The sequence below is a fragment of the Arthrobacter sp. NQ4 genome (assembly GCF_029077345.1).
In the GTDB taxonomy this organism is placed as follows: domain Bacteria; phylum Actinomycetota; class Actinomycetes; order Actinomycetales; family Micrococcaceae; genus Arthrobacter.
The window spans coordinates 170,239-281,656 of record NZ_JARETC010000004.1; the positions used below are offsets into that span (position 1 = coordinate 170,239).

Annotated in this window: 107 protein-coding genes, 2 pseudogenes and 1 riboswitch (1 of these 110 cut by a window edge); of the genes and pseudogenes, 43 read left to right on the forward strand and 66 right to left on the reverse strand. The window is 66.9% G+C overall.

The annotated features are described in order from the left end of the window. Positions 1-15: 15 nt before the first annotated feature. The 3 genes from PUN51_RS09315 to PUN51_RS09325 form a co-directional block, all read right to left on the reverse strand. A complete protein-coding gene (locus PUN51_RS09315) occupies positions 16-471 on the reverse strand; it encodes a hypothetical protein (RefSeq protein ID WP_275180684.1) in 456 nt (151 codons plus the stop codon). Then, positions 468-1,046: a hypothetical protein gene (locus PUN51_RS09320; RefSeq protein WP_275180685.1), complete on the reverse strand. Its 579-nt coding sequence runs from the start codon at positions 1,044-1,046 to the stop codon at positions 468-470. Before PUN51_RS09320 ends, PUN51_RS09315 begins: the two co-directional genes overlap by 4 nt. Before the next feature lie 65 nt (positions 1,047-1,111). Further along, positions 1,112-4,588 carry a DEAD/DEAH box helicase gene (locus PUN51_RS09325; protein WP_275180686.1) on the reverse strand — a complete coding sequence of 1,159 codons (3,477 nt, stop codon included), beginning with the start codon at positions 4,586-4,588 and terminating at the stop codon, positions 1,112-1,114. Positions 4,589-4,807: 219 nt separating this feature from the next. On the opposite strand from PUN51_RS09325, the gene PUN51_RS09330 reads away from it, so the two are divergent. From PUN51_RS09330 to PUN51_RS09345, 4 genes are all read left to right on the forward strand, one after another. After that, a complete protein-coding gene (locus PUN51_RS09330; protein WP_275180687.1) occupies positions 4,808-5,419 on the forward strand; it encodes a DMP19 family protein in 612 nt (203 codons plus the stop codon). A 165-nt stretch (positions 5,420-5,584) separates the two neighbouring features. Then, entirely contained in the window at positions 5,585-6,295 is a 711-nt protein-coding gene (locus tag PUN51_RS09335; RefSeq protein WP_275180688.1) for a protein tyrosine phosphatase, read from the forward strand. A 171-nt stretch (positions 6,296-6,466) separates the two neighbouring features. After that, positions 6,467-7,045, forward strand: a complete 579-nt coding sequence (locus PUN51_RS09340; protein ID WP_159630300.1) for an RNA polymerase sigma factor — start codon at positions 6,467-6,469, stop codon at positions 7,043-7,045. Continuing rightward, the gene (locus tag PUN51_RS09345; RefSeq protein ID WP_275180689.1) at positions 7,038-7,877 is read left to right on the forward strand and encodes a hypothetical protein; all 840 of its coding nucleotides are present in this window, start codon (positions 7,038-7,040) and stop codon (positions 7,875-7,877) included. The genes PUN51_RS09340 and PUN51_RS09345 overlap by 8 nt, the downstream gene beginning before the upstream one ends. Positions 7,878-7,914: 37 nt before the next feature. Here the strand turns inward: PUN51_RS09345 and PUN51_RS09350 are convergent, their stop codons facing one another. Then, complete coding sequence (locus PUN51_RS09350; RefSeq protein ID WP_275180690.1) at positions 7,915-8,469, reverse strand: COG4315 family predicted lipoprotein; 555 nt, start codon at positions 8,467-8,469, stop codon at positions 7,915-7,917. Positions 8,470-8,706: 237 nt separating this feature from the next. On the opposite strand from PUN51_RS09350, the gene PUN51_RS09355 reads away from it, so the two are divergent. Together PUN51_RS09355 and PUN51_RS09360 are read left to right on the forward strand one after the other, a co-directional pair. Next, positions 8,707-9,207, forward strand: a complete 501-nt coding sequence (locus tag PUN51_RS09355) for a sigma-70 family RNA polymerase sigma factor (protein ID WP_159630306.1) — start codon at positions 8,707-8,709, stop codon at positions 9,205-9,207. After that, positions 9,204-9,878: an anti-sigma factor family protein gene (locus PUN51_RS09360; protein WP_275180691.1), complete on the forward strand. Its 675-nt coding sequence runs from the start codon at positions 9,204-9,206 to the stop codon at positions 9,876-9,878. The genes PUN51_RS09355 and PUN51_RS09360 overlap by 4 nt, the downstream gene beginning before the upstream one ends. Here the strand turns inward: PUN51_RS09360 and PUN51_RS09365 are convergent. Beyond that, the gene (locus PUN51_RS09365; RefSeq protein ID WP_224023325.1) at positions 9,875-10,393 is read right to left on the reverse strand and encodes an SRPBCC family protein; all 519 of its coding nucleotides are present in this window, start codon (positions 10,391-10,393) and stop codon (positions 9,875-9,877) included. The two genes, PUN51_RS09360 and PUN51_RS09365, sit on opposite strands and share 4 nt — an antisense overlap. A 27-nt stretch (positions 10,394-10,420) precedes the next feature. Next, complete coding sequence (locus PUN51_RS09370) at positions 10,421-11,239, reverse strand: DUF1206 domain-containing protein (protein ID WP_159635027.1); 819 nt, start codon at positions 11,237-11,239, stop codon at positions 10,421-10,423. A 216-nt stretch (positions 11,240-11,455) separates the two neighbouring features. Here PUN51_RS09370 and PUN51_RS09375 point away from each other — a divergent pair, with 216 nt between their 5' ends. Both PUN51_RS09375 and PUN51_RS09380 read left to right on the forward strand, forming a co-directional pair. Continuing rightward, complete coding sequence (locus PUN51_RS09375) at positions 11,456-13,036, forward strand: hypothetical protein (protein ID WP_224023323.1); 1,581 nt, start codon at positions 11,456-11,458, stop codon at positions 13,034-13,036. Between the two features lie 5 nt (positions 13,037-13,041). Then, positions 13,042-13,488: a hypothetical protein gene (locus PUN51_RS09380; protein ID WP_275180692.1), complete on the forward strand. Its 447-nt coding sequence runs from the start codon at positions 13,042-13,044 to the stop codon at positions 13,486-13,488. A 21-nt stretch (positions 13,489-13,509) separates the two neighbouring features. On the opposite strand, the gene trmB is transcribed toward PUN51_RS09380, so the two are convergent. Together trmB and PUN51_RS09390 are read right to left on the reverse strand one after the other, a co-directional pair. Next, positions 13,510-14,433 carry a tRNA (guanosine(46)-N7)-methyltransferase TrmB gene (gene trmB / locus PUN51_RS09385; RefSeq protein WP_224023319.1) on the reverse strand — a complete coding sequence of 308 codons (924 nt, stop codon included), beginning with the start codon at positions 14,431-14,433 and terminating at the stop codon, positions 13,510-13,512. A gap of 78 nt (positions 14,434-14,511) precedes the next feature. Then, on the reverse strand, positions 14,512-14,910 hold the full coding sequence (locus PUN51_RS09390) for a hypothetical protein (protein WP_275180693.1): 399 nt from the start codon (positions 14,908-14,910) through the stop codon (positions 14,512-14,514). Between the two features lie 233 nt (positions 14,911-15,143). Here PUN51_RS09390 and PUN51_RS09395 point away from each other — a divergent pair, with 233 nt between their 5' ends. The 3 genes from PUN51_RS09395 to PUN51_RS09405 all read left to right on the forward strand — a co-directional run bounded on the left by PUN51_RS09395 (position 15,144) and on the right by PUN51_RS09405 (position 19,650). After that, on the forward strand, positions 15,144-16,490 hold the full coding sequence (locus PUN51_RS09395) for an MFS transporter (RefSeq protein ID WP_275180694.1): 1,347 nt from the start codon (positions 15,144-15,146) through the stop codon (positions 16,488-16,490). Between the two features lie 172 nt (positions 16,491-16,662). Then, positions 16,663-18,045 carry an exodeoxyribonuclease VII large subunit gene (locus PUN51_RS09400; protein ID WP_275180695.1) on the forward strand — a complete coding sequence of 461 codons (1,383 nt, stop codon included), beginning with the start codon at positions 16,663-16,665 and terminating at the stop codon, positions 18,043-18,045. A 156-nt stretch (positions 18,046-18,201) separates the two neighbouring features. After that, complete coding sequence (locus tag PUN51_RS09405) at positions 18,202-19,650, forward strand: MFS transporter (RefSeq protein ID WP_275180696.1); 1,449 nt, start codon at positions 18,202-18,204, stop codon at positions 19,648-19,650. Here PUN51_RS09405 and PUN51_RS09410 read toward each other — a convergent pair. Then, on the reverse strand, positions 19,622-20,380 hold the full coding sequence (locus PUN51_RS09410; RefSeq protein WP_275180697.1) for an SAM-dependent methyltransferase: 759 nt from the start codon (positions 20,378-20,380) through the stop codon (positions 19,622-19,624). The two genes, PUN51_RS09405 and PUN51_RS09410, sit on opposite strands and share 29 nt — an antisense overlap. A gap of 316 nt (positions 20,381-20,696) precedes the next feature. On the opposite strand from PUN51_RS09410, the gene PUN51_RS09415 reads away from it, so the two are divergent. Further along, positions 20,697-22,589: a DEAD/DEAH box helicase gene (locus PUN51_RS09415; RefSeq protein WP_275180698.1), complete on the forward strand. Its 1,893-nt coding sequence runs from the start codon at positions 20,697-20,699 to the stop codon at positions 22,587-22,589. Between the two features lie 72 nt (positions 22,590-22,661). Here the strand turns inward: PUN51_RS09415 and PUN51_RS09420 are convergent, their stop codons facing one another. The 7 genes from PUN51_RS09420 to PUN51_RS09450 all read right to left on the reverse strand — a co-directional run bounded on the left by PUN51_RS09420 (position 22,662) and on the right by PUN51_RS09450 (position 26,781). Beyond that, positions 22,662-23,312, reverse strand: coding sequence for an MBL fold metallo-hydrolase (locus PUN51_RS09420; RefSeq protein ID WP_275180699.1), 651 nt, complete (start codon positions 23,310-23,312; stop codon positions 22,662-22,664). A 21-nt stretch (positions 23,313-23,333) separates the two neighbouring features. Beyond that, on the reverse strand, positions 23,334-23,636 hold the full coding sequence (locus PUN51_RS09425) for a putative quinol monooxygenase (RefSeq protein WP_275180700.1): 303 nt from the start codon (positions 23,634-23,636) through the stop codon (positions 23,334-23,336). Positions 23,637-23,681: 45 nt separating this feature from the next. Continuing rightward, positions 23,682-24,710, reverse strand: coding sequence for an aldo/keto reductase (locus PUN51_RS09430; RefSeq protein ID WP_275180701.1), 1,029 nt, complete (start codon positions 24,708-24,710; stop codon positions 23,682-23,684). Positions 24,711-24,741: 31 nt separating this feature from the next. Beyond that, a complete protein-coding gene (locus PUN51_RS09435) occupies positions 24,742-25,368 on the reverse strand; it encodes a nucleoside/nucleotide kinase family protein (protein ID WP_275180702.1) in 627 nt (208 codons plus the stop codon). A 9-nt stretch (positions 25,369-25,377) separates the two neighbouring features. Further along, positions 25,378-25,743: a DMT family transporter gene (locus PUN51_RS09440; RefSeq protein WP_275180703.1), complete on the reverse strand. Its 366-nt coding sequence runs from the start codon at positions 25,741-25,743 to the stop codon at positions 25,378-25,380. Further along, positions 25,743-26,066, reverse strand: a complete 324-nt coding sequence (locus tag PUN51_RS09445) for a DMT family transporter (protein WP_275180704.1) — start codon at positions 26,064-26,066, stop codon at positions 25,743-25,745. Before PUN51_RS09445 ends, PUN51_RS09440 begins: the two co-directional genes overlap by 1 nt. 9 nt (positions 26,067-26,075) lie before the next feature. Then, positions 26,076-26,141, reverse strand: a riboswitch (guanidine-III (ykkC-III) riboswitch). Positions 26,142-26,211: 70 nt separating this feature from the next. Further along, positions 26,212-26,781, reverse strand: coding sequence for a HutD/Ves family protein (locus PUN51_RS09450; protein WP_275180705.1), 570 nt, complete (start codon positions 26,779-26,781; stop codon positions 26,212-26,214). 105 nt (positions 26,782-26,886) lie between these two features. Here PUN51_RS09450 and PUN51_RS09455 point away from each other — a divergent pair, with 105 nt between their 5' ends. Both PUN51_RS09455 and PUN51_RS09460 read left to right on the forward strand, forming a co-directional pair. Further along, complete coding sequence (locus PUN51_RS09455) at positions 26,887-27,498, forward strand: phosphoribosylanthranilate isomerase (RefSeq protein WP_275180706.1); 612 nt, start codon at positions 26,887-26,889, stop codon at positions 27,496-27,498. Positions 27,499-27,610: 112 nt separating this feature from the next. Continuing rightward, positions 27,611-28,027 carry a YccF domain-containing protein gene (locus PUN51_RS09460; RefSeq protein WP_275180707.1) on the forward strand — a complete coding sequence of 139 codons (417 nt, stop codon included), beginning with the start codon at positions 27,611-27,613 and terminating at the stop codon, positions 28,025-28,027. A 34-nt stretch (positions 28,028-28,061) separates the two neighbouring features. Here the strand turns inward: PUN51_RS09460 and PUN51_RS09465 are convergent, their stop codons facing one another. Continuing rightward, positions 28,062-28,871 (reverse strand): 2-phosphosulfolactate phosphatase, encoded by an 810-nt coding sequence (locus PUN51_RS09465; RefSeq protein ID WP_275180708.1) that lies wholly within the window; start codon positions 28,869-28,871, stop codon positions 28,062-28,064. Further along, complete coding sequence (locus PUN51_RS09470; RefSeq protein WP_275180709.1) at positions 28,868-29,737, reverse strand: DUF4031 domain-containing protein; 870 nt, start codon at positions 29,735-29,737, stop codon at positions 28,868-28,870. Before PUN51_RS09470 ends, PUN51_RS09465 begins: the two co-directional genes overlap by 4 nt. A gap of 117 nt (positions 29,738-29,854) precedes the next feature. On the opposite strand from PUN51_RS09470, the gene PUN51_RS09475 reads away from it, so the two are divergent. From PUN51_RS09475 to clpB, 5 genes are all read left to right on the forward strand, one after another. Then, the gene (locus tag PUN51_RS09475) at positions 29,855-30,265 is read left to right on the forward strand and encodes a TOBE domain-containing protein (protein ID WP_275180710.1); all 411 of its coding nucleotides are present in this window, start codon (positions 29,855-29,857) and stop codon (positions 30,263-30,265) included. Next, a complete protein-coding gene (gene modA / locus PUN51_RS09480) occupies positions 30,262-31,191 on the forward strand; it encodes a molybdate ABC transporter substrate-binding protein (protein WP_275180711.1) in 930 nt (309 codons plus the stop codon). The genes PUN51_RS09475 and modA overlap by 4 nt, the downstream gene beginning before the upstream one ends. After that, a complete protein-coding gene (locus PUN51_RS09485) occupies positions 31,188-32,075 on the forward strand; it encodes an ABC transporter permease (protein ID WP_275180712.1) in 888 nt (295 codons plus the stop codon). The genes modA and PUN51_RS09485 overlap by 4 nt, the downstream gene beginning before the upstream one ends. Continuing rightward, the gene (locus PUN51_RS09490; protein WP_275180713.1) at positions 32,072-33,148 is read left to right on the forward strand and encodes a sulfate/molybdate ABC transporter ATP-binding protein; all 1,077 of its coding nucleotides are present in this window, start codon (positions 32,072-32,074) and stop codon (positions 33,146-33,148) included. The genes PUN51_RS09485 and PUN51_RS09490 overlap by 4 nt, the downstream gene beginning before the upstream one ends. A 146-nt stretch (positions 33,149-33,294) precedes the next feature. Then, positions 33,295-35,937, forward strand: a complete 2,643-nt coding sequence (gene clpB, locus PUN51_RS09495) for an ATP-dependent chaperone ClpB (protein ID WP_275180714.1) — start codon at positions 33,295-33,297, stop codon at positions 35,935-35,937. Positions 35,938-35,980: 43 nt separating this feature from the next. On the opposite strand, the gene PUN51_RS09500 is transcribed toward clpB, so the two are convergent. Next, a complete protein-coding gene (locus tag PUN51_RS09500) occupies positions 35,981-36,556 on the reverse strand; it encodes a septum formation family protein (RefSeq protein WP_275180715.1) in 576 nt (191 codons plus the stop codon). A gap of 376 nt (positions 36,557-36,932) precedes the next feature. Between PUN51_RS09500 and PUN51_RS09505 the strand changes: the two genes are divergently transcribed. Beyond that, on the forward strand, positions 36,933-37,166 hold the full coding sequence (locus tag PUN51_RS09505; protein ID WP_159635036.1) for a DUF3073 domain-containing protein: 234 nt from the start codon (positions 36,933-36,935) through the stop codon (positions 37,164-37,166). Positions 37,167-37,342: 176 nt separating this feature from the next. Here the strand turns inward: PUN51_RS09505 and PUN51_RS09510 are convergent, their stop codons facing one another. Then, positions 37,343-38,116 carry an alpha/beta fold hydrolase gene (locus PUN51_RS09510; RefSeq protein ID WP_275180716.1) on the reverse strand — a complete coding sequence of 258 codons (774 nt, stop codon included), beginning with the start codon at positions 38,114-38,116 and terminating at the stop codon, positions 37,343-37,345. Between the two features lie 123 nt (positions 38,117-38,239). Here PUN51_RS09510 and PUN51_RS09515 point away from each other — a divergent pair, with 123 nt between their 5' ends. After that, complete coding sequence (locus PUN51_RS09515; RefSeq protein WP_159629831.1) at positions 38,240-39,016, forward strand: VOC family protein; 777 nt, start codon at positions 38,240-38,242, stop codon at positions 39,014-39,016. A 46-nt stretch (positions 39,017-39,062) separates the two neighbouring features. On the opposite strand, the gene purM is transcribed toward PUN51_RS09515, so the two are convergent. The 3 genes from purM to PUN51_RS09530 are packed head-to-tail and all read right to left on the reverse strand — an operon-like array spanning position 39,063 to position 42,248. Then, on the reverse strand, positions 39,063-40,208 hold the full coding sequence (gene purM, locus PUN51_RS09520) for a phosphoribosylformylglycinamidine cyclo-ligase (protein WP_275180717.1): 1,146 nt from the start codon (positions 40,206-40,208) through the stop codon (positions 39,063-39,065). Next, the gene (gene purF, locus PUN51_RS09525) at positions 40,205-41,875 is read right to left on the reverse strand and encodes an amidophosphoribosyltransferase (RefSeq protein ID WP_159629835.1); all 1,671 of its coding nucleotides are present in this window, start codon (positions 41,873-41,875) and stop codon (positions 40,205-40,207) included. Before purF ends, purM begins: the two co-directional genes overlap by 4 nt. 58 nt (positions 41,876-41,933) lie before the next feature. Further along, positions 41,934-42,248, reverse strand: coding sequence for a hypothetical protein (locus PUN51_RS09530; protein WP_159629837.1), 315 nt, complete (start codon positions 42,246-42,248; stop codon positions 41,934-41,936). Positions 42,249-42,561: 313 nt separating this feature from the next. Between PUN51_RS09530 and PUN51_RS09535 the strand changes: the two genes are divergently transcribed. The 3 genes from PUN51_RS09535 (at position 42,562) to PUN51_RS09545 (ending at position 46,752) form a co-directional block, all read left to right on the forward strand. Next, complete coding sequence (locus tag PUN51_RS09535) at positions 42,562-43,662, forward strand: S-(hydroxymethyl)mycothiol dehydrogenase (RefSeq protein ID WP_275180718.1); 1,101 nt, start codon at positions 42,562-42,564, stop codon at positions 43,660-43,662. Continuing rightward, positions 43,662-44,282, forward strand: coding sequence for an MBL fold metallo-hydrolase (locus PUN51_RS09540; RefSeq protein ID WP_275180719.1), 621 nt, complete (start codon positions 43,662-43,664; stop codon positions 44,280-44,282). Before PUN51_RS09535 ends, PUN51_RS09540 begins: the two co-directional genes overlap by 1 nt. A 115-nt stretch (positions 44,283-44,397) precedes the next feature. After that, positions 44,398-46,752 carry an FdhF/YdeP family oxidoreductase gene (locus PUN51_RS09545; RefSeq protein ID WP_275180720.1) on the forward strand — a complete coding sequence of 785 codons (2,355 nt, stop codon included), beginning with the start codon at positions 44,398-44,400 and terminating at the stop codon, positions 46,750-46,752. Between the two features lie 97 nt (positions 46,753-46,849). Here the strand turns inward: PUN51_RS09545 and PUN51_RS09550 are convergent, their stop codons facing one another. Genes PUN51_RS09550 through PUN51_RS09560 form a run of 3 tightly spaced genes read right to left on the reverse strand, consistent with a single transcriptional unit; the run spans position 46,850 to position 49,161 of the window. Further along, entirely contained in the window at positions 46,850-47,011 is a 162-nt protein-coding gene (locus PUN51_RS09550) for a hypothetical protein (protein WP_275180721.1), read from the reverse strand. Positions 47,012-47,046: 35 nt separating this feature from the next. Further along, positions 47,047-48,576 carry an HNH endonuclease signature motif containing protein gene (locus tag PUN51_RS09555; RefSeq protein ID WP_275180722.1) on the reverse strand — a complete coding sequence of 510 codons (1,530 nt, stop codon included), beginning with the start codon at positions 48,574-48,576 and terminating at the stop codon, positions 47,047-47,049. A gap of 51 nt (positions 48,577-48,627) precedes the next feature. Next, complete coding sequence (locus PUN51_RS09560; protein ID WP_275180723.1) at positions 48,628-49,161, reverse strand: hypothetical protein; 534 nt, start codon at positions 49,159-49,161, stop codon at positions 48,628-48,630. Between PUN51_RS09560 and PUN51_RS09565 the strand changes: the two genes are divergently transcribed. Then, positions 49,156-49,305 carry a hypothetical protein gene (locus PUN51_RS09565; protein WP_275180724.1) on the forward strand — a complete coding sequence of 50 codons (150 nt, stop codon included), beginning with the start codon at positions 49,156-49,158 and terminating at the stop codon, positions 49,303-49,305. The two genes, PUN51_RS09560 and PUN51_RS09565, sit on opposite strands and share 6 nt — an antisense overlap. A 248-nt stretch (positions 49,306-49,553) precedes the next feature. Here PUN51_RS09565 and PUN51_RS09570 read toward each other — a convergent pair whose 3' ends face one another. From PUN51_RS09570 to purU, 7 genes are all read right to left on the reverse strand, one after another. Continuing rightward, complete coding sequence (locus PUN51_RS09570; RefSeq protein WP_275180725.1) at positions 49,554-52,061, reverse strand: GcvT family protein; 2,508 nt, start codon at positions 52,059-52,061, stop codon at positions 49,554-49,556. Between the two features lie 255 nt (positions 52,062-52,316). Beyond that, complete coding sequence (locus PUN51_RS09575; protein ID WP_275180726.1) at positions 52,317-53,729, reverse strand: MFS transporter; 1,413 nt, start codon at positions 53,727-53,729, stop codon at positions 52,317-52,319. A gap of 529 nt (positions 53,730-54,258) precedes the next feature. Beyond that, positions 54,259-55,599, reverse strand: coding sequence for a molybdopterin molybdotransferase MoeA (locus tag PUN51_RS09580; RefSeq protein ID WP_275180727.1), 1,341 nt, complete (start codon positions 55,597-55,599; stop codon positions 54,259-54,261). 156 nt (positions 55,600-55,755) lie between these two features. Next, on the reverse strand, positions 55,756-56,661 hold the full coding sequence (locus tag PUN51_RS09585) for a bifunctional 5,10-methylenetetrahydrofolate dehydrogenase/5,10-methenyltetrahydrofolate cyclohydrolase (RefSeq protein ID WP_275180728.1): 906 nt from the start codon (positions 56,659-56,661) through the stop codon (positions 55,756-55,758). Continuing rightward, on the reverse strand, positions 56,658-57,284 hold the full coding sequence (locus tag PUN51_RS09590) for a cyclodeaminase/cyclohydrolase family protein (RefSeq protein WP_275180729.1): 627 nt from the start codon (positions 57,282-57,284) through the stop codon (positions 56,658-56,660). Before PUN51_RS09590 ends, PUN51_RS09585 begins: the two co-directional genes overlap by 4 nt. A gap of 4 nt (positions 57,285-57,288) precedes the next feature. Next, positions 57,289-59,781, reverse strand: coding sequence for a GcvT family protein (locus tag PUN51_RS09595; RefSeq protein ID WP_275180730.1), 2,493 nt, complete (start codon positions 59,779-59,781; stop codon positions 57,289-57,291). 48 nt (positions 59,782-59,829) lie between these two features. Next, complete coding sequence (gene purU, locus PUN51_RS09600; RefSeq protein WP_159629860.1) at positions 59,830-60,735, reverse strand: formyltetrahydrofolate deformylase; 906 nt, start codon at positions 60,733-60,735, stop codon at positions 59,830-59,832. A gap of 120 nt (positions 60,736-60,855) precedes the next feature. Here purU and PUN51_RS09605 point away from each other — a divergent pair, with 120 nt between their 5' ends. Then, complete coding sequence (locus PUN51_RS09605) at positions 60,856-61,536, forward strand: GntR family transcriptional regulator (RefSeq protein WP_275180731.1); 681 nt, start codon at positions 60,856-60,858, stop codon at positions 61,534-61,536. 128 nt (positions 61,537-61,664) lie between these two features. Then, positions 61,665-61,946, forward strand: coding sequence for a hypothetical protein (locus PUN51_RS09610; RefSeq protein ID WP_224023253.1), 282 nt, complete (start codon positions 61,665-61,667; stop codon positions 61,944-61,946). Between the two features lie 96 nt (positions 61,947-62,042). Here PUN51_RS09610 and PUN51_RS09615 read toward each other — a convergent pair whose 3' ends face one another. The 8 genes from PUN51_RS09615 to PUN51_RS09650 all read right to left on the reverse strand — a co-directional run bounded on the left by PUN51_RS09615 (position 62,043) and on the right by PUN51_RS09650 (position 70,002). After that, positions 62,043-63,977 carry a BCCT family transporter gene (locus tag PUN51_RS09615; protein ID WP_275180732.1) on the reverse strand — a complete coding sequence of 645 codons (1,935 nt, stop codon included), beginning with the start codon at positions 63,975-63,977 and terminating at the stop codon, positions 62,043-62,045. Positions 63,978-64,293: 316 nt separating this feature from the next. After that, the gene (locus tag PUN51_RS09620) at positions 64,294-65,103 is read right to left on the reverse strand and encodes an IclR family transcriptional regulator (RefSeq protein ID WP_159629868.1); all 810 of its coding nucleotides are present in this window, start codon (positions 65,101-65,103) and stop codon (positions 64,294-64,296) included. 81 nt (positions 65,104-65,184) lie between these two features. Then, a complete protein-coding gene (uraH, locus tag PUN51_RS09625) occupies positions 65,185-65,523 on the reverse strand; it encodes a hydroxyisourate hydrolase (protein WP_275180733.1) in 339 nt (112 codons plus the stop codon). Further along, positions 65,520-66,017, reverse strand: coding sequence for a 2-oxo-4-hydroxy-4-carboxy-5-ureidoimidazoline decarboxylase (gene uraD / locus PUN51_RS09630; protein ID WP_275180820.1), 498 nt, complete (start codon positions 66,015-66,017; stop codon positions 65,520-65,522). Before uraD ends, uraH begins: the two co-directional genes overlap by 4 nt. Before the next feature lie 167 nt (positions 66,018-66,184). Next, positions 66,185-66,610, reverse strand: coding sequence for an ATP-binding protein (locus PUN51_RS09635; protein WP_224023244.1), 426 nt, complete (start codon positions 66,608-66,610; stop codon positions 66,185-66,187). Continuing rightward, positions 66,603-66,935, reverse strand: coding sequence for an STAS domain-containing protein (locus PUN51_RS09640; protein WP_141945622.1), 333 nt, complete (start codon positions 66,933-66,935; stop codon positions 66,603-66,605). The genes PUN51_RS09635 and PUN51_RS09640 overlap by 8 nt, the downstream gene beginning before the upstream one ends. Continuing rightward, positions 66,935-68,893, reverse strand: coding sequence for a glycosyltransferase family 2 protein (locus PUN51_RS09645; RefSeq protein WP_275180734.1), 1,959 nt, complete (start codon positions 68,891-68,893; stop codon positions 66,935-66,937). The genes PUN51_RS09640 and PUN51_RS09645 overlap by 1 nt, the downstream gene beginning before the upstream one ends. Then, positions 68,890-70,002 carry a PP2C family protein-serine/threonine phosphatase gene (locus tag PUN51_RS09650; protein ID WP_275180735.1) on the reverse strand — a complete coding sequence of 371 codons (1,113 nt, stop codon included), beginning with the start codon at positions 70,000-70,002 and terminating at the stop codon, positions 68,890-68,892. Before PUN51_RS09650 ends, PUN51_RS09645 begins: the two co-directional genes overlap by 4 nt. 247 nt (positions 70,003-70,249) lie before the next feature. Between PUN51_RS09650 and PUN51_RS09655 the strand changes: the two genes are divergently transcribed. Continuing rightward, positions 70,250-70,531, forward strand: a complete 282-nt coding sequence (locus PUN51_RS09655) for a hypothetical protein (RefSeq protein ID WP_224023239.1) — start codon at positions 70,250-70,252, stop codon at positions 70,529-70,531. 173 nt (positions 70,532-70,704) lie between these two features. Here the strand turns inward: PUN51_RS09655 and PUN51_RS09660 are convergent, their stop codons facing one another. After that, positions 70,705-71,277 carry a GNAT family N-acetyltransferase gene (locus tag PUN51_RS09660; protein ID WP_159629883.1) on the reverse strand — a complete coding sequence of 191 codons (573 nt, stop codon included), beginning with the start codon at positions 71,275-71,277 and terminating at the stop codon, positions 70,705-70,707. 9 nt (positions 71,278-71,286) lie between these two features. After that, positions 71,287-71,679 carry a hypothetical protein gene (locus PUN51_RS09665; RefSeq protein WP_275180736.1) on the reverse strand — a complete coding sequence of 131 codons (393 nt, stop codon included), beginning with the start codon at positions 71,677-71,679 and terminating at the stop codon, positions 71,287-71,289. Positions 71,680-71,774: 95 nt separating this feature from the next. Here PUN51_RS09665 and PUN51_RS09670 point away from each other — a divergent pair, with 95 nt between their 5' ends. Further along, a complete protein-coding gene (locus tag PUN51_RS09670) occupies positions 71,775-73,163 on the forward strand; it encodes an MFS transporter (RefSeq protein ID WP_275180737.1) in 1,389 nt (462 codons plus the stop codon). A 64-nt stretch (positions 73,164-73,227) separates the two neighbouring features. Here the strand turns inward: PUN51_RS09670 and bcp are convergent, their stop codons facing one another. The 7 genes and pseudogenes from bcp to PUN51_RS09705 form a co-directional block, all read right to left on the reverse strand. Continuing rightward, a complete protein-coding gene (gene bcp, locus PUN51_RS09675; RefSeq protein WP_275180738.1) occupies positions 73,228-73,707 on the reverse strand; it encodes a thioredoxin-dependent thiol peroxidase in 480 nt (159 codons plus the stop codon). Between the two features lie 81 nt (positions 73,708-73,788). Next, entirely contained in the window at positions 73,789-74,457 is a 669-nt protein-coding gene (locus tag PUN51_RS09680) for a winged helix-turn-helix domain-containing protein (RefSeq protein ID WP_275180739.1), read from the reverse strand. 9 nt (positions 74,458-74,466) lie between these two features. Beyond that, a complete protein-coding gene (gene allB, locus PUN51_RS09685; RefSeq protein WP_275180740.1) occupies positions 74,467-75,810 on the reverse strand; it encodes an allantoinase AllB in 1,344 nt (447 codons plus the stop codon). Then, a complete protein-coding gene (locus PUN51_RS09690) occupies positions 75,803-76,999 on the reverse strand; it encodes a glycerate kinase (RefSeq protein WP_275180741.1) in 1,197 nt (398 codons plus the stop codon). Before PUN51_RS09690 ends, allB begins: the two co-directional genes overlap by 8 nt. Positions 77,000-77,001: 2 nt before the next feature. Continuing rightward, positions 77,002-78,792, reverse strand: a complete 1,791-nt coding sequence (gene gcl, locus PUN51_RS09695) for a glyoxylate carboligase (RefSeq protein WP_275180742.1) — start codon at positions 78,790-78,792, stop codon at positions 77,002-77,004. Positions 78,793-78,923: 131 nt separating this feature from the next. Further along, positions 78,924-79,814, reverse strand: a pseudogene (locus tag PUN51_RS09700) (2-hydroxy-3-oxopropionate reductase); the annotation flags it as partial. Positions 79,815-79,835: 21 nt separating this feature from the next. Next, the gene (locus PUN51_RS09705) at positions 79,836-80,636 is read right to left on the reverse strand and encodes a hydroxypyruvate isomerase family protein (protein ID WP_275180743.1); all 801 of its coding nucleotides are present in this window, start codon (positions 80,634-80,636) and stop codon (positions 79,836-79,838) included. Between the two features lie 193 nt (positions 80,637-80,829). Here PUN51_RS09705 and PUN51_RS09710 point away from each other — a divergent pair, with 193 nt between their 5' ends. After that, positions 80,830-81,702: a hypothetical protein gene (locus tag PUN51_RS09710; RefSeq protein WP_275180744.1), complete on the forward strand. Its 873-nt coding sequence runs from the start codon at positions 80,830-80,832 to the stop codon at positions 81,700-81,702. 142 nt (positions 81,703-81,844) lie between these two features. On the opposite strand, the gene PUN51_RS09715 is transcribed toward PUN51_RS09710, so the two are convergent. Then, positions 81,845-83,134 carry an MFS transporter gene (locus PUN51_RS09715; RefSeq protein ID WP_275180745.1) on the reverse strand — a complete coding sequence of 430 codons (1,290 nt, stop codon included), beginning with the start codon at positions 83,132-83,134 and terminating at the stop codon, positions 81,845-81,847. A 70-nt stretch (positions 83,135-83,204) separates the two neighbouring features. Next, the gene (locus PUN51_RS09720; protein ID WP_224023216.1) at positions 83,205-84,425 is read right to left on the reverse strand and encodes a M20 metallopeptidase family protein; all 1,221 of its coding nucleotides are present in this window, start codon (positions 84,423-84,425) and stop codon (positions 83,205-83,207) included. Between the two features lie 135 nt (positions 84,426-84,560). On the opposite strand from PUN51_RS09720, the gene PUN51_RS09725 reads away from it, so the two are divergent. Next, positions 84,561-85,583, forward strand: a complete 1,023-nt coding sequence (locus PUN51_RS09725) for an Lrp/AsnC family transcriptional regulator (RefSeq protein ID WP_224023214.1) — start codon at positions 84,561-84,563, stop codon at positions 85,581-85,583. Positions 85,584-85,653: 70 nt separating this feature from the next. Here PUN51_RS09725 and PUN51_RS09730 read toward each other — a convergent pair whose 3' ends face one another. Continuing rightward, entirely contained in the window at positions 85,654-86,142 is a 489-nt protein-coding gene (locus PUN51_RS09730) for a hypothetical protein (protein ID WP_275180746.1), read from the reverse strand. Positions 86,143-86,451: 309 nt separating this feature from the next. Here PUN51_RS09730 and PUN51_RS09735 point away from each other — a divergent pair, with 309 nt between their 5' ends. The 4 genes from PUN51_RS09735 (at position 86,452) to PUN51_RS09750 (ending at position 89,283) form a co-directional block, all read left to right on the forward strand. Beyond that, on the forward strand, positions 86,452-86,751 hold the full coding sequence (locus PUN51_RS09735; protein ID WP_159630366.1) for a putative quinol monooxygenase: 300 nt from the start codon (positions 86,452-86,454) through the stop codon (positions 86,749-86,751). A gap of 84 nt (positions 86,752-86,835) precedes the next feature. Continuing rightward, entirely contained in the window at positions 86,836-87,714 is an 879-nt protein-coding gene (locus PUN51_RS09740) for a Rieske 2Fe-2S domain-containing protein (protein ID WP_275180747.1), read from the forward strand. A 95-nt stretch (positions 87,715-87,809) separates the two neighbouring features. Beyond that, positions 87,810-88,445, forward strand: coding sequence for a GyrI-like domain-containing protein (locus tag PUN51_RS09745; protein WP_275180748.1), 636 nt, complete (start codon positions 87,810-87,812; stop codon positions 88,443-88,445). 121 nt (positions 88,446-88,566) lie between these two features. Further along, positions 88,567-89,283 (forward strand): MBL fold metallo-hydrolase, encoded by a 717-nt coding sequence (locus PUN51_RS09750; protein ID WP_275180822.1) that lies wholly within the window; start codon positions 88,567-88,569, stop codon positions 89,281-89,283. 324 nt (positions 89,284-89,607) lie between these two features. Here PUN51_RS09750 and PUN51_RS09755 read toward each other — a convergent pair. Next, positions 89,608-90,831 (reverse strand): annotated as a pseudogene (locus PUN51_RS09755) (DUF222 domain-containing protein); the annotation flags it as partial. Between the two features lie 74 nt (positions 90,832-90,905). Next, positions 90,906-92,105, reverse strand: a complete 1,200-nt coding sequence (locus tag PUN51_RS09760) for an N-acetylglucosamine-6-phosphate deacetylase (RefSeq protein WP_275180749.1) — start codon at positions 92,103-92,105, stop codon at positions 90,906-90,908. Positions 92,106-92,279: 174 nt separating this feature from the next. Here PUN51_RS09760 and PUN51_RS09765 point away from each other — a divergent pair, with 174 nt between their 5' ends. Continuing rightward, a complete protein-coding gene (locus tag PUN51_RS09765; protein WP_275180750.1) occupies positions 92,280-93,155 on the forward strand; it encodes a hypothetical protein in 876 nt (291 codons plus the stop codon). Between the two features lie 62 nt (positions 93,156-93,217). Here the strand turns inward: PUN51_RS09765 and PUN51_RS09770 are convergent, their stop codons facing one another. Together PUN51_RS09770 and PUN51_RS09775 are read right to left on the reverse strand one after the other, a co-directional pair. Next, on the reverse strand, positions 93,218-93,790 hold the full coding sequence (locus PUN51_RS09770) for an AAA family ATPase (RefSeq protein ID WP_275180751.1): 573 nt from the start codon (positions 93,788-93,790) through the stop codon (positions 93,218-93,220). Positions 93,791-93,888: 98 nt separating this feature from the next. Next, a complete protein-coding gene (locus tag PUN51_RS09775) occupies positions 93,889-95,145 on the reverse strand; it encodes an SLC13 family permease (RefSeq protein WP_275180752.1) in 1,257 nt (418 codons plus the stop codon). 298 nt (positions 95,146-95,443) lie between these two features. Between PUN51_RS09775 and PUN51_RS09780 the strand changes: the two genes are divergently transcribed. Together PUN51_RS09780 and PUN51_RS09785 are read left to right on the forward strand one after the other, a co-directional pair. Continuing rightward, on the forward strand, positions 95,444-95,722 hold the full coding sequence (locus PUN51_RS09780) for a hypothetical protein (RefSeq protein WP_275180753.1): 279 nt from the start codon (positions 95,444-95,446) through the stop codon (positions 95,720-95,722). 2 nt (positions 95,723-95,724) lie between these two features. Next, the gene (locus PUN51_RS09785) at positions 95,725-96,657 is read left to right on the forward strand and encodes a threonine/serine dehydratase (RefSeq protein ID WP_275180754.1); all 933 of its coding nucleotides are present in this window, start codon (positions 95,725-95,727) and stop codon (positions 96,655-96,657) included. Positions 96,658-96,698: 41 nt separating this feature from the next. On the opposite strand, the gene PUN51_RS09790 is transcribed toward PUN51_RS09785, so the two are convergent. Further along, the gene (locus tag PUN51_RS09790; RefSeq protein ID WP_159630386.1) at positions 96,699-97,049 is read right to left on the reverse strand and encodes a hypothetical protein; all 351 of its coding nucleotides are present in this window, start codon (positions 97,047-97,049) and stop codon (positions 96,699-96,701) included. A gap of 156 nt (positions 97,050-97,205) precedes the next feature. Between PUN51_RS09790 and PUN51_RS09795 the strand changes: the two genes are divergently transcribed. Further along, entirely contained in the window at positions 97,206-98,120 is a 915-nt protein-coding gene (locus tag PUN51_RS09795) for an SMP-30/gluconolactonase/LRE family protein (RefSeq protein ID WP_159630388.1), read from the forward strand. Between the two features lie 94 nt (positions 98,121-98,214). Here the strand turns inward: PUN51_RS09795 and PUN51_RS09800 are convergent, their stop codons facing one another. The 3 genes from PUN51_RS09800 to hisC all read right to left on the reverse strand — a co-directional run bounded on the left by PUN51_RS09800 (position 98,215) and on the right by hisC (position 100,746). Then, complete coding sequence (locus PUN51_RS09800) at positions 98,215-98,856, reverse strand: NADPH-dependent F420 reductase (RefSeq protein WP_224023191.1); 642 nt, start codon at positions 98,854-98,856, stop codon at positions 98,215-98,217. 85 nt (positions 98,857-98,941) lie between these two features. After that, entirely contained in the window at positions 98,942-99,631 is a 690-nt protein-coding gene (locus tag PUN51_RS09805; RefSeq protein ID WP_374114925.1) for a YitT family protein, read from the reverse strand. After that, positions 99,628-100,746, reverse strand: a complete 1,119-nt coding sequence (hisC, locus tag PUN51_RS09810; protein ID WP_275180755.1) for a histidinol-phosphate transaminase — start codon at positions 100,744-100,746, stop codon at positions 99,628-99,630. The genes PUN51_RS09805 and hisC overlap by 4 nt, the downstream gene beginning before the upstream one ends. A gap of 83 nt (positions 100,747-100,829) precedes the next feature. Here hisC and PUN51_RS09815 point away from each other — a divergent pair, with 83 nt between their 5' ends. Beyond that, positions 100,830-101,342, forward strand: coding sequence for an Lrp/AsnC family transcriptional regulator (locus PUN51_RS09815; RefSeq protein ID WP_201302383.1), 513 nt, complete (start codon positions 100,830-100,832; stop codon positions 101,340-101,342). 215 nt (positions 101,343-101,557) lie between these two features. Continuing rightward, on the forward strand, positions 101,558-103,552 hold the full coding sequence (locus PUN51_RS09820; protein WP_275180825.1) for a rhamnogalacturonan lyase: 1,995 nt from the start codon (positions 101,558-101,560) through the stop codon (positions 103,550-103,552). Positions 103,553-103,625: 73 nt separating this feature from the next. On the opposite strand, the gene PUN51_RS09825 is transcribed toward PUN51_RS09820, so the two are convergent. From PUN51_RS09825 to PUN51_RS09835, 3 genes are all read right to left on the reverse strand, one after another. Further along, on the reverse strand, positions 103,626-104,585 hold the full coding sequence (locus PUN51_RS09825) for an SRPBCC family protein (RefSeq protein ID WP_224023184.1): 960 nt from the start codon (positions 104,583-104,585) through the stop codon (positions 103,626-103,628). A gap of 138 nt (positions 104,586-104,723) precedes the next feature. Beyond that, positions 104,724-105,452: a polysaccharide deacetylase family protein gene (locus PUN51_RS09830; protein ID WP_224023182.1), complete on the reverse strand. Its 729-nt coding sequence runs from the start codon at positions 105,450-105,452 to the stop codon at positions 104,724-104,726. A 227-nt stretch (positions 105,453-105,679) separates the two neighbouring features. Beyond that, positions 105,680-108,319 (reverse strand): exo-rhamnogalacturonan lyase family protein, encoded by a 2,640-nt coding sequence (locus tag PUN51_RS09835; RefSeq protein WP_224023180.1) that lies wholly within the window; start codon positions 108,317-108,319, stop codon positions 105,680-105,682. A 317-nt stretch (positions 108,320-108,636) separates the two neighbouring features. Here PUN51_RS09835 and PUN51_RS09840 point away from each other — a divergent pair, with 317 nt between their 5' ends. Further along, the gene (locus PUN51_RS09840) at positions 108,637-109,248 is read left to right on the forward strand and encodes an NADPH-dependent FMN reductase (RefSeq protein WP_224023178.1); all 612 of its coding nucleotides are present in this window, start codon (positions 108,637-108,639) and stop codon (positions 109,246-109,248) included. 130 nt (positions 109,249-109,378) lie between these two features. On the opposite strand, the gene PUN51_RS09845 is transcribed toward PUN51_RS09840, so the two are convergent. Then, positions 109,379-109,855 carry a sensor histidine kinase gene (locus PUN51_RS09845; RefSeq protein ID WP_159630404.1) on the reverse strand — a complete coding sequence of 159 codons (477 nt, stop codon included), beginning with the start codon at positions 109,853-109,855 and terminating at the stop codon, positions 109,379-109,381. 200 nt (positions 109,856-110,055) lie between these two features. Here PUN51_RS09845 and PUN51_RS09850 point away from each other — a divergent pair, with 200 nt between their 5' ends. Continuing rightward, positions 110,056-110,808 (forward strand): ZIP family metal transporter, encoded by a 753-nt coding sequence (locus tag PUN51_RS09850; protein WP_275180756.1) that lies wholly within the window; start codon positions 110,056-110,058, stop codon positions 110,806-110,808. On the opposite strand, the gene PUN51_RS09855 is transcribed toward PUN51_RS09850, so the two are convergent. Further along, positions 110,786-111,418, reverse strand: the 3' portion of a protein-coding gene (locus PUN51_RS09855; protein ID WP_275180757.1) for an ABC transporter ATP-binding protein. Its footprint extends 81 nt past the window's final position; 633 of the gene's 714 nt are visible here — the last part of the coding sequence; its start codon lies beyond the right edge, outside the window; the stop codon is at positions 110,786-110,788. The two genes, PUN51_RS09850 and PUN51_RS09855, sit on opposite strands and share 23 nt — an antisense overlap.

Here is a 111,418-nt window from a genome sequence, read left to right on the forward strand (position 1 = left end):
CCGCAGCTTCTGTACTCAGTGTTCCGTGCACACCAGGACGCCGTCCCGCACGTCCAGCACTGCCGCCCGGACGTGGCTGAGGCGGGTGCGCGGGTCCGGTGCCATCGTGTCGATGTCCTCGCCGCCCCAGTAAGGGTGCGTGAAGTACACCAGCAGCGCACGCTGCGCGCCGCCGTCGGACGTTTCCCCGGGTGCCCGTTCCGCCAGGGGCACCACGTCGGCATGGCGTCCGACGACGGGCCTTCCGTCCACCGATTCCGGCGCCGTGAGGATCAGGCCGCCACGGTGCTCCTGCCGGACCCAATGGCCCGTTGCGTCTTCGGAACGGTAGACCGCCTGGCCCCGCCACTCGTCCACGATCATCCAGTAGCTGCCGCCCAGCCGGAAGACCTTGGGTCCTTCGTGCGGGCGCCCGGGAATTGCCACACCTTCGCGCTTCCATGACGACGGGTCTGCCGGAGTGGCGCTCACCGCGCTGTAGGTGGTGGAGCCGCGGGCCTCGTCCTTGTACCAGAGGCGTACCGGCCGTCACCGCACCGGGCCACAGCGGCGTCGATCACCCGGGGGGAGCCCAGGTCGATCCGGCCCAGGTACTCCCACTTTTCCAGGTCCGTGCTGGCAAACTGGACGATTTCCGCCGTCCCGGTCCAGTCCGTGCGCCTGCCGCCGAGGACAGTCACATACATAATCCAACGGTCGCCAATGCGGACGACGTCGGGCGCCCAGAGGGTTGCCGGGAGTTCCGTTCCGGGCGGGACAAGTCCCTCCACGGTGCCGCGGTAGCGCCAGGTGGTGCCGCCGTCGGACGATTTCGCGACGCCGATACCGGTCCCGTGCACCCATTCCACCCCCGTCAGCCCCGGAGCAGTGGCGCGGCGCTGGGTGTAGAAGAGCACCCACCCGCCTGTGAGGTGGTCAGCCACCAGGATGGGGTCGGTGGGGCCGTCCCATACGGGGTCCCGGTACGGGGTGGCGAATGCGTCCGGACGCAGCGGCACCAGGGGCGGTGCTGCAGGGTTTTCCGTGGCAGGCAGCTGGTGCGGCATAGTTTCTCCAACGTTGTAGTTTTCCCGTTGGGCACCAGCTTAGACGTTGGAGTCCCGGGAGGGCCCTACTCCTTGAACAGCCCCGCCAGGTCCTCCGCCGTAATGGCCCCGCCGGCCAGGGCGTCGCCTTCCATGACGTCAGCGAACAGCTGCGACTTCCGGGTCTTCAGCGCCATGACCTTTTCCTCGATGGTGTCCTTGGCCACGAGCCGGTACACCATCACGTTCCGCGCCTGCCCAATGCGGTGTGTCCGGTCCACGGCCTGGGCTTCGGACGCCGGGTTCCACCAGGGATCCAGCAGGAAGACATAGTCGGCCTCGGTGAGGTTCAGGCCGAACCCGCCGGCCTTGAGTGAAATCAGGAACACGGGCGCGCTCCCGTTCTTGAACTCGCTGACAACGTCGGCGCGGTTCCTGGTGCCGCCATCGAGGTAGCAGTACTCGATCTCCTCCTCGTCCAGCCGCTCCCGCACCTTGCCCAGGAATCCCGTGAACTGGCTGAAGATCAGTGCCCGGTGCCCCTCGGCCACCAGGTCTTCGAGCTGCTCGAACAGCACATCCAGCTTGGAGGACCGCACCGCGGACAGGGAAGGGTCCACCAGCGATACGTCCAGGCTGAGCTGCCGCAGCAGGGTCAGCGACTGGAAAATGGTGAACCGGTTCTTGTTGACGTCCTCGATCAGCCCGAGGATCTTCTGCCGTTCGCGCTGCAGGTGCGTCTGGTACACCTTCTGGTGCCGCGGATTCAGCACCACCTCAAGGATCTGCTCCTGTTTGGGCGGCAGGTCCTTGATCACCTGGTCCTTTGTGCGGCGCATCATCAGCGGCCGGACGCGGCGCCGGAGCTTCTCCAGCTGCCCCTTGTCGCCGTTTTTCTCCACCGGCTTCTGGTAATACTCGGCGAAGCGCTTGGGACTGGAGAACAGGCCAGGCGCCACAATGGACGTCAGCGCCCAGAACTCCATCAGGTTGTTCTCCAGCGGGGTGCCCGTGATGGCCAGCTTGAACGCGGCCGGCAGCTTGCGCGCGCACTGGTAGGCCTTGGACTGGTGGTTCTTCACGAACTGCGCCTCATCCAGCACCAGCCCGTTCCAGGTACGCGAGGCGTAGGCGTCGTAGTCGATCCGGAACAGGGCGTAGGACGTGATCACGATATCTGCCCCGCCCAGGGCCGCCGCCACGTTCTGGCCGCTCTTGGCAAAGGTCTCGCCGACCGTCCGCACGGTCAGACCGGGCGCAAAGCGGGCGGCTTCGAGGGCCCAGTTGCCCACCACGCTGGTGGGGGCCACCACCAGGAAGGGCGCGTCGGCGGCGGGCCTGTTTCCAGGGTCCGCGGCAGCACCGGCGTCGGGCGTCTCCAGGGACGCAGCAGCCGCGACGGCCAGCTCCTTCGCCGCGCACATCAGGGCCAGCGCCTGCACGGTCTTGCCCAGGCCCATGTCGTCGGCCAGGATGCCGCCCAGTCCGTGCTTGTACAGGAAACTGAGCCAGTTATAGCCCTCCAGCTGGTACGGGCGCAGCTCGGCGTTCAGGGACGACGGCAGCGGCAGCCCGTCCGTGCCGCCCTCCAAGAGCCCGCCCACCGCGGACCGCCAGGCGGCGGCCTGTTCGTCAACAATCCCCAGCTGCGCCAGTTCATCCCACAGCCCGGCCTGGAACCTGCTGATCTGGAGCGGCGCGTCCTTGTTGTCCTGCAGCGACCTGGCTTCCTCGATCAGAGCCCTCAACTGGTGCAGCTCCGGCAGGTCCAGGGAGAAGTAGGCGCCGCTGGGCAGCAGCATCTTGGTCTGGCCGGCCGCCAGCGCCGAGAAGACAGCCGCGAAGGACACGGGCTGGCCTTCAAGCGATATCTGGATGCCCAAGTCGAACCAGTCACGCTGTTCGGTGGCCTTGGTGGAGATGGACACCACCGGCGCTTCCTCGGCCTCGCGGTAGTCGGCGATGTCGCCCACTGTTTCCACATCCACGTCCGGGGCCTCCCGCAGCCGCGGCAGCACTTCCTCGGTGAAGGCCAGCGTGTCCAGGCCGGTCAGCTCGGCGGACGCCGCCAGCCGGGGAGTGCCCCAGCCGCCCGTCGCCGATTCGCCCAGGGCGGCCACCACATCCCAGGGGTGGCCGATCCCTTCCAGGATGCGGGCCTCGGCGGTGTCGTCGCGGTAGCCGTGATCGCCGGGGTGCCGCCACAGGGGCTGCGCGGTGACCAGCTTGCCGGTTTTGTAGTGCCACTCCCAGTGCAGCCGCACCCGGTGGTCCGCGCCGTAGTTGGCCAGCAGAGAGAGGGTGGGGACGGCCAGTTCGGGCAGTTCCACGGACTCGTCGCGGGTTGTCACCCGGGCGGTTTGCTTGAGCTTGGGGTAGAAGCCGGTCAGGAACCGCGACTCGTCCCGGGCCGGGATGTGCAGCATGCTTCCCGCGGTGACGAACGCCAGCAGCTCCTCGCTCAGCCCGTTTTCCAGCGGCGCCAGCGTAATGACGCCGTCGGGGTCGGGGACGCCGGGCAGGGCGGCTTCTCCGGCCGTGAAGAAGAGGCCGTGCGCGGGCCTGCCGATGGTGCCTACCGCCGCCGGATCAACCTCGGCCCCGTCAACGGTGATGGTGGGCGAAAGCTCCAGGCCGCCGTCGGACGTGTCCGCTTTTGCCCCGCCTGCTTCCGCGGCCGGCTCAGCCACGGGGGTCCCGTACCGGCTGAGGGAAAGTCCGACGGCGGCAGGGGACTCGGCCACCCGTACCGGCTCGGTGCCGCGCGAGTGGACCAGCGCGAGCCCGATCTTCCGGGCATCGGACAGCAGGCTCCACAGGTTCTTGCCGGCGTAGGAGTTCAGGCCCAGCCACAGGCCGGCGGAGTTGTGCATCCGGCTGGCGGAGGAGGAATGGCCGGCCAGGAACTCCTGCAGCCATTCCACGTGCGCCTGGTTCGATTCGCGCCGGAAGTTCAGGTAGCTCAGGGTGTTCCAGGAAACGTCACCGCGGATCCACTTGCCTTTGGCGCCCATGATGACGGGGCGGACCTTGAGCTGCCGGACGCCGCGGACCGGGTCCCGGCGGCCGGTGTAGGAAAAGTGCGGCGGTGGTTCCTCCACCTCGAACTGCAGGGCCAGGGGAACCCCGGCTGTGGAGGGGGCGGAACCGGGCTGGGAGATCAGCGGACTGAGGGCCTGCTCCCAGTCCGGGAGGGCCACTGACGGTGCGCGGGACACCTGCGTGGAGGTGGACGGCGCCAAAAGCTGCATCCGGATGGATGGGTTGTCCTCGGCCGCGAACAGCAGGGCCGCAACGTGCTTGCAGTCCTTGCGGACGGGGCAGCTGCAGACGCCCACAGTGCAGCTCCAGCCGCCGGACTTCCGGACCAGCTTGGCCGTGGTGGAGTAGGGAACTTCCGCGCCGCCCCGGACCTTTCCCAGCATGAGCCCCGTGCCGCCGTCGAACGATATGCCGGAGACCCTGCTTGCCATGGCATACGCCAGCCCGGCCGCGAGCGAGCGGTCGTTGATGGCGGGTGTCTGTATTGCCAGGTCCGCACTTTCGTCCGGTTGGGATGGCATGGTGAGCGCTACTTTCGGCAGGCCACGGCGGAGCCGGGTCCGGTGGGTGGTTATCTGATCCATCTTAGTTCGCCGGGCGGCACCCCCATGCCGACGTGTGCCTGCCCTGGTAGTCCCGAAAACTTCGCTTGACGTTCATTTCCTTCCCGATGCTGCCGTGAACCGGCCGTCGTAGCGTGAAAGCGTCCGGAGCACCACCACCGCCCAGCAAGGATTGCCATGACCATCACGCCCCAGCCCGTCGTCCTGACCAGCAGCAGTATCGGAGGCAGGGACGAGGAGGTAGTGGAGGCCAACGCGGCCATCATCGATGCGATGCGCAAGGCCACGCTCCGGCTGGAGGACATGTCTCCGGTGGCCGTCCGAAGCTGCCTGGTGGACTTCTACCTGTCGCAGGCGCTGGAGGGCGGCTTCGCGCAGTACGCCGTCATGGCGGGTGGCCGGATCGCCACCGACCCGCTGGTCCGCGAAGGCATGGCAGGGATGGGCGCCACCGCGCACCTGGACCTGTTCAACCGGGCCGCGGAGGCTTACCGCGTGCTGACCGCCGGAACCGAAGCGTCCTACCTGGCCGGCCGTGCCGGTGACAGCGGGGCCGTTGCCGGCGCCCTCCTCCGGGTCGGGGAGCTTGACGGCGAGTTCGAGGAACTGTTGGAGCGCGAGAACATCACTGCCCTGAATGCCCGGTGGCTGCGCGGCCAGCCGGACCTGCTGGTGCTGGACGACGAAGAGGTTGGACCGTACATCCAGCGGCTCGCTGCCATGGTTCCTGACTTGGCCGAACGTAAAGCAGTTGGTTCCTCAGCTCTGCGGATCGCCGGAGCGCCGTGAAACAGCCGGAGCGGACCGGCGCTCCGAAACGCTTCCAGCGATGGGGAGGCCGAAAAAGAAATTTCCAAACACCCGTAACCTTTCCGCAACCGCAGGCGATGTAGTCAGTGATGGGTCCGCCCGGCGGGCCCAGTCCGATGTGTTGTCTAGGTTTTGGAGAAGTAAATGTCTGTATTCACCGTTCTCGCCACCAGCAAAGTCGCCGCCGGAGTCCTGGCCGCCGGAACCCTGGCAGTAGGAGGAACCGGCGCCGCCGCCGTCTCCGGTGCCCTCCCCACCCAGGCCCAGCAGACCGCCCACGAACTTTTCGGTGCACCGGCCCCCAAGCTTGCAGCCGAAGCAGCAGCGGACGCCCAGGCCACCCCGGCCCCTACCGCCACCGCCGCAGTCTCCGACGCCCTGAAGAGCGCCGACGCCACCGCAGAGGCCACTGCCAAGGCTTCCGCGTCCGCTGAGGCATCTGACGAAAAGGCCGGCGCTGACGTAAGCGGTTCCGCCACGGCCAACACCGCCGTTGACGCGGCCGGCCCTGCAGCCCTGGGTCTCTGCACCGCCTTCACCCACGGCGGCCTGGACGCTTCCTCCAAGGCATTCTCCTCGCTGTCCATCGCTGCCAAGGGCGACGCCAACATCAAGAGCTACTGCACCGACGTCGTGGCCAAGGCCGACGCCGCAGCCAAGGCCGGTGCCGAGGGCAAGGTTTCCGCGTCCGTTGACGCCACCAAGCCTGAGGTCCCCGCCGTTCCGTCCGCTCCCGCAGTACCCGCCGTCCCGGCCGTGCCGGGTGTCGACGGCGCGGACACCGTTCCTGCTGTTCCTGCTGTTCCCGCCGTGGGCGGCAACACCGTCCACGCCCCGTCAGTTTCGGCCCGCTAAGGCTCATTGGCTAGTCTGGACTGCGGCTGCGGCCGCAGTCCGGGCAGCCGGGCGGGGGCGCGCACCTTTGGAAAAGCGCCCCTGGCAAACCCGCAAAAAGGCAGCCGGAATACCACGGGGACTGGCAGTCCGAACCGGAAACCGGGACCAGGCGCAAGCCCGGGCCCCGGGATGGAGGAGCCGCTGGTGCTGGACACTTTGGCCCAAGAAGAGATCGACATATTCGACAACGCAGCCGGAACTGATCCGGCCGTGTTGTTCGCTGCTGCCTATCGAACCTTCGCGGGCCCGGTCCACGGGTACCTCAAAGCGCGCGGACTCGATGACCCCGAGGCCGTTACCCAGGACGTCTTCCTGGCCTTCTACTCCAGGATCGGCACGCTCACGGGCGGCCTGCAGGGCGCAAAATCGCTGATCTTCTCAATTGCCCACGCGCGCATGGTGGACCACTACCGGCGGGTGGAACGCAGGCCGCAGCTGACACCGTACGACCCCCAGCACGACGGCCGGACCACGCCGTCCGCGGAGGACCACGCCGTGGAACTGACGGCCGGAGCCGAAGCCATGCTGGACGGGCTCAGCGAAGAACACCAGGAGGTCCTGGCCCTTCGCGTCGTGGCGGACCTGTCCATCGACCAGGTGGCCGCCATCATGGGCAAGAGCGCCGGAGCCATCAAGCAGCTCCAGCGCCGGGCCCTGCAAAACCTCAAGGCACAAACGCTCAAGAGAAACCAGGCACATCATGAGTGACACCGCAGGATCCCGCAACCAGGGGGCTGTTGACCAGCTTCTGCTGGAGGCAGGCATGGACGACGACGGCCAGCTCCGTGACGCCCTGCTCAACCTGCGTGCCCTGGCGGCAGAGGCCCCGGCACCCTCCGCCGAAATCGCAGCGCTGATGGCAGGCACACCAACTGCCGCCACCACAGTGCTTCCCGTTGGTGTGCCGGCCGCCACCACCATGCTTCCCACCACCGGGGCCACCGCTGAGGGCGGGGCAGCTCAACCCAGGGCAGCTCAATTCAGCGCAGCTCAACCCAGCCCAGCTCAACCCAGCGCAGCCAAACCGGCTGATGAACTCGCGGCCCGCCGCAGGGCCAAGCGCCGCATCACCCTCACCACGCTCTCGGTGGCTGCCTCGCTCGCTGCCGGAGGTGCAGTGGCTGCCGCCTCCGATCAGGGCTTCCGCGACTCCATCTCCCAGCTGAACCAGGCCGTCACCTCGTTCGTGACTGGTTCCGCGGCGGCACCTGCCGGCAACGACACCACACAGGCTCCGGTGCCCGTTCCGGCAGGACCCCGGCCGTCGGCAACCAGCAGCGCGGATGCCGTCCCACCGGCACCCGCGCCCGCCTCTGCCCCTGCCGCCGCGGCGCCGTCGGGCGTTCCGGCGCGGCAGGGAAACACCCCCACTCACGGGACGGCTACGCAGAAGCCTGCCCAGGTTCCCGCGGAGCCTGCCCTGCCCACCGACGTGTCAGGGGACGTCAGGAAGGGCCTGGAACAGGGCCCCAAGCTGCCCGTTCCGTTGCCCACTGAGATCCCGCTCCCGGGCAAAACCCCGGACGTTTCCCTGAAGTAGGACAGGCGCCTGGCAGTCCCTGCCAGGCCAGCGTTGCCTAGTAGCCCTGGGCCGGCGCTGCCTTGACCATGGCGCCCGACGGGTCGGACAGGTACCAGACTCCGCCCACGCCCTGGCCCAGGACGTCGCCCGGCTTGGTGTCCTTTGCGAAGTAGTAGAGGGGCATGCCGTTCAAGGTCACCTGTTTCTTGCCGTCAGGCGTGGTGATGGTGCCCAGCTTCCCGGTCACTCCCTCTGCGGTGGGGGCTCCCGACGTGGTGGTCAGCGGCGGCCACTGGACCAGGCAGGAGCCGGTGCAGGCGCTGCTGCCGGAGTCCTTGGTGTCCTTGGTGAAGAAGTAGAGGCTCATGCCCTTCGCGTCCACCACGATGCTGCCTTCCGGAGAGGAGCCTGTTTTAAGCTCGACGGCGGCACTCGCCTTCGATGACTGCGCAGGGCCCGATGTCGGTGCGGTGGATGCGGCACCGGAAGATGACGCGCCAGTGGTGGCCGGGGCCGTGGCCGACGGGGTGGTGCCGGCGTTGCTGCCGCAACCGGTGAGGGCTGCCGCCAGGGCCAGGATGGCAAGTCCTGCCCCGAAATGCTGTTTCATGGTGTGCTCCTTGGCTGTGTGCTTTCGTGGCTGGTGCCTCTTCGGCCGCGCCCGGCTCTGGATCATGGGGCGCTAACCCCTACGACGCCTCCGGGTAAAGAATGGTTCACAGGTACGCTGTGGCGCTGTCCGATTGAACCGATTCCTGCTCCCTGTCGTGGTAACAGCCGGGAGCGCAGATGCCGTGGCGTTCCCCGTGGGCAGTGATGTGTCCAGGACAGTGACGGGAGGAGCGGGATGCCGCTCGACGACAACGTGGTGGAGGCCATCTACCGTGAACATGGCAGCGCCCTGCGCCGGTTCGTGCTCAGCGCCACCCGGGATCCGCAGCTCGCGGAGGACGTGGTCCAGGAAACGGTGCTCCGCGTCTGGCAGCATGCCCCGGACATCAACGGCAGCTTCCGCAGTTACTTGTACCGCACAGCCAGGAACATCATGATCGACAACTACCGCCGGAGCCAGCGCCGCCCGCACGAGGCGCTGGAAAGCAGCCTTACCGACCCCGCCGAGGTGATGGGCCGCGTTGACGAGCTGCTCAACCGGGTCCTGATGGAGGAAGCGCTGCTGCGGCTGAGCAAGGAACACCGGGACGTCCTGGTGGCCCTGCATTACCGCCGGTTTACCGTCAACGAGGCCGCGGTCCAGCTCAACATCCCCAGCGGCACCGTCAAGTCCCGCGCCTATTACGCCCTGCGGGCCCTGCGCACCATCCTGGACGAGATGGGGGTGGAACGGTGAACACCAACCCGCACCACCTGCTGGGCGCCTACGTCCTGGGCGGCCTTGACGCCGCCGACCTCACCCTGTTCGAGGCGCATCTCCAGGACTGCGCCTCCTGCCGCAAGGAACTGGCGGTACTGGAGAAAGTGCCCATGCTCCTGGATTCCCTTCCCGTTCCTGACGCCGTGGCGCTCAGCGGCATTCCGGGCAGCAGCGCCGTGCCCGGCGGCAGCGAGGGAACTGATGCCAACGCCCCGGCGCGCCTGTTCAACGAACTGGCGCGCCGGCGTCGGACCTTACGACGGCGGTGGGCGGCTTTGGCGGGGGCTGTTGCCGCCGCGTGCCTGGCTGTGGGCCTGGCCGTGGGGCCCCTGCTTGTCAGGCCGCCGCAGCCGGATGCCACCTATTCCGTGGCGTCCGGCGGAGGGCTCCAGGTGAACATCGACATGGCCCGGAAGACCTGGGGGACCGAACTTGCAGTCAGCGGCAGCAGCCTGCCGGCGGAAGGGACCCTTTCGCTGTGGGTGCGGGACCGGGCGGGCACAGAGGACCGGGCCTGCGCCTGGACCGCTACCCCCAGCGGAAAGGTCAAGGTCACCGGGGCGACGCCCATCCAGCTGGGCAGCATCTCGAGCGTCGAACTGCGCGACGGCGCCCAGCGGGCCGTGGCGGTCATCACCGTTCCCTAGGGGTGCGGGTTGCCGGCCTGGTCGGCGGCTTCACCGGCATGCCCCAGGGCCCGGAATTCCGCCACCAGGGCGGGGTCCTCGCAGGCGCGGGCGAAGGCCTCGATCCGGCGTTCGATCTCGTAGCCCAGCAGCCGGCTGCCAATCCCTTCCATAAGGGGCCGGAGCAAAGCCGGACGGCATGAAAAGGTGTACTTCCAGACGGCCCGGGTGCCGCCGTCGTCCGCCGTGAACCGCCAGCCTCCGCCAAAGTTCGTGAAGAACCACGGGCCGGCCACCATGGTCATGCCGACGTTCCGGGGCGGTGCGTAGGAGACGTACTGGCTCACCATCACCAGGCCCAGCCGGGATCTGGTCCGGGTGCGGACGCCCTTTCCCGCCGCACGCGCTCCGTCAAGGAAGCCCTGGGCGGAAATAAAGGGGTCCCACTTGAGCCGGAAGTCTCCCGTGGTCTGGGAGAGGGCGAACGCAGTCTCCGGATCGATACGGATAAAACGCTCAGCGCGTACTTGGGGCATGCCCCAACCTAACCACGGCGCGGGGTGTTACTTGGTCATTTTCGCCAGCCGGGCTCGCATGATCATGTACGCGCCGTAGCAGACCAGCCCGGCTCCCACCGCGGCCAGGAGATAGGGGCCCATGGGCTGGTCGCGGAGTGCACGCAGGCCGCCGTCCAGGCCGGTGGAGTCCTCCGGGTGCTCCTTGATGGTGGCGATGACGATGAGCAGCCCCGTCAGCAGCAGTACCAGACCCTTGGCCAGGTAGCCGGCAATGCCCAGGGACAGCACGGCGGTCCGGGCCGCGCCGGCGGCAGGCATCCGCAGCTGCTTCTCGAAGCTTCGCTTGGGCCCCCGCATGCCGTAGGCAACCCCCGTAACAGCGACTGCCAGGCCGATCACGACCAGCAGTGCCACGCCGCCGGGGGCAGACATCATGGAAACGGTGAAGTCGCTGGTGGCCTTGCGGTTGTCATCGCCGGTACCCGTCCCCGTGGCGAAATGCCACAGTGTCAACGCCAGCACCGCATACACGATTGCCTGCAGCGCGGCCTTGGCTTTGTTCTTGACCTTTTTCTTGGTGGCCTGGTGGTTGAAGTCGAAAATCGCGTCACCGGCCTGCCACAGTGACAAGGCTGCGCAGGCGGCAAAGCTTCCCCACAGCAGGAACGGACCCACAGGCATGGTGGCAAGCTCGGCCACGGCACCGCTGAAATCGGCGTGCCCGGTGCCGCCCATGGCCAGGCGGATGGCGATGGCACCCACCAGCAGGTGCAGGATGCCGCTGGCCGCGAACCCTGACCGGGCCAGGAACTCAAGGACCCGCGAATTGGTGACGTCCTCAGCCTTGTCAACGACCTGCTTCAGTTCTTCTTTGATCGTCTTTCCTTTGGACAGGCGCGGTAGCGCGCCGGTGTGCGTGCCCTTCTTACAAGGCCAATCGTCCCACGCCGCCGGGGCACCGAACAGTCGGGCGGGCACAGTCCGGGCGATGGGGAGGGATCCCCATCGCCCGGTTCCGGCACCTGTGCAACCATAAGGACCAGCGATTGACACGTACCGCACTCTTTCCCGGGGGAAACCATGACTTTTTACGGCGCAGACATCAGCCAGTTGCGGGCGCTGGCCAAGGCCGCGGACCAGGCAGCATCACTGTTGAGCAGCCGCGCAGGGTCCCTGCACAGCCAGATCCAGTCCGCGCCGTGGAAGGGCCGGGACGGTGAACGCTTCCGCCAGGAGTGGAGTGCCAGCCACCGTCCCAGCCTGGACAAAGTGGTGGCAAGCCTGCGGGAAAACTCGAAAATCCTGATGAAGCATGCCGACGAGCAGGAAAAAGCGTCCACGGCGGGAACCGGAGGCTCCGGCGGCAGCACCTGGGACCGGCTCACCTCGATGGCCGCGCAGGCGAAGGAGTGGTTCAAGGAAAGGGCCGAAGAAGCCAGTGCGGCTGCCGAACACCGGCGGGAACTTGAAACGGGACTGGATCGGATGGTTAACGCCAGCCCGGAAGAGCAGGCGAAGTGGTGGGCTGGCCTGTCCGATGCCGACCGGGCGTACCTGATCCAGGGCGAGGGCAGCGACGGACCGTTCGCCGAGGACCTCATGCGCATGGACGGCGGCATTCCGGCGTCCGCGCAGGAACTGGCAAAACAGCACCTGCAGGAACTGGCCAAAGCAGACATCCCGGTCTACACGGAAACGGGCAAGGCCTCCATCGAAGCCCGGGTTGCCTGGGTCCACGGCGGCGCCGAGGTGGGGACCGAAGTGGTGGAGAACGCGGACGGCTCCGCCACGATGAAGGTGTACGGAAACATGGGCCTGGGCGTCAACGACACCAGCGGCACGGCGGGGGCGACGCTTACCGGCGAGGTCTCCCGCGAGTACACGTTCGGCAGCGTGGAGGAAGCCATGGCTGCCCGCGAGCAGATGTACCGCGACCTCCCGCCGGACAGCATCGGTGAAATCAAGGATGTGGCCGGCAACCCGCCCGGATACATCCTGGACACCATCAATGACGCGGCGAAGGACAACGGGTCCACCGGACAGACGGACAAGGCCAAGGGCACGTTCTCGCTCGACGCCAGCGGCGAGTCCGGAACGGCGTCCGGCGGGGCGAAGCTCGATCTTGCGTATGAGCGGAACCTGACGGACGGTACGTCCACAGCCAGCGGGGAGGTCTCCGCCCAGGGCCAGCTCAAGCTGGACGGCCGGGTCTTCGAGGCCTCCGGCAAGGGCGGCCTGCAGGTCAACATGGACAAGGACAACAACATCGATTCCGTGTCCGTCTCCATGGACGGGACCGTGGCCCAGGGCGTCACGTCCGGTGTGAAGACCGAGGCTGCGAAGTTCGATTCAACCGTGACGGCCGGTACCCAGGGCAGCGTCAAGATCGATGTCGATTACTCCCCGGAGAACCGCCCGGTCATCGACAGCTACCTGCGCAACGTGGCCCTGGGCAACGATGCCGGTGCCGCCCGCGATGCCGCCCGGCTCTACGAGGCCGGCTCCGCCACCGTGCAGGTGAACTCCGTGGTCACGGCCACCAACGAGGCCGGGTTCGACGTCAAGGTGGGTGAAGTGGACGTCAAGACCGAGAACCAGGCCACCACCAATGTGTCCACGTACTATAAAGTCCCCAACGACACCAAGCTCGAGAGGCTCTGAAACCAATGTCAGTGCACATCGAATCCCCGCTGGGCTTCACCGCAGATTTTCCCGAGCACACCCAGGTCCTGGAGGATTCCACGGCCGGGCCCAACAGCGAACAGTACGGCCTGCTGGGCGGCGTCCTGGTCACCGTGATCAAGGATGACACCTCCGTGCAGGATGCACCGCAGACCAACGGCTGGGCGCACCTGATGGCGGACTTCTACCTTGAAGACCGCGGCGGCACCCTCCTGGCGGAGGGCGAGCTGAACCTGCCCGGCAAGGCCGCTTACGCCGTGGTGGTGGGATATGACGACGACGGCGGGCCGGCCAAGGTGGCAGCCACCGTGGGCGTGTGGGAAAGCGGCCGGTTCATCGGTGTCGTGGTCGTCTGGCCCTATATGAACCCGGAGGCGGAACCGCGCCTGGACATGCTCAAGGAGATCGTGGCCGCCATCAACGTGGGCTAGGAGCGTTTCCCGGTCTGCCGCTCAGCGGCGCCGGTAGCAGAGATCGAAGATCAGCCGCCCGGCCTCGTGGGCCTTTGCCTCGAAGCTGGTCCGGATCCTGCCCTCGAAGCGGGGAGCCCAGCCGCCTGTTTCGTCCACGCCCTCGTTGGGTCCGGTGTGTTCCGTGCTGACCGGGGCGCGTCCCTCACGCACCGGCGCCCCGCCCACCACCGATTCGACGCCGGACTGCCACACCTGCGTCAGGGGGCTTTCGGGGCCGCGGCGCTCGCCGGTGTGCAGGTTTTCGAAGTCCCCTGAACCCGCCATGACGTCCCGGACATGGACGGCGTAGTTTGACCAGTCGGTGGCGATCCGGAACAGGCCTCCCGGCTTCAGCGCCCGCGCCGCAAGCCCGGCGAACTCGGGCTGGATGAGGCGGCGCTTGTGGTGCCGCGACTTGTGCCAGGGGTCCGGGAAGAAGACCCAGAGTTCGCTGACCGAGCCTTCGGGCAGCATGGTGGCCAGGACCTCGGGTGCGTTCGCTTCCACCACGCGGACGTTGTTCAAGCCCCTGCTGTTGATCTTGATGATCGTATTGGCCAGCCCCGGCGTGTAGACCTCCACGGCCAGGAAGTTGGTGTCCGGGTTCTGTTCCGCCGCATGGCAGATGGCGTCGCCGAGTCCGGATCCGATCTCGACGATGAGCGGCGCTTCACGGCCGAATTCCGCGGCGGCGTCAAAGGTGTAATCGGGGTGGACCGAGGTGTTGGCTACATGCCGTGGCACGTCAACTGCCCACCGCTCGGCGTGCTCGGCCCAGGCAGCCTGCCGGCGGCCCTGCAGCCTGGTGCCGCGGCGCACGAAACTGACGGGGCGGCCGCCGTACGTGCCGAAGGAGGCCTGGGTGCCGGGCGTGACGGGCCGCGGGACATGCGGCTGCTGGGGGTTTTCAGGGGATTCGCTCATCCCTTCCAGAATAGCGCCGCGGGGACGGCGGACGATCGGAGCGCCGTGAAGACACCTGCGCCCGAAGCACTCCGATGCTCAGAACACGCCTATGAGGTCGAGGGCGGGACCGAGTGCCAGGGCGAAGACCACGCCGCAGATGCAGAGGGCAACTGCCGCCGCGGACCGACTTCCAGATCCCCGCGGCAACTGTTTCAGCGCTGGGAGTGCCAGCCGGAGACCGAGGAAGGCAAAGAGGAGAGGCAGGCTGAACAGCACGAAGGGAGCTGCCCAGGGAGTGCGCGAGTAGCCGTTGTCCGAATACGTCAGGAGCATGGCCAGCCCGGCGAACGGTCCGGTCAGGAGCATGCTGACCGGGGCAAGGATCGCCAGGACCAGGCTGTTCGTCGCTTTATGGCCGGGTGCTCCCGGCGGCTGGCCAGGGCCGCCATGGACGGGAGGCGGCCCCGTCCCGTCCGCCGGTGCGTTCTCCGGCACTGCGCTCTCCAACTTTGTGCCCTCCAGTGGTCCACCCTTCAGCGCCCGGCTCTCGGGCGGGGCGGGGCGTGGTTCCGGCTGCGGTGTCGTTTCCATGGTGCTCCCGTTGTAAGGTGCGGCCAGGTGCGTGGCCGCGGCTGGTAACAACCTACGAATCTGCCTGGAGCGCCGGAAGGTGCGCGCGTCCGTATGTGGAAAACTCCGCGCCGGTGCCCGCCTGCAAGAATGGGCGGATGACCGACGCAACGAATGCCGAACCGGGGATGCAGCAGCGAACGGCTGATTCCGGGGAAGCCCATGGCCGGACCAGGACCGGCAGCAGCCTGGTGGACCTCAGCACCCTGGTGGATGCAGAAATTGATGAGCTGCCGGCTGCGGAACCCACCCGCGTGGGCAGCCGGCGCGCCCTGGCCTACCTGGGTGTGTGCCTGGTCCTGATCGGCCTGAACCTGCGCAGCGTCTTTTCCAGCCTCTCCGCCGTCCTGCCGGAAGTGACATCGCAAGCCGGGCTGCCCGGTTGGTCCGTGGTGGTCCTGACCACGGTTCCCGTGACACTGCTGGGCGTCTTCGCGCCGGTCGCCCCGGTCCTGGCCCGGCGGTTCGGCGCGGAGCGTGTGCTGCTGGGCGCCATGGCACTGCTGACCGCTGGACTGCTGCTGCGGCCGGTGGACACCGGGGCTGCCGGCGGCGGTTCGGGCCACCTGCCGGCACTCCTCGTTGGAACGGCGGCCTGCGGAGCGGCAATCGCTTTGTGCAACGTGCTCCTCCCCGGGCTGGTGAAGCGCGACTTCCCGCACCGGCTGGGGCTCATGGGCGGCCTCTACACCACCGCGATCTGCGCTTCAGCCGCCCTCGGGGCCGGCTTCACCTACCCGGTCTACACGGCGACGGGGGAGTGGACCAAGGCGCTGTGGGTCTGGGCGCTGCCCGCCGCCGTCGTCCTTCTCCTGTTCCTTCCCGTTGCCGTGCGGCAGGGAAGTGTCCGGCACCAGGCCGTCAAGGACGGCGTCAATGTGTGGCGCTCACCGGTCGCCTGGCAGGTCACCATCTTCATGGTGCTGCAGGCCATGATGTCCTTCAGCGGCTTCGCCTGGCTGGCGCCCATCCTCCGGGAAAGGGGCGTGGACGGGGCCACCGCAGGGCTGATCGTTGCCGTGTGTATCGTGCTGCAGATGCTGGGCTCCCTGTTCGCACCGGCCCTTGCCGCGAGGTTCCGCGACCAGCGCGCCATCAACACGGTGGTGGCACTGATGACCGGCGGGGGATTCGTGCTGAGCATCCTCGGCCCGCTCGACCTCATCTGGGTGTGGGCCGGCCTGCTCGGACTGGGGCAGGGGAGCCTCACCGCCGCCGCACTGACGCTGATCATGCTCCGCACCCGCGACGGGCACACCGCAGCCCACCTCTCCGGCATGATGCAGGGCGTGGGCTACGGGGTTGGCTCCACAGGCACCCTCATGGTGGGCCAGCTCCACCAGGCAACGGGATCCTTCGTACCCGCCGGGATCCTGTTTATGGTGGTGGGCCTGCTCGCGGCGGTCTTCGGCTACCGGGCCGGCCGGAACCGGTTCGTGGAGTAGGAGCGTTCCCGCACTTTGGGATGTGACAGGAGAATGTCCGGGCTTCCGCCTACGTTGGTGCTGAACGCAGAAGCCAACGGGTATTGGGGAGACGGAATTGGAAACAATGAGACCTGCCGGCCGGCAAAAGACGCGTGCTTTCGGGAGGGACCTAAGCTGCATCGAGGAGGTCTTGAGCGGAGTCAAAAATTCGCTCGGAACATCTCCCACATCGATCTCCGGTGAATGCAGGGAGCCAAAGAGGACCGGCACCGATTGGTACTTTGAACTGGCAGATATCCAAAACGGTAAGGTTCACGTCCTTCCTGCCCGCATTGAGGCCCGGAACGCGGCAACGATCAGCAGATACCTGCAGGGCAGGGGGACATCCATCACGCAGGCCCTCCAGACGGGCAATTTGCTGGAACTAGAGGCGACCCCAACCTTGGACCGTCGGAAGAAGCTAATCCTCGACGTCACGAAAATATCCCTGCGTTTCAGCCGCACCGGCCCTATCTACGTCCGTGACCAGAGGACGATGCAACAGCTTGCACACGCCGGTGTTCCTTTGTGCAGGCTGGATCGAGACCGAATACACGCCCCGATTGGCGGTGCGATGAAGCTTCTTCCGGCGACATTGCGCCGTGTACTGGTAATCGGATCGGAAAAAAGCCAAGGTCTGGCAGATTTCAAGGAAAGTGTGGACCGCGCACAGCAAAGCGGTGACCTCGATGTCCAGTATCAATCAGTGACATGGAGTCGTGATTCGGCGCCCACGGACCTTGCATCCATACTCGCCAAATGCGAAGCAGACGCTTTCGACCTCGCGGTACTCGTACGCGGCGGCGGTCATTGGAGCGATTTGCACGTCTTCAACGATCCATCGGTTGCCCTTGCTGTCCGCAACTGTCCAGTTCCGATTGCAACGGCTGTTGGGCATACAACCGATGTTCTTATGGCTGACCGGGCAGCTGACTTTTCCTTTACGACGCCAACAGCAGCCGGAGAGACCATCAGGCGGGAGGTGGTCCGGCGCTCAATGGCACGCGAGAAACCGCCAGCAGCGAACATTCAGAGTTCCGCTGCTCTATTCGAGGCCAAGCGCCGCCGCTACGAAGCCCAGCTCCAGGAGCGGGATGCCGCCTTGAAGGTGAGCCGGCTCAAGCTCAGCGAAAGCCAACAAGCAACCGGATACTTCGAAAACCAGTTGCGCGAGTGTGCTGCTTCCCATACCGGAGACCTCATCCTGCTTGCAGAGCGAAGGGTGCAGCTGCTGTCCATCCTGTGGTTTGCAGCGACTCTTGGTGCTCTGATGGCATACCTGATCGCCTTACCGGCGGTGTTGGAGAGTTTGGGGTATGGCTCCGCGTTCGTACAGTCCTCACTATCCATAGCCGGACTGCTTGCTGCCGCTGCCTTGCTCCGAACCACTCACCGAAGCCGTAAAGCCATGCGGATGCCTGCCGAAAAGCCTATGAAGAACCCTCCGGCGAGCTTCAATGAGTGGCGGCACATGGCCAGAAATGTGGTTACCGTTCGAGGTCTTCGCAGGGCCATACGTCACCGACCATGGTGAGGCCGCGGCTGGCCCAGGAGGAAAGGACATCTATGGCTGTTGCATGCTTCCTACAAGGCTGGCTGAGTCATTAGGGTTGGGAGTCCGGGGCGGCCATGTGAGGAAGGGCAGCCGGGCCACCTCGGGTGCGCGATCACAACTTGGTTAGGAACCGCTGTGCAGGACTCCACGCTCCCGGGAACCCGCGACGCCGCCGGGATCTTCCGGCCCCCATACCTTTGGGTGACCGTGGGGACCTGTGCCCTGGTGTTCCTGGCCGCCTTCGAATCGCTTGCCGTAACCACCATCATGCCCCTGGTCAGCCGGGAGTTGAACGGTGGAAGCCTTTACGCACTGGCCTTTGCGGGGCCCATGGCCACGGGCGTGATCGGCATGGTGGGGGCCGGAAACTGGTCAGACCGCCGCGGGCCCGCCGCGCCGCTGTACGCCTCCGTAGCGCTGTTCGTGCTGGGCCTGCTCATCGCGGGCACCTCGTTGACCATGCCCATGCTCGTCGCCGGCCGCCTGGTGCAGGGTCTTGGCGGCGGCGCCCTCACCGTCGCGCTCTACGTGCTCGTGGCGCGGTTCTTCCCAGGCCAGCTGCACGCGAGGATCTTCGCTGCCTTCTCGGCGGCCTGGGTGGTCCCGTCCCTGGTGGGACCCTTCGCGGCAGGGGTGGTGGCGCAGGTCTTCAGCTGGCACTGGGTGTTCCTGGGCGTGGTGGGCCTGGTCATTCCGGCGCTGGCGATGATCGTGCCGGTGCTGCGCGGACTGGACGGGCCCGACGAGGAGGGCCGGCCGGCCGGGCCGGGCCAACCCGAAGAAACCGCGCCGCCGTGGGCCCTGGGCCGGCTGGGATGGGCGGCACTGGCCGCGCTCGCGGTGCTGGGGCTCAATCTTTCCGCGGACGCCAGCATCCCCGCCTTCCCGGCAGCCACGGCACTCCTGGCGTTCGCCGCCGTCGTCCTTGCCCTGGTGGCTGTGCGTCCGCTGGTGCCCTCCGGTACCCTCGCCGCCCGCCGCGGCCTGCCCAGCGTGATCCTGGCGCGCGGCCTTGCGTCGGCCTCGTTCTTCGGCGCCGAGGTCTACCTTCCGTATCTCCTGATCGACCAGTATTCGTTCCCGCCCACACTGGCCGGGCTGACCCTCACCGGCGGCGCGCTCGCTTGGGCGGGGGCCGCCGCCGTACAGGGCCGGATGGGCACACGGCTGCCGCACCGCCGCGCCGTCCAGGCCGGAGCGCTCATGGTCCTGGCCGCAATAACCCTGGCCCTGGCCACCACCGCGCTGCACTGGCCGCCCGCCACCGCCATCGCGGGCTGGGTGCTGGCAGGGGGCGGCATGGGCCTGCTCTACCCGCGCCTGAGCGTGATGACCCTGGCGCTGTCCACCAAGGAGAACGAGGGCTTCAACAGCTCCGCCATGTCCATCTCGGACTCCCTGGGCGGCGCGCTGTCGCTGGCCACCACGGGGATTGTCTTCGCGGCATTCACGACGCCGGTCCAGTCCTTCGCGGGGGTCTTCGCCTTCACTGCCGCCATCGGGGTCGCCGCGGTCCTGGTGGCGCCGCGCGTCACCACCGGGGGCGCGCCGGCGGCTAGGGAAGGCGGGTGGCGCGCACGATGACGTCGGCGATGGTGGCCTCCTGCCCTTCCGGCCCGGTCACTGGGCGCTCCCGGCTGGTGAGGACCTCGATCTGCCACTCGGGGCCGTTGAGCTTCAGTTCACGGACCACGTCATCACCCGTGTAGAACATGTCAAGGTGCTGGTGGTGGTCGTTGCCCCAGGGCGGCAGCCGGTCCGGGTGGTGGCCCACCACCAGCAGGGTTCCGCCGGGCTTGACGGCGGAGGCAGCCGTGCGCAGCGGGATCCGCCAGTCCAGTTCCTGGGAGTGCAGGAACTGGGACGTCACCAGGTCATAGGAAGTGCCGGGTTGCCACTGTGTCAGGTCCGCCAGTTGCCAGGTGATCCGGCTGGCGATGTCGCCATCGGACGCGCGCACGCTCTCCCGCGCCAGCTCCGCCAGCTCGTGGGAATGCGCCCGTTCCAGGGCAACAGCGGAAACGTCGACGGCGGTCACGGACCAGCCCTGCTGGGCAAGCCAAATGGCGTCGGCGCCTTCGCCGCAGCCCAGTTCCAGCGCCTTGCCCGGACGCAGTCCGCCGGCTTCCCGGACCAGCTGCGGGTTCGGTTTTCCGCTCCAAAGCCTCGCCTTGGTGCGGTACCGCTCGTCCCATGCTGCTGCGGGGTCGATGCCGCCGCCGCCCCCTTCCGGCGCGCCGCCGCCGTCGTTCCCGTGATGCTGGTGGGTCTCCTCGTGGTGCGTGTCCTGGCGCCGGTCCGGGTGTTCGCTCATGCCTCAACAGTGCCCCGCCCGAGCCCCGAAGGCAACGCCGGGGACGGGTACAGGGCAACGGGGTGCTAGACTGGAGGAACTTGATGTGCAGTGATGCCGCCTGCTCCTGATCTGGAGATCCTTTCCAGGGAGTGGGCTTTCTTCATGTGAGAGGCACATCCTGCGTCGATGAACGCGTTCCATTTGGTCCCTGCCGGCTGTCCCTATTTGCAGCGGCACGGTTGATCACCTGACTTTTCTTCGGCGAACCCCTGGTCCAACCGGCATCGGGGGCCGATATCCGCATGGATACCGCCTGAAAGACCGTAAAAACTACATGACAACTTTTGCTGCCCTCGGTACTCCCAAGGCCCTTGCAGACACCCTTTCCGCCCAGGGAATTGTTGAACCGTTCCCCATCCAGGTGAAGACCCTTCCGGACACGCTGTCCGGTCGTGACGTCCTGGGCCGCGGCCGGACCGGATCCGGCAAGACCATCGCTTTCGCCATCCCGCTTGTAGCAAGACTCGCTGAGCGGGAAGCCAAGCACTTCCGCAAACCCGGCCGCCCCATGGGCCTGGTCCTGGCACCCACCCGTGAACTGGCAACCCAGATCAACGCCACCATCGAGCCGCTGGCCAAGGCCGCCGGCCTGAACACCACCGTGATCTACGGCGGCATCTCCCAGGCCCGCCAGGAAAAGGCGCTGCGTGCCGGCGTCGACATCGTCATTGCCTGCCCGGGCCGCCTGGAGGACCTGATCCGCCAGCGCATCCTGACCCTGGAGGCAGTGGAGATCACGGTCCTGGACGAGGCCGACCACATGGCCGACCTCGGCTTCCTGCCCGTGGTCAAGAAGCTCATGGACATGACCCCCAGCCAGGGCCAGCGCCTGCTCTTCTCCGCCACCCTGGACAACGGCGTGGACAAGATCGTCCAGCGCTACCTGTCCAACCCGCTCACCCACTCGGTGGACGACCCGCAGGCCGCGGTGACCACCATGGAGCACCACGTGCTGGTGGTCAACGACCAGACCGTCAAGAAGCAGTTGATCGTTGAGCTCGCCTCCGGCGCCGGCCGCCGCGTCCTGTTCATGCGGACCAAGCACCACGCCCGCAAGCTGGCCAAGACCCTGACCGACGCCGGCATCCCCGCCGTCGACCTGCACGGCAACCTGTCGCAGAACGCCCGCGACCGCAACCTCGCCGAGTTCTCCAACGGCGACGTCCGCGTCCTGGTGGCCACCGACGTCGCTGCCCGCGGTGTCCACGTAGACGACGTCGAACTGGTCATCCACGTGGACCCGCCCACCGAGCACAAAGCGTACCTGCACCGTTCCGGCCGCACCGCGCGTGCCGGCTCCGACGGCACCGTGGTCACGCTGACCCTCCCGGAGCAGCAGTCCGACGTCAAGAAGCTCATGAAGGCTGCCGGCGTCGATGTGAACTTTGAGCGCGTCACGGCCAACTCCCCGCTCGTGGCCGACCTGGTGGGCGAGATCGCCGACAAGGTCGACCCCCGCACCCGCGCCGCTCTGATGGCCGCCAAGGCTCCCCGCCAGGGCGGCGGCACCTCCACCGGTGCCAATGCTGAGCGCAAGCGTGCACGCCGCCAGGCTGCACCGTCTGCCGGTGGGCGCGGCGGCCGGGGTGGACGCGGCAAGGTTTCGGCCGAACCGGCCCGCACCGATGTTCCCCGCGCCGAGCGCCGGGCTGTGGCCTTCGAGGGCCGCACGGAAGCCCGCGCGGCATTCGACCGCAATGCCGAGCAAAATGAGGACCGCGCGGTGGCAGCAGCCGCTGCCCGCCGCAACGCCCGTGGCCGCGGCACCGCTTCGACCCACCGCAACGACGTCCCCGCAGCAGGTGGCCGCTCATCGGCCGGCCGCGGTTCGGACGGCCGTGCAGCAGAGGGCCGGGGCGATTCCCGGATCACCCGCAGCGACGCACCGCGCGGCGGCACCGGCCGCCCGGCTTCAGGCGGACGCCCCGCCGGCGGCGGCCAGCGCAGCGGCCGCCCCGCAACCGGCCAGCGTGCAGCAGCGGGAGCATCCGGCCAGCGCTCAGGTGCGGGTGCAAGCGGTGGCAGCAAGGCTGTCTGGTCCTCCAACACCGGTGGAACCTCAGGCGGCTCCTACAGCGCAGGCAATGGCGGCGGCTCCGGCCGTCCGGCCCGCAGCGGCCCGCGCCGCGCGTCCGCCCCGGCGTCGAACGAACGCCGCGGCCGCTAGCCAATGAACTAGCCCATGAAAATGGCGGGCTCAACCACACGGTTGAGCCCGCCTTTTTTGTGTTTGACGCGCCTACCAGCCGCGGGCGCGCCACTCTTCCAGATGCGGCCGCTCGGCGCCCAGCGTGGTGGGCTTGCCGTGCCCGGGGTGCACCACGGCGCTGTCCGGGTAGGCATTGAACAGCCGCTCCGTGACATCGGACAGGAGTTGGGTGAACCGGCCGGGATCCTTCTGCGTGTTGCCCACTCCGCCCGGGAACAGCGAGTCGCCGGAGAAGATGTGGGCGGGGCCGTCCGGATCCTGGTAGACAAAAGCGATTGAGCCGGGCGTGTGCCCGCGCAGGTGCACGGCGGTCACGTCGAAGCCGTCGAAATTGCCGACGTCCCCGTGGCGAAGCCGCACGTCCACGGGAACCGGCAACGCATCGGCGTCGTCCGCTCCGGCGGCTGTCCGCGCGCCGGTGGCCTCCACCAGCCCCTTGAGCGCCCGGACATGGTCCCAGTGCTGGTGCGTGGTTGCCACCAGCGCCAGGCGCGGAGTGGCCGATGTGTCCGCAGCGCCGTCCGCGAGCAGCCGCTGGATGGCAGGGAGATCGTCAGCGGCGTCAATCAGCAGCTGTGCCCCACTTTCCTTGGCGGTCAGCAGGTACACGTTGTTGTCCATCGCACTGACGGAGATGCTGCGGATGGTCAGGGCCGGCAGGTCGTAGCGAAGTGATTCCATGGGCTTTGGTCCAGCCACGGGTTACAGGTCCAGCGGCAGGGTGGTCGAGTAGACCTGCTTGGATGGCGGCGCGGCCAGGACCTCATGCAGTGCGCTCTTGCCTTCCGGTGTTTTCCGCCAGGCAGCGTAGTCGTCATGGTCCTGCGTGGTGGCCCAGGTTTCCACCACCAGGATGTGGCAGGGGTCGGCGTCATCCACCAGCGCTTCGATGCCCTGGTTGCCGGGCCATGCCCGGGTGGCGGCCAGCGTTTCGGACAGGTACTTCGCGGCGTTCTCGCGGTGGGCGGGGTCGATCTGGACTTCGAAGTGGACGATGGCAGGCATGGGGCTCCTTGGGTTGGGTGAGGGACGGGTTTTGGGAGAGCGGCTTTATTCCCGGCCTTCGGACACCCAGGCGGGGTCAGCTGAACGGGAGCCGACGACGGCGTCCGACGCTGCGTCGAGGGCCTCCAGGTGCGCCGGGGTGAGGTCCAAGGCAAGCGCGCCAAGGTTTTCGTCGATGCGTGCGGCCTTGCGGGTGCCGGGGATGGGGACGACCGGCAGGCCGAGCCGTTTGCCCTGGGCGAGCAGCCAGGCCAGGGCCACCTGCGCCGGCGTGGCGGCCAGCTGGTCCGCCACGGCCCGGACCGCGTCCACCACCGCCTGGTTGGCGCTTGCGGCGTCCGGCGCAAAGCGGGGGATGTTCCGCCGGAAGTCCTTCTCGCCCAGGCTTGCGGTATCGACGGTTCCGGTGAGGAATCCGCGGCCCAGCGGCGAGTAGGGGACGAATCCCACTCCCAGGGCGGCTGCGGCGGGAACTACATGGCGTTCCACGTCCCGGCTCCAGATGGACCATTCGCTCTGGACCGCGGCAATCGGGTGGACCGCTGCCGCGTCCTGCAGCTCCTGCGCCGTCACTTCTGACAGGCCCAGGTGCTTGACCTTGCCCTGCTGGACCAGCTCCGCCATGGCGCCCACGGTTTCCTCGATGGGCACCCTGACGTCCCGGCGGTGCATGTAGTAGAGGTCGATGGCGTCGGTGCCCAGCCGCTGCAGGCTCCGCTCCACCGCCTGGTGCACATAAGCGGCGTCGCCACGGATGTCCGTGTAGCCATCAGTCGGCGTGCCCACCAGCGCGAACTTGGTGGCCAGCTGGACCTCGCCCCGCCGGTCCTTGAGCAGCTGGGAAATCAGTTCCTCGTTGCTGCCGCCGCCGTAGATGTCCGCGGTGTCGATGAAGCTGACGCCGGCGTCAACGGCGTGGTGCAGTGTCTGCAGTGCCTCGGCAGGGTCCACCTCGCCGTAGACCGGCGTGAGGGCCATGCCGCCGAAGCCCAGGCGGCTGACGGTCAATCCGTCGCCGAGCTGGACAGTTCCCGCGGCTTCAGGGGTGCCGGGTTCAGTGGGTGCGTTTGCCATGGTTCTCCTGTTCGTTTCCTGCTTTTGAAAATTACAGCCAAGGTAGGACGCGGTCCGCCGCCGGGCGCGTGGCCTGGATCAGCCGGGCATTGGCTTCATCGGGTCCATTGGCCCAGGCGACCGCTGCGTCCCGTTCCATGCCGAACGAGATGTGCCGGTCCACCAGCCGCTGCAGCCGGAGCGCGGGCGGGGTTTCGAGGAACCACACCTCGTCCAGCTGCGCCCGCACCTCCTTCCACGGCTCCTGGTCCGCCAGCAGGTAGTTGCCCTCCGTGATCACCAGTGGGACCTCGGCCGGGACGGCGATGGAGGCGGCCACCGGCTCGTCCAGGGTGCGGCGGAACTCCGGTGCGTACACCACTGCCTCGTCCCGCTGCGCCAGGCGCCGCAGCAGCGAAAGGTAGCCGCCGGCGTCGAACGTATCAATGGCTCCCTTGCGCTGCCGGAGCGGGGTCCCGTCGATGATCGCGTTGCCCAGGTGGAAGCCGTCCATCGGCACCACTACCGAGGTTCCGGGGCTGAACTGCTCCTGCAGCCAGGCGGCAAAGGTGGACTTGCCGGATCCCGGCGCCCCGGCGATGCCCAGGATGGTGCGCGTTCCGGGCAGCAGCCGGCGCCGCAGCGTATCCACGGCCATGGCGATCTCGGGGGAGTGCATGGCAAAAGCCTAGTCACCGCTGCGCACCCGCGGCGCATCTTTTTGGGCCGGCAACACCTTCAGGCCCGCGGCGCAGCCCACGATCCCCGCAATGAACAGCAGCTTCACCACGCTGAAGGACTCCACGCCGGTGGCCATCGCCCAGCCCACGGTCAACGCGGCGCCGATGCCCACCCAGATGGCGTAGGCGGTGCCCAGCGGGATGCTCCGGATGGCCATGCCGAGTCCCACCATGCTGAGCGTGGCGGTGACGGCGAAGACGATGGTGGGCGCGGGCCGGGTGAAGCCGTCGGACAGGCCGAGCGCGGTGGCCCAGACCGCCTCCAGGACGGCCGAGGCCAGCAGCACCAGCCATGGAAGGCCGCACTTCACCATCACGCCACCACCTTGAGGCCGACCACGCACGCGGCGATGCCGGACAGCAGCAGCAGGCGCGCCGCCGTCGGACGTTCAACCCTGCTGGCCATCGCGTAGGCGGAGGTGAGGACCACGCCCACGCCCACCCACACGGCGTAGGCCGTACCGGTGGGGATGGACTGCATGGCCACGGCAAGGCCGCCGGTGCTGGCGGCCACGGACACCAGGAACAGGGCAGCCGGGGCAACCCGCCGGCGTCCGGAAGCCTGGGAAGCACGGTGCAGGGCGGCGGCCCAGACTGCCTCCAGCGCCCCGGAAATGATGAGGATTATCCACGACATGACAGTTCCTTTGGCCAGTCTTGTCGCGTGCCGGGTACTGAACCGTCGTCCGGAGGCCCCGGTGCGGAGCCTTGAATTCCAAGGTAGCAAGGCTCGACGGCGGGTTCCACCGTTGGTGCCCAAGCCCACCACCTGGCGGCGGCAGTCAGCCCGTGGGGCCGTTCGGGTCGATGGACACCACGGCCAGGAAGCCGCGGCCGAGGATTTCCGGGGAATCGCTGCCTGAGCCCACTACTGCGTCGTAACGGCCCAGGTCCAGCGGTTCCCCAGCGCTGTCGCTGACCTTCGCCTGTCCCTGCAACAGCACCCCGAGCTGCCCCTCGAACACGGGGTGGGCGCGCTTTTTGGATAGCTCAATAATGGAGGTAAAGCCCTTGAACGCCCCGGTCCGGGTGATGACGTTGAGGTCGCGGATGTCGCCCGTGGGCAGTTTGGCCCCGGTGGCGGCGCCGCCGTCGAACCGGAACGGACGGTACTTCTCCAGGGGCTGCTCCGCGCCGTCCACGGTGAGGAGCAGCAGCTCGCCTTCGATGACGGTCAGGACGCGCTCCATGCCCGGAAAAGGCGAAAAGTCGCCTGCTTTGGTGACGTCCGCGATGCTCAACCGCCAGTCCCAGCCGCCGTCGGCTGAAGCCTGGCGGGCAATTTCCCTGGTCACCCCGCCGCCGTTGCGCCATGGTTCGGCCTTAAGGTCAGCGAAGCGGATGATCTGCATCAGCCCAGCCTAGTTCCCCGCCATGGCCGCTCGTCGCAGTTGTGTCCGGTCCCTGCTAATCTCCTCCGGGGGGTCAACACGAAAACAGCCTGAAGGAGCCCGGGAATGTTCGTCAAAGTGTGTGGTCTCAGCACGCCCGAATCTGTCCGCGAAGCAGTGGATGCCGGCGCAGACGCCGTGGGGTTCGTCCTCACCGCCAGCCCCCGGGTCGTCTCGCCGTCGCAGGTGGCCTCCCTGCTGGCGGGGGTTCCGGACGGCGTCACCCCGATCGGAGTCTTCCGCGACGAGCCCGTCGCCGATGCCATCGCCATTGCCCGGGCCGCGGGCCTTGAGTGGATCCAGTTGCATGGTGACCGGTCACGCGCAGACGTGGCAACAGTGCACGACGCCGGCATGAAGCTGGTCAGGGCCATCACCATGGGTGCCGGCCAGGACGAGTTCGAAGACTGGGGTGAGGACCTGCTCCTGATCGATGCCGCCGTGCCGGGCTCCGGGGAGTCCTGGGATTACTCCTCCGTGGCGGCCCTGCCCGTGCTTCAGGGACGGAACTGGCTGCTCGCCGGCGGCCTTGAAGCGGCGAACGTCGGCCAGGCAGCAGCCGCCGCGAACGCCTGGGGCGTGGATGTTTCCTCCGGCGTTGAAGCGACCCGCGGCGTGAAGGACCTGGCCAAGGTCCGGGCGTTCGTCCAGGCTGCAAAAGCGGCTGCCACAGTTTAGCGGCGGGCGGCTCCGTGGCTCGGGCGGCTGCGGGTCAGGGCAGGATCAGGGATGTCCCCCATCTTTTGGCCGAAGGGCCTTTTTGTCAGGGGGTCGAGGGCACAATGGGTGCATGAAGACACTTCTGAAGATCATCTGGCTGGTTTTCGGCGGCTTTTGGCTGGCCCTGGGCTACTTCCTCGCGGGTGTGGTCTGCTGCCTGCTGATCGTCACCATCCCGTGGGGCATTGCCTCATTCCGGATCGCTGCCTACACGCTGTGGCCGTTTGGCCGGATGGTGGTGGAGAAGCCCGGCGGCACAGGTGTCTTCCCGCTGCTGGGCAACGTGATCTGGCTGCTGGTGGCCGGGATCTGGATTGCCATTGGACATGTGGTCACAGCGTTCGCCATGGCTGTGACCATTGTTGGCATCCCGCTGGCCATCGCCAACCTCAAGCTCATTCCGGTGTCCCTGATGCCGCTGGGGAAGCAGATCGTGCCCAGCACCACGCCGTTTGCGAGCACCTATCCCGTCAGGACCTACCGCTAGGCAGGACGTACCGCCAGGCAGGACGGCCGTCCCGTCACAGCGGGCGGAACGCCCCGTCCCGCAGGATGGCTGCCGAGTCGCTGTCATCCAGTTCAGCGGCGATGTCCACGTCCTCCGCGTAGCCGGCCCCGGACAGTTCGCGGCCACTGGCGCACTGCTGGAGCGTTTCGCGCAGCCGCGGCTCGGCCGCTTCGAAGACAGCCATGGCCGCCACGGCTTCCGGAGCATAGCCGTGCCTGCCGTCCCCGGCCTCATAGCCGCCCTTGCCGGCGGCCACCAGTCCTGCGATGAAAGCTCCGGCTCCGATCTGGTCCTCCACGGCAGGGCGGAGGGTGCCGTCCGGCCAGCGTTCGCCCGCGGCGACCACCGCCACCACGGCGTCGCCGGGAAGATTGGCGGCCACCCAGTCTGCCGTGGCCGCGGCATTCCGGAGGCATACTGCGGCCACCAGGGGCACTTCGGCCGCCAGGGCGTGGCAGAGTTCAGAACCGTTGGGGGAGGGCAGGACCACCCGTTCCAGCGAGGCTGCCGCGCGGAGGCTGGCGGGGGACAGGCTCAGCCCGCCGCCGTTCCGGGGGCCTGCCAGCTGGGCCTGGTGGTGGGCGGCGAAATCCTCTGCGGTGATGTCCCGCCAGCGGTAGGGGAAGACGTCGGCGCCCCGGTCCAGTGCCACGCTGACGCAGGTGCCGAAGGACAGGACGTCCACCACCACGGCGATGTCGGCGCCGGCGGCCACCGTCCTGCCCCCTTCCAGACCCCAGTCCAGCCGCACGGTGAAGGGCAGCTGCCGGTGCGCCGCGTTGGCGGAGTATGTGTGCCGGGGGCTGCTGCCGGGCGCGTTCACTGCAATTCGCCGTTCAGGTTGCGGTGCGCGGCGTCCTGCCACAGTTCTTTGGCCCGCTGGTGGTGGAAGAGCGGGTCCAGTCCCAGCAGGTGCCGGACGACGGCGGCCCGGCCGGCTGCGAAGTCGGCGTCGCCGATGTGCGCGTAGTCCTTCCGCACGGCAGCTGCGTAGCGGGCGTATTCCTCGGGTTCGCCGCCGAGAATCGAGAGGTCGGCGTCGCAGAGGAGGGCGCCGTCGTCGTCACCCGGTTCCGGCCGGTGGTCCGAGGTCAGCCGGACCAGGCGCGCCACTTCCGCCACCTCTGCCTCCGGAAGGCAGGCGTCGGCAAGCCGTTCCTCCGCCAAGCGTGCCGACTCCTCCTCATCCATGCCGGCTGCCCCGCGGTACACGGCGTCGTGGAACCAGGCAGCCAGCAGTACTGTCCGGGGCGCTTCAGCCGGTTCGGTGAGCAGGTCCAGCGCCTCCAGTACGGACAGCAGGTGGGTGCAGCCGTGGTAGTGCCGGTGCGGTTCGCTCCAGCGGTCCAGCAGGTCCAGGAACAGGGCGTCGTGGCCTGGCATGATGGCTTCCCAGCGGTTCAGGAGGGGGACCTTTAATGACTTGTTCCGCCGGCGTGCCGGGATCCGCAGCCCGCTGGCAATGAGCCTGCGGACCAGCACCCGGCCCTCCACCGGAACCGCTCCCGCCGCCACCAGGTCATCAAAGCGGCGTTCCGGCACATCGTAGTGGTCGCCGTCGAACGCCCGCTCCGGGATCCCCGCGGCGGCAGCGAACGCGTGCAGCTCGTCCAGGGATGCGTCCGAGACCAGGTGCGAAAAGTGTGTTCCGTGTGCAGGCCACAGCGGCGGGTCGATGTAGATGGCCATGCAAGGAGTCTAGTGCTGCCCTTCCGTCGAACGCCGTGCAGCCACGCGGCCCATTCACGACCGCTCCTGCGTCTTAAAACGTGCCATCACCCCTCATTTGCGGGCTAGAATCGCCGAATGGCACTTATCCGCGTTTCAGAGGCCGCCCGTTTCCTGGGGGTGAGCGACGATACCGTCCGCCGGTGGACGGAGCAGGGAACCCTCACCGCGCTGCGGGACCCCTCCGGCCGCCTGGCGGTGGACGGGCTGGAACTGGCAACGCACGCGCAGAAGCTCGCCCAGCTTCCCGATGACCCGAAGAGCGGCAGCAGTTCGGCGCGGAACCGGTTCGTGGGCCTGGTGACCAACGTCATCACGGACAAGGTCATGGCGCAGGTGGAACTGCAGTGCGGGCCCTTCCGGGTGGTCTCGCTGATGAGCAGCGAGGCCGTGCGTGAGCTGGGGCTGGAACCTGGTGCCGTGGCCACCGCCGTGGTCAAGGCAACGACCGTCATCATCGAGTCGCCGAAGGGCCGGGCCGCCGCATGAGCCGGCAACCCATCCGGTCCGCGGCTTCCACTCTCCGGGCCGCCGTCCCCGCACTGGCCGTGTTGCTGCTTGCCGTCCTGTCAGGCTGTGCCCCGGCGGGCAATCCGGACGCGGGAACAAGTGCCGGCACCGCCACCGGTTCCGGCGCCAAACCGGCAGGCGCCATCACCGTTTTCGCGGCCGCCTCACTCAAGCAGACCTTTACCGAACTCGCGAGCACTTTTGAAACGGAACACCCGGGCGCGACGGTCACCTTGAGCTTCGCCGGGTCCTCGGACCTTGCCAGCCAGATCAACCAGGGGGCGCCCGCTGACGTCTTCGCCTCCGCGGACACGGCCAACATGAAGAAGGTGCAGGACGCCGGCCTCACCGAGGGAACGCCGGAGGACTTCGCCACCAACACCCTGGCCATCGCCGTGCCGCCGGGCAACCCGGCGAAGGTCGCATCCCTGCAGGACCTGGCCCGGCCGGGCATCAAGCTGGTGACCTGCGCCCGGCAGGTCCCCTGCGGGGCTGCCACAGCCAAAGTGGCGGAAGCGGCGGGCGTCGCACTGAGCCCGGTCAGCGAGGAGAACGCGGTCACTGACGTCCTGGGCAAGGTCACCTCCGGTGAGGCGGATGCGGGGCTGGTCTACGGCACGGATATCAAGGCCGCCGGGATCAAAGTGGCAGGCATCCAGTTCCCGGAATCGGGGAGTGCGGTCAACACCTACCCGATTGCGGCCGTCGCCAACGGCCGGAACAAGGCCACCGCCCAGGCGTTCGTGGAGATGGTCACCGGTCCCGAGGGCCAGGAGGTCCTCGCCGCGGCGGGATTCGGCCCGACGGGATTCGCCCCGGCCACTTCCGGGTCAGCCAGCTCCGGCCCGGGCAAATCCAGGCCAGCCAGTTCCGGGTCAGCCAGCTCCGGCCCGGGCAGCAAGTGATACACCGGCCAGGGCGGCCACCCCAGGCGCGGCCGCGCACCCAGGCCGCCGCCTACTCCGGCATCCCCGCGTGGGTCCGTGCGCTGGCAGTCCTGGCGGCCGTCGTCGTCGCGCTTCCCCTGCTGGCGATGGTGCTGCGCGTTGACTGGGCGCAGTTCATCCCGCTGGTGACGTCGGAGCCGTCCCTGACGGCTCTGGGGCTGAGCCTGCGGACCTCGGTGGCAAGCACCATCCTGTGCATCCTGCTGGGGGTTCCCCTGGCCCTGGTCCTGGCCAGGGACTCCTTCCGGCTGCAGGGGCTGCTGCGCTCGCTGGTGCTCCTGCCCCTGGTGCTTCCCCCGGTGGTGGGCGGGATCGCCCTGCTCTACACGTTCGGCCGCCAAGGGCTGCTGGGACAGACCCTGGAGGTGCTCGGGCTGCGCATCGCCTTCTCCACGACGGCGGTGGTCCTGGCGCAGACGTTCGTAGCGCTGCCTTTCCTGGTAGTGAGCCTGGAAGGGGCGCTTCGCACCTCCGGCTCCCGCTACGAGGCCGTGGCCGCAACGCTGGGCTCGCGCCCTGGCACCGTCTTCCGGCGCGTCACGCTCCCGCTGGTCCTGCCCGGACTGGCCTCCGGCGCGGTCCTGTCCTTCGCCCGCAGCCTGGGCGAGTTCGGCGCCACGTTGACCTTCGCGGGCAGCCTCCAGGGGGTTACCCGGACCCTGCCGCTGGAGATCTACCTGCAGCGGGAAACGGACCCGGACGCCGCCGTCGCGCTGTCCCTGGTACTGGTGGCCGTCGCTGTCGCCGTCGTGGCGCTCGCATACCGGCAGCCGGCAGCGGCACGTGCCGGAGCAGGGCAGCGGACGACGGCGGCCGCACCGGCCGGAGGGGACGTCCGGTGACCCTGTCCTTCCAGGCGGCCGTGGCCGGGCGGGGTTTCGACGTGGACCTTGCCGTCCGGCCGGGTGAAACGGTGGCCGTCATGGGACCCAACGGCGCCGGCAAATCGACCCTGCTGGCCAGCATCGCGGGCCTGCTGCGGCCGGACAGCGGCCGCGCCGAACTCAACGGCAGGACGCTCTTTGACCTCGACGGCGGAAAGCCCTCCTGGGTACCTCCCCATCACCGCGGCACCGCCCTGCTCGCCCAGGAACCCCTGCTCTTTCCCCACCTGAGCGCGGTGGACAACGTCTCATTCGGGCCGCGCAGCGCCGGCGTCCCCAAGCGGGACGCGAAGGAACGTGCCCTGCGCTGGCTGGCTGAGGTGGAAGCGGAACACCTCGCCGGGCGCCGTCCCGCCGAACTCTCCGGCGGCCAGGCCCAGCGTATTGCCGTAGCCCGCGCGCTCGCCGCCGACCCCGCACTCCTGCTGCTGGATGAGCCGCTGGCCGCCCTGGATATCCATTCCGCACCGCTGCTGCGCCGCCTCTTCAAACGGGTCCTCGCGGGCCGGCAGGCCATCATCGTCACGCACGATGTCCTGGATGCGCTGGTCCTTGCGGACCGCGTGGTCATCCTGGAAGACGGGAAGGTTGCAGAAGAGGGTCCCACGCGTGCCGTGCTGGAACGCCCGCGCAGCTCCTTTGCTGCCGGACTGGCCGGACTGAACTTCATCCCCGGCACCCTCGACGGTGCCGGCGTGCGCACCAGCCAGGGCCTGCGGATCGCGGGGCACGACGAAGAACTGGGCGGCTCCGGGGAGCCCGGCCGGCTGCCCGGGCCGGGCGGTCCGGGCGTGGCCGTGTTCCCGCCGTCGGCCGTGTCTGTGTTCCTCGACGACGCGCATGGAAGCCCGCGGAACTCGTTTGCCGTCACCATCACCGACCTCGAGCCCCATGGCGACCAGATCCGCGTGCGCGCCGGCAGCCTCACCGCCGACATCACGCCGGCTGCCTCGGCGGACCTGGGCCTTGCTCCCGGGATGACCGTGCACTTCGTGGTCAAGGCCGCCGCCGTGTCCGTGTACGGCACATAACGCCAGGACCAGCCGGTGCGGGCCGGAAGGACTTCCGGCTCTGGACAGCTGTTTCGCCGTGGGCAAACATGGCAGGGGAACCTCGCCGCGCAAAGTTGAGCGTAGTACACTCAACTTAGTCAACAAGCCCCCGAAAGGAGCTCTCTTTGGACGTCAAATTCACCACCAAGAGCCAGGAGGCTCTTTCCGCGGCGGCAATGAACGCCTCGACGGCCGGCAACCCCCAGGTGGAACCGGCCCACCTCCTCAAAGCGCTGATGGACCAGCGGGAGGGTGTGGCGGTCGCACTCCTCAAGGCCACGGGCACGGACCCGGATGCCGTCAGCGTCCAGGCCAGCAGCGCCATCAAGGCCCTGCCCGCCACTTCCGGCGGCTCCAGCCAGCAGGCGCAGCTGTCCCGCCCCGCCCTGCAGGCCATCCAGCACGCCAAGGAGGAAGCGGACCGGCTGGGCGATTCCTTCGTTTCCACCGAGGTGCTCCTGGTGGGCCTCTCCGCCGGCAATGATGCTGCTGCGCGCCTGCTGCGTGAAGCCGGTGCCTCACGGGAGGCTCTGCTCGCTGCCCTCCCCGGAGTCCGCGGCGACCGAAAGGTGGACAGCCCGGACCCCGAAAACACCTTCCAGGCCCTGGAGAAGTACGGCACGGACCTCACCGCCATGGCCCGCGCCGGCAAACTGGACCCCGTGATCGGGCGCGACTCCGAAATCCGCCGAGTGGTGCAGGTGCTGTCCCGGCGCACCAAGAACAACCCGGTGCTGATCGGCGAGCCCGGCGTGGGCAAGACCGCCGTCGTCGAGGGCCTGGCCCAGCGGATGGTGGCAGGCGACGTCCCGGAAAGCCTGCGCGGCAAGACGCTCATCTCCCTGGACCTTGGGTCCATGGTGGCCGGCGCCAAATACCGCGGCGAGTTCGAGGAACGGCTGAAGGCGGTCCTCGAGGAGATCAAGGGCTCCGAGGGGCAGGTGGTCACGTTCATCGACGAGATCCACACCGTGGTGGGTGCAGGCGCCACCGGAGATTCCTCCATGGACGCCGGCAATATGCTCAAGCCCATGCTGGCCCGCGGTGAGCTCCGCCTGATCGGTGCCACCACCCTGGATGAGTACCGCGAAAACATCGAAAAGGACGCGGCCTTGGAACGCCGCTTCCAGCAGGTGTACGTGGGCGAGCCCAGCGTGGAGGACACCATCGGCATCCTCCGCGGCCTCAAGGAGCGCTACGAGGCGCACCACAAGGTTTCCATCGCCGACTCAGCCCTGGTAGCCGCCGCCACGCTGTCCAACCGGTACATCACGGGGCGCCAACTTCCGGACAAGGCCATCGACCTCGTGGACGAGGCAGCGTCCCGCCTCCGCATGGAAATCGACTCCGCTCCGGAGGAGATCGACCAGCTGCGGCGACAGGTGGACCGCCTCACCATGGAGGAACTGGCACTGTCCGGAGAATCCGATCCCGCATCCGTCGAGCGGCTCGCGGCACTCCGCGCCGACAAGGCGGACAAGGAAGAGGAGCTCTCGGCCCTGAACGCCCGCTGGGAAGCGGAGAAGGCCGGCCTCAACCGGGTGGGTGACCTGAAGGCGAAGCTGGACGAACTGCGTTCCGCCGCTGACAAGGCCCAGCGCGAGGGCGACCTGGAGGCCGCGTCCCGGATCCTCTACGGGGAAATCCCGGCCCTCGAACGCGAGGTGAACGCCGCCGCGGAAGCCGAGGCCGCCGTGACGGACAAGTCCGCGCAGATGGTGGCGGAGGAAGTCACCGCGGAGGATATCGCCGAGGTCATCTCCGCCTGGACCGGTATCCCGGCCGGCCGGATGCTGCAGGGTGAAAGCCAGAAGCTGCTCCACATGGAAGAGGAGCTGGGCCGGCGCCTGATCGGCCAGTCCAAGGCCGTGACGGCAGTGTCTGACGCTGTACGCCGTGCCCGGGCCGGCATCAGCGACCCCAACCGGCCCACCGGTTCCTTCCTGTTCCTGGGCCCCACCGGCGTGGGCAAGACCGAACTTGCCAAGGCGCTGGCGGACTTCCTGTTCGACGACGAACGCGCCATGGTGCGCATCGACATGTCCGAGTACGGCGAGAAGCACAGCGTCGCCCGGCTGGTCGGGGCGCCTCCGGGATACGTGGGCTACGAGGAAGGCGGCCAGCTGACCGAGGCCGTCCGCCGCCGTCCGTACTCCGTGGTGCTGCTGGACGAGGTGGAGAAGGCGCACCCCGAGGTGTTTGACATCCTCCTGCAGGTGCTCGACGACGGCCGCCTCACCGACGGGCAGGGCCGGACCGTGGACTTCCGCAACGTGATCCTGGTGCTGACCTCCAACCTGGGCAGCCAGTTCCTGGTGGACCAGTCCCTGGACGCCACGGCCAAGCGCAACGCCGTTATGGCCACGGTGAACGCATCCTTCAAGCCGGAGTTCCTCAACCGGCTCGACGAAGTGGTGCTGTTCGACGCCCTCACGGTGGACGAACTGGCACACATTGTGGAGCTGCATGTTGAAGAGCTGGGGCGGCGGCTGCGCGAACGGCGCCTCACCCTGGAAGTTACCGACGGCGCCAAGGCGTGGCTGGCATTGTCCGGCTACGACCCCGCCTACGGCGCCCGGCCACTGCGGCGCCTGGTGCAGCGTGAGATCGGCGACCGGCTGGCCAAGGCCATCCTTGCCGGTGGGATCAGCGACGGCGACACCGTGGTGGTTGACACCGCCGCTGACCTGGGCGAACTCACCGAGGGCAACGTCGACACGCTGACGGGTGCCCCGAGCTCCGGCCTCTCAGTGCGGCGGAAGCACTAGCCGGCCCGCAGGGCTGGGAAGTGCTGCCCTGGCGGTTTGGCCGTCAGGGCAGCACGCTCGCGTTGATCACGTTGCCGCCGTCGGCAGTGACGTAGCAATCCACCCTGCGGTCCCCGGACTCCCAGCTGGTGTTGCTGGGATAGCTGCGCTGGTAGTTCAGCTGGAACTGCTTGGCCGCCGGGCCGAGCTTCGCTGCCTGGCAAACTTCCAGCGCCTTGGCCTTGAGCGGGTCAGCCCCCGGATACTTGGCGCTGTCCGGGTAGTGGAGGGTGGCCACCAACTGCGCCGAATGGCCCGTGTCGCAGGGCACCACCGTGGACGCCAGGGCCTGGGGATCAAAGTCCTTGAAGCAGTCACCTACCGCGTAGGCTGCCGGCGCCACCCCGTCGCGGGGCAGGGGCTGGGGAGTGGCCGGCGGAGTGACGGCGGTCTGCAGGACGCCCGGCGCTGCGCTTTTCGCTGTGTCGGTGCCGGGAGCGGAGTTCAGCCACACGGCGAGCCATGCCAGCGAGCCGGCCACGGCGAGGATGACGACGATGAGGAACGCTTTCCAGAACGCAGGCCTCCTGTTGGCCCGCTTTTCCGGCCCGGGATCCTGGCGCGGCTGGGACCAGGTCACAGACTCCGGAGGGGGCGCCGAACCGGCGTCCCCGCCCTTGACTATTGGCAGGCTTCCGGTCCGCGGTGGCAAGGCTGGTTTCGGCGGGATGTCCTGGTGGTTCACGGGTGCGCATCCTCCTGGGTTTGGTACCGCGGCTCGCCAAAGGCCACACAAAATCGGCAGTTCTTAAGTGACTCTACCGAAGAAAAATCCCGGAATCCCGCGGGCGCAGGTGCGTGATGTTACCCCACGCGGGCGTCCGGGCCATGAGGCGGCAAGCAGGGCCCGCCGAAAGCATGTAATCTAGGTGTACGACAAATTGACCAAACATTCCGGGGCCTCACCGATCGCCAAGGTGACCACCTCCGGTCCAAGTACAAAAGGGGGTCACGCCATGGGGCGCGGCCGTCAAAAGGCAAAAGCTACCAAGCAGGCTCGGGACATTAAGTACTACTCCCCGAACACTGACTATTCGGCACTTCAGCGTGAGCTGACGGGTCCGGGCAGTCGTTCGACGAGCCGTTACTCGAATGAGCCGGTTGAACCGGACTATTCGGCTTATGTGGATAAGTACGCGGATGATTTGGATGACGATGACGACGAGGTAGACAACCGTCGCATCGGCTAGTTGTCGCCGGCAGCGGCTGCCTCTTTGGGCAGTGCACGCCGGTCTCAATAATCTTCGCCTCGCTGCTTCTTCTGCAGCGCTATCGGTGCTGACCGCAGTCAAAAAAGGTCCGTTGGGCCACACCTGGTTCCGGTGTGCCCCAATGGACCTTTTGCCGTTCCCGGCTAACGCCCGCGCTAACGCCCGCGGCGCCTGACGGGCATGAGCGTCCGGGGAGGACCTTCGGCTGCCAGGAATGGGAGCATAAGGCTGGTGAGCGTGGCAGGCTGCTCGAGCGGCAGGCCATGGGACGCCCCCGGAATCACCGCCAGCTGCCCATTGGGCAAAGCCTCATACAAGGAGATGGTGTGCGGCAGGGTCACAATGTCGTCGTCCCCCACCGCCACCAGCACCGGCTGCCGGATACGCGAGATTTGGGACGTAGTGAGCGAAGGCTCGGTGCTGATCAGCTGCATGCCTTTCCGGGCTACCGCCTCAAAATGCCCGGGTCCGTCAGGAGAACGCTCGGCGTAGGCCCGGCCAAGCTCCTGTAACACCGGCGAGTCCGGGTCCATGTCCACGGGCTGGATGCCGTCCACGTGGTAGTTGGTGCCGATGACCACCATTTTCGCCACCAGGTCCGGCCGCGCCAGTGCCACGAGGAGGGCAATGATGCCGCCGTCGCTCCAGCCGACGAGGTGGGCGGGGCCGGCGGCCACCTTCCCGAGGACGCTGACTGCCTCCCGCGCCATATCGCTGTAGTGGAAGTCGGCAACGGTGTCGGCGGTGTATCCATGGCCGGGGCGGTCGAAGGCGATGAGCCGGTAGTGTTCCGCGAGTCCGGCGCCAATAGTGCCAAGAAGGGCATCACTGTTGCTGAGGCCGCCGTGCAGCAGGAGCAGTGGAGCGCCATTGCCGCCGCGGTCCTCCAACCATGTCGGGTGTCCCTCGATGTCTACGATGCCGGCCATGTGTTCTCCCGTTCCGGATCGACGTTCTCCTGATGATGCCGCTGATCCCTGAGCCCAGTTGTGTGGGGGCTATTGTGCCCCTCACCCCTTAGCTGCTCAAGGGGTCCGTGTAGCCTTGCCTGCATGGCATTAGTTGAGGGATACCGTCACGGCGAGCCCTGCTGGGCGGATCTGCAGACCCCGGATGTTGCGGCTGCCAAGGACTTCTACGGGCGGCTCTTCGGCTGGACGTTCCAGGACTTTCCCACCCCGGACGGCCGCAGCTACGCGCAGGCCTTTATCCGTGGCCGGTTGGTGGCCACCATTGCACCGCAAAGCCCCTTGCAGCTGCAGGCCGGCACCTCCGCAAAGTGGAACGTCTACTTCGCCGCCGCAGACGCTGCGGACGTACTGGAGGAGGCCGCCCACGCAGGAGGGGCCGCCGAATTCGGGCCGGAGACGGTGGGCGATACCGGTGTTCTGGGCTTCCTTGCCCCTCCCGGAGGCGGAACCACAGGCATCTGGCAGGCAGGAAGCCACTACGGCAGCCAATTATTCAACGAGCCGGGCGCGCTGGCCTGGGCGGAACTCTTCACGCCCGAGCCCCAGGCCGCCGTCGGCTTCTTCCAGCAGCTTTTTGGGCATGAGGTCACCGAGTACCCGCAGGACGACGGCGGCAGCTACAGCACGCTGCTCGTCGACGGCAATGAGGTGGCCGGGATCATCCCTGCCGATGAGGGCGACGAAGCGGACTGGCAGATCTACTTCGGCACGGCAGACGTTGCCGCGGCGGCAGCGGCCGTCCAGGCAGCGGGGGGAGAGGTCCTCGTCGAGCCGGACGAGCGTCCCGCCGACGGGTCACTCGCCACCATCAGGGACCCGCAGGGCGGCGTCCTCAACCTGATCCAGACCGCCGCTTAAACGCCAAGTGCTCCCCGCCGGTGGAGGGGAGCACTCAAAGAAAGCTTTAGGCGTAGGCGTTGACCAGGCGGACAGCGCCGCCGTCCACGCCCTTGGCGCCCTGGACGTAGTCAGGTCCGGACTTGAGGATGGAGTCTGAGTCCTCGGTGACCGTGCCCATGATCCAGGACGGCAGGCCCCGTTCGTTCAGGCGCGCGACGGCGGCATCCGCGGCGTCGGCGGACACGATGGCCACCATGCCCACGCCGAGGTTCAGGGTACGTTCCAGGTCGGCCAGCGGAACGTTGCCCAGCTCGGACACCAGCTTGAAAATGGCGGGCAGTTCCCACGTGGCACGGTCCACCGTGGCCACCAGGCCCTGCGGGAGGACGCGGGCCAGGTTGGCGGCAAGACCGCCACCGGTGACGTGGCTGAACCCATGGACGGCCGCGCCGGCGCTGACCGGGAAGGTACGGGCCAGGTCCAGGCAGTCGGCCGCGTAGACGCGCGTGGGTTCCAGGAGTTCCTCACCCAGGGTGCGGCCCAGTTCGGAGACCTGGCGGTCCAGGGCCCAGCCGGCGTGGTTGATGACGCGGCGGACCAGGGAGTAGCCGTTGGAGTGCAGGCCGGAGGAGGCCATGCCGATCACGACGTCGCCGGCGCGGACGCGGTCCGGCCCCAGCAGCGCATCGGCTTCCACGACGCCGGTGGCTGCACCGGCGACGTCGTATTCGTGTTCGCCCAGCAGGCCGGGGTGTTCGGCGGTCTCGCCGCCCACCAGGGCGGTGCCGGCCACGGAGCAGGCAGCGGCGATGCCGCGGACGATGCCGGCGATGCGCTCGGGGACCACCTTGCCGCAGGCGATGTAATCGGTCATGTACAGGGGCTCCGCGCCCACCACCACGATGTCGTCCACCACCATGCCCACCAGGTCGAACCCGATGGTGTCGTGGATGTCCATGGCCTGGGCGATGGCGACCTTGGTGCCGACGCCGTCCGTGGAGGTGGCCAGCAGCGGCTTCTTGTAGGTCAGCAGCCGGGAGACATCGTAGAGGCCGGCGAAGCCGCCCACCCCGCCGATCACCGAGGAGTTGTGGGTTGCCTTGACGGCATCCTTCATGAGCTCGACGGCGCGGTCCCCGGCTTCGACGTCCACGCCCGCGGACGCGTAGGTGATGCCGGCGTTGTCTGCGGCAGGGCTGGCGGAGGTCATACGGAGTCCTTCTTGTCGGCGCTGGTGGCGGCGTGTACGTCGGGCACGAGGTCGGCTTCGGTCAGCAGGTTCTCGAATTCGGAGTCGGGGCCGGGATCGCAGCCCGTGGCGCCGGCCTTTTCCGCCGGGTCCTCGGTGGCGTCGACAGCCAGGGCGGCCGTTTCGCCGGGAAGGGCCGCGGGGGAGGGCTTGAGGCCGCCCAGGTCGGTGCGCTCCAAGAGGTTCTTGCCCAGTTTGTCCGCGTCCGGAAGCTTGATGGGGTACTTACCGGTGAAGCAGGCGGTGCAGAGGCGTTCGCGCGGCTGCCGGGTGGCGCCGATCATGCCGTCCTCGGAGATGTAGGCCAGCGAGTCGGCGCCGATGGCCTGCGAAATCTCTTCGATGGTGGCGCCGTTGGCGATCAGCTCGGCGCGGGAGGCGAAGTCGATGCCGTAGAAGCAGGGCCATTGCACCGGCGGGGAGGAGATCTTGACGTGCACGGCGGCGGCGCCGGCCTCCCGGAGCATCCGGACGATGGCCCGCTGGGTGTTGCCGCGGACGATCGAGTCGTCCACCACAACCACGCGCTTGCCGCGGATCACGGACTCAAGGGCGTTGAGCTTGAGCCGGATACCCAGCTGGCGGAGGGTCTGCGAGGGCTGGATGAAGGTACGGCCCACGTAGGAGTTCTTGACGAAGCCGTGTGCGAACGGAATGCCGGATTCCTCGGCGTAACCCACGGCTGCAGGGGTGCCCGACTCCGGGACGGGGATGACGATGTCCGCTTCGTGGGTGTTTTCGCGGGCCAGCTGGCGGCCCATTTCCACGCGGGACTCGTAGACGGAGCGGCCGGCGATCGCGGCGTCCGGACGTGCCAGGTAGACGTACTCAAATACGCAACCGGCCGGCGTCGGCTCCGCGAACTTCTTGGACCGCACCCCTTCTTCGTCGATGGCGATGAACTCGCCGGGCTCGATCTCGCGGATGAAGCTGGCACCCACGGTGGCCAGTGCGGACTGTTCGGAGGCGACAACCCAGCCGCGTTCCAGGCGGCCCAGGACCAGCGGGCGGATGCCGTAGGTGTCGCGGGCTGCGTAGAGGGTGCCTTCGTCCATGAAGACGAAGCAGAAGCCGCCCTTGATCTTGGGGAGAAGCTCGGTAGCGGTCTCTTCCAGGCTCTTGCCCGGCTCACCTTCCAGCAGGGCGGTGACCAGCGCGGTGTCCGAGGTGTTGCCCTGCTTCATTTCGCCGGTGAGCTGCCCGCCGTTGCGCTCCGTGATCATGGCGTTGAGTTCGGCGGTGTTGGTCAGGTTGCCGTTGTGCGCCAGGGCCACCGTGCCGGTGGAGGTGGCGCCCAGGGTGGGCTGCGCGTTGGCCCAGTGGCTGGCACCGGTGGTGGAGTAGCGGCAATGGCCCACGGCCAGATGCCCGGTCAGGGTGTTCAGCGTGGTCTCGTCGAAGACCTGGGATACGAGGCCCATGTCCTTGTAGACGTTGATCCGCTTGCCGTCGCTGGTGGCTATGCCAGCCGACTCCTGACCGCGGTGCTGCAGTGCATACAGCCCGTAATAGGTAAGTTTTGCTACTTCTTCACCAGGTGCCCAAACACCAAAGACGCCACAGGCATCCTGGGGTCCTTTTTCGCCGGGAAGAAGATCATGGGAAAGTTTGCCATCGCCGCGTGCCACTGATCGATTATCGCACGTTATGGGGTATGACTTTCCCCCGCTTCAGATTGTGACCCGGCTAGCCCTGGGGATCGGTGTCCGGTTCCGAGTCCGGGACGGCCTCCACGACGGCCCGTTCCTGCCGCCTCACGCTGCGGCGGTCCAGGACCAGCGCCAGCAGGGCGCCAAGCAGGGCGCCGCCAGCCGCAAACATCACCATGAAGAATCCGAAGACGGCGCCGGGGTCGAAGGTTGCGTCGCCGGGCAGCGCGTAAGCCACCACTGCGGCGGCGATAATGCCTGCCAGTGCACCCACAATCAAAAAAGGAACGTACTTGGGTGCGCGGCGGACGGTCACTTCGCGCCGCTCGGCAGGGGTTTCGTGAAAAGCCATGACATCCAGCCTACTGCCGGACGAAACAGCGGGTGTAACGGGTCCGTCGCCGTCCGTCCCTGGAGACACGCGCCGAATCCAGGACTCGATCCTGATAGCCACGCAGGCTGTAACTGATATATCTATTGACACAAAGTGTGGCCAGTGTCATATTCTGCTGTGAGCACTATGCGCAACAAGTTGTGCCATGCGCAATTCGACGCGTCCAGCTTTGCGGCAATGACGTGGTCCCCGGAGGTGGCATGTCGGCTAGATTGGCACTTGGTGCCGACTCACCGGATCCGGCCGGATCCAGGAAAGGAACACAAGAACCATGGTCCATAAAGTTCAAGCCGTCGTTGTCCGGGAGAAGAACGCCCCTGTGTCGTTGGAGACCATCCTGGTCCCGGATCCGGGCCCGGGCGAGGCCCTGGTGGACATCCTGACCTGCGGAGTCTGCCACACGGACCTGCACTACAAGCAGGGCGGCATCGGCGACGACTTCCCGTACCTGCTGGGCCACGAGGCCACCGGCGTTGTCAGTGCCGTGGGCCCGGACGTGACGTCCGTGGCCCCCGGTGACCGGGTCATCCTGAACTGGCGCGCCGTGTGCGGCGAGTGCCGGGCCTGTGCCAAGGGCCAGCCGCAGTACTGCTTCAATACGCACAACGCCACCCAGAAAATGACCCTTGAGGACGGCACGGTCCTCTCTCCCGCCCTGGGCATCGGTGCCTTCGCCGAAAAGACACTGGTCGCCGCGGGGCAGTGCACCAAGGTGGACCCCGACGTCGACGCGGCCGCGGTGGGCCTGCTGGGATGCGGAATCATGGCCGGCATCGGGGCCGCGATCAACACCGGCGAGGTCAAGCGCGGCGAGTCCGTGGCAGTGATCGGCTGCGGCGGTGTGGGCATCGCCGCGATCGCCGGGGCCAAGTTGGCGGGTGCGACGACGATCATCGCCGTTGACATCGACGACAACAAGATAGAGATGGCCAAGTCCCTCGGCGCCACCCATGGCGTGAACTCCAAGCAGGAGGACGCAGTGGAGGCCATCCGGGCCCTCACCGGAGGCAACGGGGCCGACGTGGTGATTGACGCCGTCGGCCGTCCCGAAACCTACAAGCAGGCGTTCTACGCCCGCGACCTCGCCGGCCGCGTGGTCCTGGTGGGCGTCCCGACGCCGGAGATGCAGCTCGAGCTGCCGCTGCTGGACGTCTTTGGCCGCGGCGGATCGCTGAAGTCCTCCTGGTACGGCGACTGCCTGCCCTCCCGGGACTTCCCCATGCTGGTGTCCCACTACAAACAGGGCAACCTGGACCTGGACGCGTTCGTCTCCGAACGCATCACCATCGACCAAGTGGAGGAGGCCTTCGGCAAGATGCACGAGGGCAAGGTCCTGCGTTCCGTTGTTGAAGTCAGCCCGGTGGAGGTCTGATGGCCGTCACCATTGAGAACCTGGTCACCTCGGGCACGTTCTCGCTCGACGGCGGCACCTGGGACGTGGACAACAACGTCTGGATCGTGGGCAACGACGAGGAATGCCTCATCATCGACGCACCCCACGATGCCGCCGCGATCATCAACCAGGTACGCAGCCGGAAGGTCAAGGCCATCCTGCTCACCCACGCACACAACGACCACATCGGTGCCGCCCGGGCGGTTGCTGACGCCCTGGGCGCCCCGATCATCCTGAACGCCGAGGACATGATCCTGTGGGAGCAGGTCTACCCTGACGCCAAGCCGGACCGCTACCACTCCGACGGGGACGTGTTCGAGGTGGGCGGGGCACCGCTGAAGGCAATCCACACGCCCGGCCACTCCCCGGGGTCCACCTGCTTCTACCTCGAAAGCGAAGGGACGGTATTCACCGGGGACACGCTGTTCAATGGCGGCCCGGGTGCCACCGGCCGGTCCTACAGCGACTATCCCACCATCCTGAAGTCCATCCGCGAACGCCTGCTGACGCTTCCGGCTCAGACCGTGGTCCGCACCGGCCATGGCGGGGACACCACCATCGCCGCCGAGCAGGAAACGCTGGCGAAGGTTCCGGAGTAGCGGAAATCGGCAACGAGTGCCCTGGAGGCGCGCCGGGATTCCGGCGCGCCTCCACTGCAAATGAACAATTGAGCCGTCACGGGAGTTCCCGGGTGCCGGCGAGGAAGTTGGAACAATGAAGTTCGGCAAACAGCCTGCCCCCGTCGCGGACATCAACGAGGACAACCTCGAAGTCCACAAGCCCAAGACCGAGGCCGCCGGCGTCAAGGCCGTCATGGTGGCACTGGAGCGCGCGGTGGCGCAGGCAGGCGTGACCCGCACGGCACATTCCCTGCTCCGGCTGAACCAGCGCGGCGGGTTCGACTGCCCCGGCTGCGCGTGGCCGGAGTCGGACAAGAAGCGCAAGACTGCCGAGTTCTGCGAGAACGGTGCCAAGGCCGTGGCCGAGGAGAACACCTTGCGGACCGTGGGCGCGGAGTTCTGGGCCAAGCACTCCATTGCCGAACTCTCAGGGAAGACCGAGTACTGGCTGGGGAACCAGGGCCGGCTCAGTGAACCGATGGTGATCCGCGAGGGTGATACCCACTACTCACCGATCTCCTGGGCTGACGCCTTCGAGCTGATCGGAGAGCACCTCCGGGCGACCACCCCGGACCGCAGCGTCTTCTACACCTCCGGGCGCACCGCGAACGAGACCGCGTTCCTGTACCAGCTGTTCGCTCGGGCCCTGGGCACCAACAACCTGCCGGACTGCTCCAACATGTGCCATGAGTCCTCCGGATCGGCGCTGAACCCGACCATCGGCATCGGCAAGGGCACCGTGTCCCTCGACGACATCCACGACTCCGAACTGATCTTTGTCGTCGGTCAAAACCCCGGCACCAACCACCCGCGCATGCTCTCTGCGCTGAAGGAGTGCAAGGACAAGGGCGGCAAGGTGGTGGCCGTGAACCCGCTGCCCGAGGCCGGACTGTTCAACTTCAAGGACCCGCAGACCATCTCGGGCGTGGTGGGCGGCGGCACCCCGCTCGCCGACGAGTACCTGCAGATCAAGGTGGGCGGCGACCTGGCGCTGTTCCAGGCGCTGGGCCACCTGCTCCTGGAGGCTGAGGAACAAAACCCGGGAACCGTCGTCGACCATTCCTTCATTGCCGCGCAGACGGACGGGTTCGACGCCTACCGCGACGCCCGCCGCACCCTCGACTGGGATGAGACCGAGAAGGCCACGGGCCTCTCCCGCGCGCAGATCGAGAAGGTTGCGGGGATGCTGGTGGCGTCCAAGGCCTCGATCTTCTGCTGGGCGCTGGGCGTGACGCAGCAGCCGCACTCGGTGGACACCATCAAGGAGATGGTCAACGTCCTGCTGCTCCAGGGCAACTTCGGCAAACCCGGCGCCGGCGCCTGCCCCGTCCGCGGGCACTCCAACGTCCAGGGCGACCGGACCATGGGCATCTGGGAAAAGCCGAAGGAATGGCTCCTCTCGGCACTCGATTCCGAGTTCGGCATCTCATCCCCGCGGCACCACGGCTACGACGCCGTTGAGTCGATGGAGGCGTTCGAGCGCGACGAGGTGGACGTCTTCGTGTCCATGGGCGGCAATTTCTCGCTGGCGTGCTCCGACACTGAAGCGTTGGAAGCGGGCATGAAGCGGATCGGGCTGACCGTGCACATCAGCACCAAGCCCAACCGCTCCCACATTGTGCACGGCCGCACCTCGCTGATCCTGCCCACGCTGGGCCGCACGGACAAGGACGACAAGCATCCCAAGGGCGCGCAGTTCCTGTCCGTGGAGGACTCCATGTCTGTGGTCCACTCCACCCAGGGACGCCTCACGCCGGTCTCCGAGCACCTGCTCGCCGAGCCCGTGATCGTGGCCCGGATGGCCGAGGCTACCTTCGGCCCGGACCACTCCGTGGACTGGCGCGGCATGGCCGAGGACTACGACGTGATCCGCGACCACATCGCCCGCGTCCTGCCGGGGTTCGAGGACTTCAACGCCCGGGTCCGCACCAAGAACGGGTTCGTGCTGCCCAACCCGCCGCGCGACACCCGCTCCTTCGCCACGGACATCGGCCGCGGCCGGTTCACGGTCAGCCCCCTTGAGTACCTGACGCCGCCGCCGGGTCACCTGGTGCTGCAGACCATCCGCAGCCACGACCAGTACAACACCACGTTCTACGGCCTTGACGACCGCTACCGCGGCATCTCCGACGGCCGCCGGGTGATCCTGATCCACCCGGAGGACCTCGCCGAATCGGGCTTCCAGGACCGCGAACTCGTGGACGTGGTGAGCACCTTCCAGGGCGTGGACCGCAGGGCGGACAAGTTCCGCCTGGTGGCGTACCCAACTGCGAGGGGCTGCGCCGCCGCGTACTTCCCGGAGGCCAACGCACTGGTCCACAAGGAAAACGTGGCACGCGTGTCCAACACGCCGGGTTTCAAGGCCATGTTCGTCCGCTTCGAGCCACATCAGGGTGGGGCAGCGGTGGCCGAAGAGTCCGCGGGGGCGCTGGCCGGAACGCACGCTTAGCCCCACGGGGTGGGGTGGCGGCGCCAGTGCGCAGAATAACGACGGCGGCAGTCCGGCAGGTGCCGGGTGTCGCCGTCGCTGTTGGCCCAACCAGGTTTTACACCGGGTGGTTCCCGTCCGGACCGGCTTCCGGGTCCAGGTCCTTGCCATAGCCGCTGGCTGAGGCAAGCCCGGCTATCTGCTGCCCGGCATTCGTCAGGCCTGGCGCGAACTGGTCATCCTGGACGTCCTGCGGTGGCTCTTCAGACCCGGGCGCCACATCCTTCCGCGCAGGGCCGCATTAACCTCGCCGTCTCAGGCGGATGGCGGGTGCAGGACCCGGTCCAGCCAATCTTCTGCTGGGGATAGCGGGAAGTGAACGAGATCCGGAACAGCGCCAAGTGGACTGCCTTCCTCTGGCGCCCGGCCGCGGTTTTGGAGATTCGGCCAGCGTGGTGGTTCCCAGTCTTGGTGTTCGCCTTGGTAGTGGCGGCCGGTGGGTGAGGTCCAGCCGGGTGGTTCGTTCTTCGTGGCCGGGGTGGGTTTCCAGGCGGCGGTGTGGCGGAGTTTGTGGTGTTTCGGGCACGGCTGTCCCAGGTTGCTGATTCCGGTGGTGCCGCCGTTGGCCCAGGCGAGGATGTGGTCGGCGTCGTTGTCGAGGGAGTTGTTGCTGCAGCCCGGGAACGGGCATTTGCCGTCCCGCATCCGCAGCCACGCCCGCATCGCGCCGGTGACCCGGTAGCTTGTCCGGCCGATTTCCAACGGAGCCCCGTCCCGAGGATCCACCAGCACCCGGTAGAACGCGCCCGCACCCTCAGCGACGAGTGCCCTGGCCATTGACGGCGGGATGGGACCATACCCGTCCAGCACCGCCGGTTCATCGGTCAGGCCCATCAGCGAGAACACCGGGACCGTGACCAGCACCTGCGCCCGGATACCCGACGACGGCTGGTCGGTTCCGGCACCGGCACCCGCGCTCTCGGTGAAGATACTGCTGGAACTGCCTCTACCGCGGATGCCGCGGTCGTTCGTGGTGCCATTGGTGAGGATCGCGTCGGTGAAGGTGTCGACCCGGAGTTGGGGCATGCTGCGGGGCTCGTCCGGTCCCTGCATGCCCCGGGCGGCCGCGGTGAGCCGGTTCCACCCGGCCAGGGCCTGGTCCGCCGGCAGGTAGGCGGAGAGCCAGGCCATCCCGTCCTGGTCCGGCCGGAACTCCACCCGCCGGTCAGCCACCCCTTTGGCGTGGCGTTGTTCGATGGACCCGGCCTGGTGGCGTTCCCGCCAAGTCCGGGCCTTGGCCTTGAACCGGTGCGCCGGCAACCCACCCACCGGGCACCCCCGCGCCCGGTCCGGGGCGTCCGGGTCCAGGAAATGCGCTTCCAACGCCGCAGCCCCCGCACCATCCAGGCACGCTGTCTCGTCCGCCATCACCACCGCGTGGCTCCAGGAGATCGCCCCGGCCTGCAACGCCTCCAACGTCCGCGGCAACGTCGCCGTCACCGCGTGCGAGGTGACCAGGAACGACGACGCCGCCCGCGGACCCAGGGCCAGCACACACCCGATCTCCGCCGCGACCGCCATCTCCTGCGCCCGCACCGGAACATCCGGCCCCGCAACAGCAGCGGCGCTCTCCACATACCCAACTGCCGCCTTGGCCTTCACCGCAGCAATCCCGGCCTCAACCTCACGGGTCCCGGCCAGAATCTCCAGGCAACCATCCGCCAAACCAGCCAAAGGGTCAGCCACAGAAAAAGGCACCGCACCGGCCCCATCCACCTCAGCATTCAGCACCGCAAGGGCAGCACGGATCTCCCCGAACGCCCTCACCACCGCTGCCTTCCCCATAAACCCATCATGACAAAGGGGTACGACATTCAGAGGGGCCGGGTGCGGTCGCTAAACAGTGGCTCCGTCATTGAGCCGCGCCGGCCGTGAACGGGGGCGGCCCCGGGCCGAATACGCGATCATGAGTCCTGCCGTCGCCGCCCCGCCCGCGTATGTCCACGGTGAGGCCCAGGACCCTTCGGGGGTGGGAAGGGCAAAAGCGATGACGACGGCGGCCACGGCCAAAAGGACCTCAATGGCCGCCTGCAGCGGCCTGGCCCGGTACCCAGGGTAGGCCAGCCGGACCAGGGGGATGACCGGGAGAAGGAACAATCCGAGGCTGACGACCGGGTAGATGGCGTTGAAAGTGAAGATCAGCAGGCCCAGCACCAGCAGGCCAAAGAATTTCAGCACGTCGAGGGCCCGGAGCGGATTGGCCGGCGTCCACCGGCTCAGCAGCAGTCCCCATGCAGGGAGCCCGAGCAGCCAGCCGCCTGCCCAGACGCTGGCGTTCAGCAGTGCCAGGGGCACCAGCAGGGCCCCGGGCAGCAGGAAGGCCGCCGCCTGCCGGAGGTACGCCCCTCCCGGGGCGGGCCGAAGATGCACGCCCCGATCAGCAGGTACGCCGCCACATACCAGGGCAGCAGCTGGATCACCGGCCCGCGGGCCGGCCCGAATATCAGGAGCGTCAGTGAGGTCACCATGACGCACACGGCGGCGAACGCCCAGGCGCGGCGGGCAGGCCGCTGATTCACGGCAGGGACGCGCGGATGTCGTGCGGCCACTTCCTGTCGTGGGCTGCCATTGCCTTCCCGCATATCCCGTTCGTTTGCTGGTTGCCGAACACCATAAAACCCCAATTTTTGGTTGTCGAGGTGATTCTACGGCCTTGACCCACGGCGGAGGGCACCATCCAGAGGGCACGAAAAAGGTGGTTGGGCCTGCCGGTCTCAAGCAGGCCCAACCACCAGATTTCGTCGGCTCAACCGCCGGGAAGGTCAGCCGCGGAGGCGCTCCATGCCCGGGTCAAAGAGCGGCTCTGCGCTGACGGTGGCGGCTACGCGCCGGCCGAAGTACTCGATCTCCACGGAGTCGCCTTCAGTCACCGACGTGGGCAGCCAGGCATAGGCGATGGGCTTGCGGACGGTGAAGCCGTACGCCGCACTGGTGACGTAACCAACGGCTTCCCCGGCCACGTACACCGGTTCCTTGCCCAGCACCACCGACGTGCCGTCGTCGACCGTCAGGCACCGCAGCGTCTTGGCTGCCGGCTGTTCCCTGCGGACCGCCAGCGCCTCGGCACCCACAAAACCGGTCTTGTCCTTGGCCACGGAGAAGCCCAGCCCGGCCTGGTACGGGTGGTGCTCGGTGGTCATGTCCGTGCCCCACAGCCGGTAGCCCTTCTCCAGGCGCATGCTGTTGAAGGCGCCGCGTCCGGCGGCGATGATGCCGTGCTCCCGGCCGGCCTCGAACAGCAGGTCCCACAGCTTCAGCCCGTACTCTGCGGTGGTGTAGAGCTCCCACCCGAGCTCGCCGACGTAGGAGAGCCGCATCGCGGTGACGGGGATGCCGCCCACCGAAATCTCCTTGGTCCGGAAGTACTTCAGGCCGTCGTTGGTGAGGTCGTCCGTGCTGACCTTGCCCATCACCTCGCGTGCCAGCGGGCCCCACAAGCCGATGCAGCAGGTGCTGCCGGTGATGTCGGTGACGTGCGCCCACTGGGAGGGATCGGCCGCTGACTGCCGGCGGGCCTCGACCCGGAGGTAGTCGAAGTCGACGTTGCTGTTCACGCCCAGCTGGAACTCTTCCTCAGCGAGCCTGGCCACGGTCACGTCGCTGCGGATGCCGCCGTCGTCCGCCAGCAGCAGGCAGTACGTCACCGCACCTGGCTTCTTGGCGATGTTGCCCGTGCTGAGCCGGTGCAGCAGTGCCTGGGCGCCGGGGCCGGTGACGGAGAGGCGCTTCAGCGGCGTCATGTCGAAAAGTCCGACGGCGGTACGCGTCTTCCACGCTTCGGCGGCGGAGATGGGGGAGTGGAACATCGCCGACCACGTGTCCCGCTCCGGGGCCTGCCACTCGGCCGGAAGCTCCTGAAGGAGCCCGCGGTTGGCTTCAAACCAGTGCGGGCGCTCCCAGGCGGCGGACTCCAGGAAGAAAGCCCCGAGTTCCTTCTGGCGGACGTTGAACGGGCTGACGCGCAGGTCCCGCGGCGATTCGCGGGGCTGCAGCGGGTGCATGACATCGTAGATCTCCACGAAGTTCTGCTGTGAGGTCTCGCTGACGTACGCGTCGGAGGTCTGGACCTTCTCGAAACGGGTCAGCTCGCAGCCGTGCAGGTCGGTCTGCGGCTGGCCGTCGATGATCAGCTCTGCCATGGCCTTGGCAACGCCGGCCGAGTGCGTGACCCAGACGGCCTCGGCCACGAAGAAGCCCGCAAGGTCCGGCGCTTCGCCCATGAGCGGGCCGCCGTCCGGGGTGAAGGAGAAGATGCCGTTGAAACCGTCCTGGATTTCGGTGCTGCGCAGCGCCGGCAGCAGGTCCTGGCTGTCCTCCCACGCGGGCACGAAGTCTTCGAGGGTGAAGTCCAGGCGGGAGGGCATCCGGTGGTCGGACATGTCCTCGGCTGAGACCTTCGGCAGTGCGGACATGTCCACCGGCATCGGGCGGTGGGCGTAGCTGCCGATGCCGATGCGGTCGCCCCATTCGCGGTAGTACAGGTCCTTGTCCTGGTAGCGCAGGATGGGCTTGCTGGCGCCGTTGGGGAGCTCGTTGACGTTCTCGAGTTCGGCAAGGGGCGTGGTGATGGCGTACTGGTGGGCCAGCGGCAGCAGCGGCACTTCCAGGCCCACCATCCGGCCGAGTTCACGGCCCCAGAACCCTGCGCAGGACACCACGATGTCGGCAGGGATGACACCGGAGGAGGTTTCGACGCCGGTGACCTTGCCGCCCTCCTGGGCGATGCCGGTGACGGTGGTGGAGCCGCGGTAGGTGACGCCGCGTTCGCGCGTGCGCTCGATCAGCAGCTGCACCGCACGGGCCGCCAGCGCGAGTCCGTCGGTGGGGATGAGCAGGCCGCCCAGGACCTCGCGGCCGCCGGTGAGCTTGCCGGTGTTCAGCAGCGGGTAGATCTTTTCGCATTCGTCGGCGTCGACGATCCTGCTTTCGACACCCCAGGAGGTCATGACGCCCATCTTGCGCTTGAGGTCGGCCAGGCGCTCGGGAGTGGTTGCCAGCTCCAGGCCGCCTACCTGGTTGAAGCAGGACTCGCCGTCCTTGCCCAGGGCCAGGAGCTTGTTCACGGTGTACGTGGCGAATTCCGTCATGGTCCTGGACGGATTGTTTTGGAACACGAGGCCGGGGGCGTGCGACGTGGAGCCGCCTGCGAGCTCCAGCGGGCCCTGTTCGACGACGGTGATGCCGTTCCAGCCGCGGCTTGCCAGCTCGTCGGCGAGGTTGGTACCGACGATGCCGGCTCCGATGATGACGACGCGGGGTGATGCGCTCATGATGTTGGGTTCTCCTGGTTGCTGCTGGAATCCGCCTGACCGGGTGATGGGATTTGCTTCGCTATGAGCAACGCGCATCACTATATGCAACAGAGTGTCTCAGCTCACATGGGATGTCAAGGGTTTCCTGCTTTGTTGCGGGGATGGGCGGCGCTGTGTCCGCAAGCGGCAAAGAGGCCCCCGCCGCTGGTGCGGCGAAGGCCTCTTTGGTGCAGCTCCGGTTATCCGGCGGCGCGGGGCCGTCCGGTCCCGGGGTCAGTGGGAAACGTCTGCTGAGATCTCGGCAAGGGTGCGCCCCTTCGTCTCAGGCGCGAGCCATTGCGAAAGGATTGCGCCGAGCAATGCGACGACGGCGGCCACCACCATGCTTGGGCCCAAGCCGATGTTACTGATTGCCCACGGCAGGGCGAAGGTGCCGAGTGCGGCTCCGATGCGGCTGAAAGCCGCGGCGAAGCCCATGCCGATGCCGCGCAAGGGGGCGGGGAATACCTCGGCCGGATAGACCTGCGTCAATGTGGTGTAGCCGGCATTGAAGAAGGAGAACGCGAGGAACAGGGCGAGCACGAGGATCGCTGGTGCGTCCGCCCAGATGCCGATGACCAGCAGGATGCCTGCGCAGAGCCACTGTCCGGGCACGGTGAGGATTCGGCGGCCCAGCTTGTCAATCAGAAGCACGGTGGTGACAACACCCGCGGCCGCAAGTGCGGACAGGCCGACACCACCGGCCCAGCCGCCGCCGAAGCCGAATTGGCTGAGCACGTCGTCGGCGAAGGTCGCGATCGCAAAGTACGGAGTGACCGCGCAGAACCAGAAGCCCGCGGTGAACAGGGTGGTCCGCCAGTGCTCCCTCGAGAACAACATTCCGAAGGAGGCGTTCTTGATCTTGGTCCTGCCCTTCGCGGCCTGGGCCTCCTGGAGCATCCTCAGATCGATCTCCTCGGTGATGCTGTTGTGCATCTGTGGCGATTCGACGTATTTGTGGGCGATCGCGAGTGCTTCCTCGCGCCGTCCCTTCGTGATGAGCCAGCTCGGCGATTCGGGGAGGCCTATGCGGGCGATGAACAGAATGAAGGCCAGTATCGTGCTCGTGCCGATGACGAGGCGCCAGGGGGTGCCGGCGTCGTGCAGGAGAGTGCCAATGATGAATGCCATCATGAACCCGACGTACCAGGCGATCAGGGTCAGCCCGAGCAACCGCCCGCGGAGCTTTGGAGGGGAGAACTCTGACAGCAGTGGGCCGCCGATTGAGTACTCGCCGCCAATCGCGACGCCCATCAGGAATCGGATGAGCGCCAGCTGGATTACGGCGCCGTCTCCGGAGGTTACGAAGAACTGGGCGGCTGAGGCGACCAGGAACAGCCCCATGTCCACGAGGAACATGGGCTTGCGTCCGAACTTGTCAGTAGCCCAGCCGGCCAGCGGGGAGCCGATAAAGATACCTGCCAGGGGGCCTGCAGCGATCATGCCCAGCGACAGTGCGTCGAGCTGGAGATCTGACCGCATGGGTCCGGTGACGGGGCCGATGATTCCGAGGATGTAGCCGTCGAGGAACATCCCGCCGATGAAGACCGCGACAAGCCGCACCATGAAGCGGCGTTTGAACCTGGAGCTGGTCTCTTTTGATGAGGAGGTGTCGACGGTTGCCGTCGTCTTGGTCGGATTGATCATTAAGATTCGTTCCCTTCCGGCTTCAGCGCAAACCGCTGAAGGTGCCAGAGCGCTGTTTCCTGGACCCACGGACAGGCTTCGGCGTCGTTCCCCGGTTCCGGCGCCCTGCGCTGCTTTGATCGATGGTGCTGCCATCCCTGATAGTCATACACAGTTTCCTTTGGTGATCTGGCGCTGCCGCATGATGCTGGCAGCCGTTGTGCGGCCGATGCACGGGCCAGGGCCCCTTTCGGATCGGCCATCATGAATTCGTTCGTCTGTTCCCCAAAGTCATCACGGGTGGAGCCGGGGGACGGGAGGAGCGTATCCGGGCGAGCTTCGTTCCGTGATGATCAACAACCTTCGCTGTATGCAACAAAATCGTGCGCTAGCTCACATTCAATGTCAAGAGTGTGACCCCCTAAAGGCGAAGTGTGTAGGGGCTCCTGCTGGGTACTCCGGGGCACACCAAAGGCCCTGACCGCTGGGACAGGGAGACCTCTGCCATATCGAGTGCCTGGTGAGGGGGTAAGCAGGGCAAACCTCTGCGTCAGGGTGGGTTGGCGGCCTCCGCCCGGGGGGTCCTTGGGGTTTCCGGTGCTGCCCACGGAAGCGGGAGCACGGGAACGGGTCCCCCCGAGTCAACGCCCTGGGGAGGAACGGCCATGACCGCGTCGGCCCAGGCAAGCCCGCGCATCATGCCGGGCCCGGTGTGCTGGACGGGGAACGCAAGGCCGGACAGGAACCGGCAGGGGACCAGGCGTGTCCTTCCCGGATCGCCCTCGAGGTCGCAGCCGGACATCATGAGCTGCAACGGAGGCGGCTGCGCGCCCCCAAGCGAGGCGATCAGGGGTGCGCCGACAGTGAGCAGGGCCATCACGGCCGCCAGGGGATTGCCCGGAAGACCGATCACGAACCGGCCGTCCGGAAGCCCGGCGAGCACGGCCGGATGGCCGGGACGCATCGCGATGCCGTCCACCAGCAGCTGTCCGCCCAGGGCATCGATGGCGGCACGGAAATGGTCCGTCCCGGACTTGCCGGTGCCACCGGTGGTGATGATGACATCTGCGCCGCCGGCGGGAAGGACGGGGCTGTCCAGGGCATCCAGCCAGCTGCCAAAGGAATCACCGATTTTTTGCGGGCTGTCCGCAACACCGCCGAGGAGGGAAACGACGTTTCCCAGTTGCGGACCAAAGGTGTCACGGACCTGCCCGGGAGCCGGGACACCCTGCGTCACCACTTCAGCCCCGGTGAGTACGACGGCGACAGCGGGCCGGGCGCGGACCTGCACGGTGTCGTGCCCTGCCGCCGCAGCCAGGGCCACCTGCGCGGGATTGAGGACAGTGCCGGCAGGTAGGAGTACCTCCCCTGACCGGGCTTCCTGCCCGGCGGGACGGATGTGTTGGCCGCTGCGCGCCTCGCCGGCCTTCGCCTCCGGGCGGAGTCTTAGGACCTGGTTGCCGTTGGTGTCCCGTGCGGCCAGGCCGCTTTCCTTCCGCAGGACGGCATCGGCACCGTGCGGTACCACGCCGCCGGTGGCAATCACGGCGGCACTGTTTGCGGGTAAAAATCTGTTGCCTTCACGGGGCAGGGATCCTTGCTGGCCGGATCCGGCCAGCAGCCAGGGGCCCGGTCCGCTCACGGCCCAGCCGTCCATTGCGGACGAGGCATAGTGCGGCAGGTCCTGGAGTGCGGGGACGTCCCGGCTCAAGGTCCGCCCAATGGCGTTAGCGAGCGGGACGGCCACGGGCGGGAGCGGACTGGCCGAGCCGAAGGCGACATGGCGCGCTTCGGACCACGGTATGCAGCCCCGTTCCGGGACGGGGCCCGGCGCGGGACCCGGCACGGCTGTACTCCTGGAAACGGTGGCTGTGGGTCCATTGGCAGGCATGCGGGCCTCCTCCTTGCTGTTTCACCGGCAAATGCCGGCTGCGGGGCCCCGTTTTCCGAAAACGGTGCTTCGATGAGGAATACCTCCCCAGGTCTTAGGCCCACCGAAGCACCTTTTACGAAAAACGGGACACCCGTTGCTGACGCTGTGTCCTTCCTAGCCCGCCGCTTCCAGGACCTGGGCCTCCACGGCTTCGGACTCCAGCGACGTGGAGGACGATTGCCGGCGCGCGGCCTCCACGGTGTGCAGGAGCAGCAGTGCCGTGGTCACGGAGCCGACGCCGCCAGGAACGGGGGTGAGCCCCGCTGCGGTCCCGGTGACGCTGGCTTGGTCCACATCACCCACCAGCGAGCCGTCGGCAAGGACGTTCGTGCCGACGTCGACCACGACCGTCCGGGAGGAGACGTGGCTGCCAGTCAGCAGCCCGGCGCGGCCGGCCGCGACCACCACGACATCGGCATCCTTGGTGTAGCGCTCCAGCGGACCCGACCTGGAATGGCAGACCGTCACGGCGGCATCGCGTGCCAGCAGGAGGAGGGACAGCGGCTTGCCCACAACGGCGGACCGGCCCACCACCACTACATCCTTGCCCGCCACGGGAACCTGGTAGTGGTCAAGGATTTCGACGACGGAGCGCGCGGTTGCGGGAGCAAAGGCCGGCTGGCCGACGGCCAGTCGTCCCAGGCTCAGCGGATTGGCGCCGTCAATGTCTTTTTCCGGGCTGATGAGGCCCACCAGGTTGTCGGTCCGGACACCCTCCGGCAGCGGGGTTTGCAGGATGATGCCGTTCACGGACGGTTCGGCGCTCAGGTCCCGCAGGACCCTGGCCAGCGCCGGTTCCGTTGCATCATGGCCAAGGTCGATGATCCGGCAGCCGATTCCGGCGCGCTCCGCTGCCCGCTCGATGGAACGGACGTACCAGCGCGTCGACTCATCGGCGGTCGCCATGACCACCGCAACAACCGGTCGGACGCCGTCCCGTTCAAGCGACCGGACCTGGTCCTGGACCTCCTGCTGGAACAAACCGGCCAAAGGCTTTCCGGATAGTACTGCGGTGCTCAACCCAGGATCCTTTCGCGAACGCGGGCCGAGAGGGCATCTGCCGCCAGGACCACTTTCTCTTCAATGCCGTCCGTCTGTTGGGCAAGCAGCGCGCGTGCCTCCGGATCCTTGACCGCCACGACGTTGATGTCGATGTTGACGCGCGCCGTGGTGGCAGCTGCGCGGGCGGCGTCAGCGGCCGCCGCAACGTCGCTGATGACGTTGGCGTTGGCGATGTCGAACAGTTCGGTAGCGAGGTCCACGATGGCCCCCGACAGCTTGATGAGCCGGGCGGGGGTCTGTGCTGCCTGGATGAGCGCGGACTGGATCCCGGCCGCCCGGGCGGCCTTGAGGTCATCAGTGCCGGACGGGAGCTTGTAGGAGTCGATGACTGCCTGGAAGGCTTGTTCATCCGCTTCAGCCAGGTGCAGTGCCTCGGTGACAAGGTCGTCGGCGGCCTGGGTGATGCGCCCTACCAGTGGTGCATGCTCTTCGTATTTGGCGCCGGTGGTGTAACGCGCCACCATGGCCACCAAGGCGGCGCCCTGGGCCGCGTGCAGGGCCGCGGCGGCGCCCCCGCCCGGCGTCGGCTGCTTTGCGGCCAACCGGGCGAGGTAGCTGCTGACTGTTTCTGAACTGATCATGGTGCTAGCCGCGGATCCGGGTCATGGTGGGGTCGTACAGCGGGTCCTGGGTGACCGTAGCGACGATCCGGCGTCCGAAGTACTCGATTTCCACGGAGTCGCCGATCGAGACTTCCGCGGGCAGGTAGGAGTAGGCAATGGGCTTGCGGACGGTGTAGCCGTAGGCGGCGCTGGTGACGTAGCCCACCGCCTGGTCCTTGTAGAACACAGGCTCCTTGCCCAACACCAGGCTGCGGCCGTCGTCGACCGTCAGGCAGCGCAGGCGCCGCGCGGAGTTTTCTTCGGTGCGTCCCTCCAAGGCTGCCTTTCCGACGAAGTTGTCCTTTGCCATCTTCACGGCGAAGCCCAGGCCGGCCTCGAAGGGGTCGTGCTCGGTGGTCATGTCGGTGCCCCAGGAGCGGTAGCCCTTTTCCAGGCGGAGGGAGCTGAAGGCGGCGCGGCCCGCGGCGATGATGCCGAACGGCTGGCCGGCCTTCCACAGCGCGTCCCAGAGGCGCTGGCCGTTGTCGGCGCTGGTGTACAGCTCCCAACCCAGCTCGCCGACGTAGGACAGGCGCATGGCCGTGACGGGCACGCCACCGATGACCACCTGCTTGGACCGGAAGTACTTCAGGCCGTCGTTGGTGAAGTCGTCGCTGCTGACCGCGCCGACAACCTCGCGGGCCAGCGGGCCCCAGAGGCCGATGCAGCAGGTGCCGCCGGTGGTGTCGCGGACCTGGACCCAGTCTTCGGCGCTGCCGCTTTCGGTCTGGTGCCGGGCTGCCCGATCAAAGTAGGCGGTGTCGATGTTGCCGTTGGCGCCGAGCTGGAAGGTCTGCTCGTCCAGGCGGGCCACGGTGATGTCGCTTCGGACGCCGCCCTGCTCGTCCAGCAGGAGCGTGTAGGTGACGGCTCCGGGCTTCTTGTTCATTTCCGCGGTAGTCAGTTCCTGCAGCAGCTTCAGGGCGCCGGGTCCGGAGATCTCAAGGCGCTTGAGCGGGGTCATGTCGTACATGGCGACGGCGGTGCGCGTCTTCCATGCCTCGGCCGCGGCAATCGGCGAGCTGAACATGCCGGACCAGGAGTCGCGGGCCGGCGGCTGCCAGTCTGCGGGCATCTCCTTGAGGAGCTCGGCGTTGGCCTCGAACCAGTAGGGGCGTTCCCAGCCGGCACCTTCCAGGAAGTAGCCGCCCAGCTGTTTGTGACGGGCGTGGAAGGGGCTGACGCGCAGGTTGCGCGGGGAGAGCTTGGGCTGCAGCGGGTGCAGGACGTCGTAGATCTCCACGAAGTTCTGCTGCGAGGTTTCGCTGACGTACTCGGGGGTCAGCTGGACGTCCTCGAAGCGGTGGATGTCGCAGTCGCCCAGGTCAATGGAGGACTTGCCGTCCACCAGGAGCTCGGCCACGGCGCGGGCGATACCCGCCGAGTGGGTGACCCAGACGGCTTCGGCGACGAAGAAGCCGTCCAGTTCCTTGGACTCGCCCACCAGCGAGCCGCCGTCCGGAGTGAAGGAGAAGATGCCGTTGAAGCCGTCCTCGATCTCGCTTTCGCGCAGGGCCGGCAGGATCTGCTTGGTGGCCTCCCAGGCGGGGAGGAAGTCCTCGAGGGTGAAGTCCAGCCGGGACGGCATGTTGTGCTCGCTGATCTCATTCGGCTTGAAGCTGCCGAGTTCGTCCAGGTCCACGGGCATGGGCTTGTGGGCGTAGGAGCCGATGCCGTAGCGGTCGCCGTGTTCGCGGTAGTAGAGGTCCTGGTCCTGGTGCCGGAGGATGGGCAACCGGGCGCCGTTGGGCAGTTCGTTCTTGCCCTGCTGTGCCGGAACCGGGGTGGTCTTGACGTACTGGTGGGCCAGGGGCAGCAGCGGCACGGACATGCCGATCAGCTCGCCAACCTTTGCACCCCAGAAGCCGGCGCAGGAGACGACGATGTCTGCCGGGATCACGCCGTCGGGGGTCTGGACGCCGGTGACCCGGCGGCCGGACTGCTCGATGCCGGTCACCTCGGTGTTGCCGATGTACTTCACGCCGGCGGCCTCGGTGCGCTTGATCAGGAGCTGTACGGCGCGGGCGGCCAATGCAAGGCCGTCGCTGGGAACGTGGAGGCCGCCAAGGATGTCCTCGTCGTTGATGAGCGGGTAGAGCTCCTTGCATTCGGCCGGGGACAGGATGGAGCCTTCGATGCCCCACGCCTGCGCGTAGCCGAGCTTGCGCTTCAGGTCGGCGAGGCGGGTTTCGGTGGTGGCAACTTCAAGGCCGCCCACCTGGTTGAAGCAGCTGGTCCCGTCCTCGGTCAGGGACAGCAGCTTCTCCACGGTGTACTTGGCGAACAGGGCCATGGACTTGGAGGGGTTGGTCTGGAAGACCAGTCCCGGGGCGTGCGAGGTGGAGCCGCCGGGCATGTTGAGGGGGCCCTGGTCCAGGACAGTGATGTTGTTCCAGCCCCGGGTGACGAGTTCATCCGCGAGGTTGGTGCCGACGATGCCGGCTCCGATAATGACAATGCGTGGTGACGATTCCAAGGGGGTCTCTCCTGCTGCTTTACGGGTCATGTCTGCGGACGGGGGTGCTTACCGGAACACCACGGTGCTGGTCTGGTCCAGCAGCACGCGGTGCTGGCAGTGCCAGCGGACGGCGCGGGAGAGGGCCAGTGCCTCGGCGTCCTGGCCCACGGTGGACAGCTGGGCCGGGCCGTAGGTGTGGTCCACCCGGATGACTTCCTGCTCGATGATCGGACCCTCGTCCAGGTCGGCGGTGACGTAGTGGGCGGTGGCGCCCACCAGCTTGACGCCGCGGTCGTAGGCCTGGTGGTAGGGGCGTGCGCCCTTGAAGCCAGGGAGGAAGGAGTGGTGGATGTTGATGGCACGGCCCTCCAGTGCCCGGCAGAGATCGTCGGAGAGAACCTGCATGTAACGGGCCAGGACCACGAGGTCGGCCTCGTACTCATCCACCAGTTCCAGCAGCCGGCGCTCTGCGTCCGCCTTGGTGTCAGGGGTGACGGGGACGTAGATGAAGGGGAGCCCTGCGGCTTCCGCCATGGCACGGTGGGTCTCGTGGTTGGAAACGACCGCAACCAGTTCGCCGCCAAGGCTGCCGCCCCGCCAGCGGAAGATGAGGTCGTTGAGGCAGTGGCCGAACTTGGACACCATGACCAGGACGCGCTTGGCGGTCTGGTCGTGGAAGCTGAACTTCATGTCGAACCGGCTGGCGATGCCCGCGAACTCTTCCTCGAGCATGGCGGGCGTGTAGTTGGGGGAGCCGGAGAACGCGGTGCGCAGGTGGAGTGTCTCGCGCAGGCTGTCGTCGAACTGCTGGTGCTCGTCGATATTGAAGCCGCGCTCGAACAGGAACGTGGTGACGGCCTGCACAATTCCTGCCTGCTCCTTGCAGGACAGGGTCAGTACGAACTTCTGCGGCTGCTCTTCCTTGAGTGCCGGCAGGGTGGTGGTTGCTGGGGCTGTTTCGATGAGGGTCATACCCTGCTCCTTCTAGATATATTCAAAAGCAACGGACTGATATATTAGATTGGGTGCCAGCGTATACTGGTCCACAGGCGAGGTCAATAGTTTTTTCTGGTTGGGAAGAAGGGGCTCAGCATGGCATTCGAAGCTTTAGCGGTGGCGGACGCCATGGGGAAGAAGTCCCTGGCTGACGTCGCCTACGAGAGCATCCGCGACTGGCTGCTGACCCTTGAAATCAAACCCGGCGAGCTGCTGAACGACGAGCTCCTGGCCAAGAATCTCGGTGTGGGCCGGACTCCGGTACGCGAAGCCCTGAAGCGGCTGGAGCTGGACCGGCTGGTGAAGACCTACCCGCGCCGTGGCACTTTCGCTACCCGGGTGGACGTGACCGACCTTTCCTTTATTTCGGAGATCCGCGCCCAGCTGGAGCCCCTCGCGGCCGCGCGTGCCGCACGGGTGGCTTCCGCCGCGGTCCGGGACGAGCTGCGTGCCACCCTTGAAAGGGTTGAGGCGTTCGATGTGTCCTCGGCGAGCGTGACCGAGACGCTGCAGCTGGATGCCCAGGTGCACCAGGGCATCTACGCCGCCGCCGCCAACCCGCACCTGGAAGACATCCTGATCCGCTACGACAACCTGGCAACGCGCATCTGGTGCATGGTCATTGACCGCCTGCCGGACCTGTCCCACCATGTTCGTGAACACCTCGATCTGCTCCGCGCCGTCATCGACGGCGATGAGGAGCGGGCTGCGGAGCTTGCCCGCGTCCACGTGAGCGGATTCGAAAGCGCGGTCCGGGAGGCGCTTTTCAAGGCCTAGCGCCTTTCGCCCCGGGCGCCTGTTGACACGGAGTGTGACCTGGGCCATACACTGGATCCAGATTGATATATCAATCAAATATCAGTGATGGATTCAAGCGGCGACGGCGCCGGCGATCGGAGTGACCAGTGAATTCCCAGGCAACCCTTGAAGCCCCGCGTGATGCCACCGACCCTGACCTCGAACAGGATGGCCAGGGCGGCGGCACGTCGAAAACGGCTCTCGGCCTCCGGGCCGACTGGGCGCGCCTGCCCGGCCGCAGCGTCGAGGTGTGGCTGCGGGGGGAGCACGTGGCCAGCGGGGTGGTGGACCAGGCTGCCGAGGACGGCTCGGTGCTCTGGATCGCCGCCGAGGGCATCAGCACCCGGCGCATTTTTGACAAGTCCTCCGGCTACCAAATCTGGGTTTAGCCCTCCCTGGCGCCCAGGGAGCTGCCGCTTCCAATGCAGGCAATAACCATGGAGCCCCGGCGCGTCCCGCGCCGGGGCTCCACGTGTTCCACGCTGCTACCGCATGGCTGCCTTTTCCGGCTCCGGCTCTTCCACGTCCGGACCCGTGCCCGTGCAGGATGCGCCTTGGGCGCATCCTTCGGCGCATTCATGCTTTGTCACCAGCTCAAACTGGACGCCGCGGTGCTGCTCAACGCCGGTACGGATGGCCCGTTCCACGACAGAGTCCGCCAGCCGGCGGCGCAGGGAGAGGGGGTCCCTGCGCAGGTCCTTGGTGATGGCGAAACAGAGCAACAGCATGACGACGACGAACGGCAGGGCCGCGACGATGGTGATCCGTTGCAGGCCTGACAACGCTTCTGAGGGCTGGTCGCCGCCGGCCAGGAGCATGACGGCGGCCACGGCGCCGGTGAGGGCGCCCCAGAAAATGACCAGTGCACGCTTGGGGTCGGAACTGCCGTTGGAGCTCAGCGACGCCATGATCAGGGAAGCGGAGTCGGCGCCGGTGATGAAGAAGATTGCCACCAGCACCATGGCCAGGACGATCACGGCCGCAATCATCCACGGGGGCAGGGGGAGGTTCTTCACAAGGTTGAACAGGGCGCCGTCAAAATCGATGGTTGCTTTGCCGTCGGTGACGGTCATCAGGCCAGGCGTGCCGGCCTTGTCCGCTTCCTGCTGGATATGGAAGGCAGTGCCGCCGAAGATGCCGAACCAGATGACACTGACAATGCTGGGGACCAGCAGTACGCCGGTGACGAACTGGCGGATGGTGCGGCCCCGGCTGATCCGGGCGATGAACATGCCCACGAAGGGCGTCCAGGAAATCCACCAGGCCCAGTAGAAGATGGTCCAGCCGGACATCCAGGTCCGGAGCGCCTCGTCGCCTACGGCCTCAGTGCGGGAGGACATTTCGGCCAGATCACGCAAGTAGTCGCCGACCGCCGAGGGGATGAGGTTGAGGATGAAAAGAGTGGGGCCCGCCACGAACACGATGAGGGCGAGGACCACCGCAAGGACCATGTTCACGTTGGACAGCCACTGGATTCCGCGGCTGATGCCGGACACGGCGGACGCGATGAAGCAGGCTGTCAGGATCGCCACGATGCCCACGAGCACGGGTGTTCCGATTTCGCCTGTCCAGCCGTTGGACGTGAAGCCGCTGCCGATCTGCAGGGCGCCCAGGCCCAGTGACGCGGCGGTGCCGAAGAGGGTGGCGAAGATGGCCAGGATGTTGATGACCTTGCCCACCGGCCCCTCTACGGTCCTGATGCCGAACAGCGAGGTGAAGGCAGCGGAGATCAGTTGCCTGCGGCCCAGCCGGTAGGTGCCGTAGGCCATGGCAATGCCCACCACCGCGTACATGGCCCAGGGGTGCAGGGTCCAATGGAAGATCGAGGTGGCCATGGCGGTCTGGATGGCTGCGGGGGTCCGGCCGTCAACGGTTCCGGGCGGGGGAGAGACGAAGTGGTACAGCGGCTCGGCCACCCCATAGAACATCAGGCCGATGCCCATTCCGGCGGCGAACATCATGGCGATCCATGACACCGTGCGGAACTCGGGTTTCTCACCGTCCTTGCCGAGTGGAATGTTGCCGAACTTGCCCAGGGCCAACCATAGGACGAAGACGACGAACAGGGACGCGAGGACCATGAAGAGCCAGCCGGTGTACTCCATGACCCAGTCGAGGGCGTCCTTCGAAGTGGTGGCCAGGCCGTCCTTGTCGAGGAACCCCCACGCCACGAACGCCAGCGCGATGGCGCCGGTGATGCCGAACGTCGCCTTGTCCAGGGTCAGCTTCCGGTTGCGGCGCTGGGAGACGGCCTGCTCCCTGTTGCTCTGCCTCAGTTCCTCCAGGATCTGCTCGTGTTCGTTGACGGCGGGAAGGGTCGTTGTCTCTTCCTCTTGATAGGTGTCCAGCGGCTCGGGGGGAACGTCCCCTGAAGGCGGCACTTTGGGTTTGGCGGAGCTCAGGTCACTGTTAATGGCCATGAAAGCGGGTCCTTTGGCTAGTCCATGGGCTTGCGTTTAGTGCTGGCTGGGGGCAGCGCAATCCGCGGAGGGGTTGCCGCCTGGCCGTTCGCCAGCGATGTCAGGGCCCTAAGCCCCATGGGGGAGGTGTTCCGCAAAGATCAACAGAGTTCGCGCTAAGCAACAAGAGTGCTGTACGTCACTTTCAAAGTCAAGGGCGCCGTGCAGCGAAAGGGCATCCTGCAGGCGGCCGGAAAAGGGCAGGCTGCCCTTAACAGGGCAATGGCCCCGGGTTCCAACGAACCCGGGGTCATTGCCGTGTTGACTCTGGCGGCTGTCAGTGCCGGGTGTAACCCATGTTGGCGCTGACTTTGAGTCCCGCGTCCTTGAGGGTGTCCAGCAGGCCCGGGATCTTCTCCGGGTCGAACCGGAATGCCGGCCCGGAAATGCTGAGGGCACCGATGACGACGCCTTGGTGATTGTAGACGGGCACTGCCACGGCATTCAGGCCGATCTCGAACTCCTCCCGCACCACCGCGTACCCCTTGGCCACTACCTCGAGCAGCTGTGCGTCCAGCTCCTTGCGGGAGGTGATGGTGCGGGCGGTGCGGGCAGTCAGGCCCGTCTCCTTCAGGATCCGGTCCCGGTCGTCCGCCTCCAGTGCCGCCAGGAGGACCTTGCCGCTGGAGGTGGCGTGCAGCGGGGTCAGGCTTCCCACCCAGTCGTAAGTGGCCAGGGTGGAGGGGCCCATGGCCTGGTCCACGTTCACGGCGTAGTTGGAGCGCAGGACGGCCAGGTTGACGGTTTCCTTGAACTCTTCCGCCAGGCTCTCCAGGACGGGCCTTGCCTCGCGCACCAGGCTCAGGCGGCCGGGAATGGAGCTGGCCAGGCGAAGGATCCCGAAACCGAGCTGGTACTTGCCCCGTTCACTGTTTTGATGGACCATCTCACGGGTGACCAAGGAGCCCATCAGCCGGGACACGGTGGACTTGTGGATCCCCATTTCCTCGGCGATTTCGCTCACGCCCGCATGTCCCTCGCGTGCCAGGATCTCCAGGACGGTCAGGGCCCGCTCCACGGACTGTACGCCGCCGGACTGTCCGCCTTCCGCATCGGTATCGGATTCAGTTTCCTTATTCGAAGCCATACTTCCTGATCCTATGCCGGTTAGTGTGACGGTCGTGACATTGCGGGAGGCCGGCCGGGCTGCGGAAGCCCCGGGGACCCGCTAGCTGCCGCGGTAGGTGGAGTAGGCGAACGGGCTCAGGAGCAGCGGAACATGGTAGTGCTCGGGGCCGGTGACCTCGAAAACCAGGTCCACTTCCGGGAAGAACGTCTGCGTCTGCAGGCCTGCGTAGTAGGCGCCCGTGGCGAAGTTCAGTTTGTAGTGGCCCGGTTCCAGCTGCTCCGGCCCAAGGTCCTTGGCCCGGCCGTCGGCGTCGGTGCTGGAGGCGGCCAGCTCACGCCAAGTGCCGGCGTCGTTCTTCGAAAGGACGACGGCGACACCTGCCGCCGGGCGCCCGGCGCCGGTATCAAGGATGTGGGTGGTCACATGGGAGACGCTCATTCGCTGATCACTCCTTCGAGCCGCAGTACGGCGATTTCGCGCAGCTGCTGGGCCACGATCCGGTCTTCTTCTTCGGCGGAGTTGGTGAGCCGCTGGTCCAGCGCCGCCAGGATGTCCTGCGCGCTGCGTCCGGCTGCCCGGATCAGGAAGACGCGGCCGAACTTCTCCTCGTACTCCCGGTTCCCGCGCGCCAGGGCATCGGCGACAGCAGTATCGGCAGGGTCCACGCCGGCCTGCTCGGAACGGGACATGGACGCCTCGGCGCTGGCCGCCGTCGGGCGTTCCCCGATTCTGGGGTGGTGGGCCATGGCGGCTTCCACCTCGGCCGGTGTGAATGGGCTGGCAGCCTTGGCGGCAAACGCCAGGAGCCCGTCGCGGTTTGCGTAGGGACGGGCTCCGGCCACCGCCTCCACCCAGCGGCTGACGTCGACGCAGGGCCGGAGGATGGCTTGGGCGGCGGCGGGATCCGCGCTGTTGAATTCGGCAAGCTTCATGCTGGTCGCAATCCTTGGGGTCATGCTGGCATCCATGGTGACGGCTATGCGGATGCCGGACAACCCGGCGCCTGCGCACTGCAAGGCTTCCGCATCATGGAACTGTTATTTCAGCATACGTAATATTCAAGAGCAGGTGCGGGGCACTGTCAAGCCGTTCGGGAACCCTAGTCCTGTGATGACGTGCGCGACAGGACCCAGGTGTTGGTGCCGTCCTGGCGTTCGAAGGTCACCGTGGTCACCAGCGCCTCGATCAGTGCCAGCCCGCGCCCCGACTCTGCGTCCTCCCCCGGGACGGCCGGCTCCATGGGGCCGAACGGCGGCTTCGCGTGGTAGGCGCTGACCCGTGCCTGCAGCATGGCCGGCTGCACGGTGGTCTCTACACCCAGTTCCACCTCCCGGTCCCCGGCCGGCTGGGCGTGCTGGACGATGTTGGACGCGGACTCGATGACCGCCGTCGTGAACGTCATCTGGTCCATGTCATTGACGAACGGAACGTCGAGCCAGAGGCTGTCGAGGTCGTTGTGGACCGCCTCGATGGCGTCCTCGGCAGCGGGTCCCCGGAAGCTGCGCGAAGCCAGGACCTCAGTCATTGCTGAACGCCTCCTCGGCCGTGGGGTAGGCGGTGAGGACCTTGTCCATGCTGGTCAGCTTCAGCACCATGTTCACCTGGGGCTGGACGGCGGCGATCCGCAGGTCCCCGCCGGCCTGGCGGGCGGCCTTCAGGCAACCGATCAGCGCGCCGAGTCCAGAGGAATCCATGAACGCCGTGTTTTCCAGGTTGACCACGATCCGGTTGGACCCGCCCGCGATCACGTCCGTCACGAACTCGCGCAGCTTCGGCGCGGAGACCATGTTCAGCCGCCCGTCCGCCTTGACCTCCGCGTACGAGTCTTTGACCTCATAACTGAACTCCATCAGGATTCCTCTCTGTTTGCAGGTTCTGCGGCCGGCTCGTACCCCTTGTAGAGGACGGCGCGGACCAGGATGCTCATGACCACCAGGTCAAAGACCACCCAGACGACGTTGACCAGGGTGCCCAGCGGTTCCGCCAGCCCGGTGGCCAGGCGGACAATTCCGACGACGGCGGCCAGGGCGAGCAGGACGGACACCACGATCTGGGGCCGGATGAGGCTCCAGCTGGGTCCGCCGCTCTGGCGGGCCTTGGGGGTGACCGCAAACCCGAGGGGACGGCCGAACCAGACGTTGCGGGCCGCCGTCGTGCACGCCTTGATCCAGGTGGGGAACAGGGCAAGGCTGTACTGCTGGCCGCGCCAGGTGGGGATGCCGCGGCCGGCCACGGCGAACAGCAGCTGGTTGACCACCATGAACGGGATGAAACGGATGAAGAAGTCCCAGCTGAGGCTGCTGACCGGCAGGATGCCCAGCAGCAGGTAGATGATGGGGGCCGCGAAGTAGATGACGGCGGCGAACCCGCTGAGGTACGTCCACATGGTGGCAAAGTACATCAGGCGCTGGCCGATTTTGAGGCCCTTCTGCACCAGGGGGTTCTCCCGGAGCAGCACCTGGATGGTGCCTTGGGCCCAGCGGAGGCGCTGGGTGAGCATGGTGGCGATGTCCTCGGGCGCCAGGCCGTACGCCAGGATTTCGTGGTGGTACACGCTCTCCCAGCCCATGGCGTGCATGCGCATGGCGGTGGCCATGTCCTCGGTGACGGAAATGGTGGCCAGGGGCATGACGGGCTGGGCTTCGTTGCTGCGTTCCACGGTCAGCGCATCCAGCACGGCCTGGACAGATTCCAGGGCGCCCAGGGGCGACCAGTCACGGGCGGACATGCGCTGGACTGCGTCGTCCGCAACCACCGGGACGCCGGACTCGCCCACGTGGGCCAGTTCCATGGCGGCGATTTCCTCAAGGTCCGCCTGCAGGGCTGCGACGTCGGCCTGGACCAGGGTCTGCACTGCGGCGTCCACGCGGCGGCGGACCCGGTAGGTGACCTCGCTGAGGGGCCGGCCGGCGTCCACTTCCTCCTGGGCTTCGCGGGTGGCAGCCTCCACCTCGTCCAGGACCTCCGCCACCAGGGGTGACTCCACGTCCGCCGACTTCCGGGCCTGCTTGATGGCTGCCCGGGAGGCGGCCAGCGCGCGGCGGATGCTCTTTTCGGTCTCCTTGACGTAGCCCACCAGGCCCAGCTGCATCAGGGCCTCGCGGCGCAGGATGGCGTTGGAGCCGCAGAAGAACGCGGCGTTCCAGCCGTCCTTGCCCTGCTGGATGGGGCCGTAGAAGAGCGGTGCCTGGCTGCCCAGCGGGTCGCTGTCAGGAACGTTGCTGAAGTACTGGGGTGTCTGGACCAGGGCCACCCGGCGGTTGTTGAAGTAGCCCAGGGTCTTTTCCAGGATGTCCGGCTCGGGGATCTGGTCCGCGTCCAGGATCAGCAGGAACTCGCCGTGGGTGACCATGAGGGCGTTGTTGAGGTTGCCCGCCTTGGCGTGCCGGGGGAGGTCTTTGGTCCAGTCTTCGCTCCGGGTGACGTAGCCCAGGCCGTGCTGTTCGCACAGCGCCTTGAGTTCCGGCCGTGCGCCGTCGTCCAGGATCCAGGTGCTGTGCGGGTGCCGGATTTTCTGGGCCGCCAGCGCCGTGGTGAGGACCATGTCCAGGTCCTCGTTGTAGGTGGTGATGAAGACGTCCACGGTGGCATCGTGCGGGGGCTGCGGCGCCCCCTTGCGGATCTTTAGCTTCCACACCGTCATGCCGAAGAGCATGACGTCGATGAGGCTGTAAGTTTCAGCCACCACCAGGGGGAGGGCGATCCACCAGGCATCCCAGTTGAGGGATGCCGCCCAGCGCCAGGCGATGTAGTTCAGGCCGGTCAGGACGGTGAGCACCACCACCACGCGGGTCCAGAAGCGGGTCACGCGGCCACCTCCCGGGGGAGCCGGCGGACCACGACCACCGTGACGTCGTCCTCGGCGGTCTCTGCGGGAGCCAGGGCCAAGATGGAGTTGGTCGCTTCCTGCGCCGAAGCAGCCGCCTGCGTGGCCTCCTGCACGGCGTCGGTGAAGTCCTCCACTGATTCAAAGACGTCCAGGACGCCATCGCTGACCACCACCAGGGAATCCCCCGGGGCCAGTTCCAGTTCTGCCTGGGGCCACTGGGTCCCGGGCCAGGCACCCACTGGCGGTCCTCCGGAGGGGAGGCGGTCCGCCGGGCCTGCGGGCTGGACGTGCAGGGCAAGGCCGTGGCCGGCGTCGACGTAGCTGATGTTGCCGGACGCTGCGTCCAGCCGGGCGTGGAACAGGGTGACGAAGGAGTTGGAGGAGTCCAGGTCCGCAGCGATCGCCTTGCTGGCTGAGGCGAACCCGGCGTCGAGATCCTGGCGCAGGCCGGTGGAGCGCATGACGGCGCGGACGGTGGCTGCGATCAGTGCCGCGCCCATGCCTTTGCCCATGGCGTCGGCGAACGTCAGGTGGAGCCCGCCCGGGGTCTGGTACCAGTCATAGAAGTCGCCGCCCACATTGCGGGAGGGCCGGAAGAGGCCCGCCACATCGTAGCCGTCCACCCGGATGTCCTCCTTTGGGAGGAGGCTTTGCTGCACCTCGGTGGCGCGTTCCAGCTCGCCGCGGGCTGCGGATTCAGCGGCGGCGGAGGGCCGGCGGCGGAACAGCGCGTTGATCCGGGACTGCAGCTCGCGGGGGCTGAACGGCTTGCTGATGTATTCGTCGGCGCCGTTGTCCAGGCCGGTCAGCTTGTCCAGTTCGTCTGCCCGCGCGGTGAGCATCACGATGAAGGCGTCCGAGAACTCCCTTAACAGCTTGCAGACCTCGAGTCCGTCGAGGTCCGGCAGGTTGAGGTCCAGCGTCACCAGGTCGGGCTTGCGGCGGCGGACCTCCTCCACGCCCGGCAGGCCGGCTCCCGCCTGGGTGACGTCGAAGCCCTGCTTGACCAGGACACGGACCAGCAGTCCGCGGATGTCCGGGTCATCTTCGATGACAACCGCACGGCGGGATTCGGAGGGAGAGACCATAGCTCTACTTCTACAGTATTAAGGCGCACAGGGCATGTCTTAGGCTTCACAGTTTCCCGTGACGTGGCTGACAGGTCCCGATGCATTAATTCCGCACCCAGCAGATCTTGCGGAAATCTTGGCACCTGCTTGCCGGGACGTTGAGGAACGCCGGTCACACTCGAAGAACGGCAACAGCTTTCCAGACAACAGGGTACGACGACGATCCGCGCGGGGGCTGTTCGGCTTGCGGAAGGCGGGGAAGCCAATGGAATACGTCAAAAAGAGCGGGATGGACAAAGCCAGGGCGCTGCTGCGCGTCCTCTTCCACTCCCGGAAAGTGCGGGCCGCCGCCCGGGAACTTGAGCATGCGCTCGCCGAATCGCGGGAAGTATCCAGTTGGCCGGGGGACCGGCTGCAGGTGGGGGAGGACATGTCCCGCCAGGTGGAAAGGCTCACGCACCGGCTCAAGCTGGAGACCGAGGCACACCACAGGCTTGAGGCCCTTTTAAAGACTGCGGGCGGAGGGCATTCCGTCGCGGCCCTGTAGGTGCCACACTTAGCAGCAATCGATTGGCTGGGGGATAGTCAGGAGATTGCTGTGAGTTTGTTGCTGGGCTGGTCGTACCTGATGGCAGGACTCATGACCATGGACGCGCTGCTGCTTGCGTTGTGGGCCATGGAGGTCGACTGGGGGAAGTACTGGCGCCGGAAGTAGCGCCGTCATGCCAGCTCCAGGCGCATCAGCACCCGGGGAAAGCCGTTGAGCACCGAGGTTGTGTCTGCCGCCTTGGTGAAGCCGGCATCCTCGAACAGCCTGCGGGTTCCCACATAAGCCATGGTGAGGTCCACCTTGTGGCCGCCGTTGTCCACCGGATAGCCCTCCACCACGGGAGCCCCATAAGCGCGCGCCAGAGCCACTGCGCCGGCCAGCAGGTGGTGCGAGATTCCCTTGCCCCGCTGGCCGGGACGGACGCGCAAGCACCAGACAGACCAGGCGTCCCTGTCATCCACATGCGGGATTCTGCGGTTCCGGGCGAAACTGGTGTCCGCGCGCGGGTGCACCGCTGCCCACCCGACCGGTTCGCCGCCGTCGTACGCCACCACGCCTGGCGGTGGATCCTGCGCCACCAGCTGCCTGACCAGCTCCCCGCGCTCTTCGCCCCGCAATGACACGTTCTGCTTCGAGGGAATCCGGTAGCTCAGGCACCAGCAGACGGTGGCGTCGGGCCGTTTGGGCCCCACGAGTATTTTGACGTCCTCGAAGCTGGTTGCCGGGCGCACCTCAATGGCCATGGTGCGATCCTAGTCGCCGGGAATCCGGCCGATGCTCCAGGCGGCGACCCTGCGCACGTCAACCCGGGTGGCCTGCAGCGGAACCCTGGTTCCCCCTGAGAGCAGCACCGGCGCCAGGAAGTGGAGGTACCGTGGCTGGGCTTCCGTGCCGGCCTCGCCCGCCGGGAAACCATAGGCGTCGAGAACTCCGGCGATGGCCCAGCTGCCGATCCGGACCTGGTCATTTTGCCGCTGCGTCCACGCGTTCTCCGACACAGCCGATCCGGAGATCACGGCACCATCAACCACCACGGTGAGCTCCACTGTTGCGTCGTCGCCTGCCTGAAAGATCGAGGCCAGCAGCAGCGCCAGGCGGGGATCCGCTCCGGCTGCAGGTGTTTCCTTATCCGTTTCGCTGTCCATGACCATCCCTTCCCCATCCCGCGGAACTGATTGTCTCCCCATCAGCCCAGTTTCCACCCTGTTGGCTCCTGGTGCCCCTCACTACACTGGGACGCATGACCCAGCAGGAACCGGGCAGTGCTGCCGCGGATCTGGATACCGTTGCCGCCTCCCTACGAACGCCGGCTGAGCGCTCTCGCACCTTCGCCGGAATCCTGGTCAACACGGCACTGGCCAACATCACCACCAGCTACCTGTGGTTCGCCCTGACGTTCTGGCTGTACCTGGAGACGCGCAACGTCATAGCCACCGGGGTGGTGGGCGGCGCGTACATGCTGCTGATTGCCCTGTCCAGCATCAGCTTCGGTACGTTCGTGGACCGGTACCGGAAGCTGGCCGTGATGCGGTTCGCCGCCGGATTCACCCTGGTCATGTTCCTACTGTCCGGGGTGATGTTCCTGCTCACGCCTGCCCCATCCCTGCTGGACCTGGGGCAGCCATGGTTCTGGATTTTCACCCTGATCATCCTGGTCGGCGCCGTGGTGGAGAACCTGCGGAACATCGCCCTGTCCACCACAGTGACCATCCTCATCGAACCGGAACGGCGGGCGAATGCCAACGGGCTGGTGGGGATGGTGCAGGGCCTGATGTTCATCGTCACCTCCCTGCTGTCCGGGCTGTCCATCGGGTTGCTGGGCATGGGCTGGACCATCACCGTCGCGCTGGTGCTTACGGCGCTGGCTGCGGCACACCTGCTGACCCTCCGGATACCCGAGGAGACGCGTGCGGCGGCATCGGACGCCCACGGCGGATTCGACCTCCGGGGCTCGTTCACGGCAGTGCTGGCCATATCGGGGCTCTTCGCGCTGATCTTGTTTTCAACGTTCAACAACTTCATCGGCGGCGTCTACATGGCATTGATGGACCCGTACGGGCTGGAAATGTTCTCTGTGGAAATGTGGGGTGCGGTCTTCGCGGTTGGATCCACGGGATTCATCCTTGGCGGTGCCCTGATCGGCAAGTTCGGGCTCGGCGCCAACCCCTTGCGCACCCTCCTGGTCGCCGTGGCGGCCATGGGCGTACTCGGCGCGGTCTTTACGCTGCGGGAGTGGGCGTGGCTCTACATCCTGGGGATCTGGCTGTACCTGGTGCTGGTCCCGTTCGTGGAGGCGGCAGAACAAACCGTCATCCAGCGGGTGGTGCCGCTGGAACGGCAGGGGCGTGTCTTCGGGTTCGCCATGGCGTTTGAGTCCGCCGCGGCCCCCGTCACGGCGTTCCTCGTCGCGCCCATCGCCCAGTTCTGGATCATCCCGTATGCACGGTCCGCGGAGGGCGCCGCGCTCCTGGCACCGTTGCTGGGTGAGGGCACCTCCCGCGGCATCGCCCTGGTGTTCCTGGTGGCCGGAATCATCATGATCGCGGCCGCACTGCTGGCCTTCCTTGCCCCGGTCTACCGGCGGGTTTCCGCGTCGTATGCGCAGGTGGCGGCAGAAACTGCGCATTAAACACGGACGCCCCAGCACCATGTGCCGGGGCGTCCGTGGAAATACTGCAGGAAGTGATGGGGCGCTAGAGTCCCAGGGCTTCCTTGAGGCGGGCGACGTGACCGTCGGCCTGTACCTGGTACTGGGCCAGGGTGACGTTTCCTTCAGGGTCCACCACAACCGTGGAGCGGACGATGCCTTCGTGGATTTCGCCCTGGACCAGCTTTTCGCCCCAGGCGCCGTAGGCCAGGGCAACCGCGTGGTCGGGGTCGGAGAGGAGGGGGAAGGTGAGGGAGAAGTCGCCGCTGAAGCCGGCCAGGGCTTCCTGCGCGTCGGGGGAGATGCCCACTACCTCGTAGCCCTTGCCCTGCAGGGAGGCCAGGCTGTCGCGGAAGTCGCAGGCCTCGGTGGTGCAGCCGGGGGTCGCAGCCTTCGGGTAGAAGTAGACAATGACGTTCTTGCCACGGTAATCGGCCAGAGAGGTCTCGCGGCCCTGGGCGTCCCGGAGGGTGAAATCAGGAGCCGGGGTGCCGGGCTGAAGCTTGGTGGTCAGGGTGGGGCTCATGGCGTTCCTTTGTAAGACTCGGTCAGTGATGGCCAAACATCAAGTGAAGCGGGTCACCGCTTACTGATACAAACCAGCGCGTCATATGCAGTATTCCGCCGGACCCCGAACGGCTGCGTGCGGGCCCGGCATAAACTGGTAGCCGCCGCCGCGGACAGTGGCCACGGCATGGCGGGCATTGCCCAGTTTCTTGCGGATCCTGCCCACGTAGACGTCGATGGAACGTGCGGTGGCTCCGGGAAAATCCAACGATTCCAGGAACTCCTGCAGCTCTTCGCGGCCTACCGTGCGGGACAGGTGCGTCACCAGGTAGCGCAGCACCTTGTATTCGACGCCGGTCAGCGCCACCGGCCTGCCGTCCAGCAGGACGGAGTCGGCGGCGAGGTCCACGGCGACCCTGCTGACGGGGCCGACCGACGGCGGCAGGCGGGTGCCGCCGTCGGCCGCGGTTGCGCCGGGGTTCTCCGCCATGGAAGGAACGCGAGAGGAGTCGGCTGCGGCTCCTTCCGCATTGGCGGAGACCCCGGACGTGGGGGCTCCGGCGGCAGGCCAATGGACTTCCGCCTCCGGAGCAGTTTCGAGGGCCCTGGCAAGGACCATTTGGGCGGCGTGGCGCAGGATATCCGGGCTGGTCCCTTCGGCCGGAACCACCCAGACGGCCAGCCCGTGGGCGGTGGCGCGCCTGGGCGGAACCCGGTGCGGAACCGGATGCGGAACCGCCGCCCGCGGATGGTGTGCTTCCACTGCCATGGCGGGCCCTTATACGCCGCCGCGGCGGATCAGCTTGCCCGTGGGGGTCTGGCCGTCCACTACGGCGCCGCGGAGGAAGGTCTTGCGGACCACGCCGGACAGGGCCTTGCCGTCGTATGGCGTGATGGGGTTCTTGTGCTTGAGCTTGGACACGTCCACCACGAACGCCTCGTCAGGGGCGAACACCGCGAAATCGGCGTCGTAGCCCAAAGCCAGCTGTCCCTTGTTGGTGAGGCGGGCCAGGTTGGCGGGCTTCTCCGCCATCCAGGACACCACCTGTTCCAGCGGGATGCCGCGGTGCCGGGCTTCGCTCCAGATCAGGGACAGGCCCAGCTGCAGTGACGAGACGCCGCCCCAGGCCACGGCAAAGTCGCCGTTTTCCAGGTCCTTGAGGTCCAGGGTGGAGGGGGAGTGGTCCGAGACGATGCAGTCGATGGTGCCGTCCTGCAGGCCCTGCCACAGCAGCTCGCGGTTGGAGGCTTCCCGGATGGGCGGGCAGCACTTGTAGGCGGTGGCACCGTCCGGGATTTCCTCCGCCATCAGCGTCAGGTAGTGCGGGCACGTCTCCACGGTGAGCTTGACGCCGTCGCGCTTGGCGCTGGCAATCATGGGCAGGGCGTCCGACGACGACAGGTGCAGGATGTGCGCACGGGCACCGGTCCAGCGGGCGCGTTCGATGACCTCGGCGATGGCTTTGTTCTCGGCGCCACGGGGGCGGGAGGCCAGGAACGTTTCGTAGTGGTCGCCGCCGGGGTGGGGTGCGCGGTCGATGGCGTGCGAGTCCTCGGCGTGGACGATCATGAGCGAGTCGAAGGACTTCAGCTCGGCCATGTCCTCTTCCATCTCATCCGCGTCCAGGTGCGGGAACTCGTCCACGCCGGAGTGCAGGAGGAAGCACTTGAAGCCGAAGACGCCTTCGTCGTGCAGGGGACGCAGGTCTGCCTTGTTGCCGGGGATGGCGCCGCCCCAGAACCCGACGTCGATGAAGGCCTGGTCCTCGGCTACCTCGCGCTTGAGCTTGAGGTTCTCCACCGTAGTGGTGGGCGGGACGGAGTTCAGCGGCATGTCGATGATGGTGGTCACCCCGCCGGCCGCGGCTGCACGGGTGGCGGAGGCGAAGCCCTCCCACTCGGTGCGGCCGGGCTCGTTGACGTGGACGTGGGTGTCCACCAGGCCGGGCAGCAGGGTTTCGTCGTCGGCCAGTTCGACGATCTCGGTACCGGCCAGGCCGTTGCCCAGCGGCTCGATGGCCACGATCTTGCCGCCGCGGACGCCCACTTCGCGCGGGGCGATACCGGCGGTGGTGAGGATGCGCTGGCCCCGGATGACCAGGTCAAAACGTTCTTCAGACACGGAGGTCCTCCTTGGTACTTGCAGCGCCGGCAGGCCGTCCGGCCGCCAGCTGCTTGCTGATCTGGGTGCCCAGCTGCTCCAGCAGCGGTCCTGCCTCTGCTATGCACCTGTTTACATCGGTTTCGAGCGCCGTCAAAGCGTAGACATCCTCGAACCCGGCAGCCACTGCCTGGTCCTGGTCCAGGGTGGTCCGGCCGCAGACGGCGATGACGGGGACCCCCTGCGCTGCTGCGGCCCTGGCAACACCCATGGGGGTCTTGCCGAGCAGGCTTTGTTCGTCCAGGCTGCCTTCGCCGGTAATCACCAGGTCGGCGCCGGCCAGCCTTTCGGCCAGTTCGGTGAATTCGAGGACGACGTCGATTCCCGGCCGCCGCGTTGCGGCCAGGGCTGCGATGGCGGCGTAGCCCACGCCGCCGGCTGCCCCGGCCCCGGGAGCCTCGGCGGCCTTGACGGCGCGGAATCCGATTTCCCTGGCCAGGACTTCGACAAACCTGGCCAGGGCGGCGTCGAGCATGCCGACGTCTTGTGGTGTGGCACCCTTTTGCGGGCCGAACACCGCCGCGGCGCCCTGGGCGCCGAGCAGGGGGTTGTCGACGTCGGATGCCAGCACGAAGCGGGTGTCCACCAGGCGGGGTTCAAAGTGGGTGAAGTCGATGCTGTGCAGGTTGGCCAGCGCAGCCCCGCCGGGGGGAAGTTCGTTGTTCCGGTTGTCCAGGAGCCTGGCGCCGAGCCCCTGCAGGAGTCCTGCGCCGCCGTCGGTATTGGCACTGCCGCCAACGCCCAGCATGATCCGCCGGCAGCCGGCGTCCAGCGCAGCCCGGATGAGCTGCCCGGTGCCCAGGCTGCTGGCCGTGGTGGCATGCGCCGGGCTGGGGCGGCCGCCGTCCTTTACCCGGGGGACCAGCGCCAGCCCGGAGGCTGTGGCCATTTCGATGACGGCTTCGTGGCCCCGGACGGCGAACTCGGCTTCCACCGGCTGTCCGGTTGGCCCGGCGACCGTTGCCGTGCGGCGGGTGAAACCGGAGCCGACGGCGGCGTCGAGGGTGCCCTCGCCGCCGTCGGCCACCGGAATCCGGACCACGTCAAGGTTGCCGCCGGCCCCGCGCTGCAGGCCCTTTTCCAGGTGGCTGCACACCTCCGGGGCTGACAGCGATCCCTTGAACTTGTCCGGGGCGATCACGATGCGCATGGTTAGGCCTGCAGTGCCGGGATGGCGGTGGGAGCGTCGGCGGCGGATTCCGCCAGTTCCTCGAACTCGTTCACGGCGTTGATTTCCACGCCCATGGAGATGTTGGTGACCTTCTCCAGGATCACCTCCACCACCACGGGAACCCGGAACTCACCCATCAGGGCCTTGGCCTTGTCGAACGCGGCAGCGAGGTCGCTGGGGTCCTCCACGCGGACGGCCTTGCAGCCCAGGCCCTCGGCCACCTTCAGGTGGTCCACGCCGTAGCCGCGGGTGTCCTCGGACAGGTGGGAGCTGTTGATGTTTTCGAACGCCAGGGACACGTTCTGTTCCATGTTGAAGCCGCGCTGCGACTGCCGGATCAGGCCCAGGTACGAGTTGTTCACCACCACGTGGATGTAGGGCAGGTTGAACTGCGCGCCCACGGCCAGTTCCTCGATCATGAACTGGAAGTCGTAGTCGCCGGAGAGGGCCACCACGGTCTGGTCCGGGTTGGAGCGGGCGACGCCGAGGGCGGCCGGGGCGGTCCAGCCCAGGGGGCCTGCCTGGCCGGCGTTGATCCACTTGCGCGGGCCGAAGACGTGCAGCATCTGCGCGCCGGCGATCTGGGACAGGCCGATGGTGGACACGTAGGTGGTGTCGCGGCCGAAGGACTTGTTCATCTCCTCGTACACGCGCTGCGGCTTGATGGGGATGTTCTCGAAGTGCGTCTTGCGGTGCAGGGAGGCCTTCCGGTCCTGGCACTCGGCAACCCAGGCGCTGTAGTCCGGCAGGGACCCTGCCGCTGCCCGCTCCTTGGCGAGCTCAACCAGCCCGGCCAGCGCCGCGCCGGCGTCGGACGCGATGCCCAGGTCCGGTGAGAAAACGCGGCCGATCTGGGTGGGCTCGATGTCGATGTGCACGAACTTGCGGCCTGCCGTGTAGGTTTCCAGGCCGCCGGTGTGGCGGTTGGCCCAGCGGTTGCCGATGCCGATCACGAAGTCGCTCCGCAGGTAGTTCTCGTTGCCGTAGCGGTGGCTGGTCTGCAGGCCCACCATGCCGGCCATGAGCTGGTGGTCATCAGGGATGGTGCCCCAGCCCATCAGGGTGGGAATGACCGGAACGTTCAGGGTTTCGGCCAGCTCCACCAGCTGCGCGGATGCGCCGGCGTTGATGATGCCGCCGCCGGCCACGATCAGCGGGTGCTTGGCGGCGAGCAGCATGTCCAGGGCCTTTTCCAGCTGCTTGCGGGAGGCCTTGGGCTTCTCAACGGGGAGTGGCTCGTAGGTGTCGATGTCGAATTCGATTTCTGCCATCTGCACGTCGATGGGCAGGTCCAGCAGCACCGGGCCGGGGCGGCCGGAGCGCATCAGCTGGAAGGCCTTCTGGAAGGCGCCGGGAACCTGGCCCGGTTCCAGGATGGTCATGGCCATCTTGGTGACGGGCTTGGCAATGGACTCGATGTCCACGGCCTGGAAGTCCTCCTTGTGCAGCTTGGCCACGGGGGCCTGGCCGGTGATGCAGAGCATGGGGATGGAGTCTGCCCAGGCGGCGTACAGGCCGGTGATCATGTCGGTGCCGGCGGGGCCGGAGGTGCCGATGCAGATGCCGATGTTGCCGTCCTTGGCGCGGCTGAAGCCATCGGCCATGTGGCTGGCACCTTCAACGTGGCGGGCCAGGGTGTGGCGGATGCCGCCGTGGGCGCGCATTGCGGAGTAGAAGGGGTTGATGGCGGCGCCTGGCAGGCCGAACGCCTCGATGGCGCCTTCCTTTTCCAGGATGGCCACCGCTGCATCAACGGTACGCATCTTGCTCATGGGGTGCTCCTTGAAAGCTTGAAAGTCTGTTTTTGGGTGTGCTGGAGGGACCGCCGTCGTTTCGTGTACGACGGCGGGTTCCCTGCTGAGGTGCTTGTTCCGCGCTTTTGTCCCGGCTGCGCCGGGAGTGGCTACTTCCTGCCGCTGAGCTGCAGGACCTGCTTGAAGAGTCCGGAGTGGTCCAGTGCGCCGTCACCCTGGTTGACGGTGGCGGCGACGAGCTGGGCGGCGACTGCGCCGAGGGGGATGGCGACGTTCGCTTCGCGGGCGGCCGCGGTGACGATGCCCAGGTCCTTGTGGTGCAGGGCGAGCCGGAAGCCGGGGTCGAAGTTGCGGTCCAGCATCTTCTGGCCCTTCTGGTCCAGGACCTTGGAGCCGGCCAGGCCGCCGCCGAGGACCTTGAGGGCGGCGTCGGTGTCCACGCCGTAAGCCTCAAGGAAGGCGATGGCCTCGCCGAGGACTTCAATGTTGACGGCCACGATCAGCTGGTTGGCCGCTTTGACGGTCTGGCCGGAGCCGGAGGGGCCGACGTGGACGATGGTTTTGCCGACCGCGTTCAGGACGTCCTGGGCGTCGTCGAAGTCTGCCTTGTCGCCGCCCACCATGATGGACAGGACGGCGTCGATGGCGCCCTGTTCGCCGCCGGAGACAGGGGCGTCGAGGGGGCGGATGCCTGCTTCGCGGGCTTCGTCGGACAGGCGCTTGGCCACGTCCGGGCGGATGCTGGAGGCGTCGATCCACAGCGCGCCCTGCTTCGCGTTGGCGAAGACGCCGTCCTTGCCGCTGACCACGCCCTCAACGTCGGGGGAGTCCGGCACCATGGTGATGACGACGTCGGCGTCCTTGACGGCGTCCGCGATGCTCGAGGCGCCCTGGCCGCCCTCGGAGACCAGCTTGTCGATCTTGTCCTGGCTGCGGTTGAATCCGGTGACGGTGTGGCCGGCCTTGACCAGGTTGATGGCCATGGGCAGGCCCATGATTCCGAGTCCGATGACTGCAACTTTGCTCATGATGGTTCTCTTTCCTGAAAGTCTGTGTGGGTACTAGTTGCTGGCGTGCTCGCGGATGGCCCAGCTGAAGGCCGTTTCCTGCGGTTCCTTGTACTCGAGGCCGATGTAGCCCTCGTAACCGAGTTCGCGGCTGCGGGCGATCCATTCGCCGAGCGGGAGGGTGCCGGTGCCGGGGGCGCCGCGGCTGGGGTTGTCGGCGATCTGGATGTGGCCGAACTCCTTGGCATGGTTTTCGATGACTGCCTGGACGTCGTCGCCGTTGACTGCCAGGTGGTAGAAGTCGGCGAGGAGCTTGATGTTCCCGACGCCGGCTTCCTCCTTGACGCGGGCGATGACCTGGAGTGCGTCGTCGGCGGTGAGGAGCGGGTATTTGGGTGCGCCGCTTACGGGTTCGAGGAGGACGGTGCCGCCGATGCGGGCTACGCCTTCGGCCGCTGCCGCCAGGTTCTTGACGGCGAGTTCATCCTGCTCTTCGGGGGTGAATTCGTCCTGCCGGTTGCCGTAGAGGGCGTTGAAGGCCTTGCAGCCCAGGCGCCCGCCGATGCCGGCCACGACGTCGATGTTGTCCTTGAACTCGGAGCACCGTCCCTTCCAGGACACCAGGCCGCGATCACCGCCGGGCATGTTGCCGGCGTTGAAGTTCAGGCCCGTGAGCTGCACCCCGGCGTCCGTGATGGCGTTCTCGAACGCGGTGATCTCGCTGTCCGCCGGGACCGAGGTTTCGAAGGGCCACCAGAACTCAACGGCGTCGAAGCCTGCGGCCTTGGCGGCGGCGGGGCGTTCGAGCAGGGGAAGCTCCGTGAGGAGGATGGAGCAGTTCACTGTGTACGTCATCGTAGGTCCTTCCGAGGAGGGGCTTTGATCTATCTTCCCTTGCTGCCGGCATCTTCACCGTTTCCGCTTTGTGGAATTTAGATTCTGCTTTATGAAAAGTGTAGGGAAGGTGGGGTGGGGTAGTCAAGGGGAGGCGCGGGCGGGAGACTGGTAGCAGGTACGTCCGCCCGACGTGAAATGGACTGGAGCGATCATGACCGCTGCCCGCCTCCGGCTTCTGGCCTGGCTCATCGCCGTGATGGCCTTCCTTGCCGGCTGCACGCCCGGGGTGGGCGCGGGGCAAGCCGTGTCTGGATCCGCGGCCCCGTCACCTTGGGCGATCGCGACGGTGCCCACCCCGGCGTCCGGTTCGGCAAGCTCCGCGCCGGATGCGGCCGACGTCGCCCTCGCTCCGCCGCAGGCGCCGATCCCGGCCGCCACTCCCGCTCCCGCCCCCGCCAGTGCTCCCGCTCCCGCCCCGGTGCCCCAGCCGTTTGCCCTCAACCTGTACCGGGAGGGGGACTTCGTTCCGCAGTACACCTTCGACTGGTGCGTGGCCGCGAGCATCCAGATGGCGCACAACCTGATTGACGACACCGGCGGCGGCACCTGGGCTGACCGCGCGCAGCAGAACGAACTGTGGGAGACGGCCCGCGCCCACTCTTCGGACTCGTTCAACGGCGCCAATCCCTTCGGCTGGGCGCAGGTGCTGACGGAAGCGGGGATGGGGCCGTACGCCGTCGTGAGCGTTCCGGGCTATGAAGAAGCGGTGCGGACGGCGGCGCGTGCCATCACGGAGACGGGCAGGCCGGTGGGCCTGGTGATGTGGAGTGGCCGCCACGCCTGGGTGATGAGCGGATTCGAATCGGTGGGCGATCCGCGCCAGTTCCCCGATTTTTCAGTGACCGGCATCCGCGTCCTCGATCCGCTCTACCCCTACGGCAGTGGCCAGTGGGGCCCGTCGCCGGCGCCCAATGCCCTGCTGACGCCGGAGCAGTTGGCCACGCAGTTCGTAGTCCGCGAGCCGCGGCGCTGGAGCAGCGGCCTGGCCGCCGGCTACCTCCTGGTGCTTCCCACTGCCGCGTAGCCGGGCCGCATCCAACCTGCCATCCAGCCCGGCTGCCATCCACCCTGGCCGCCATCCAACCTGGCCGCCGCGAAACCCTGGAAACGCCAAACATCCCCGGCACGGAAAACCGCGCCGGGGATGTTTGCAGTAAAGCCGGGGACTAGTGGGTCAGGTCCTTGCCCTTGGTTTCAGGAATCGTGAACACGAACGCTGCGCTGACCGCCAGGAGCAGCACTGCGTAGATGTTGAACGCCTGCGGCGCCCCAAGGGACGAGCCCAGCCACTGCTGCAGGTAGGGGGCGGTGCCGCCGAACACCGCCACGCAGATGGAGTAGGGCACGCCCACGCCCACCGTGCGGATGGAGGTGGGGAACAGCTCGGCGTACACGGCCGGAACAATGGCGGCGCTCGCAGCCACGAAGACCAGCATCACGGACATGCTCACGGCCAGCTGCCAGGCGGAGTCCTTCAGCAGCCAGGTCATGGGGAAGTGCAGCACCGCGGAGCCGATTGCGCCGGCCCACAGGACCTTCTTGCGGCCGATGCGGTCCGAGAGCTTTCCCCATACGGGCAGGGCGGCGATGAAGACGATGTTGGCGATCACGCCCGCCCACAGTGCCTCGCCGCGGTCGATCTTCAGCGCGGTGGTGGCGTAGCTTGGCGCCACCACGCCCCAGATGTAGTAGATCACCGTCAGGCCCACGGTCAGGCCGATGACCTGCATGGCCTGCTTGCGGTAGCGGACAATCTGCGGCCAGATGGGAGCGCGCTTGGCGGTGACGGCCTCGTCCTTGAATGCCTCGGTCTCGTGCAGGCGTGACCGCATGATCAGCGCGTACAGGCCCATGGCGGCACCGATCAGGAACGGGATCCGCCAGCCCCAGGCATTCATCGCCTCGGTGCTCAGCGCCATGTTCAGGACGGCGCCCAGCAGCGTTCCGAAGAGGATGCCCACGGTCCCTGAGGTGTAGATGAGGGTGGCCCAGAAGCCGCGGTGTTCCTTGGGGGCCATCTCGGACAGGTACGTCTGCGAGGACGGCAGCTCGCCGCCGTGTGCCAGGCCCTGCACCAGGCGGGCCACCAGCAGCATGAGCGAAGCGAAAGCACCGACGCTGGCGAACGTGGGGGCGATGCCGATCAGCAGGCTGCCCAGCGAGGCGAGGCCGACGGCGAAAGTCATCGAGGTCTTCCGGCCCACCCGGTCGCCGATCCAGCCGAAGAGGAAGCCGCCGAAGGGCCGGGCTACGAAGCCGACCGCAAAGATCGCCAGGGTGGACAGCACCGCCGACGCCGGGTCCTCCTTGCTGAACAGCTGGCTGGCGATGAAGGGAGTAAACGTGGCGTAGATGGCCCAGTCGTACCACTCAACGGCATTGCCGATGCCGGTGCCGACGATGGTCTTGGCGGTGGACATGCGTCCAGTCTGGGGCTTGGTTACTGCAACGGACATGGTCTTCTTCCTGGTCGGTTGGTCTGCGGGAAAGGGCAGCGGCGCTGCTGCCGGGGACGGGAGGGGAAACTTAGGCGGTCCGCGAGAGCGTGGCCAGCCGCGAAATGGCGAGTTCCGCGTAGAGTGCGGCGCCGTCCGCGAGCACCGCGTCATCGAACGTGGCATACGGGGAGTGGTTGAACGGCGACGCGTCGGGGTCGCCCCCGGGGGACACGGCGCTGAGGCCCACAAACGTGCCGGGTACCTCGGCCAGCACGCGGGAGAAGTCCTCCGAGCCGCTGAGCGGGGTGGCCCAGCGCGAGAGGCGGCGCTCGCCGAAAAGCTCGGTGATCACTTTTTCGGCGGTGTGTGTTTCGTCTTCGTTGGTGATGGTGAGCGGGTATTCCTGCAGGTAGTCGACGGCGACCTCCACTCCGTGTGCGGCGGCGATCCCCTTGAGCAGGCGTGGCACGGCGTCCATCATCTTCAGGCGGGATGCTTCCGAGAAGGTCCGGATGGTTGCTTCGATGCGCGCAGATTCCGGGATGATGTTCCGCTTGGTCCCCGCGTGCAGCACGCCCACGGACAGGACTACGGGATCGAACATGTTGAACTGGCGGGTGACCATGACCTGCAGGGCTGTCACCATTTCTGCTGCCACGGTGACCGGATCCTTCGCGGAATGCGGTGCCGAACCATGGCCGCCGGCGCCGAGCACCGTGACTTCCAGGCCGTCCGACGCGCTGAGCATGACGCCGGGCTTGGTGCAAAAGGTGCCGTGCGGCTCCAGCGAGGAAAACACGTGCATGCCGTACGCTGCCTGGACGCGTGGACCAGCGGCGTCCAGGACGCCCTCCCGGATCATGTAGCTGGCCCCGTCGCAGCCTTCCTCGCCAGGCTGGAACATGAGGACGACGTCGCCCTGGAGTTGGTGCCTCTTCTCGGCCAGGAGGGTGGCGGCTCCGGCGAGCATGGAGGTGTGCAGGTCGTGGCCGCAGGCGTGCATGGCGCCGTCAGCCTGGGATGTGAAGTGGACCCCGGTCTTCTCCTGGACGGGCAGCCCGTCCATGTCTGCACGGAGGAGGACCGCGGGACGCTGCCCGGCGGGATCAGAGTTGCCGCCACGCAGGACTGCGGTGACCGACGTCGTCTCCTTGCCCAGGGTGATCTCGAAGGGGAGGCCGTCCAGCGCCTCCAAAACCTTCTCCTGGGTGCGCGGAAGGTGGAGCCCGATTTCCGGCTGCCGGTGCAGGTCGTGGCGCAGGCGGACCAGGTCATCCTGCAGGTCCTTGGCGTCGGCGGTTATGGTCACGTGTTACTCCTTGGCATGGGCATCAGGGCTTGGGGACTATTCTGAAGTGGCGTGGTTCACAATCAAGGAAAGCGCTGGAATTATTCTGCAAGTGCCTGATGGCGTCAGGATTCATGCAAGGTGAAGGAGGCGTGGGTGGAGCTCAGCGAGGATGACCTTGCCCTGATCCAAGTGCTGCAGGCTGCGCCGAGGCTTGGCTGGGCTGACGCCGCCAAGGTGCTGGACGTCCATGCGACTACCCTCGCCGCCCGCTGGGACAGGCTGGCCTCGCAGGGCGCTGCGTGGACGACGGCGCACCTGGCGGGTGACCCCAAGCAGATGCTCCTGGCGTATGTGGCCGTTGACTGCGAAATGAACCGGCGGGACAGCGTCACGGCGCAGCTGGCCGCTGTGCCGGAGATCGTGACGGTGGAGGAGGCGGCCAGCAACCGGGACCTGATGCTGACTGTCATTACCCGGTCGCTGGAGGAATTCAGCGACCGTGTGGTCTCGCAGCTGAAAACCATCGACGGGCTGACCAAGTACCAGGTGGCCCTGTGCACACGGCTGCACAGCAGCGGCGACGACTGGCGGTTGAATGTCCTGAGCCGTTCGCAGCTGGCCACCCTGCGGACCCTCGCACCGCAGGCACGCCCGGAGCCGGCGCAGGTGGCCGGGCAGCTTCCGCAAAGCCACCTTGACCTGCTGCCGTTCCTGGCCCGGGATGGCCGTGCCACAGCTGCGCAGATTGCCCGCGCCCTTGGCCGCCATCCCGCCACCGTGCAGCGCCAGCTGAACCGCGTGCTGGCCAGCGGCATCCTGTCGTTCCGCTGCGAAATCGCGCAGCGCTACTCGTCGTTCCCGGTGACCTGCCAATGGTTCGTGAACGTACCGGCCGGCCAGCACGAGGCAGCCGCAGCAGAGATCCGCACCATCAGCAACGTGCGGCTGAGCGCCTCCACCACCGGACCCACCAACTTCGTGATCATCATGTGGCTGCACACGCTGGCAGACGTCATGTCCGCTGAACTGGCGCTGCAGCAGAAGGTGCCCGGCATCGACATTGTGGAGAGCGCGGTGATGCTGCGGACGGTCAAGCGGGTGGGCTGGATGCTGAAGGAAGATACGACGGCGAGTGGCGCCGTCGTCCATGCCGGAAACCTGGGCGCCGCAGACTGAAACGGACAGATCGTAACGGGGAGGAGCCAGGGACGCTGCCCCTGGCTCCCCGCTAAGGGGAAGAAGAGTTCTACTTCCCGTCGCGGTGGACTTCCACTACGGCGCTCTTCTCCCATGGGGTCCAGTCGGACCAGTGTCCGCCGTGGTTCTGCACGCGGAACGAGACCAGCTGGTAGACCTCTTCTGCGCCCCTGCGGTCGAGGTTAGGCACACGGTCAATGCTGGAAAGGGTCCTCGCGCCGTCGTGGCGATCAAACTGCTCGGTGAAGACTGTGCGGCCGAGGAAGTCGTCACTGCTGCGCGGACCGGGGTCGTCTTCGTAGCGCAACTGGCGGATCTCGACGGTCCTTTCGCCGTTGCAGTCCACTTTGATCCTGAAATCGACCTTGTTGCCCCGGAGATCCTTGGGATCCTTTGGGTCGACGGTACAGCCGTTGCGGCTTGTTTCCGCGTTGGCGGGTGCGGCCAACGCGAGGAAACCTCCGAACAGGCCCAGTGAGAGGACCGGAACCATGGCCAGCCTTGCCCGGGTTGGCCTCTTAATTCGAGTGTTGGACATATCTTGTTGCTCCTCAAAGGATGCGATTCACCTTTGCGGGCAGCCTTAAGCCGCCGGAATTGAGCACATTTTCAATAAACCGTTGTGGTGGCAGGAGCCTGCCCGTCCCGTTTCAAACAGCGCGCCCCGCAGTGGGGGTGGCTTCGACTCCGGATCCTTCTGTTCGCTGATCCGGTGTTTAAAAATATCCTCCCCTCTGCGCAGCTGCGCTAGGGGCAACCGCACCCTGCTTGGAGCTGGGCGCCGCTTGTGCCGGGGCTGGCCTTTGTGCTCCTTTCCGGCGTTCGCCGCAGGCGGCAGACTGTCCCTATGACTTTTGCGAATGTGGGAATGCTGGGAACCAAGCCCGGCCAGCGCGATGCCCTGGTGGCCATCCTGCTCCGGCCGAAACCCGGGATGAAGGAAGCCGGGTGCCTGCTGTATGAGGTGGGAATTAATGCCGATATGCCGGACACTGTGTTCGTCTCGGAACTCTGGGAGTCTGCCGAAGCGCACCAGGCATCGCTGCAGTTGGACAGCACGCAGGCCGCGATCGCCGAGGCGAAGCCGCTGCTGTCCGGTGAAATGGGAGGCCACCGGTTCACGGTGCTGGGGTCCCCGCTTCGGTAGCTGCCGCCAAAAGCGAAATACCTCCTTCCCAGGACGGGTATTCAGCGGCGAGTGGATTGCGGTAATCGGGGTAAGGGAGGACACATGAAACCGTTGCCCGCACTTGAGCTTGTCACCCGTTTCGAGGATGCCGAGTGGCTTGACCCACTGGCCAAGAGCGTCCGGAAAATCGTCCTGAAGGTCATCAAACCGCGCTGGGCCCGTGATGTCCTCCACGGCGTTCCCATCGGCCACCCGGTGCATCCCCTTGCTGTCCAGGTGCCCATCGGTGCCTGGCTCTCCGCAGGAGTACTCGACGCGGTCCCGGGCGGAGAAAAAGCTGCCCGGCTGCTTATAGGGGTGGGCACTGCCAGCGTGATTCCGTCTGCGCTGGCCGGATTCACCGATTGGTCCCAGCTTCATCCGCAGCAGCAGAGGGTGGGCCTGGTGCACGCCGCAGCCAACGTCACCGCGACAGGCCTCTACATCGCGTCGCTGGTGCAGCGGTCAACTGGCAGCCAGGGAAGCGGCAAGGTGCTTGCATATCTTGGACTGGCCACCGTCAGCGCCGGCGGCTTCCTGGGCGGCCACCTTTCGTACCGCCAGGCTGCGGGCGTGAACCACAGCGAGGAAATCCCGCACCGCTTCCCGTCCGGCTGGCAGCCGTTGGCGCCGTTGGCGGAGCTGCCCGAGGGCGGCCTGCACAAGCGCGAAGTGGCCGGCATCCCGTTGCTGGTACACCGTGAGGGCGGAACGGTCAACGTACTCTCCGACGTCTGCAGCCACCTCTCCGGTCCGCTTCACGAGGGCAAGATCAAGGACCACGACGGCGACCCGTGCGTCGTCTGCCCCTGGCACCGGAGCACATTCTCTCTGCGCACCGGTGAAGTGAAAGCCGGCCCGGCAACTTCGCGGCAGCCACTTTTCGAAACGCGGGTGACCGGGGAACTCGTGGAGGTGCGCCTGCCCGGGGCTGACGGCTAGAAAGGCCGTTAGGCCCTGTTGGGTTGGCAAGGGCGGCGAAAAACTGGGTGCATGGCGACGTCAAGGAGAATCCAGGCGAGGTGAGTCCAGGGGCGGTGAGCGATCTTCGCGAGGACATCGCAGTCCTCTACAAGGGGCGGAAGGGATCCGTCGATTTCGTTGACGTTCCTTTGCTGCTCTTCGCCATGGTCCGGGGCCAGGGGGACCCCGACGGACCTGCATTCGCGGAAGCAGTCCAGGCGCTCTTTACCATCAGCTACGCCGCGCACTTCGGGCTCAAGAAGCGGGCTGGTTTGGCCACGAAAGTAATGCCGCTGGAAGCACTGTGGTGGTTCGACGAGCCTGGGGACGCTGACCCCGACGAGCCCGTAACAGCAGGCTTCGGCGGCCTTTCAGGAGTCGACCGGGAATCATGGCGATGGCAGGCCATGATGGTTCAGCCCGAACCAATCGACGAAGCCATGCTGGAGCGGGCCAGGGAGGAGTCCCGGGCCAAGGAACTTCCGGCACTGGACCTGCTCCAGTTCGAGCGTTGGGAAGAGGGCCGCTGCGCCCAGACCCTCCATGTCGGTCCTTACGCCGACGAAGGCGCCACAATCGCCCGCCTCGACGCAGCGGTGGTGGAGGCCGGGCTGAAGGTCCGCGGCAGGCACCACGAAATCTACCTCGGCGATCCCCGCCGCAGCGCACCTGACAAGCTGCGAACGCTGATTCGCCACCCGGTGGTGTAAAAGACTGATGACGCGTGTAACCGAACCGCGGGAGATTGCTTCCGGCGTGCTGTTGATGACCTCCGGTGCAGGTCCAATGGCCGCAAACCTCTACCTTGTGCGCTCGGGTACCACCTGGGCGATGGTGGACTGTGGCTGGGCCGGCAGCGCGGAGCCGGTCCGGCGCGCTGTGGAGCAAGAGTTGGGGAATAGCATCACGCCTGGTGCCATCCTGCTGACGCACATCCATCCGGACCACTCCGGCGCTGCCGGTGCCCTGGCCCGGACGTGGGAGGTGCCGGTGTACGTTCACCAAGCAGAGTTGCCCATGGCCGCCGGGAAATACATCCCCGAGTTTTCAATGCCGCTGGACCGCTGGATCATCGCCCCGCTCCTGTGGTCGTTGCCCGCCCGCACCCGCCGCAGGATCGAAGCGTCCGGTGACATCACGGACGTCGCCCGCAGCCTGCCCCGCGATGGAGGAATACCAGGGCTGCCAGGGTGGGCGGCCATCCCCACGCCCGGCCATACCCCGGGACATGTTGCCTATTGGCGCGCCGGCGATGGCGTCCTGCTCACCGGGGATGCGGTGGTGACGGTGGGTTTGAATTCCATCCGCGGCATCCTCTCAGGCGTACCGGACCTGTCCGGGCCACCCAGGTACACCACCTGGAACTGGGAGCAATCCATGGACTCCATCACACGCCTCGCAGGTCTGGGTCCCCGGTTGCTGGCGCCGGGCCATGGGCAGCCGCTTGCTCTTGGGGCCGTTCCGCGGCTGCGGGCTCTCACTATGAAGGAGCGCACGCAACGGATGAGGCTCCGTGGCCGCGCTGCGGGATCCCCCGAGGCTGCCTAGCCCGTTCGCTGGCTGTCCGCGATGTGCCAAGGGAAGCGTCATGCGCCCTGTGGTTCCTCCAGAGTTGCTACACGGCAAGGCGCTCCAACAGGGCTTCCTCCAAGAGGCTTCGCTCCGTTGGCATGAGCCTTTGCAGCCATTGCGGCCAGTTTCCTGGTGGCCAGTGGGTTGGTTCTGGGTCCTGGTATTCGGCGTTGTAGTGCCGTCCCGTGGGTGAGGTCCAGCCGGGTGGTTCATTCTTGGTGGCCGGTCGGGTGTCCATTGGCTGTGATGTTTGAGTCGGTGGTGCTTGGGGCAGAGTTGGGCCAGGTTGCTGACGTTGGTGGTGCCGCCGTGTTGCCAGGCGGTGAGGTGGTCTGTTTCGTTATCGGGCGTGCGGTTGGCGCAGCCCCGGAAGGTGCACTTGGCATCCCGCATCCTGACCCACCGTTTGATGGCCTCCGTGAGCCGGTAGTTCTTCCTTCCGATCTCCAGTGGTGCCCCGTCCCTGGGGTCGATCAGGACCCGGTAGAGGGAGTCCGCCCCGTCGGCGACCAGTTTCCGTGCCATGGAGGCCGGGATCGGGCCGAAGCCATCCAGTACGGCGGGTTCGTCGGTGGCTCCGAGGAGGGAAAATACGGGCACCATCACCAGGACATCGGCCCGCGGGGTGGGGACCTTCCCGACCTCCGTGGATTTCCCGGTCTGTGTGGTGTTCCCAGCCCCCAGCAGCAGGGAGGCGGCGATGTCGGGGCGCAGCTGGGTGAGCGTGCGCTCTTCGTCGGGGCCTTGGAGTCCGCGGGCGGTTGCGGTGGTGCGGTTCCAGATCGCGGAGGCGGTGTCCCCGGGGAGGTAGAGGGAGACCCAGGCCATGCCGTCCTTGTCGGGGGTGTATTCCATCCGCCGGTCGGCTACCCCTTTTACATGGCGTTTCTCGATCGATTCCGGATGGTGGCGTTCCCGCCAGCCACGGACCTTGGCTCGGAACCGTGACGGTACGAGGTCTCCGGGGGTGGCGCCGCGGGCGGGGCGGGGTGCGTCAGGGTCGAAGAAATGCGCCACCAGCGACGCCGCGCCGTCAGTGGTGAGGCCCTCGGTTTCGTCGGCGACAATCCGGGCGTGCTGCCAGGACATCGCGCCCGCGGCCAGGGCGTTCATGGCGTGCGGCAGGGAGCAGATCCGGCGTGACTGCTCCACCAAAGCGCCCGCGGCTGTGGAGCTGATGGTCAGGACTCCGGCGATTTCCTCCACCACCGACATGTCAGCGTAAGTGCGGTCCTGGATCGAGGCGTCCGGCGGGGTCATCGCTTGCTGGAACTCCGCTGCCTCAGCGGCGTCGCGTGCTTTCGTCGCAGCGAGCTGCGCCTCCAGCCGAGCCATCAGCTCCAGCCGTTCCAGCCGGATCTCATACCGCCGCTGCAAAACATCCGTACCGGCGCTAATATCCACACCGGCACCAGCATGAGCCCCGGAAGCCAGGAAATCGTCCTCTTTCTCCAGCGCATCAAGGGCAGCAACGGAGGCATGGACACCTTCCAAAGCCACCCCAACACCACCGGCGATTCCCATAAGAACATCATCCAACGGGGGTCCGACATTCGAAGCGGCGCCCGAAACCGGTGCGCCTCAGCAGGCTGTAGCGGTCAGCCCGAGGAGTTTACCCACGCGCCTTTCCGCAGCACGCGGGCAAGCTTCAAATCCTGGTCAAGCACCAACACGTCCGCCGGCATCCCGGGACGCAGATCCCCGGCCTGCGCCGAGAGCCCCAGCACGGACGCTGGAACAGCCGACGCTGAGGTTACGGCGTCGCGCAGGGAAACACCCGCGGCCACAGTAGTCCGGAGGACCTCCAGCAGCGTGCTGGTGCCACCCGCAATGGCACCAGTGGCATCCACCCGCGCCACGCCTTGGTCTACCGTGACGGAAAGGGACCCCAGCAGGTATTGGCCGTCGTCAAGACCGGTTGCAGCCATCGAGTCGGTGACGAGGGCGATATTGTCCGCACCAACTAGATCAAAGACCAACTGCACCGTTTCGGGCGCCACATGTACACCGTCGGCTATCAGTTCCACCACCGCTTCTCCCGCCCGTGCCGCGCTGAGGCATGCCGCGACGGGTCCGGGGGAGCGATGGTGCAGTGGAGGCATGGCGTTGAACAGGTGGGTAACCGTCGGCCGCCGCCGCCCCGTGGAATGCCCGCCAGCGGCCAAACCGCCCGCTGCGCGCTTAAGGAAAGCCGCCGCCGTCGGATGATCCGCAGCCGTGTGTCCCAAGGACGGGATGATGCCGCGCGCCGCGAGGAGATCCACAAGTTCGAACGCTCCGGAAAGCTCGGCCGCCAGGGTCATGGAAACCATTGATTCCCCGGCAGCACCAAGGAATCCGGACACCAGGCCCGGATCGGGATCCAACAGCAGCGCAGTGTCATGGGCGCCGCACTGCTCCGTTGAAAGGAATGGACCCTCGAGATGCGAACCGGCAATGAGGCCCTCACCAGCCAGCCCCCGAAGAGCGGAAAGGTTGCGGACAAGCTGTCCGGGCTGCCCCGTGACGATGCTGGCCAGAAGCGTAGTTGTGCCGCGGCTGTGAAGGTAGCGGGCGGCGTGGCGGGCACCGTCCGGGTTGCCCTCCGAGAAGTCAGAGCCGTGTGCCCCGTGACAGTGCAGGTCGACCAGGCCCGGCAGGAGAAACCCCGGTGCCGCGGCCTGATCCGGAAGAACCCCGGGAAATTCCGACGCCGGCCCAGCAAAGGTGACCACGCCGCCGTCGACCGCTACAACACCGTCCGGCACATCCAGGGTCGCCGAAACAATGTGCCCGCGGAGGATGAGCTCACTGTTCACGGTCCACTCGCCTCCCGCCACGGATTATTCCACAACGGCCCCGCGGGCATTCGGCACAAATCCTGCACGCGGCACTATCAGGCAAACTTCCTCCGTGCCGTTATTTCACCGTGCCAGTGGGAACCTTTACAGTGAAAGTGCTAAGCATGCTGTCTATTTCGGAGGGTGAACCTGATGCGAAAAGTTTCTGCGCTTGGAGTAATGGCTGCGGCGATGCTGGCATTGGCCGGCTGCTCGGGCGGGGGCGGCGGTACGGCCACCCCGTCCAGTTCGGCGACCGCGTCGCCGTCCGCCAGCCCGACCGCGGACGCCAAGGTGTACTCGGAGGATCAGCTCCGTGACCTGATCTCGGGCATGAAGGACGCCGACGGCAATGAGCTCAAGCTGTACTCCAAGGAGCAGGTTGACCAAGGCGGAAACATCGCCAACCTGCTCATGAGCACGGCAACCATCGACCCCAAGGACTGCAAGGACATTGCCACGGCCGGCCTGCTGGACAAGGTGGAAAACGGTGACGTTGCCGTAGCACTTTCGGACGGTAACCAGCCGCGCAGCCTGTCGGCCCAGTCCGGCAGCGACGGCCCAGACGCCGTAAAGACACTGAACGACATCAGCGGCAAGATGGACCAGTGCGCCAAGTTCTCGGTCTCCGCGCTGGGGCAGAAATACGACGTGTCCAGCAAGGAACTGAAGACGGACACCGACGCGGACAAGACCTTCGCCACCGTCAGCACCCGCAGCGGTGACAACCAGCAGAAGCTGATGCAGGTTTCCGCCGCGCAGGGGCGCCTGCTGGTGGTGGCCACGAAGAGCGGCACCGACCTGGGCGACAAGGACCAGAAGGAACTTGAGGGCCTCATCAATGACGTGTTGAAGAAGGCCGACGGCGGGGGCGCCACTTCCAGCCCGTCCTCCACCAGTTCGTCGGGTTCCATGGGCACGTCCTCGCCGAGTGGCTCGGCTTCGTCGACCGCCTCGTCCACCTCTTCGGCGACGATGTCATCGGGCAGTGGCGCCTCGTCGTCGGCCTCCCCGACTGCCTCGCGGTAGCCGCAACCCACAGCGCGGAGGCGGGCCAGGACTGCAAAGTCCTGGCCCGTCCTGCGCGCCCCTCAGGCCTGCGCGAACTCCAGCCGGGAATGGAGCTCCGCCGCGACCTCGCCCGCCGGTGCGGACGCGTCTATCCGCAAAAAGCCCGCGTACTCCGGCAGTTCCCGGTACCCGTGGTGGAAGGCGGCGAGGTCAGCAAGGCTCTCCGAATCCGTCCCACGGACAATGATGCGGCGGTGGGCTTCGGCGTGGTCGATGTCCAGGTGGAAGACGGCGTCCGGTTGCGGCAGCCGGGCCAGCAGCCAGGGGAGGAAGCGTCCGCGGGGCAGCCCTCTTGCGTGCCGCAGTGCCAGTTGGCAGTGAAGGTGGCGGTCCATCACCACCAGGCCGTCGAACCGGCTGGCGCGCAGGTGCGATACCAGCACGTTGGCCACCCGGAGAAGGGTTTCGACGCCGTCTGCCACCCTGTCCGGCAGCCGCACTCCCAGCCTGGCCGCGGCCAGGGACATGACCCGCCGGCCCGCATGGTTGCTCACCAGCAAGGCCCGTCCGCCGCGGGCCCGCACCATCGAAACCAGCGCGCGGGCCGCCGTCGACTTTCCCGATCCGTCGATGCCCGTCAGCACAATGATCATCCGGCCTCCTCCCGCCGCTCCGTTTAACGCCGGGGACGGGCGCAATGTCCCGGATGAGCTGGAATTCACAGGCGCCAGCGGCGGGGTGAAGTGCAGTGCTACATGATGTTGGTGGGTATCAGCAGCGCCCAGGCCAGGGCCGGAGCCACCAGCACCACGCCGCCGGCATAGAACGTCAGCTGCTTGTAGACCCTTTGCCGGTCGTGATCCCGGGCATTGGCCACCACCAGTGCGCCATCAGTGGAGAAGGGGGAGACGTCGACGACGGTGGCCGCGATGGCCAGCGCGGCAACAGTTCCGGAGGCGCTGAGGGAGCTCGTGGCCAGGAGGGGTCCGGCCAGGGGTATGAACGCGGTGAGCAGGGCGGTGGAGGAAGCGAAGGCCGAGCCGACACCGATCACGTAGCACAGGACCAGTGCGATGAGCAGCGGCGTACCCAGGGCCAGGGCCTGCCCGGCCAAGGTATCGATGACGCCCACGTGCTCCAGCAGGGAGACGTACGTGATCATCCCGGCAACCAGCAGGACCGTGGACCAGGAAATGCCGCCGATGAAGGTCCTGTGCTCCTTAATGTTGATGAATGCCAGGAGCAGGCCTGCGGAGAGGGCCACAAAGCCGATGGGCAGGTGGAAACCGAGCGTGGCTGCCAGCATCACGGCGATCAGGACCAGGGTCAGGACCTGCTGGCCGTGCGGGCGTCCGGTGGCGGAGGTGTCGATGTCCGCGTGCTGGCCCGCGGTGCCGTCACGCAGCCTGCCGATCAGGGCGAACAGGACGATGGTGAGCACGGAGAGGATCAGGTTCAGGGCGAAACTGGCAGTGAACAGGCCGCCCTGGGAGATGGGGAAGTGGTTCTTCAGGGCGATGTCATGCACCAGCACACCGGCAACGGACAGCGGGGAGAAGCCGCCGGCGTGGGCGCCGTTGATGATGAACGCGCCCATGAGGACAGGGTGGATCCTCGAGTCGTAGGCGAATCCGATGGCCGCGGGAGCGAGCAGCGCGACGGCGGCGGGCGAGAACGTGCCGAGCGAGGTCAGCGCGGCTGCGATCAGGAAGAACACCCACGGCAGCAGCAGGGTCTTTCCGCGGACCATCCGGACGCAGCCCTTGACGATGATGTCGATGGTGCCGTTCCGCTGGGCCATGCTGAAGAAGTAAGTGACGCCAATGATGGTCAAGACGATGCTGGCGGGGAACTCCGCCAGGATCTCCCGGTCGGACATTCCCAGCATGAAATAGCCGACGCCGAAGGAGGCTACCAGCCCCATCACCCCGATGTTCAGCGGCCATTTGGTGGCGATGACGAACATCGCCACGAGGATCACCAGCGGGATGATCTGGACAGCGGTCATGGCAGGCTCCGGTCTCATGGCGGCTGCCTGGTTGAACATGCCACCGGTCACGGGGGCAAGCACTCGGGGTGCGGCTTGCCCATGGAAAGCATCATGACATTCCATTTGCCGCTGCCGGGAGTCGCGCGCCGGGCTGGCGGGAATTGTGCGCCGGGTTGCCGGAAATTGCGCGCCGGAAGGGGCCGACGGCTGCCTCGAGACCGTAGGCTGGAGCCCCGGAAGGGGTCTCCCCGGCCGGGCAAGCAGTTCCAGAAGAGGCAGTGCCAGAACAGGCAGTTCCCAGGTGAAAGGCAGGACCATGACCGTTTCCAGCGACGATCCCCAGAACACCGCAGACCTCCGGGGCCCGGGCGATCCGGACGAAGCCCGGGAGGCCGCCAAAAAGGCACCCCAGTCCGGGCAGCACCCCGAACAGCCGGGCGCGGCGAACATCCGTGAGGAACAGCAGGTCCACGCCGCCGGAACCGTTCCCGCGTCCTATGTTGGGGGCGGGGACGCGGCCCGCGGCAACAAGCCGGAGGAAAGCAAGCCGGAAGAGGCGCTGGAGGAGCCGGGTACCTGGGACGGCGAAGTCTAGGCATGATCTCCCGCACCGACATTGACCAGGCCGCGCGCCGGACCGCCGGCCTTATCCGCAGGACGCCCGTGATGGAGGCGGACCGCGACCTGTCCGACGGCCAGGTAAGGCTCAAATGCGAGTTCATGCAGCACACGGGCACATTCAAGGCCCGCGGCGCGCTCAACCGCATCCTGGCAGCCAAGGAGCGCGGGGAACTCAGGGGCGGCGTCGGCGTCGTGGTGGCGTCCGGCGGAAACGCGGGGCTGGCCAATGCCTATGCCGCCAAGCAGCTGGGGGTTCCGGCCACCGTCTTCGTCCCGGAAGCCGCGCCCGCCGTCAAGGTCGCCAAGCTGAAGGCCATCGGTGCCACCGTGGTGCAGGGTGGTGCGGAGTACGCGGCCGCCTACCAGGCCGCCGTGGCCCACGCCGAGGAAACCGGCGCGGTTTACTGCCACGCCTATGACCAGCCCGAAATCGCTGCCGGTGCCGGAACAGTGGGCTCCGAGCTGCTGGAGCAGGTACCGGACGTGGACACCGTCCTGGTGGCAGTGGGCGGAGGCGGGCTGATGGCGGGGGTAGCCGCCGCCGTCGAGGGCTCAGCCAAAGTGGTGGCCGTCGAACCGGAAACAGCGCCGACCCTGCACGCCGCCCTGGCAGCCGGTGAGCCGGTGGACGTCGCCGTATCGGGTATCGCGGCCGACTCCCTGGGTGCCCGCCGCGCAGGCGACATCGGCTTCTCAGTGGCGGTCCGCTGCGGCGTCGAAAGCGTCCTTGTCAGCGACGCTGACATCATTGCCGCACGCTCGGCACTCTGGAACGACTACCGGATCGTGGTGGAACACGGCGCTGCAGCAGCCTACGCTGCGTTGACCTCCGGCGCGTATGTACCGGGGACGAACGAGCGCGTTGCCGTCATCCTCTGCGGTGCCAACACGGATCCGGCCACGCTGTGACGCAGCCCGGGCGAATTGGACGCCCGGGCTGGATCAGCTGACTACTGGGCGCCCTGGCCGCAGAACTTGCTGTAGGTGCTGCCGGCCTCCTGGTAGCCGGACTGCAAATCGGCAAGCTTGTCCTTGTCCGGGTTCTCCTTGGCCTGTTCGTCCGTGTACGCCAGGATCTGTGCCAGGGCAGGCTTGAGGTCGTCCGAGGCCACGGCGTGGATGGGACGGATCTGGTTGGCGAGGTTGTTCATGCCCGTCTTGCCGGCGTTGTTGGCGGGGTTCGACACAACGGCCTGGATCCGCTCGCAGGTCTCAGCGGTGGTCAGTTGGTGTGTGGCGGTGCAGGCCGTAGCAGAAGCAACGAGGCCGGCGGCAAACAGGGCTGTGGCGAATTTCTTCATGGGTCCCTCGGTAGTGGTCAGAGGTTTCGATTGTAAGCAGATTGGGTACCCCCATGCCTTCGCAAGCCCAATACCGGCGCTTAAACTGGCAGTACCAATCGTGCGGAGCTTCCGCAGATGGGCCCCGCGCGCATCAGACCAGACTAAGGAACCAGCATGCGCCGAACAGTACGCCGCCGTGCCGCCGCGGGACTTGTCGCCCTGCTTTCACTGCTCCTCCCCACAGCCATTCCGGCGTCGGCCGCGCCCCGATCAGGGGAGATCGTGCTCGACGGCGCCACCTCCGCGGAGGGCATCGCGGCGGGGGAGGGGAGGACTTTTTACGCAGGGGAACTCACCACGGGTGATATTTTCCGCGGTAACCTCCGCCAAAGCACCGCCACCCGCTTCATCCACGCCCCCGAGGGGCGCGCAGCCGCCGGAATGAAGGCCGATCCCTGCCACAACCTGTTGTTCGTGGCGGGCGCCACCACCGGCAAGGCTTTCGTCTACGACACCGTCACCGGCAAACCTGTGGCCGATTTTGACCTGGCCAAGGGATTCATCAACGACGTCACCCTGACCAGCGAGGGCGCCTGGTTCACCAATTCGGCCGCGGCGGAACTCTACTTCCTGCCGGTGGGAGAAGACGGTGAACTGGGAACGGTGAAGACCCTTAAGCTGAGCGGGCCGGCCGCGGACCTCACGCCGGACTTCAACCTCAACGGCATCGCCTCGGCTGACGACGGCAGGGTCCTGCTGGTGGCGCATACAGCCGACAGTGCGGTGTACACGGTCAACCCTGAAACGGGGGAGAGTGCAGCCATTGAGGGCGTCAGCGTCCCCTTCGTGGACGGCATCCTGGTGCGCGGCGGCACCCTGTGGGCGGTCCAGAACCAGCTGAACCAGATAGCCCGCATTGATCTGTCCGGGGACCTGTCCTCCGGCGTCGTGGAAGGCACCATCAAGAGCGGCTCGTTCAATGTCCCCACCACCGTGGCCCTGTTCGGAAATACGCTGGCCGCCGTGAACGCGCAGTTCAACCAGCCGCCCAGCCCGTTCGAAGTGGTGTTGGTTCCGGCCCGGAAGTAGTGCCGTGACAAGAAACTGGCCGGCAGCAGGGGCTGCCGGCCAGTTTGGCCTGCGGGATCCGGAAGGACGGACCTGCGGGATCCGGAAGGACGGATCAGATGGTGCGCGGAGCCTTGGCCAGGTTGTCCTTCAGCTGGGTGGCGGTCTGCCGCTTCACGTAGGCCGGACGGTCCCGCTCCACACGCCAGCTCTCTGAGAGCGGGCCCACATTGACGGTGTCGAAACCGAACTCGTCGTAGAGGCGGGTCACCAGTTCGGCTGCTTCCGGATAGTCGCTGGCGGTGGCCAGGGCCCGCCGGTCGGCGGTGCCGGCGGGTGATCCGTCGGTGGTGATGTCCTTGGCCATGATGTGGTTGAAGCCCTTGGCCACCTTCGACTGTGGGAGGTGCTCCTGCAGCAGCCCGGAGGTGGTGGCCTCGCCGTTGTCCAGGGCGGGGATCCTGCCGTCCCGCTCCCAGTAGTAGTTGTTCGTGTCGATCACAACCTTGCCGGCCAGCGGCTCCGCCGGGACGTCCTTGTAGTTCTTCAGGGGCACTGTCACCACTGCGAAGTCGCCCGCGGCTGCCGCTTCGGCTGCGGTGGCTGCCCGGGCCTTCGGGCCAAGCTCAGCCACGAGGTCCTGGAGCGTCTCCGGCCCGCGCGAGTTGCTGATGACTACGTCGTAGCCCAGTTCCACAGCCTTCCGTGCGACTTGGCTGCCAATATGTCCTGCACCGATGATTCCGATTGTTGTCATAGTGGCGGCAACAGCGGTCCCCCTGCCGATATTTCAGCCGGTGCCCGGGAATAAAAGGGCTGGGCTCTGGCTACTTTCCGGCCTCCTATTTACCCAGGTAGCGGCCCGGGCGGTGGTTCAGCGCAAGGATGAGGTTCAGCAGCGTGGCACCGGCAGCGGACAGCAGCACCAGCATCGGCGGCACCAAAACCAGAGACGCCAGCACGATGGCAACGTCCAGCACCATCTGTACATACCCGGCGCGCCAGTTCAGCTTCTCCTGCAACAGCAGGGCAAGGATGTTGAAGCCGCCCAGGCTGGACTGGTGCCGGAACAGGATCAGGAGACCGACGCCGGCGAGCAGGTTTCCGCCCACCACGCCGTACACCGGGTCGAGGTGCAGTGACCCCAGCGCGGCAGGGTGCAGGCTTGCCATCACTGACACGAGGGCGATGGCCGCCCCGGTGCGGAGGGCGAAATTCCAGCCCTTCTTCCAGACCGCCAGCGCGAAGAACGGCAGGTTCACGGCGAAGAAGATGACACCAAACGGCAGTGCAACGGAGTAGCTGAGCAGCAGCGCCAGGCCCGCGGTGCCGCCGGTGACCGCGCCGCTGGACTTGAGGAGGAACAGGCCAAGTGAGGCCGCAAAGGTGCCGGTGAGGATGCCCAGGACGTCCTCTACCACCGAATGGCGGACGGCCGACGGCGGCACGGGACGTCCCGCCGTCGGCTCTTCCGGGTGTGTGTCCGGGGCAGCAGTGGTTGCGTCAGCGCGTGTTTCCGTGGAGGTGCTCACTGGGGGGCGCCCGCCCCAGGCAAGAACCGCCCGCGGTCTGCCAGGACTGCCAACACGCGGTCATTAGTGGCGGCATCGGCCAGGGTGATGCGCACGCCGTCCACCGCGTAGCCGCGTGCCAGGATGTCGGCCTGGGCCAGCGCGTCAAGGAGTTGCACGCGCAGCTCGTCCGAAGCCCGCAGCCAGTAGAAGTTCGCCTGGCTGTCCGGGACGTCCCAGCCCAGGCCCCGAAGTGCCCCGATCACGCGGGTCCGTTCCTGTGCCACCGCCTCGGTGCGCTCAAGGATCTCGTCCTCCGCAGCAAGCGAAGCGACCGCGGCAGCCTGCGCCATCCTGTTGACGCCAAACGGAACGGCCGTGCGCCGAAGGCCTTCGGCGATCTCCGGCCGGGCAATGGCGTAACCGATCCTCAGGCCAGCCAGTCCGTACGCCTTGGAGAAGGTCCGCAGGATGCAGAGGTTGGGGTAGCGGCGGTAGAAGTCCAGGGAGTCGACGCCCGGGCCGCGCTGGAACTCGACATACGCCTCGTCCAGGACCACCAGCACACGCGGGGGAACGGACTGGAGGAACTCCTCCAGCGCCTCCGCGCTGATGGACACCCCGGTGGGATTGTTCGGCGAGCACAGGATCACCAGCCGGGTGCGCTCCGTAATGGCCGCAGCCATGGCCGTGAGATCGTGGTGCTCATCCGCCAGCAGCGGCACGGGGACCGAAACCGCGCCCGCCACCGCCACAAGGATGGGATATGCCTCAAAGGACCGCCAGGCGTACACCACCTCGTCCCCGTGCGAGCAGACGGCGGAGATGATCTGCTGCAGCACTCCGGAGCTTCCCGGTCCGGCGGCAACCTCATCGGCGCTGACACCGAAGTGCCCGGCAATAGCCTCCCGTGCTTCCACCGCGCCCATGCTCGGGTACCGGTGGATCCTGCCGCCCTCTGCGGCAATCGCGTCGACGACGGACGGCAGGGGAGTGAAGTGGCTTTCGTTCGAGGCAAGGGCCGCGGTCAGGGCTGACTGGGCGCTCTTGCCGGCCACGTAGGCGGGAAGCTGGGCGACGGCGGCGCGGACCTCTGGTGCCGCGGCTTCTGGAAGGGTGCTGGTCATGGAAGGCATGATGGGTGAAATCAGGACGTCTGCGCAACAGAGGAGGATCGAGCAGGACAGATCCAGCAGATGTTATCTCCAGAAGTGGCAAAATGCTCACTATGCACCTCATTGATGCCCTTGACGCAGAGATCCTCCTCACACTCGACCGGGACCCGCAGGCTACTGTCCTGTCCCTCTCCCGCACGCTGGGCGTGGCCCGCAATACGGTGCATGCCCGGCTCCGCCGCCTCGCAAATGACGGCAGCCTGGCACCCTTCAGCCAGCGGGTGCGGACCGAGGCTCTTGGCCTGCCGCTCATCGCCTTCATCTCGATTTCCATCAGCCAGTCCTCCAGCGACATTGCCGTGGCAGCGCTGCAGACCATCCCGGAGATCATCGAAATGCATGCCACCACCGGCGATGCCGACCTGCTGGCCAAGGTGGCCGCGAGGGACCCGGCCGACCTGCACCGGATCACCAACGCGATGCTGGCGATTGACGGCGTCGTCCGGACCAGCACCGCCATGTCCCTGGTGGAAGTGATGCCCACCCGCACGGTGCCCCTGCTGCAGGCGGCCGCAAAGAAGCAACAGGCGTTAGAGGCACAGAAGCAATCGACCTAGAACAAATTCTCCCATTTCCTCACGGTCAAACTCTTGACCATTCTTGTAAGGCACTGATAAACCTAAAAGGCAGAAAGCGCTTTCCTCGGTGCTTGCACCTCCTCAAAATCACTCGTGAGAAGGATGCGCCGCATCGAATGAAACGTTCCAAACTGTTGTGCGGCAGACTCAGCTGCCGCCGCATCAAAGGAGATGTTCTTTTGGCAAACCCCTCAATGTGTTCCCCGAAATTCCCGGCGGGCAGGGCGCGGAAGGCTGTGCCGGCTGCCGCGGCGGCCACGCTCGCTGCAGCAGCCATGGCCTTGGCCGGTGTCCCGTTTGCTGCCGCTGATCCCGGCCCGGGAGGTCCTGCCGCTCCGGCGGCCCGCGCACACTCCGGCCTGACGCGCCAGGTGGAGAACCTGGACCGCGCCCCGGTTGCCGTCCTGACGGACCAGGGGGTCAGCCTGGGCTGGCGCATGCTGGGCCTGGACAAGGACAGCATTGGATTCCAGGTCATTCGCGACGGCGCCATTATCACCGACGAACCCATCCGGGACACCACCACGTATCTGGACCCGGATGGCACGAAGGACTCCAAGTACGTCATCAAGACCGTGGGCAACGGCAACGGGCAGGACAAACTCAGCGCCGAGTTCAGCCCGCTGGCACAGAACTATCTCCCCATCAAGCTGGACAAGCCGGCTGACGGCGTCAGTAAGGACGGAAAGCCATACTCCTACAGCGCCAACGATTCCAGCGTCGCCGACCTTGATGGTGACGGCGCCTACGAGATCATCCAGCTGTGGAACCCATCCAACGCGCAGGACAACTCCAAGTCCGGGTACACCGGCAACGTCTACGTGGACGCCTACAGGATGGACGGCACCAAGCTGTGGCGCATCGACCTGGGCCGCAACATCCGGGCGGGCGCCCACTATACGCAGATGCTGGCCTACGACTTTGACGGTGACGGCAAGGCCGAGGTGGCGTTCAAGACCGCGGACGGAACCACCGATGCGGCGGGAAGTGTCATCGGTGACGCCGCGGCCGATTACCGCACCAGTGCCGGCTATGTCCTGTCCGGACCGGAATTCCTCACGGTGTTCAACGGCGCCAGCGGCACCATCATGGACACCGTTCCCTACGATCCGCCGCGCGGCGCTGTATCCGCGTGGGGCGACAACTACGGCAACCGCGTGGACAGGTTCCTCGCCGGAGTTGCCTATTTGGACGGTGAACACCCGTCCATGATGTTCAGCCGCGGCTACTACACCCGCACGGTGCTGGTCACCTACGACCTTGTGAACGGCAAGCTGGTGAAGCGCTGGAAGTTCGATTCCGATGTGGCCGGAGCCGAGTACAAGGGCCAGGGCAACCACAACCTGTCGGTGGCGGACGTGGACTCCGACGGCAAGGACGAATTCGTCTTTGGTTCCATGACCATCGACGACGACGGCACCCCGCTCTACAACACCAGGCTGGGCCACGGCGACGCCATCCACACGGGCGATCTTGATCCTTCCCGGCCGGGGCTCGAAACCTTCGCAGTGCACGAAAGCATGAGCCAGAGCGGCAACCGCGGCGCCACGTTCCGCGATGCCGCCACCGGCGAAGTGCTGTGGAGCATCCCCGCCGTCAAGGACACCGGCCGCGGCGCCACCGGCGACATCGACCCCCGATTCCCGGGTTCTGAAAGCTGGGCCGTAGGCGGCGACGCCGCGTGGAACTCCCCGATGGGGTTCCTCATGTCCGCCAAGGGCGAGCGGATCTCGGACAAGATCCCTGCAGCCAACTTCATGGCCTGGTGGGACGGCGACCTGCTGCGGGAGATCGTGGACCACGACTTCGATGCCGTGGCCGGGTACGGCGTGCCCACCATCTCCAAGTGGAACTGGGAAACCGAATCCAGCGACCGTTTGTTGACGGCCACCGGCGCCCGCACCAACAACTACACCAAGGGCAACCCGTCGCTGCAGGCGGACCTGCTGGGCGACTGGCGGGAAGAGCTGGTGTTCCCTTCAGCGGACAGCACCGAGCTGCGGATCTACACCAGCACCTCGCCCACCGACGTCCGGCTGCGCACCCTGATGCATGACCCGATGTACCGGACCGGCGTGGCCCGCGAAACGGTGGGCTACAACCAGCCGCCGCACCCGAGCTTCTTCATCGGCGAGGGTATGCAGGCACCGGCCATGCCGGCCGTCTTCTACGCCGGAAAGGCCAAATAGGCCGGCCGAAGACGCGAAAGCGCCGCCCGCCTTGGGGGAAGGCGGGCGGCGCTTGCTTGCGGGTCAGTGCGGGTCAGTGGCCGCCGAGGTTGCCACCCACCGGCGGAAGGCCGCCCTCGGAACCGCGGTCGTCCCCGCGCCGTTCGCCGGCGCTGAGGTTCTCGCCTTCGAGCGTCTCGTCGGACTCCCCGGTGGTGTCCACCAGGCCGTTGGTCTGGTCGAAAGCGTGCCCGATCCTGTCATCGCCCAGATCGGCGACTGAACCGGTGGAGCCGGCCGCCGCCGTCGTGCCCGCTGCCGGAATCCCGACGCCTGCGTCGGCCGAGCCCGTGGTGGATCCGGTGGTCAGGGGCTCGGCGGGAACAACCGGCTCTGCCGGAACCACCGGAGTGGTCTCCGCAACCGTCACGTCATGCGTTTCCGTCTTGTCCTTGTTGCCACTGGCTGCCATCGCCGCGGCTGCACCGGCTGCTGCGGCAATGCCGACGCCGGCGGCAACCTTGCCCGAAACACCGGCCTTGCCGGAATCGCCGCGGGACGCGCCCGCGTGTTCAACACCGGGCGTGCCAACCGCGGAGCCGGCGTTGACCGATCCGCGCCAGGCGCCGCTGGCGTAGCCTTCATCCTCGATGAATTCCTTGAACTTCTGCAGGTCCGATTCCGCCTGCCGGTCAACGACGTTCAGTTTGTCGCCCACCTTCTCCACCAGGCCCTCGGGCTCGTATTCGAGGGTCAGCCGGAGGGAGGTCTGGCCGCCGCCAACGTCCTCGAAGTCCACGGCGCCGGCATTCGTGGCGCCTTCGGTGGCGGCCCAGGCAACGCGCCGGTCCGGGACCTGCTCCAGGATTTTGGCTTCCCATTGCCTGCGGACGCCGCCGATCTCGGCCACCCATTCCAACCGGTCGTCAGTGAGCTGCGTGACGCTCTTGACACCGCCCATGAAGTGCGGGAACTCCTCGAACTGGGTCCACTGGTTGTATGCGGTGCTCACCGGTACGTTCACCAGAATGCGTTTTTCCACCTTCGTGCTCATAACGTCTCCTTCGCTTTGTTACCGGGGGCTGACGACCAGGGAAAAATCATCAGCATGCTTACCAACATACCTAATAGGTGCTTCGGATTCCAGAGCGGTGGGCGACGAAGAGGTGAAACGTCCGAAAGGCGGCCTTACTCAGGGCGCCACCACAACGCCATAGGACCCTTCGTTGAGCGCGCTTGGCTTGTTGGAAGGAGCCACTACGCCGAAGTCGTAGCCCTTGGCCCGGATGGCGTCGATGGTCCTGGACAGGTAGTCCCACTGGGAGGCGGGGCAGGACAGGACGTCGTTGCCGTCGTGGAGCAGGATGATTGCACCCGGGGCAACCTCATCCAGCACGTACTTCTGGACTCCAGCTGCACCGGGGCACTCGAAGTCGCCGGGCTCGCCGACCTCCCAGTGCCACTGGATGCCGCCGCTCATGCCGAGGCTCCTGATGTATTTGAGCGCGTAGGGGGTGCTGTTGCCGAACGGGAAGCGCATCAGCACGGGTGTGGTGCCGGTGATCGAGTTGATCGCGGCATTGGTGCGGTCAACTTCCTGCTTCTGGTTCGCCTGGGTGAGGTCGGGGAAGTTGGCGTGGTCCCAGGAGTGGTTGCCGATCACATGTCCCTCGGCTTTGATCCGGCGGACCAGGTCAGGGTACTGCTGGGCGTGGGATCCCTGGAGGAAGAACGTTGCCTTGACGTTCTTTTCCTTGAGGACGTCGAGGACAAAGGCGGTGCGCTCGGCGGATGGCCCGTCGTCAAAGGTCAGGCCGATCAGCGGCTTGTCGGCGGCATGGGCTGATGCGGGGGCCCCGGCGACTAAGGCCAGAATCAAGCTCAGGGCAGCCAGGGCCATGACCGCAATCTTGCTTTTCATGGTGCTCTTTCCCTTCCCAAGGCTGCTTTCAACCTTGTTTAGGTGAGCACCCTATGACCGCCTTAAAGGGGGTGTAAACAGGTGGCAGGCGTCGACTGCGTAACTTCTCCTGCCTCCCAAAATGGTGTAATTCCGGGCGTTACCTAAGCGTTGCCTGGAAGGGAAAAGCGGACGACGGCGGCGCCCGGCCGGGTGCCACCGCCGCTGTTTCGGCCGGGCACGGTGCGTCAGTCCAGGTACTGGCCCACCAATGCAAGGTTCTGGATGACAGCAAGCCCAAACTGCGCGGTGTCATTGGTGGAGACGGTGGGCGCCTCATCCACCGGCTGCAGCACGAATGGGGGCCTGATCCGCCGCAGCGAGAACGCTGATCCATGGTTCAGGTGTTCCCCGCCCTCGGCAAAACTCTCCCAGGCCCGGGCTGCCAGGTCACGATCCTGCAACCTTGCCGCCGCGTAGGCCGTCAGGCGGCTGTGCGCCTGGGTGAGGTGGATGCCCTCCAGGGCCTGTCCTACCGCCTCCACCTGCTCCTCCTTCGTGGCCAGGAACAGCCGGCAGTATTGCAGCCAGGCCTGCTCGAACTGCGGGTCAGGGGCCAGGTCCACCAGCTCACTGCAGATCTCCACCAGCCCGAACACCGCGCTGAGGTGCGACACCGAAATCTGCTCCCGGCCGGTGTCGAACCGTCCCTTGTCCAGGTCGTACAGCGCCTCGCCGGTGAGGAAGCCGTACTTGAGCGCGCCGATGTCAGCCATGGTGCCCAGCAGCCGGTCGCGGGAGCGGGGATTGCCGGTGCGCTCCCAGTCGGTGAGCCAGGTGGCGGCGAGCGAGCCCCAGTCTGTTCCGAGACCCACGCCCAGGGCGCCGCGGTTGGGGCGGTAGGTGGCGGCGTCCGGGCGGACTTTGCGGACGGGGTCCAGCCCCAGGAAGTTTTGGTCGCTGTGCACCAGTTCGGTCAGGAGGTCGCCGGTGCGCTCGTCCGCCGTCAGGTAGTAGTAGAAGCGGCGGTAGGCGGGGGTGCTGATCCGCAGCTGCTTGGCGCTGCAGCCCCAGTGCTGGACGTTGTGCCGGGAGCCGAGGCCTTTCCATGGGCCCAGGTGGTAGACGTCCACCTCGCCGGTGTGGCGGGTCATGGCCTCGGCGAAGCGGAAGATGTCCGCCCGGCCGGAGCGCAGGTAGGAGTACCAGAGCCAGAGGTCGGGGGAGAGTTCGGAGTTGTCCCACGCATAGCCGCCCACGTCGTACCGCCACACGTGCCGGTCGAAATCGTACGTGTGCATGACGTCGCCGTAGTTCCAGAAGCCGTACCAGCGGCGCTGCTCCACCTGGCCGGCATAGAAATCGAAGAGGAAGTCCAGTCGGTCTTCCAGCCGTGCCCGTGCCGGCGTGCTCCGGTCCACCGGGGCCCAGTCGCCGAACACACCCGCGGAATGCAGGTACTCCGGCGTGGCCTGCAGCAGGGCGGGCGTGGAGGCAGCGGCGGCGTCGGCGGCCAGGCTTTCGGTTGGCGGGGTGGCCTCGTAGGCGAACAGGGTGAGTTCGTGGGTCCGGGCAATGCCCGTGGGGTTGCCGAACCCCGGCTCGTAGTCCTCATAAGTGATTTCCAAGCCTTCGAGCTGTTCCTCGAACGTGTCCTGCCCCAGGCCGTCGTGGTAGAACCGCATGTCCATGGGCTGCGCTTCGGGGGAGTACAACCATGCTGTCAGGTCGGCTTCGCTGCCAGCCGCGCCGCGGATGTCCAGCTGTCCCGGGTGGGATTGCCAGAAGTCCTTGATGCCGATTCCCAGGCCGCCGTGGGTATCGCTCAAGGAACAGAAACCGGCGGCACGGGTTCCACCGGAGATGCCCACCCAGCCGTGGCCGGCAGCCGTGCGCTTGCGCAGTTCGAAACCGTCCGCGTTGATCTGGCTGAGCGTGTAGTCACTCCACGTGGGGATCAGGTGCAGCCGGCCTGAGACCTCCGGGTTCCAGGTCTGTTCCGTGGGAGTGGCGCGTCCGGCGATCTGCGCCTCCCGCACCTCCGCCCCCGGATCCCGGCGGAGCCCGGTCAGGCCGCGGACTGCCTCGGCGAGGAAACCGCCGTCGGCTCCGGCAATGCGGATATGCCGGTTGTGCAGTTCCGCCTCCAGCGGCACGGTGAACCGTACGCCGAGTCCGGCCAGGAAGTCCCGCTCGGGGTCGCCGTCCCAGATGAAGGAGTGCACCATCCGCACGCTGCGGGCGTTGGCGTGGAAGTAGAAGCGCACCACAAAGGGCAGCCAGGCCCGCCCGTTGCCGGGGCCGTCCTGGCGGTGGCGCCCTTCCAGCCGCACCACCGCGCGGACCGGGCCGTTTTGTTCGACGGCCGCTGCGGTGACCTCTCCGGTGAAGGCCTCCCGCCGGGCCGTCCCAGCCCCTTCGGGGATGCCATCCTGCACCAGGCTGACCAGCCGGGCGTCCCGGGCAACGGTCCTGCCGTCCCGGGAAAGGCTGCTGAACAGGGTGGAACCGCCGCGGCTGATAACCATCTGCAGGACGCCGGTATCTACAGTGAAGGCGTCGGCACTTTCGGTGACCATGACTGAGGCGGAGCCCGACGACGGCTGGCCAGCCCCGGCGGGTGTGCCGGCGTCGGACGTCACGTGGTAGGTGTCCGACGGCGAGCAGGTTGCCGGGAGTGCGACCCCCGCCCACTTCAGGGATCCGTCCGGCCAGGTGGCCAGGGGCCACGCCTGGCTGGGGACGCGGGCGCCGTTGGCGTCCGCAACGGCCAGGGCCTCCACCCCGGGCACCGTGCCGCGCGGGAACGGCATGCCCCAGGTGCTTCCGCCGCTGATTTCCGCAGGGGCCTGTCCGTCGATCCACTTGATGAGGATGTTGTCAGCCATGTCATCCAATTCCACTTGTTGCTGCGCGCAGAAGACCCAACCCAGATGGGAAAGCGCTTTCTTGATTGGACTACAACGTAGTAGACCGGGGGGCGTGCATGCAAGGGGTTATTGCTAGGCGGGACGGCCGCAATGCCATGGGCGTTTCCGCTCCGCCGGAGGCCGGGACCGTTCACCCTCTGGCCGCAGCCGCCCTGGTGTGCTGGACTGATGAGGCACTGGGCACCAACCGCCGCTTCCGGCCCGTGCCGGGGACGGCACCATTTCCAGCCACACTCAGCCAGCCGGCGCGGACCGGCTGTTGGAAAGGATCCCTCATGGCAACGTACAAGATCGGATATTTCGTGGGCAGCCTGGCAAGCGGCTCCATCAACAGGGTCCTGGCCAAGGCCTTGATCAAGCTCGCTCCGGAGGAATTGGAATTCACCGAGATCCCCATCAAGGACCTCCCGCTGTACAGCTACGACTATGACGCCGACTTCCCGCCCGAGGGCCGTGCCCTCAAGGAAGCCATCGAGGCCGCCGACGGGATCCTGTTCGTCTCGCCCGAATACAACCGCTCCATCCCCGGCGCCCTAAAAAACGCCATCGACTGGGGTTCCCGCCCGTGGGGAACCAACTCTTTTGCCCGCAAGCCCACCGGCATCATTGGCGCCTCGCCGGGCAGCATCGGCACGGCGGTGATGCAGTCCTCCATGCGCAGCGTCCTGAGCTTCCTCGACGCGCCGCAGCTGAATGCGCCGGAGGCGTACATCACCTACAAGGCAGAAGCCTTTGGGGACGACGGCGAGGTCAAGGATGCGTCCACCGCCAAGTTCCTGGGGCACTACATGGACGAGTATGCAGCCTTCGTGGCGAGGGTCCTGGCTGCGAACGCCCCGGGCCACATCGGTGACCTGGAACCGGACGCCGCCAAGCTTTCCCGGTAGTTCGGTTCTCCACCAGGCAGTTTTCCATCAGGCGGTTCCACCACGCATACGGATGCCCTCCGTCCCAGCAACGGCGGGCATCCGAGTTTATGGGCAGGCGGGTTTGGCGCCTGCGATCCGGGCGTGCGGGTCAGTCCAGCGGAAGCGTCACGGTCACGCTGGTGCCCATCCCCGGGGTGGCGTTGATATCAACGGCCCCGCCCGCTTCCTGCACGGCGACAGCCATGAGCCGCAGGCCATAGCCGTGGTGCCGCCCGCACGTGGCGAGGTCGCTGTCAAAGCCTGTGCCGTCGTCGGCCACCACCAGGCGGATGCCGTGGTCAACGGCTGCCAGCTGGATGGTGAGCGTGTGCGCAGCGGAGTACTTGAAGGCGTTGCTGAGTGCCTCGCGGGCGGACTGGTACAGGAGGGACGCGGAGTCCGCCGGGATCTCGATGCCCCAGTGTGGAGTATCCCAGTGGACCACGGTCCCGCGCTGCCGCAAGGGCGCCGTGAGCCGGTCGATGCAGCCGGCGAGGCCCAACGTGTGGAAATCCAGCGGCTGCCGGTCTGTCAGCACACCGCCCACGGTTGTGACGTCGCTGTCCAACGCTGTTCTGCTTCCCATGACTTCCTGCTCCCCACAAGCTGGTTGGTCTGATCTCTCCAGCGTGGACCCGCAAGGTATGGGGATCGTAAGGTTTGGCTCAAGATCCCATCAATTCTGCGCGCGGCGCCCCACGGACCGGGTACGGCCGGCTGGCCGCCCAGCGAGCCTCCCGGGACGGCCCTCTGTTTCAGTTCTGCGCAGCTGGGGACGGGACACGTATGCCTACTTGGTTGATGTCACTTGTATGGGGCACCGGTGCCGGTGCCGCGCTGGTCCTGGGAGCAGCTGTGTCCTGGCGGTGGTCCATACCGTCCAAGGTGGTGTCCACCATCATGTCGTTCGGCGCGGGCGTGCTGATCTCTGCCCTGGCCTTTGAGCTGGTGGACGAGGCCGTCAAGGGCGGCGGCCTGTGGCCTACGGTGGCAGGGTTCCTGGCCGGCGCGGTGGTGTACGTCGGTGCCAATATGCTCAGGGCCAGGGCCGGTGCCAAGCACCGCAAGCGGTCCGGAGACCAGCAGCCCTCCGAAAAAGACGATCCCGGCAGCGGCACGGCAATCGCCGTCGGAGCGCTGCTGGACGGCGTCCCGGAGTCCGTAGTCCTTGGCGTCGGCCTGCTGGCCGGGGGAGCGGTGAGTCCTGCCATGCTGGCCGCCGTTTTCATCTCCAACGTGCCCGAAGGGCTTTCCGGGACAGCCGGCATGAAGAAGGCCGGCCGGAGCAGGGGGTACGTGTTCGGACTGTGGGGCGGCATCGCGATCCTGAGCGGGGTGGCCGCGCTGCTGGGGTATGTGGCGCTGGAGGATGCGCCGGACGAGCTGGTCGCGTTCATTACGTCCGTGGCGGCCGGCGGCATCCTGGCCATGCTGGCGGACACCATGATCCCGGAGGCCTTTGAGGAGCATCACAACCTCACCGGGCTGACAGCATCCGTGGGGTTCCTGACAGCGTTTACGGTGCACCACTTGGGCTGAGGGCACTGACGGGCGCAGTGAGCCTGCCGTCCCGCATGGTGGCCACCGCGTCCGTCAGGGGCACGAACTCGGTGTCATGCGTGACCATCACCGTGGCCACGCCAAACTCCGTGGTCACCTGCCGAAGCAGTCCCACGATGGCCGCGCTCCGTTCGTGGTCCAGCGCCGCCGTCGGCTCATCCACCAGCAGTACCTTGGGGCTTCCCATGAGCGCCCGGGCGATGTTGACGCGCTGGCGCTGGCCGCCGGAGAGCTGGTGGGGCAGCTTGTCCGCGCCCGCGGAAAGACCCACCACGTCCAGCAGCCCCGCTGCCCTCGCACGGGCTGCTTTGGCGGTTTTTCCCCGCAGGTGGGCGCTGATGACGAGCTGTTCGACGGCGGTGAGTGACGGCAGCAGGTTGGGCTGCTGGAAGATGATGCCCACTTTTTCGCGCCGCAGCGCGGTGAGCTCCTTGTCCTTGAGGCCCGCCGTATCGGCGCCATCAATGAGGACCTGCCCGCGGGTCGGCCGGACCAGGGTGGCGGCGGTGGCCAGGAGGCTGGATTTGCCGGATCCTGAGGGGCCCACGAGGGAGACCAGCTGGCCCGCGCTTGCGGTGAGGCTGACCTG

Coding starts and splice junctions, on each gene's coding strand:
- PUN51_RS09320 (WP_275180685.1), bottom strand. CDS start 1,046: ATGCCGCACCAGCTGCCTGCCACGGAAAACCCTGCAGCACCGCCCCTG.
- PUN51_RS09325 (WP_275180686.1), bottom strand. CDS start 4,588: ATGCCATCCCAACCGGACGAAAGTGCGGACCTGGCAATACAGACACCC.
- PUN51_RS09330 (WP_275180687.1), top strand. CDS start 4,808: ATGACCATCACGCCCCAGCCCGTCGTCCTGACCAGCAGCAGTATCGGA.
- PUN51_RS09335 (WP_275180688.1), top strand. CDS start 5,585: ATGTCTGTATTCACCGTTCTCGCCACCAGCAAAGTCGCCGCCGGAGTC.
- PUN51_RS09340 (WP_159630300.1), top strand. CDS start 6,467: ATGGAGGAGCCGCTGGTGCTGGACACTTTGGCCCAAGAAGAGATCGAC.
- PUN51_RS09345 (WP_275180689.1), top strand. CDS start 7,038: ATGAGTGACACCGCAGGATCCCGCAACCAGGGGGCTGTTGACCAGCTT.
- PUN51_RS09350 (WP_275180690.1), bottom strand. CDS start 8,469: ATGAAACAGCATTTCGGGGCAGGACTTGCCATCCTGGCCCTGGCGGCA.
- PUN51_RS09355 (WP_159630306.1), top strand. CDS start 8,707: ATGCCGCTCGACGACAACGTGGTGGAGGCCATCTACCGTGAACATGGC.
- PUN51_RS09365 (WP_224023325.1), bottom strand. CDS start 10,393: ATGCCCCAAGTACGCGCTGAGCGTTTTATCCGTATCGATCCGGAGACT.
- PUN51_RS09375 (WP_224023323.1), top strand. CDS start 11,456: ATGACTTTTTACGGCGCAGACATCAGCCAGTTGCGGGCGCTGGCCAAG.
- PUN51_RS09380 (WP_275180692.1), top strand. CDS start 13,042: ATGTCAGTGCACATCGAATCCCCGCTGGGCTTCACCGCAGATTTTCCC.
- trmB (WP_224023319.1), bottom strand. CDS start 14,433: ATGAGCGAATCCCCTGAAAACCCCCAGCAGCCGCATGTCCCGCGGCCC.
- PUN51_RS09395 (WP_275180694.1), top strand. CDS start 15,144: ATGACCGACGCAACGAATGCCGAACCGGGGATGCAGCAGCGAACGGCT.
- PUN51_RS09410 (WP_275180697.1), bottom strand. CDS start 20,380: ATGAGCGAACACCCGGACCGGCGCCAGGACACGCACCACGAGGAGACC.
- PUN51_RS09415 (WP_275180698.1), top strand. CDS start 20,697: ATGACAACTTTTGCTGCCCTCGGTACTCCCAAGGCCCTTGCAGACACC.
- PUN51_RS09420 (WP_275180699.1), bottom strand. CDS start 23,312: ATGGAATCACTTCGCTACGACCTGCCGGCCCTGACCATCCGCAGCATC.
- PUN51_RS09425 (WP_275180700.1), bottom strand. CDS start 23,636: ATGCCTGCCATCGTCCACTTCGAAGTCCAGATCGACCCCGCCCACCGC.
- PUN51_RS09430 (WP_275180701.1), bottom strand. CDS start 24,710: ATGGCAAACGCACCCACTGAACCCGGCACCCCTGAAGCCGCGGGAACT.
- PUN51_RS09435 (WP_275180702.1), bottom strand. CDS start 25,368: ATGCACTCCCCCGAGATCGCCATGGCCGTGGATACGCTGCGGCGCCGG.
- PUN51_RS09440 (WP_275180703.1), bottom strand. CDS start 25,743: ATGGTGAAGTGCGGCCTTCCATGGCTGGTGCTGCTGGCCTCGGCCGTC.
- PUN51_RS09445 (WP_275180704.1), bottom strand. CDS start 26,066: ATGTCGTGGATAATCCTCATCATTTCCGGGGCGCTGGAGGCAGTCTGG.
- PUN51_RS09450 (WP_275180705.1), bottom strand. CDS start 26,781: ATGCAGATCATCCGCTTCGCTGACCTTAAGGCCGAACCATGGCGCAAC.
- PUN51_RS09455 (WP_275180706.1), top strand. CDS start 26,887: ATGTTCGTCAAAGTGTGTGGTCTCAGCACGCCCGAATCTGTCCGCGAA.
- PUN51_RS09460 (WP_275180707.1), top strand. CDS start 27,611: ATGAAGACACTTCTGAAGATCATCTGGCTGGTTTTCGGCGGCTTTTGG.
- PUN51_RS09470 (WP_275180709.1), bottom strand. CDS start 29,737: ATGGCCATCTACATCGACCCGCCGCTGTGGCCTGCACACGGAACACAC.
- PUN51_RS09475 (WP_275180710.1), top strand. CDS start 29,855: ATGGCACTTATCCGCGTTTCAGAGGCCGCCCGTTTCCTGGGGGTGAGC.
- modA (WP_275180711.1), top strand. CDS start 30,262: ATGAGCCGGCAACCCATCCGGTCCGCGGCTTCCACTCTCCGGGCCGCC.
- PUN51_RS09505 (WP_159635036.1), top strand. CDS start 36,933: ATGGGGCGCGGCCGTCAAAAGGCAAAAGCTACCAAGCAGGCTCGGGAC.
- PUN51_RS09510 (WP_275180716.1), bottom strand. CDS start 38,116: ATGGCCGGCATCGTAGACATCGAGGGACACCCGACATGGTTGGAGGAC.
- PUN51_RS09515 (WP_159629831.1), top strand. CDS start 38,240: ATGGCATTAGTTGAGGGATACCGTCACGGCGAGCCCTGCTGGGCGGAT.
- purM (WP_275180717.1), bottom strand. CDS start 40,208: ATGACCTCCGCCAGCCCTGCCGCAGACAACGCCGGCATCACCTACGCG.
- PUN51_RS09530 (WP_159629837.1), bottom strand. CDS start 42,248: ATGGCTTTTCACGAAACCCCTGCCGAGCGGCGCGAAGTGACCGTCCGC.
- PUN51_RS09535 (WP_275180718.1), top strand. CDS start 42,562: ATGGTCCATAAAGTTCAAGCCGTCGTTGTCCGGGAGAAGAACGCCCCT.
- PUN51_RS09540 (WP_275180719.1), top strand. CDS start 43,662: ATGGCCGTCACCATTGAGAACCTGGTCACCTCGGGCACGTTCTCGCTC.
- PUN51_RS09545 (WP_275180720.1), top strand. CDS start 44,398: ATGAAGTTCGGCAAACAGCCTGCCCCCGTCGCGGACATCAACGAGGAC.
- PUN51_RS09555 (WP_275180722.1), bottom strand. CDS start 48,576: ATGGGGAAGGCAGCGGTGGTGAGGGCGTTCGGGGAGATCCGTGCTGCC.
- PUN51_RS09565 (WP_275180724.1), top strand. CDS start 49,156: ATGCACGCCCCGATCAGCAGGTACGCCGCCACATACCAGGGCAGCAGC.
- PUN51_RS09570 (WP_275180725.1), bottom strand. CDS start 52,061: ATGAGCGCATCACCCCGCGTCGTCATCATCGGAGCCGGCATCGTCGGT.
- PUN51_RS09575 (WP_275180726.1), bottom strand. CDS start 53,729: ATGATCAATCCGACCAAGACGACGGCAACCGTCGACACCTCCTCATCA.
- PUN51_RS09580 (WP_275180727.1), bottom strand. CDS start 55,599: ATGCCTGCCAATGGACCCACAGCCACCGTTTCCAGGAGTACAGCCGTG.
- PUN51_RS09590 (WP_275180729.1), bottom strand. CDS start 57,284: ATGATCAGTTCAGAAACAGTCAGCAGCTACCTCGCCCGGTTGGCCGCA.
- purU (WP_159629860.1), bottom strand. CDS start 60,735: ATGACCCTCATCGAAACAGCCCCAGCAACCACCACCCTGCCGGCACTC.
- PUN51_RS09605 (WP_275180731.1), top strand. CDS start 60,856: ATGGCATTCGAAGCTTTAGCGGTGGCGGACGCCATGGGGAAGAAGTCC.
- PUN51_RS09615 (WP_275180732.1), bottom strand. CDS start 63,977: ATGGCCATTAACAGTGACCTGAGCTCCGCCAAACCCAAAGTGCCGCCT.
- PUN51_RS09620 (WP_159629868.1), bottom strand. CDS start 65,103: ATGGCTTCGAATAAGGAAACTGAATCCGATACCGATGCGGAAGGCGGA.
- uraH (WP_275180733.1), bottom strand. CDS start 65,523: ATGAGCGTCTCCCATGTGACCACCCACATCCTTGATACCGGCGCCGGG.
- uraD (WP_275180820.1), bottom strand. CDS start 66,017: ATGAAGCTTGCCGAATTCAACAGCGCGGATCCCGCCGCCGCCCAAGCC.
- PUN51_RS09635 (WP_224023244.1), bottom strand. CDS start 66,610: ATGACTGAGGTCCTGGCTTCGCGCAGCTTCCGGGGACCCGCTGCCGAG.
- PUN51_RS09640 (WP_141945622.1), bottom strand. CDS start 66,935: ATGGAGTTCAGTTATGAGGTCAAAGACTCGTACGCGGAGGTCAAGGCG.
- PUN51_RS09650 (WP_275180735.1), bottom strand. CDS start 70,002: ATGGTCTCTCCCTCCGAATCCCGCCGTGCGGTTGTCATCGAAGATGAC.
- PUN51_RS09655 (WP_224023239.1), top strand. CDS start 70,250: ATGGAATACGTCAAAAAGAGCGGGATGGACAAAGCCAGGGCGCTGCTG.
- PUN51_RS09660 (WP_159629883.1), bottom strand. CDS start 71,277: ATGGCCATTGAGGTGCGCCCGGCAACCAGCTTCGAGGACGTCAAAATA.
- PUN51_RS09665 (WP_275180736.1), bottom strand. CDS start 71,679: ATGGACAGCGAAACGGATAAGGAAACACCTGCAGCCGGAGCGGATCCC.
- PUN51_RS09670 (WP_275180737.1), top strand. CDS start 71,775: ATGACCCAGCAGGAACCGGGCAGTGCTGCCGCGGATCTGGATACCGTT.
- bcp (WP_275180738.1), bottom strand. CDS start 73,707: ATGAGCCCCACCCTGACCACCAAGCTTCAGCCCGGCACCCCGGCTCCT.
- PUN51_RS09680 (WP_275180739.1), bottom strand. CDS start 74,457: ATGGCAGTGGAAGCACACCATCCGCGGGCGGCGGTTCCGCATCCGGTT.
- PUN51_RS09690 (WP_275180741.1), bottom strand. CDS start 76,999: ATGCGCATCGTGATCGCCCCGGACAAGTTCAAGGGATCGCTGTCAGCC.
- gcl (WP_275180742.1), bottom strand. CDS start 78,792: ATGAGCAAGATGCGTACCGTTGATGCAGCGGTGGCCATCCTGGAAAAG.
- PUN51_RS09705 (WP_275180743.1), bottom strand. CDS start 80,636: ATGACGTACACAGTGAACTGCTCCATCCTCCTCACGGAGCTTCCCCTG.
- PUN51_RS09710 (WP_275180744.1), top strand. CDS start 80,830: ATGACCGCTGCCCGCCTCCGGCTTCTGGCCTGGCTCATCGCCGTGATG.
- PUN51_RS09715 (WP_275180745.1), bottom strand. CDS start 83,134: ATGTCCGTTGCAGTAACCAAGCCCCAGACTGGACGCATGTCCACCGCC.
- PUN51_RS09730 (WP_275180746.1), bottom strand. CDS start 86,142: ATGTCCAACACTCGAATTAAGAGGCCAACCCGGGCAAGGCTGGCCATG.
- PUN51_RS09735 (WP_159630366.1), top strand. CDS start 86,452: ATGACTTTTGCGAATGTGGGAATGCTGGGAACCAAGCCCGGCCAGCGC.
- PUN51_RS09740 (WP_275180747.1), top strand. CDS start 86,836: ATGAAACCGTTGCCCGCACTTGAGCTTGTCACCCGTTTCGAGGATGCC.
- PUN51_RS09750 (WP_275180822.1), top strand. CDS start 88,567: ATGGTGGACTGTGGCTGGGCCGGCAGCGCGGAGCCGGTCCGGCGCGCT.
- PUN51_RS09765 (WP_275180750.1), top strand. CDS start 92,280: ATGCGAAAAGTTTCTGCGCTTGGAGTAATGGCTGCGGCGATGCTGGCA.
- PUN51_RS09770 (WP_275180751.1), bottom strand. CDS start 93,790: ATGATCATTGTGCTGACGGGCATCGACGGATCGGGAAAGTCGACGGCG.
- PUN51_RS09775 (WP_275180752.1), bottom strand. CDS start 95,145: ATGACCGCTGTCCAGATCATCCCGCTGGTGATCCTCGTGGCGATGTTC.
- PUN51_RS09780 (WP_275180753.1), top strand. CDS start 95,444: ATGACCGTTTCCAGCGACGATCCCCAGAACACCGCAGACCTCCGGGGC.
- PUN51_RS09785 (WP_275180754.1), top strand. CDS start 95,725: ATGATCTCCCGCACCGACATTGACCAGGCCGCGCGCCGGACCGCCGGC.
- PUN51_RS09790 (WP_159630386.1), bottom strand. CDS start 97,049: ATGAAGAAATTCGCCACAGCCCTGTTTGCCGCCGGCCTCGTTGCTTCT.
- PUN51_RS09795 (WP_159630388.1), top strand. CDS start 97,206: ATGCGCCGAACAGTACGCCGCCGTGCCGCCGCGGGACTTGTCGCCCTG.
- PUN51_RS09800 (WP_224023191.1), bottom strand. CDS start 98,856: ATGACAACAATCGGAATCATCGGTGCAGGACATATTGGCAGCCAAGTC.
- hisC (WP_275180755.1), bottom strand. CDS start 100,746: ATGCCTTCCATGACCAGCACCCTTCCAGAAGCCGCGGCACCAGAGGTC.
- PUN51_RS09815 (WP_201302383.1), top strand. CDS start 100,830: ATGCTCACTATGCACCTCATTGATGCCCTTGACGCAGAGATCCTCCTC.
- PUN51_RS09820 (WP_275180825.1), top strand. CDS start 101,558: ATGTGTTCCCCGAAATTCCCGGCGGGCAGGGCGCGGAAGGCTGTGCCG.
- PUN51_RS09825 (WP_224023184.1), bottom strand. CDS start 104,585: ATGAGCACGAAGGTGGAAAAACGCATTCTGGTGAACGTACCGGTGAGC.
- PUN51_RS09830 (WP_224023182.1), bottom strand. CDS start 105,452: ATGAAAAGCAAGATTGCGGTCATGGCCCTGGCTGCCCTGAGCTTGATT.
- PUN51_RS09835 (WP_224023180.1), bottom strand. CDS start 108,319: ATGGCTGACAACATCCTCATCAAGTGGATCGACGGACAGGCCCCTGCG.
- PUN51_RS09840 (WP_224023178.1), top strand. CDS start 108,637: ATGGCAACGTACAAGATCGGATATTTCGTGGGCAGCCTGGCAAGCGGC.
- PUN51_RS09845 (WP_159630404.1), bottom strand. CDS start 109,855: ATGGGAAGCAGAACAGCGTTGGACAGCGACGTCACAACCGTGGGCGGT.
- PUN51_RS09850 (WP_275180756.1), top strand. CDS start 110,056: ATGCCTACTTGGTTGATGTCACTTGTATGGGGCACCGGTGCCGGTGCC.